Raw genomic sequence first — 115343 nt, forward strand, 5'->3', positions numbered from 1 at the left:
TTCTGCTCAGTGCCATCAACCGAGTGTACCAGCAGGGTGTCGGTGAGTGACTCACCTGTTTTCAGCCCTTGAATTGCCGTTTGTGAATTGTCAGCTTTGTAGATCCAATGGCCACTCACGTCAATCGATAAACTGCCGAACTGACCTTGCAACGTGCTGCTGACGAAGTGGGCTTGGTTTTTATCTGCATCCGTCACCGAAAGCAGACCTTCGGCATGCAAGTTTCCTTGACTGACATTGTAATCTTCTTTGACGAAGGCGTATGTATCTCCACCAGGTGTTGGTGCGGTTAATAGAGTGGGATTACCAGTTGATGAGATGACATTGGCAATTACCGCTTTGTCATCAGTACCATGGATAGTGACAGTTATTTTTTGTTCAGTCCCATCCACGGTGCGCACTAATACGCTGTCTGTTATTGACTCGCCAGTTTTTAGCTCCTGAATCGCGGTTTGTAAATTGTCCGTGGTATAGGTCCAATGGCCATCAGTATCGATACTAAGCTGACCAAATTGTCCCTGTAGATTGCTCGCGATAAATTGACTTTCACCTAAATCAGGATCGACAACGGATAGTTGTCCCTGTGTATGCAGCATGCCATGGCTGTCGATGTGAAGATCTTCAGTGACACTGGAATGATTGATTCCTTGTATTTGCGCAATCTGGTTTTGACCATGGATGTCGACTGTTATCTGTTGGCTAACGCTATTACCCGAACTATCAGTAACCTGCACAATGAAGCGTTCGCTGGCGATGTCGCCCTGCTTTAACGCTAGGGTTTCGGCAGATTGATTATCCAAATGGTATTGCCACATTCCAGTTTGTGGGTCGATTTGTATGTGGCCAAAATGACCTTGTCTATTAACAACCGACCAAGTAGCACTATCGCCATGGTCGACATCGGTTGCAATGAGTTGGCCGATTGCGGTATCAACGCTGCCTTGCTCATTTAATGCAGCATGATGAACACCTGAAATGGTGGGAAGATCATTACTACCTTCTACGTTGACAATGACTAGGCTGTTAACTTGGTTACCTTGGTTATCTGTCGCGGTGATCACAAACTGCTCTTGATGTAACTCACCTTCATTTAAAGCATTTGTTGCGGATAGACTATTATCCAAATGGTATTGCCACTGACCTGTGGCGCTATCGATCTGTAGATGACCATATTGTCCTTGTTGTTGATTGGTCGCCCATGTCACATGTTGGCTGTTTTCACCATGAGCAGTTAAAGTGCCATGAACTGAATTAACACTGCTATCTTCCTTAACTTGTTGATTTTTATGTTGACCTTCAATTGTTAACGGCTTTTCATGGCTGCCAGTGCCAGTGCCAGTGCCAGTGCCAGTGCCAGTGCCAGTGCCAGTGCCAGTGCCAGTGCCAGTGCCAGTGCCAGTGCCAGTGCCAGTGCCAGTGGTCACTTCTGTAAATGGCACAGCAGTCACTTGGGCGGGTTTTGGGGTCACATTAAAAGCGATGGTAAAATTGGCAGGGTTTTCGCTGTTGTGGTTTGCAGACAAGGCTTGTGCAATTGTTGAAAGGCCAGGGACTTGGGCGTGTGAAATGCTGATATGCTGCTGTTCAATCCCTGTGGTCTCACTACTACCATGTTCGATTATCGGTTGAGCATGGGACGCTTTGCTTGCTGTTGTCTTTATATCGGTTGGTGTTAATTCTGATGTTGATTGACTGGCAATTTGCGCTGAAGCATCTGCATCACCATCTGTGGTTGGCGCGCTGTTGGATTTGTCAGCGAGGGGCGTCTCATCAGTGTGTTGTGGATGGGGAATGGCAGCAGTTTGACCGACTTGCCAAGGCTTATCTGCAACAAGATCTTTGTTACCTATTTGGCTGGTTTTGCCGTCACGAAGCTCTTTTGCTTTGAGCTTATCAACATCAGCATCCACTTTTTTCGCTTTGGATTGGGCGATTTTTTCCCGTTTTAATTGCTGCTTAGATTTACTTGCTTGCTCGCCATGCTGAGTTTTGTTGTGTGGGCGATTTTCATCGTGTGACATCGTAATTGACTCCTATCGCTCACCAAAAGCTTCAGTAACATTAGTAAATACAGGCTTCCAAAGGTATTGAAATACGCTTTTCTCACCAGTAACAATATCGGCTTCACCGGTCATCCCTGGAAGCAGATCAAATTGACCCGGGTGTTCGCCAAAATAGGGTTTATCAATGCTTATCTGTACCTTATAAAAAACGCCACCTTTCTCATCTTTGTCTGTACTGGGAGAGATGCGAGTGACAGTGCCGTCGAGCGCACCGTAACGACTATAATCAAACGCATCTATCTTGATTCTGGCAGGCTGATTTTCACGAACAAAGCCAATATCTCTCGGTGATAACTTCACTTCCATCAAGCCTGTTTTTGTCATGGGTACAATGACGGCTACCGTGCCTCCGGGTTGAATAACGCTGCCGCTAGATGTAGAGGGAATTGATTGAATAATGCCATCAACAGGTGCGGTCACCGTGTTTTGCGACACTAAAGAGCCAGATGATTTTAGTTGCGCCAGAATGCCCAGTAGTTGGGCCTGAGTTTCAGTGCGTTTTTCTTCAACTTCTTTAAGTTGAGTGGCTTGTTTCTGTTTAAGTTGTTGCTCGAGATTGATCAGGTTTTTGGCCAAAACTTGCTGTTTACTTTGCATGCTTTTTAGTTCGCGCATATAGGCATCAAGCTTTTGTTGCGACTCTAAAATACGCAATTTTGATACCGCTTGCTCGGCGGTAACCGAGAGCATCATTTTTAGGGTTTGTTGGGCGGTATTAATTTGATCTTCTAAAGGGGGGATTTCCGTTTCTAGCCCATCAAGTTCCGCTTGAGATTTTGCGATTTCAGACGCCGACAGTTGCTGCATGGCTTCGCGTTCTTGATTCATGCGCAGCAATGATGCCGTGTGGAGTTTGACCAGTTGTGGGTAGGTGCTATTAAACTCATCAAAGTTGGCTGAGCGTTGTTGAATAAACGCATCGTATCGTTCAATTCTCAGTAGCAGGTTAGCGCGTTTACTCTCTAATTCCTCTTCTGCAGATTGACTATCAATGGCGACAAAACTGGCTAGCACATCACCTTTTTTGACCTGATCACCTTCTTCTACCACCACAGAGGCTATGGTACCGCCGGTGAGGCTCTGAATCACTTGCCGATGTCCTAGCGGTACAACATGGCCTTTGGATTTTGATATCTCTTCTACTTGGGTCAATATCGACCACAGTAGCATGACCAAAACGGAACTGGCGATGAGGATGATAATCCGCGTGATGAGTTTCTTCTCTGTAGGGGCTTCTATTGCTTCTGTAAACTCATGAGCAGGCCAAGTTCGATTGGCAAGCTGTCGATTATCCATGGCTGCTCTCCTGAGGTAGTTGGCTGTTTTCGCTGTTGGGGGCGCTTGGGTCGGGGACTGGCCCTGCATAGACCACAGTGCCTTTATCTAAAATGATCACTTTGTCAGCCTGTTGAATTAAGTCGGCGTCGTGGCTGGTAAATAACACGGTTGTATTGCCCTTCAACTTAGCAAAGGTTTCGAGTAACTGCGCTTTGGCATGGGGGTTTTGATTGGCAATCGGTTCGTCAAGTAAGATCAACTGGGACTGTTTCAATAGTGCTCTTGCTAAGCTGATATAGCCACTTTCCACGGGAGACAGCAGACTATGGCCGTTTTTAAACAGTTCACAATGGATGTTATTGTCGAGTGCATCAAATAGGGCGGCACCACCGGCTGCGTATAGCGCGTTAATCAGTTCTTCATCGCTAGCACTAGGCATAGATATGCGGATATTGTCAGCTAAGGTACCTGGTAGTAAATCAGCTTGAGCTGGGCTATAAGCTGCCCATTGCCTGAGCGCTTGCGGGTCATATTGTTTTAAGTTTTTGCCGTTAATCGTGACAAAGCCCGCCTGAGATTCAACCACGCCAATCGCCGCTAACAGCAGCGAGGTTTTGCCACAAGCATTGGGGCCAATAATCGCCACATTTTCACCGGCATCTATGTCTACCGAGATGCCTGATAATGCGGGCTCAGCATCTGCACTATAACGTAAGGTCAGATGTTGGAAGCTCAGCTGCGGAGCTTGGCTAGTATCAGGTAAATCCAGCCGGAGTTCATTATGTTCAGTAGAAGCGGTCATGAAGCGGTCAAACTGCTCGGCAGCACTTTTAACCATAGTGATCTTTTGGCTCGATGAAAATGCCAGTTGTGCAGGGCCTGTGATACGCCAAATCAACATCACACAGGCGATGAGCGCCCCAGGGCTGATACTCTGATTCAGCACTAAAAAAATGCCCGTAAATACGGTGACTAACGCGGTGAATAAACTCATCGCATGGGCAACCGCGGCATTGAGCCCACTGCGTTTCGCGTAGATAAAGTTTTGTCGGCAATGTTCACGACATTGACGACAAAACTTAACGTACCACCCTTCATTGTGGCCGCTGGTTTTGACTTGAAGTAGGTTCTTGGCTAACTCGTTCAACGATTGTTGATAGTCGCTGCTAATTGTCGGCGAGGCCGATTGAGTGAATTTGTTGGTCAGCTTCATAACCCAATAAAAAAGCGCCAACATACTCAGCGGCACTACGACTAACCAGCCACTCAATAGCGCGATGGTAACCAGTGCAATTAAGGTAAAAGGAACATCGACTAAACCGGTGCCTGCGGGACCAGATAGTAGTACTCGCATTTTTTCAGCATTGCGCATTCTGGAGATATGATTAGACAGTCCGACGCGAGAGAGTACGGTCAATGGCATGCTCAGCAAACGATCGAAGGTCAAATTAGACAGATCGCGAGCAAATCGATTGCTGGTATTGGCGAGTACCTTGGCACGCACTAATCTGCTTGAGACCAAAATACTGATTGCTAACGCGGCTCCTAAAGCAATGGTTGGCAATACCGATGGGCTCTGGCCACCAATCACCCGGTCATATACCGCCATTGTAAACAGCGGTACCGCAAGGCCGGTGATACTGGCCAGAAGGCTTAACCAGAAAACCGGTCGATACCACTTGGTCTTTTTACTTAGCTCATGGGCAAAGGCTTTGGTGTTTTGCTTATCCGTCGGCAAGCTATCAACAATCAGAATGTGACCGCCTGTCTTGGCTGTAAGAGGTTGCCACTGATCGTTATTACCAAGTTGTTCAAGGTGTTCATGGCGCCGGCGGATAACCTGGGCTGGTGAGTTATCTGGAATAAACAAACACGGGTGACTCGTTTGTGCCATCATCTGCGGACTAAACTGCAACACGCGAAAGCTCAGCTTGTGTTTTTTTAACAGCTGATTTAACGATAACGTATCGAAAGGTTGTGATTGTTGATCATTGAGCAAATGGCTGGCTTGCGCGTATAACCCAAGTTGTTGTAACAGCGAAATTGTGGCCTGTTTCAGGTCATTATTTTGTGACATATGAACGACGGAATTCATGCTGACACCTCCTTCGCTTGCTGCTGGCAGTGTCCTTGGGTATCAATATGTAGATGTATGTCGCTCAATGCTCTAATACTAGTAAAATAACTGGCGAATATGATGGTCATGTCGCCGCGATAGCTAGCTAATAATTTCAGCAACCTTTGTTGTGAGTCTGCATCCAATGAGATCATCGGTTCATCAAGCAGTAAAATTGAGGGCGATTGGACTAATGCCCGCACTAAGCCAATGAGCTTAATCGCACCTTTATTCAACATTTGGCTGTCGTTATTGCCCACAAGTGTTTGATAGCCCGCAGGCAGTTGCGCGATGGTTTCTGTTAACCCTAAGGTTTCCGCTATGGCCATAGCTTGCGGTTCTTTGTCAGCAGCAAATAAGGTCATGTTTTCCATCAGCGTGCCAGCCATCAAGGTTGGCCAAGGGGATACGTGCAGTACCGACTGACGATATTCACTGCGTTTATGTTGGCTTTGCTCGACACCAGCAATCAATATTTTTCCGCTTTCTACCCGATGAAACGCGCCAATACTACTTAGTAGCAGACTAGCGTGAGTGAGCGGGTTAGAGGTCACTGTCACAAGGCTCCCTGCTGGAATTTCAATATTGACATCAACGAGCTTGGCCCCGGTTTGTTGCAAGCTAACTTGGTGCAGCTGTATTGGGCCTAGAGGAAGTTTTTGTTGGTATTGGGTTGTGCCATCAAAAACCTCCCCTGGCAGCTGGCTCAACTGCTCAACCTGTGACATAGCCGTTTTCGCCACAGCCAACCGTGAACGTAAGCTGATGATGGCACTTAATGGGGCGATTGCCCGGCCGGCCAAAATAGAGCAAGCAGCGAGTCCCCCTGTGGTTAAATCACCGTTGAGCACCGCCAAGCAACCTATGAGGACGATAAGCAAGGTGGTGGCTTGCGAAGCACCTTGAATAAGTTCCTGTAATTTGGACGACAACCAGTCGACTTGTTGCTGCTGGGCGAGTCGTTGGTAATTGATCTCGTTGTACATACCACTGAGTTTGGTTTCCATTCCCAGAGCTTTGGCGGTAGTGAGTCCCGATAGCACCTGGATAAGCAAGCGTGAGCGCTCACCCTCGGTAAGCCCTAAAGCTTGGGTGGCTTGATTGAGTTGTTTACCAATCAGGTAAACAAGTACGCCAATTACCGCCCATACCGCGATGGGGATGAGCACCAGTGGGCCGCCAATATACGCCACTAAAGCCAAGAAAATCAGCACGAAGGGAAAATCCATCAATGCAACAAGCGCTTGGCCTGAATAGATTTCTCGCATAGTGGCAATGCTGTTTAACCCGTTGGCAATCACCCCAGTGCCTAAAGACTCAATCCGCTTATAATCAGATTGCAATAACGCGCCTACGGTATGGGTAGTTGTTTGAAGTTCAAAATTTGCCGCGCTGGAAGCAAGTACCCAACTGCGTGCATAGCGCAGAACCAGTTCTAATAAAATGGCAACGGCCACGGCAGAAACCAGCACGCTGGCAGTGCCATACCCTTGATTCGGCAGAATTCGGTCGTAAATTTGCAGCATAGTGAAAGGCAGTGCCAATGACAGCAAGTTAATCAAGGTAGACGAAAGCAATAGCTCGACCCAAGCACGGTTTTTGATTAGCAGGCTAAAGTTGTCTGTCATTGCTTACTTCCTTGTTGTGGGGGAGATACGTCATTACGGAACGATTTTTGAGCGGTTACTATTACCAGATTAGTAGTAATTTTAGTGAAAAGACTATGTTTTGTGGAATTTTTGTGACTAAAACCGTATGTGTAGTCCAAATGAGTGGGTTTTAAAAATGAGGGCTTTAGATGAGCATATCATTAGACCTGAATTTAAATTCTTAGCGTCCATTTTGTTGCTGAAAACTTAGTTTACATTGAGCGGTTATTATCAAGCTTGTTTTACAGATAGCTAATGGATGCATTGTCGTGCAGTTTTTTCACCTCAATTAATTTGAGTTCAAAGGCGGAGGGGAGTACGCAATACAGTGTTAATTGTAATAAACCAACGTACAGAGATTATGCTAGATAAATCGCGTAGAACAACGTAGAAATTGCAGCTAGTTATTCTACTTGTGAAATTTTTCGTAGAAAGCAAAAAGCTCACCCGAAGGTGAGCTTTTTAATGTTTGGTGGAGGCGGCGGGACTTGAACCCGCGTCCAGAAAGCCTACATCCAAGGCGCTACATGTTTAGTCTCTCTTTTGGTTAACCCGATAAGCTCCGAAAGACAGGATATTATCAGGCGAGTCCGGTACTGTTTCGCGGTTCACCCCCGAACAAGGTTCCCTCGCTAGCACTATGTAAGATGACCATCAAAATCCACTGCCCATGTGCGAAACGTGTGGCTGATGGCTAGCGAGCCTAAGCTGCTAGAGCGTAGTTATCGTCGTTTGCAACTATAACTGTGCGGCTTTTTACGAGGCCAACCGCCCCTCGACATGCTCCCAGGGTTTCGTGAATCCTGTCGAATCCAGAATCGCCCCCAAAGTTTGTTAATTGTATCGAGTATTTAGCAAAACGCCTAGCGACATTTTCGCAAAACATCACTGTTTGGTTATTTATCAGCCCAAACGAGACTTTTTCATCACGCGTGATTGCTCAACCTTCCACTCGCGCTCTTTCGTATCTTGGCGCTTGTCGTGATCTTTCTTACCTTTACCTAAGCCAATTTCAACTTTTACCCATGCGCCTTTGCGCCAGTATAGTGACAGCGGCACCAATGTGTAGCCTTGGCGTTCAATCAAGCCTTCTAGCTTGTCGATCTCGCTGCGTTTTAGTAGTAGTTTTTTGGTGCGAATTGGGTCACATACAACATGAGTTGATGCTGTGTTTAATGGTTGTACGGTACAGCCGTGCATAAATGCTTCGCCATGTTTAATGTAAACATAACAATCAGCTAGGGTAACTTTACCCATACGCAGGGATTTTACTTCCCAGCCTTGTAGCTCTAATCCGGCTTCAATTTTGTCTTCGATTTTAAATTCAAAGGTCGCGCGTTTGTTGCGGGTAATTGTTGCTGGTGGATTCTTTGCTTTTTTGGAATTCTTTTTTGCCATAATTGCGTGGTTAACTCGCAGTTGCCCATCTATTTTTCTGCTCTTAAAGGCAGATATGGGGGAGAGAATAATCTAATTCAAGGGATTATACCCCAACAGCTTGAAGATGCGAGGATTAACTTGTTTGCCCAGTACCTAGGTTTGTGAGTTAGATCGTCTGAGCTTTATAACGGCTGATAACTGTAGGGATGCCTTTTTTTACCAACGTGCTAAAATCCCGTGCAAATTACAGTATTCCAATGAGCAACAATGCCAAAAATCTCTAAAAGTGTGCTGGTCCGGTTTAGCGCATTAGAAATGTATAACCTAGTGAATGATGTTGAGTCTTACCATGAGTTTTTACCCGGCTGTGTCGGTGGCAAGGTGCTTGAGTTTGATGGCAAAACCATGGTGGCATCGGTTGATGTCAGTAAAGCAGGTATTAAGAAAACCTTTACGACGCGCAATCAAGTCGTTGAAGGCAAGTCGATAGCGTTAGAGTTAGAAAATGGCCCGTTTAAGTTCTTACATGGCAATTGGAAGTTTACCGAGCTAACGGAAGAGGCGTGCAAGGTTGAGTTTGACTTGGACTTTGAATTTTCAAACCCGTTAACTGATATTGCTTTTGGGCGAGTTTTTAAAGAGTTAGTCGGTTCGATGGTAACCGCATTCACAGATAGAGCTAAGGTGATTTATCGTGACTAAAGAAGTTGAGTCATTTCCAGTTGATGTCATTTATGCCTTACCTGAGCAGCAAAAGGTAATAACGGTGAATGTTGCGCCGGGCACTAGCTGTATTGAAGCGGTTGAGCAGTCCAATATTGTTGCGTTTTTCCCTGAAATTGACCTAGCAAAAGTAAAGCTGGGTATTTTTAGTCGTCAGGTGAAGCATCAAGAGGTATTGCAAGCTGGTCAGCGAGTGGAGATATACCGACCGTTAATCGCCGACCCTAAAGATGTTCGTCGCCGCCGCGCTGAAAAAGCCAAAGAAGAAGGGCGAATTAATAAGACCACTGGCGCGAAGGTGAGTGCTTAACTTGCGTTTGCCTATGGTTTTCAGACCATGTTAAAACTAAAAAAGCAGAACGGGTTACCATTCTGCTTTTTTATTGCCTACTTAAGGTAGGCTATCGCTTTGGGTTCAAACTATTCAGCGTCGTCGTTTTGCTGTTTTAAACCTTCTTGCAGTTCAACCACCTTCTCTTGAACTAGCGGTTTTGCATCTGGACGCGACTCAGGTACAAGTGGCTCATCTTTTGATGGCCCTGAAATACTTGGTAATTCGCCTTGGCCTAGTGGCGTATTAAAGTCTTCACTGAGTTCGTAATCACCTTCAACGCGGGCGATTTTGTCATCTTCAAAATGAATGATTAACTCTTTGTGGATGATGCTCGCATCACGACCACTCTTAAAGTGATAAACATAGTACCAGGTGTTGTCAGAAAAACTGTCGCGTAGTACAGGGCGCCCCAGGATGTACTCAGCTTGCTCCTTAGTCATATCAACACGCAACTGCTCTACTTGTTGCGCTTCCATATAGTTACCTTGTGGGATGTCAGGCTTGTAAATCAGCCAGTCAAATACACCACATCCAGACAGCGAAAGGCTAAGTACTGCAGCACTCAAAAAGGTAAAACGTTGTTTTTTGTTAATCATTATTTGTAATACTTCCTAAATTCTGTCGGCCATGATACCCAAGGGCGACCTAAAATGACAAGGGTTCAGGCTTATGTTTGTGTGTTTGAGTGCTTAGGGCGCTTTAAGTTCAGCTTTAAACAAAACATATCGATAAAAGCCAAACTTGCTCGATTTAACTTGAGAGGGTAAAACGGGCTTGCTAAATTTGTGTGGTCAATAAAAGTATGTCAAGTTTAGAGTGTTGCACACTAATTAGTGTTCGCTAATATAAGGTCGCGTACGACGATTATGGAAAATAAGCAGAATAAACAGGGGAGTTTGGTTTTTGTTGGCACCGGATTGCAGTTAGCTGCTCATATCGGTGCACTGAGCAAAAGCCATATTGAACACGCTGATATTGTGTTTTCATTAGTGCCAGATGTTTTTTGCGAGCAATGGCTCGTTGGCTTAAACCCAAAACATGCTTCTTTACAGCCGTATTATGCCCAAGAGGGCGAGGTAAAAAGTCGCCGCGATACTTATGCGCAAATGGTTGAAGCTATTTTGCAGCAAGTCCGCCAAGGTTTAGATGTAGTTGTAGCCTTATATGGCCACCCAGGGATCTTTGCTTGTGTGTCACACCTTGCAATTAAGCAAGCTAAAGTCGAAGGGTTTGAAGCACAAATGCTGCCTGGCGTTTCTGCAGAAGCTTGTCTTTGGGCAGATCTTGGTATCGACCCAGGCCAAGCTGGCCATCAAAGTTATGAAACCACGCAATTTATGCTTTATAACCACCAAATTAACCCCTATACCCATGTTTTGCTGTGGCAAATAGCCTTAGCTGGTGAGCATTCATTAACTCAGTTTGCTACCACTAAAGATAGGTTGCAGATATTGGTTGAACATTTAAACCAGTGGTATCCGTTAGATCATCAGGTTGTCATTTACGAAGCGCCTAATCTACCTTTAATGTCGCCGCGCATCGATTGGCTTGCACTAAAGGATTTGTCAGATGCTGATTTAACTATGATTAGCACCCTGATGATCCCGCCAGTAGGCAAATTAAAATTGAACCAACAAATGTTGGCAAAATTAGGAATTTCCGAGAGCGATCTCGGTTAGTCGTGACGCAATAGCGTGTTAAACTCTCCCTTGAAACATCAAATAAGGAAATAGTATGTCTAAATTGACCGATTTTTTTACAGAATTAAATCAGGATGTAAAGCTGCAACAAGCCTACAAAAAGGACCCTCGTGGCGTGATGCAGCAGTATGGTCTAACCGATGAAGAAGCCGAAGCTGTGATGTCAGGTGACATGAGCAAAGTCCAATCATTGTCGGGTGACAAGAATATGAAGTTGTTTATGCTAATTGCTAATCACTCGGAATAAGCTCTTGTTATCTCGTCTTCTGATTTCAGCTTTACTTGCCTTGATGTTGAGTGTCAACGTCAAGGCGAGTGATATTGATAGCCAGTTAGGCGAGCTAGACTCATTGTTGCAATCTGACCTTCCTAAAGCCGTTTCTCTTATTGAAAGTCTTGAACCTAGAACCGGCAATTTTACTTCGCAGCAATTAGCAAAATTTAAAACCTTGAAAAGCATTAACCACCTTTATACCGGTAACTTTATTGCTGCAAAACGCGTGTTAGATGAAGCTGAGGGGCTAAATCCCAATCAAGAACTACTCACTCAGATTTATCTTTACAAGGTAACAGTAAGTATTGGATTAGGTGAATACCAGCAAGCATTTCAACAGCTAGAGCAGAATTTAAGACGTATTGAGCAGGGCGATGATACTCATGTTAAGGTGCAGTCCTATTTACGTTTGTTGAATGTGTATCTTGATTTGGAAGCCTACAAAGAGATGCTGTTGGTGGTTAATCGGGTATTGGCATTCAATAAGGGTAGAGATACTAAAAGTGAATGTTATGGCATGCTCTACTTAGCGGTAGCGAATCTTGAACTGGATAAGCACGAAGCTGCGGCTGAGTATTTCAGGCGTAGTGGTGATTATTGTCAAAAGCATGGTTACCCTCTAATCGTGGCGATGTCAGTTAAAGGTCAAGCTCGGGCTTTATTTGAGCAACAAAAGTACCCTAACGCACTACCTGGTTTTTTATCTTCTTTAGAAGCCTACGAAAAGTTTAACTTTAACATTGAGATATACAGTAACTGGGCGTTTTTAGCTGAAACTTATTATCACCTAGGGATGTTTGCTGAGGCTAGAGACTATGCCCAGCGAGTAGCTGATCTGGCGCAAGTGCAAATGAATATTCGCCCGAAACAGCGCGCCCACGGCATACTCGCTCTATTAGCCAGAGACGCTGAGCAATATCAGCAGGCGTATGAGCATCAAGTAAGATCGCAGATGTTAAGCGAGACCTTGCTTAATGAGCAGCGATTAAAACAAAACGCTTATCAAATGGCACAATTTGAAATTGCCGAGAAAACCCGTGAGCTTGATAAAATTGTTCAGGATTACGATATTTTTGGTGAGCAGCGCAAAGTGTTGAATCAGCAACGCAGTTACTCATATATGTTTTCAACCATTTTCGCCGGAGCCAGTATTTGCTTATTCCTGATGCTCGTAGCGGTTTGGTCTCAACGTAGCAACTACAAACGCCAGGCCCAGCGTGACCAACTTACCGGCGTTTATAGCCGTTTTATTGGGCAAAACATGGCTGAAAATCAGCTGATTCAATGTCAAACTCGCCATTCGGATTATTCGGTAATCTTGTTTGATCTCGATTCGCTTAAGCAAATTAATGAACAATACGGTAATGCTAATGGTGACTGGGCATTGCAGCAGGTAGTCAATGTGCTAAATGAGCTTATTGATAAAAAACATATTTTGTTGCGGATGAGCAGCGAAGAATTTGGACTATTCATGCCGCAAACTCATATTGAGCAAGCATATGAGCTGACAACGCAATTTCTCGAACAAGTAGCCAGCATTGAAACTAAACTGACCGGCCATCAATTTGCCATTACGGTGAGTGCAGGCTTAAGCTGCTGGACAGAGCAAGACTTAAGCCTTGACCCGATAATCAGCCGTGCAGCCCTAGGGCTTAAACAGGCAAAAGAGCAAGGTAAGAACCAGGCTGTGGTTTATAACCCTGTAAAAGTGAAACAAAGCCAAGCCGATACGGAAATGGTAATAGTAGAAAGCTAGGCATGCTTGTTGTCACCAAAAGCCGGTTTGTTGTGGTGTAACTCTTGTTCTCTCATCTCGCGGCAGTGACGTTGCCTTTATAGTGCGCCTTTACTCTCTGGTATTTATTTTCTCGTCTTTAACCAGTCGTTACTAGTTTGTCGCTCCCACAACGCTGCTACCATCGTCATTCCAACAACGCTACCAACGGTGTCATTCCCGCAAGGCTTTTAAGCGGGAGTCTAGTTCTCGGTTGCAAGAGTAAAAGCGAGACCCTCGATTAAAAGCATCTCGAGGGTGACCGTTTGGTTGCCATTCCCGCAAGGCTGCTACCATCGTCATTCCAACAACGCTACAAACACTGTCATTCCCGCAAGGCTTTTAAGCGGGAATCTAGTTCTCGACTGCAAGAGTAAAGCGAGACCCTAGATTAAAAGCATCTCGAGGGTGACCGTTTGGTTGCCATTCCCGCAAGGCTGCTAACACAGTCATTCCAACAACGCTACCAACAGTGTCATTCCCGCAACGCTTTTAAGCGGGAATCTAGTTCTCGATTGCAAGAGTAAAGCGAGACCCTCGATTAAAAGTATCTCGAGGGTGACCGTTTGGTTGCCATTCCCGCAACGCTTTTAAGCGGGAATCTAGCCCTCGACTTCAAGAACAGGAATAAGACCCTAGCTTGTGCTTAAACAAAACCAAGGTGTGAATACTGTATCTTTGACATTGAACTGCAAGTCGATCAGCAGTCGCGCTATAGATAACAGTTCGTAGTTAACACTTCCCCTTGAGGCTATCACTTGTAATTTTTGCGCCATCCAAATCTCTCCACCATTTTGGTGCGCTTTCAGAAAGCTCCATTCATCATGAGCAAGTTAATTCAGCAAACTTGCACCAAATTGGCTCTTTTGAACTTTTTATGCACTTTTTTTGAAAAAATTTAAAAAAAATTGAATATTTTTCGCGGACAAATCGAGTGTTGTTCGGTTAATACGTAGCCACGCCTAACAATAAATTAACCTTATTTCGGTTACCTTTACGTTAACGTAAGATTAAAACGTTCGTTTAAGTTGGCTTGTCTAGGTTTGTTATCTAAATGTATGAAATATATGCTCTTTCACTATTTCCGCTAGCGGCAGCTCAAAACGCAGAGTTGATTCCTATTGTTACTAATTCGACTAAAGTTGCGTAACAATATTTGTACGATGCGTGCTTTATGGTTGTAATTTTACTACATTGCGTTTGTTAGGGTTATTGGTCTGACAAATTATTCTATTGCTGGTGTTTTGCTGTTAATCTCTCTGGGTGGGTCTTGGTTAATTATCTGAATTTTAATGAAAAATACTTATGTTGCAAGTCTTGGTATTACCAATTTTATGATGGTTTTTAAGTCTATTTTTGCTCGTTTTTTCTGCGTTTAGATTGTTGCAATTACAAATGTTTGTGGTTAGTTTTTAGTTCAACGCAAACATTTGAAAGTTTTTGCTTACGGTTTTTAAAGAGTGAATGCTCTAAATTGGCAGGGCACCTCTGATGAAGGATTCGACTAGCAAAAGCTAAAGTTACTCAATAACAGTTACTCAATAACAGTTACTCAATATTTATCGGGTCAGTTTTATTAAGACCGCTGGATGCCAAAACAGAAATATGGCGGCACCCAACACAGTCTCAATAATCTAAGCACAAGGATGCAATTATGACGGCAGATCAATTAGTCGCTAAATATTCAGCGCAAACCGAAACCCAGTCGAGCTCAAAGCTGGCAGTTTTGGGTAGCCATGTTGAAGGCCAAGAGAAGATCCTTAACTCAGGTGCTTTAGCATTACTGGAAACACTATGTGAGCAGTTCGCTGCCGAAGTGCCACAGCTATTAGAGAAGCGCCGCCATAAGCAACAGCGAATTGATGCGGGCGAGCTGCCTGATTACTTACCTGAGACACGTGCAATTCGCGATGGTAACTGGTCTATTCGTGGTATTCCGGCAGATTTGCAAGACCGCCGTGTGGAGATCACAGGTCCTGTTGATCGCAAAATGATTATTAATGCACTAAACGCCAACGTAAAAGTGTTTATGGCCGACTTTGAAGACTCACTCGCACCTAGCTGGGAGAAAGTGGTTCAAGGACAAATTAACCTACATGATGCGGTTAACGGTGATATTGAGTTTACCGCGCCGAACACAGGCAAGCACTATTTATTAAACCCAGAACCTGCTGTATTGATTGCTCGCGTACGTGGTCTGCATTTAAAAGAAAAGCATATTGAGTTTGAAGGCGAAGCCATTCCTGGCGGATTAGCCGACTTTGCTTTGTACTTTTACCATAACTATCGTCAGTTATTGGCGAAAAATTCTGGGCCATACTTCTACATTCCTAAGCTTGAGAGTCATCATGAAGCGCGCTGGTGGGCAAAAGTATTCTCCTTTGTTGAAGAGCGTTTCTGCCTGCAACCTGGCACCATCAAGTGTACTTGCTTGATTGAAACCCTGCCGGCTGTGTTTGAGATGGACGAGATTTTATATGAGCTTCGTTCAAACATTGTGGCGCTGAATTGTGGTCGTTGGGACTACATCTTTAGCTACATCAAAACCCTTAAAAACCATCCAGACCGAGTGTTGCCAGACCGTCAAGCTGTGACCATGGACAAGCCTTTCTTAAGTGCTTATTCACGTCTGCTGATTAAGACCTGTCATAAACGTGGTGCACTGGCGATGGGCGGTATGGCGGCGTTCATTCCAGCAAAAGACGAAGCTACCAATCAGCAAGTATTGCAAAAAGTTCGTGGCGACAAAGAGCTAGAAGCTCGCAACGGCCATGATGGCACCTGGGTTGCTCACCCTGGTCTTGCTGATACTGCCATGGGCATTTTCAACGACTACATTGGCGGTGACAACACCAACCAATTGCATATTACCCGTGACGTTGACGCGCCAATTCCAGCTGCTGAGTTGCTTGAGCCTTGTGATGGCGAGCGTACCGAGACTGGCATGCGTTTGAACATTCGTATTGCGGTGCAGTACATCGAAGCCTGGATCCAGGGTAACGGCTGTGTACCTATCTACGGTTTGATGGAAGATGCGGCAACCGCAGAGATTTCACGTACTTCGATTTGGCAGTGGATCCAACATGAAAAGAGCTTATCTAACGGCAAGCTGGTGACCAAAGACTTGTTCCGCCAAATGCTAGCTGAAGAGCTGAAAAATGTTGAGCAAGAGCTAGGTACGGAGCGGTATCAAGCGGGCAAGTTTACCCAAGCGGCACAATTGTTTGAGCAGATTACTACCTCAGATGAGTTGGTCGACTTTTTAACTCTGCCTGGTTATGAGCTGCTAACAGCCTAAGCCGATTACCCAGCTCTAATTAACAAACACTGAATTACAGATTTACAAAAACAACGGAAATTAGGCAAGTGGCGAGTGAGTTATCTCATAATGCCGCACACTTGCCAGCCCTACACACAGGAAGGAGAAGCACTATGTCTACTGAAACACTGACTCGCGAGCAGCAGATTGAAGCGATTAAAAAGGATTGGGCTGAAAACCCACGTTGGAAAGGCGTGAAGCGTCCGTACACTGCTGAAGAAGTGGTAAAGCTACGTGGCTCTGTCGTACCTGAGAACACAATTGCTAAACGTGGTGCAGCCAAGCTTTGGGAATTAGTAAACGGTGGTGCTAAAAAAGGTTATGTGAACTCACTAGGTGCACTAACCGGTGGTCAAGCGGTTCAACAAGCTAAAGCGGGTATTGAAGCGATTTACCTTTCAGGTTGGCAGGTTGCGGCTGACGCTAACTTAGCGGGCACCATGTACCCAGACCAATCACTATACCCAGCGAACTCAGTTCCAGCGGTAGTTGGTCGCATTAATAACTCTTTCCGCCGCGCTGACCAAATCCAATGGGGTAAAGAAATTAACCCAGGTGATGAAGGTTACACTGATTATTTCTTACCAATCGTTGCTGATGCTGAAGCTGGTTTTGGCGGCGTACTAAACGCATTCGAGCTAATGAAAGGCATGATTGATGCTGGTGCGGCTGGCGTTCACTTTGAAGACCAATTAGCGTCAGTGAAAAAATGTGGTCACATGGGCGGTAAAGTACTTGTACCTACTCAAGAAGCGGTACAAAAGCTTGTAGCTGCGCGCCTTGCGGCTGATGTGAATGGTGTTGAAACCTTAGTGATTGCCCGTACCGATGCTAACGCAGCTGACCTAATGACATCTGATTGCGACCCATATGACCGTGACTTTGTCACTGGTGACCGCACTGAAGAAGGTTTCTACCGCGTGAAAAATGGTATTGACCAAGCAATTTCTCGCGGCTTAGCTTACGCTCCGTATGCTGACCTTATCTGGTGTGAAACGGCAACGCCTTGTCTAGAAGAAGCGAAGAAGTTTGCTGATGCGATTCATGCTAAATACCCTGATCAGCTACTTGCTTATAACTGCTCGCCATCGTTCAACTGGAGAAAGAACCTCGACGACGAAACGATTGCACGCTTCCAACAAGCGTTGTCGGACATGGGCTACAAGTACCAGTTCATCACCTTAGCGGGTATTCATAACATGTGGTACAACATGTTCGACCTAGCGTATGACTATGCGCGCGGTGAAGGCATGAAACACTATGTTGAGAAGGTGCAAGAAGTTGAGTTTGCTGCGGCAGAAAAAGGCTACACCTTCGTATCGCACCAGCAAGAAGTGGGTACAGGTTACTTCGACCAAGTTACCACTTGCATTCAAGGCGGTAAGTCTTCGGTTACAGCCCTAACTGGTTCTACTGAAGAAGAGCAGTTCTAAGGCAGCTTTAGCAGTAACGAGCTGTATCGGTAAGGCTGGAGTACCAGCTTTACCATTGTTTTACTTTCACTTTTTGTTGTTACGCATTGCCATGTTTAACAACCTTGTTATTCAAATCAGTTTATTACGAGCACTCATAAGCTGATTTGAGTAAACCCTGTGCGGTTCACCTACAGGCCACACAGGATTTTTGTCCAATTCAATTAGCTATGCTTATGTTTTTATAAATGGTTATGTTCAGAGACTGTTTTTAAAAGAGTGAACTAGGTAGTGGTTAGTTTCTTGGTTTGGATCTTTCCTACCCGTGAGGTTTTCAACCACATTGTTTGTGTTGCGGCTCTTAGGAGCCGTTTTTTTCGCCTTTTATTTCTAGTTGGTCACGTTTTAGTTTGTTGAGTTTCGTCCGTTTAGCGTAAGGTCTGCACCAATAAGCAATTTCAACCGCATAAAGTTATGCCTATACTGTTAAAACGCGAGTCAGCTTTTCATGTAAAGGAATGCAATTGAATTCACCGTCTAATTCAAAACAAAATCAAAATCAGCCACGTGGGGCTGATTACTGGACAAAGCGGATCAGCAATCAAGAAATTCCCGCATTATGCTCAACGGTGCGAGAGTTAGAAAAGCTCGCCAAGGATGATGTGTCGTCGCTTGCCAAGCTCGGGCAGAGCGTAATGCACGACAATGCGCTTACCTCGCGCATCTTACGGGTCGCCAATAGCGCGATTTACAACAAAGGTAATAATCAGGTCTCGACGGTAAGCCGCGCAGCTGTAGTGCTTGGCTTTGATACGATTCGCAATATCTGCATTACAGCTAAGATGCTGTCGAGTTTGCTAGAAACCAAAAACCTCACTGAAGATGTGTACCAACGCTTGCTAAAGCTAATGGCGCAGTCGTTTCAGGCGGCTATGTTTGCCCGCATGATGCTAGATGATCATGATGAATCCTTGCGTGAGGAAGCCTTTATCGCATCACTACTGTATCGCATTGGCGAAGTTGGCTTTTGGAGTGTTGGGGATATTCAGTCAGAGCGTTTAGACAAGCAGCTAAAAATGGCGGATGCTGAGTCGGTAAGGGCTACCATCAATGCTGAGCTTGGCACATCGTTCAATCAGTTATCGAAGGGGATTGCTCGTAACTGGGGCTTAGGTGAGCTGTTAGTGAAGTCTCTAACACGCCCTGATGAGCGTACCCCAGAAATACGCAGTATTTACATGGCTGATCAACTCGCTGATGTGATTATGGCTGATCGTTTAGATTTGCCTAAGTTTAAAAAAGTGATGCAGCAGTCGGGTGAGTTGGTTGGTGTATCAAGCGAAGAGTTCGCGCAGAAGGTATTGCAATGTAGCGAGCAAACCCAAAAGCTCGCCCATGCCTACGGTGCTGGGGATTTAGCCGAGTTCTTACCCAATGCGCAAGCTAGAATTGAAGCCTTTGCTGCTGATGATGCTGAGTATTTCCAGCAAGGGAATTTGCCTAATCTCACGATTCAATTAGCGCAAATTCGTTTGCTTACCGAAGCCATTATCACTAAAACGGACTTTAATACCGTCACTATGCAGACGCTTGAGGGGATCCTTAATGGCGTTGGTATGGATCGCTGTGGCTTGTTGTTGCTATCACCTAATCGTAAGCAGCTAGAACCAAGAGTTATGTACGGAGAGGATAAGGAACTACTCAAGCGATCATTGGTTATTTTGCTGGATGAAAGCGGCGCGGTGTTCACTCAGTCAGTGAGGTTAAAGCAAGCTCAGCTAGTTGATAAATTAGCATTAGAGAGCTGCTTAACCTTGTTGCCAGAGGCGGTTGCAGAGTTAATCGACAAGCAAGGTTTCATGATTGCGCCTTTGGTCGTGGAAGATAAAGTACTAGGTGTGTTTTATGCCGACCGCATTATTAGTCAACAGATGTTAACCGAACAAGACTTTCAGGGCTTTTGTCATTTAGTGCAACTGGCTGGTTTGAGCTTTGCTACTTCGATGAAGTAACTCTGGTTCTATGAAGTAGCTCTGGTTCTATGAGGTGCCTCTGGCTAATCCTAAAACTGTCATTACTCATGCCTAAGGCGAATTTGAGACATAAGTTTGAGTTAAAGGTTTGGAGTAATAATAAGTCCACCAGTTGGTGGACTTATTTTTTGTAGCAGAATTTGTTTTTTTGGAGGGGAGCTTACTGCTTTATCAAGCTAGTGATGCGTTTAGCTTTGTCATTAGGGATAGGGAAGCTTAAGTGATATTGCAATACCTTCCAGCCTTGTGGTGTCCATACCATGGCGCCAGTTCCTCGGCTAACACCATAAGACTCGCTGTATAGCTGCTCATCAAATACCACAGTGTCGCCGACCTTGATTAATTTGCGCGATTGTAATTCATAGCGCCAACCCTGGGTCTTTTCGGCGTATTGCCTAAATTGCTTCATGTCCCAACGTTCGGTGGCGTCTGTGCCAATGAATACCGCCTGGTCATGATACAGCGAAAAGTAGAGTTGCCAGTCAGCGGTTTCTGCACTCTCATGCAACTGGTTAAGTAGGCTATTAATTAATTGGCGATCTTTTTCGTCTAATTGCTGTGGATCGTTAAGCTTTATTGCATCGTTGAGATCTGTGATAACCCCTGCGCTCTCTTTACTGACTTGCTCGCTTTGGGTGTTCAGCTCAGTATCTATAGTAAGGCTAGAGGTTGTGGTTTGCTCTAGCGGTTTGTCGTCGGTTTCTACTTTGGTATCGTTCGCTAGACAGTCGAATGCGGTGACTGTGGTAACTAGCATGGCGATAAGGCCAAGTTTGATGATGCTAAGTGTCATGTTTATCCTTGAGCGTTGGTTTAACTGTGCTTTGCAGTTGTGAGTTGCTGCTTAGCTATTAACTATTGCTGCGTGGCTAAGTAGGCTTTTGTTAGTTTGTATTGGTACTCTCGTTCCCACCTACTTGTTTTATTGAGGAGCGAGTTAACTAAATTAGTGCCAGTGTATCGGGTTTAACTGATAGAAACGACTGAGTTCTTGATACAAATCTGGATGTTGTTGGTGAAACTGTTGCGGTTTTTCAAAAAATGTCTCGCTGATCACTGCAAAAAACTCTGCTGGGTTAGTCGCACCATAATAATCAAACAATGAAGGTATATGGTTGCGAGCGCAATGGCGCAGTTGCTCAAATTCGCGACTTAGCACTTGAGTCCAGGTCGGGTAGTCATCAATTTTGCCTAGAAAAGGGGCGCCGTTGGCTGTTCCTGTTTCCTGATCCAATTGGTGGGCAAACTCATGGATCACCACATTGCTGCCATCAAATGGGTCATCTGCACCAGCTTTGGCGCTGTGCCAGGATAAAATGACCTTGCCATTTTCCCAAGACTCACCCAAATGAACCTGGCGTTGACTAGCATGTACACCGTTACCATCGACGCTTTGACTTTGCACAACGAATGCGTGCGGGTAAACCAGTATTTGTTTCAGCTTTGGATAATAATGATTGGGGCGATTAAGTAGCAGCAGGCACGCTTGCGCTGCAATGGTTACTTTTACTTCATCATCAATCTCAAGACCCGCGCAGCCGACGAATTGCTTCTCAGCGACGAACACCTGAATGTGTTTTTTCAGCTGTAATTGCAGGTCTGTTGGCATGGACTGAAAGTAGGGGAAACGGCGTTTAAGGATCTGCCGCCAGGCCTTTGGAAATGGTTGAGCGGTAATTTTCACGCGTCTGCGTTTGGCTCGGCCATTGCTACTGGCAAGATAGTAAATCGCGCCGCTGGCGGCAATGAGTAACACAATGATTGCTAACATAGCTTCTCCCTGTTGTTGATACCAATCAGCACAAGTACTTGAGCATTCTTACTGGCTAAAATCACATATAACTTCGTTAGAAATTTTGAAGCTAGAACAACTAGCTCGCTGCAATTTCTACCTTGTTCTAAGCAATTTTTTCTGCGTAACCTCTGCTCAGTTATTCATCCCGATTGGTATGATTTAGACATGGGGGAGCTCTGTGGATTATTCAAGGGGAAATGTTAATCGGGTGTGTTAGTCAACATATTTAGATGAGGTTAGCTGGCCTGATTTGTTGGGGTGAGTTGTGGGTTAGGTCAATTGATTACGCTGTATCTTTGAATAGCGCCGCTACGCAGAAAAAAAACGCTAACTAGTTGGCTTGGTTAACTAGTTAGCGTGACTTTGAGGATAGTCCAAATATCCCGAAAATGAGCCCTATGTAGGGAGTGGCATAAGGCCCCTTCGGTACCACAACTATGACGCTGATGATTCTCCTATTGATGAATTGACTTTTATTAATCAATATTTAACGATGCTTCAATTTCTGCTCTTTGCGCTGGCGTCAGTGAAAAGTGATGATCCACTAACTGCCGAATTAACTTAGATTTTGCCGTTTTGCTACTTTGACTGAGGGTGGTTAGCTGGGTAATGGCTAACTCGCTTAATGTAAAGGTGGCACGTTTAAAGGGCTTTTTGTTTACTTTGCCTGCTTTAACGGTTTGCGTTGGCTGCTCTACCATGCGGCTTATCTCAAGCTGCGACAACAGCGCTAATGTTTGTTTATGCAACTGATTTTTAGGTGCTACTTTTGACGGGTGTACCGTCGCCATCAAACGTTTTTCAATGCGTTTGGGATGGCTATCAATTGAGGTGATGTTGGTAGCCTCAATCAACTCATTTGATGTTAGTTCACTATCTTGTTGTTCGTTTGCTTGAAACTCTACGGTTTTACCTGCAGCGTACAAATTAGCCGTTTCGATAAACTCATCGACAGACATCTGTTTTTTAAAAGCGGGTTTACATGACGAAGCGTTTTTCTTGAGATCGGCTAGACCCATAGTTTCCTCCCATGTTGGTGACATTTGCATGCGCGGTGCGAACCAGCTCTTTCGCATTGCTCACCTCAAACAACTCACAGGCAATTTGACGCATTTCGTTGGCCGCTTTGCCGTTAGGTTCTATTTCAAAAACAGACAAGCCTGACTCTTCACTGTCGTCATAAATGTTGCGGCTATAGTTGACAGCATCAAGCACGTTAATGTCATAGGTTCGGCAAACGTCTTTTGCCTCGATAATGCGGTTCGCTTGATTGGGTAGGCTTGGGCATTGGGTGATCACAAATGAGGCTTTCATTTTGGGGTTTATCATCATGCAAGTGGCAACGATGTCGTCCATGTGGCCAACGGTTTTTAGATCGCGGCGTTTTGGTCTTAGTGGCATTAACGCATGAGAGCATACAGAGAGGCTTGCACGCAGCGCAAGGTTATCCTGGCCTCCACAATCGACAATTACATAGTCGTAGTGCTGTTCAAGACTTAATAAGTCATTGCGAATTTTGCCGTAAAGTTGAACGCAGTTAATTGCGGCGAGGCCTGTATTATTGTTGCGAGCTTGGATCCAGTCTGAGGTGGTGCGCTGGGGATCGCAGTCAACCATAATGACTGAAGCTTTTGCCTCTGTGGTGAGAAATACGGCGATGTTTTGAGCTAGGCAACTTTTACCACTGCCGCCTTTTTCTCCGCCTACTAACAAAATCATAATGCCGTCCTTAAGACTGTAAACTTGTCTGCCCTAAAATTCGTCTAACGTGAAAGCTTATTTGCCATCGTCCACTTAAGCTGTATGCTTGCCGATGAAACTATTGCGTAGTATCTATTTACTTAGTTTTCATACATGGTGAAAGCGCTCACAGTTAAAGCTTAAAAGTCAGCTTGTGATACGTCAATTGGTTGAATTTTGACGATTTTTTCTATTTGTCGTGATGATATTTTATTGACGTGCAACTTAGGTTTGGCGGTTTTTTGACTTTAGTTTGTCGGTTTAGCAGGCGCAAAGTGTGAAGCGCTGGTTGTGACTGGCTTTGCACTAATGTCAAATTTTTGCAGCTCAGGCTTTGTGCGTATATTGTGCGCTAAACTAGTCGCAATGTTATATTTTTAATAACTAAAATGATTGGTTAATTTGCTGGTTAATTTCAATTTGATATAAAAATAAAACGCCGCAAAGTGCTTTTGTTTCAAGCGAACTGCGGTCTTGGCTATTTGACACATGCGGTCTACACATGTTTTTTGAAGAACCAGTTAGGTTTTGGAGAGTAGGTTATGCAGCAGCAACAGCTTATTGAAGCGGTGAATCAGGTGATGCCTTTTGGCAAGTATGCTGGACGTAAACTATTACAGTTGCCTGAACCCTACTTAGTTTGGTTTCATGCTAACGGTTTCCCTGAAGGGAAACTTGGTGAGCAGTTAGCTTTGATATATGAGGTTAAACTCAATGGGTTGGAGGCAATGTTACAGCCTTTGCTTAGGGACTAGCGTGTAGGGGGGGGAATTACAGCCCTTTTTCGACAAAAAAGCCATTGAAGGTGCAGTTTCGCTTACGCTGAAAACTGGTGTGTAGCGAGTTAAACCCATGTTTTTCAAACAGTGCTTTTGATAGATATGACGCATCCGCGCTTAACTTGGCATAACCTATGGTTTCAGCCCATTGTTGAGCCTGATATAGAAGCTGCGATGCTATGCCTTGCCCTGAATACTCTGGTAAAACATAGAGGTGATTTATATAGCCCGCCTGATGGAACCCAACCGCCATATTGATAAACCCTACAACTTGTTGGTTATGAGTTTGCGCAACCCAGGTTATGCCGCAATGCTTGTGTGGTTTATGATTGGATTTATTCATATACGCTTTGCAGCGCAGATGCCAATACTTTGCAGAGCGCGGTGAGCAGCTCCAAGCATTCAGTTTGGCTTTTGAATACCTTGGGTGCTCAATGGCTTGTACAGCTTGGTGAAACACTTGACTGATGGCCTTAGCATGATGTGGTTGGTATCGAACTATCTGCATGGTAATACCAATTAGCATAAGAATGTGATCATTCTTACTGGTTACTTCTTATCGGTAAAAATGGCCTATAACTTCGTTAGAAATTTTGTAGGTAGAACGACTAGCTAGCTGCAATTTCCGCCTTGTTCTAAACGATTTTCCCTGTGTAATATCTGAACACTCATTTATCCCAATTGGTATAATAAGCGCGTATACAAAATAGGCTAATCGTTTGATTAGCCTATTATTCAATCTGAATGTAAGTGTTATTGTTTGTTGATGTGACCAACAAACATAATTTTGTCAAAAGTGCGGTTTAGGCTTGAGCTTTTGAAATCAGTCATCCACATTTGCTCAGACACTTGTACTTTGTCGCCTTTAACAACTTGTACTTGTGGACCTGCAGCCCAGTAAGTTTTTTCTGTGTCTTTAATTTGAACATAGGTGTAGCCGCCACCATTCATAGTGTCTACAACTTCACCTTCATGGATCACACCTTGTGCCCACGCTGAAGAGAAACCTAAAGCCAAAGTTGCTGCAGCGGCAAGTTTAATCAGTTTTGCTTTCATGGAAATGTGTCCTATCTCATCTATTGCGCTAACGATTTACGCGATTAAATATATATACGAATCTTCTGTTAAATCGATTGAATTCAGTAACAAACTCGCACATTTAAATGTATTTGATTCTATTTTCTTTCATGCTAGGAGCAGCATGCTGAGTCTAGTTAAGCACGTAAAATCTTGATAGTCATGTAAATCACTAATGTTCTGTGATCCAACACCAATTAACCGACTTCTTGACTCAGGTTTACGCTACTAAAGCGGTTCAAATGTGAGGCGGCTCGATTGTGAACCGCTAAAATTAAAGTCTGAGTTCGCGATTGGGGAGATGGGCTAATTGTGGCGAGCAAAGTCAACGTTGCGCATGAGAGGCTCAGTGATCTTGTCTGAGTATTGACTGACATAATCCACAAACGCTTCTTGCAGGGTTTGCTGCTGTAACTCTTTTTGCCATTGCGCTTTAAGTAACGGCCCATAGCCTTCTTTTCCTGAGGCAGTGTAGGCGGTTGAAACACCTATGTAGAAGCTATCAAGCTCAAGCGCTTGCCATAGCTTGTTGCGATAAACTTGCACCTCAGATACCCGCTCGCCGGGACGTTTCTTGCCATCGTAGCTAAACCTTAAGCCGTATGGGTAAGGGAAACTGCCGGTGCCTGTTCCTGCAATGCCATTATTGGTCGCAGCGTCAATTGCAGACTCTAATGCTGCTTTAAGGTGCACGCCTTGAATTTGGTATAACGTCAGCGGCAGCTCAAATGGCAAAATGCGCCCTACAACGTCAGCCATCGACAAACGACCTTTTGTTAAGTTTTGTCTTACGCCGCCAGCATTGTGCAGGGCAAAGTCGAGATCTTGCTCGGCCTTTTTTGCCGCCTTGTACATGCTGCGACTGACCCAAGGTGCTAACTCACTGCCATGAGGGAAGTCTTTGCTTGGCAGACGAGTATGAATAAAGTCGCGAGGAATATAGGCGAGGGTTTCATCTTCTAGCTTATCGAGTGCAGGGCGGTAGTCGCTATGAATCACATCATCTATAGCCTGGTTTGCTGTATCGCCAAGATCTGCCGAGTGGGTTTTCAATGTTTGTTTAATGCGCTCAAGAGTAATCGTGCTTAACGATTGTGGGTCAAGACTACTTGTTTCATCTGAGTTTTCACTTGGCTGCGGTCTAATATCCACCTGTTGAGACAACATAAAGTGATTGCCGCCTTCAAGTGCGATAACTTTACCGTGTTTATCGAATTCAATTTGTGCAAGCCCTAAGGTCTCGGCATATTTGCCTGCCTGAACGATGGGTGTTTTATTAATCCGCTCGCCATATTCAAGTTTACCCAGTCCTAGCTCGCTAAAATCACCTTGCAGAGAGTGTGAGTGCCCACCAATGATTAAACTTATGCCATCAACTGCTTGAGCAAGCTCACGGTCTTGCTCTAGCCCTAAATGGCTCAGAATCAAAATGTGGTGAATACCTTGAGCTTTTAGCGCTTGTACTGTGCGTCTGGTGCAGTCAATGGCGTGAACAAAGTGCGTGTCAGCGTCGGGTCTCGCGATCAGCTTCATTTGATCTAGGGTGATACCGACAATGGCAATTTTTTGATCGTAAAATGGTTTTAGTAGCACCTTGGCTGTCGCGCTGTCGTTATCATAGTCATACAGCATTGGGTGGCCGCTTAACTTGGCGTCTTTGGTTTTATCTTCCTGACTCAAATCCATATTGCCAGCTAGCAGCGGAAACTCAATGCGATTAAGGAAAGCTTTAACTGGGCTGTTACCTGCATCAATTTCATGATTGCCAAGTACCATCGCATCTGGCTTTAGCAAGTTGAGTAAGTGGGCATTAGCTGCGCCTTTAAATTCACGAAAGTATAAGGTGCCCTGAAAACTGTCGCCGCCGTGTAAGAATAAAAACTCGCTATCACTTTGTAGCGCTTTCGTCCTGGCTTGCTCTATTTGATAGCCTAGACGAGCATAACCGCCGGAAAACGTGGCGACTTGATACTGGGGATGCGATATACCTTGATTGCCGTTTTGGTTTGGGTCTTGGGTGTGCTCTTTGTCTGTGATGGTAAAGCGTACATTACATGGCTCAAAGTTGGAGTGAGTATCGTTAATATGTGCCAGGTGTAAGCGGTAGCTTTGTTGCATATGATGTCCTGCTTGTTGTTTCCTGATCAGGAAAGGTGGAAATGAAAAGCGCTACTTAAAGTAGCGCTTTATCTATTATATCCGAGAATACAGAGTTATATCTGTCAATAGAGAGTTATATCCGATAAATATTGATAGTACCCTAAGTATTACTGAGCTGGCGGGCTTTGAGTTGCATCTGCATTAGCAAATTCACCGTCATCCGCAGAAAGTACAATGCCTTTGTTCTTCATGCGGCGCTGCCATTGTTCTCGGGCAAGCTGTTGCATGTCGATAGCCGGGTCATTTTGGTCAACGATTTCAAGTCCAAGCAGTGATTCGACGATATCTTCAATGGTGATGATACCTTCGCTTGAGCCGTATTCATCGACAATAATTGCCATTTTAGACTTGCGCTGGGTCATTAGCTGAAACAGTGGTAGTACTTTTGCAGTTTCAGGGATAACCAGTAAATTCTTTTTGTGGATTCCAATGCTTTCTTGTGGTGTGCGAGCGGCGTTTGCCAATATGTCGTTACGGTTAATGTAACCAACAATATTGTCGCGATCGTCATCAGCAAACACAGGTAAACGCGTAAATGGTACGCCAAGATGTTGCTGCAAAAACTCCTGATGAGTGGTACTTGCGGCTAATTTATAAATAACCGTGCGCGGCGTCATAATCGCTTTTACTGGCATATCTTTGACCGACAACATCTGGGTTAAAATGCCGGATTCTTGTTCGTCTAACTCACCAGACTCACGGCCAATTGCAGCCATTGCGCTCATTTCCTGACGAATGTATTGACCTTCATCGCCTTTACCCATCAGTTTGGTCACTTTTTGTGACATCCAGATAAGTGGCATAGTGAGCTTTTCGAGCCACATTAAAATAAATGAAACCATAGGTGCTAGGCGACGCCAGTAGTTGGCACCTAAGGTTTTAGGAATAATTTCTGAGAAAAACAGGATAAGGAATGTCAGTACGCCCGAAAAAATACCAAGCATTTCATCGCCAAATACCTTTGCTGCCTGAGCACCTGCTACCGCTGCGCCTACAGTATGGGCGACCGTGTTTAAGGTAAGGATAGACACTAGAGGTGACTCAACATTTTCTTTTTGCGCCTCAAGTCGTTTAGCCGCTTTTGGATCGCTACTGGCGAGCGAGGCGATATAACTTGGGGTAACAGACAATAGAACAGCTTCGAATATACTGCACAAAAATGATACGCCGATTGAGACGATCACTATAATGATAAGGGTTATCATATGGGGTTTTTAAAGTCTTTAAGTGGCGCGTTAACATTAACGCCAAGGAATTTTAGCATAGTCTTTGATAAATCCTATCTGTTTATATTTAAAATCAACATTCCAGATGCTGCACATTAAAGCATGGTTATTGTGGCTTAGCTTGCTTACACAAGTGCTGGCTAATAAATGCCATTATCTGTATAATTCGCCGCCCTGTGGCTGTCTTTGGTGTTCGAGGTTAAACAAAAATGAGTGAGAAAAAGATCAATTTATTAGATTTAGATCGTAAGGCGTTACGTGCCTTATTTGTCGAAATGGGTGAAAAGCCGTTTCGCGCTGATCAGCTAATGAAATGGATTTATCATTTTGGTGTTAGCGACTTCGAAGAAATGAACAACATCAACAAAAAGCTGCGGGCTAAATTAGCTGCTCGTTGTGAGATTGTCGCCCCAGAGATTTCGAGCTACCAAAAGTCTTCAGATGGCACTATTAAGTTTGCCATCAATGTGGGTCAAGGTCAGGAAGTTGAAACCGTTTATATTCCTGAAGATGACCGCGCCACCTTATGTGTGTCTTCACAGGTTGGTTGTGCTTTAGAATGTACTTTCTGCTCGACAGCGCAGCAAGGCTTTAACCGTAACCTTACCGTTGGTGAAATTGTTGGCCAAATTTGGCGTGTGTCGCAATTCTTAGGTTTCCAAAAAGATACCGGTGAGCGTCCAATTACAAACGTGGTAATGATGGGTATGGGTGAGCCTCTGCTTAACCTAGCTAACGTTATTCCTGCCATTGACATAATGCTTGATGACTTTGGTTTTAGTTTGTCAAAACGTCGCGTGACCTTATCAACCTCAGGTGTCGTGCCAGCGCTTGATAAGTTTGGTGATGCGTTAGATGTTGCCTTAGCGGTAAGTATCCACGCCCCAAATGACGAGTTGCGTGACGTGCTTGTGCCTGTGAATAAGAAGTATCCGTTAGAGGACTTTCTGGCAGCCATTCGTCGTTACCTTGCTAAATCAAATGCTAACCGCGGCAAGGTGACTGTGGAGTATGTGATGCTCGATCATATCAACGACAGCACAGATCAGGCCCATGAACTTGCGAAAGTCATGAAAGATACTCCATGTAAGGTTAACTTAATTCCGTTTAACCCTTATCCTGGCTCTCCATATGGTCGATCGTCTAACTCACGCATTGACCGTTTCTCGAAAGTGTTGATGGAATATGGGCTAACCGTCATTGTGCGTAAAACGCGTGGTGATGATATTGACGCCGCTTGTGGTCAGCTAGCTGGTGATATTCGTGACCGGACTAAGCGTTTGGCAAAAAAACAAATGCAACAAAATCAGATTTCGGTCACAATGGACTAACTCTTTGTTTGTACGATAAATAGGTTATTCAATGAAGCACGGACTGCCACATCTACTGGGTGTAACGCTACTGTCTTTAACCGTTACTGGATGCGTAACTGAGCGCACCTATTCTGGCACAGATGTGCCAGTGTCTGAACGAGCAATGGATAAAGAGGCCGCTGCCCGTGAAAGAATGCAGTTAGGATTAACCTATTTACAGCGCGGTAATAGCGAACAAGCCAAGTTTAATCTTGATAAAGCGGTGTCTTACGCGCCGCATTTAAGTGAAGTGCACGTGGCACTAGCTTATTACTATCAAACCGTAGGCGACTTAGTTCGTACTGAAGACGCCTATGAAGATGCGATTAATTCGGGCAATGCCACTGGTGATGCCCGTAATAATTTTGGTGTGTTCTTGTGCCAGCAAGAGAAGTACGAGCGCGCTGAAAAGCAGTTTTTGGCAGCCATTAATATGCCAAAATACACGCGTACCGCCTCAAGTTATGAAAACCTAGGGGTATGTAGCCGCAAAGCAGGTGATAACGCTAAAGCACGTGAGTACTTTGAAATGGCGTTGAAGTACGATCCAAGAAGAACGGCAAGCGTAAATGATTTAATTGAGTTAGCAATGGAAGATGCTGACTATAGTGGTGCTCAGAAATACCTGTCTTATTACCACAAACTATCGGGTGAGACAGCTGAGAGTTTAGCTTTAGGGATAAAGATCGAGCGGGAATTAAATAATATCGAGGCGGCGAAACGTCTGGGTATTTTACTTATTGCCAAGTTCCCACAGTCTAAGCAGGCGAAAGAATACAGAGCTAACATGCACTAATGAATGACCAGAAAGAATTAGAACAAGATCAACAAACTGAATTACTTGAAGAAGTTGCCACCGCGGGCGCCATTTTACGTAATGCGCGTGAAAATAAAGGCTTAAGCATTGATGCGGTAGCAATTGCGCTAAATCTACGTCCTCAAGTGCTAGAAAATATTGAGAACGACAACTTTGGTGATGACTCGTCTACCACCTATATGCGTGGTTATATTCGTAATTACGCCAAGCATATTGAAGCTGACCTAGCGGCGATTACCAGCTGTTTAGATCAGCAGCTACCAGAGTCAACCCCGCCAACAATGCAAAGCTTCTCGCGCAAAACTAAACGTCAGGCTCGCGATAGCCAGGTGAAATGGTTTGGTTATGTGATTGCCTTGGTATTACTTGGGTTAATGGTGACTTGGTGGGTGCAAAAAGACGATAAGTTTGCAGTCAATGATTTCTCACAGCCAAGTATTGAAGAGATTGAAGCAGAAAAAACCGCGATTAGACAGTCGCCTGAGCAAGAACTCGTTGCGCAAATTGTTGCAGAGCAGGCTGATACGCCTGTTGAAGTTGGCTCGGGTGACACGCTAGCGTTGAGCGCTGAGCAAACAGAGTCAACGCAACTTATTGCATCAGCAACAGAACGAGCAGCACCAAGTGCTGAGCAGCTATCTGCGTCAAATGACGCAGCCAATACTAATGCAGCAAGTCGCGATACCGATAATCGTAATACTGATGTTGCTAATAATGCTGTGGCAGAAGTTACTCCAGCTGCAGTTGCCGACCAAAATGTCGTAGGCGCGGCAAGTATCGGTTTCACACTTACAGGTGACAGTTGGATTAATGTTACTGATGCCAATGGTAAGGTGATTGTGGATGGCGTAAAATCATCGGCTCGTGAGGTTAAGGCAAATGGCGTTAGCCCACTTAAAGTGATTATCGGTGCGCCGCAATTTGTCACAATGACGTTTAATGACCAAGCTGTTGACTTATCTGGATACCGTGAAGGTCAGGTGGCACGACTAACCTTGCCGCAGTCGCGCTAGCGCTCTAGCGTTAACGAATAAGCGCAGTGTTAGCAAACGCAAGCGTGGCCGATAGCTAGCTATACCCAAATACAGAAGTAATCAAATTAGAGCAAATTTGCATGTATAACGAATCTCCTATTATTCGCCGTCCTTCTACTCGTATTTATGTAGGTGACGTACCGATTGGTGATGGTGCGCCGATTGCCGTGCAATCAATGACTAACACCAAAACGACTGATGTGGAAGCCACAGTTGCACAAATTCGTTCATTAGAAAAAGTCGGTGCCGACATTGTACGTGTGTCTGTGCCAACTATGGATGCCGCAGAGGCATTTAAAGTCATTAAGCAGTCTGTTGATGTGCCACTGGTTGCCGATATTCATTTTGATTACCGCATTGCACTTAAAGTTGCTGAATACGGCGTAGATTGCTTGCGCATCAATCCTGGCAACATTGGTAATGAAGAGCGCATTCGCAGCGTAGTAGAATGTGCGCGCGACAAGAATATCCCAATTCGCATTGGTGTAAACGGCGGTTCATTAGAAAAAGACCTAATGGACAAGTACAAAGAGCCGACACCAGAAGCGCTGCTTGAATCAGCGATGCGCCATGTTGATATTCTTGACCGTTTGAACTTCGACCAATTTAAAGTCAGCGTTAAGGCGTCAGATGTGTTTCTAGCTGTTGAGTCATACCGCTTGCTAGCAAAACAAATTCAACAGCCTCTGCATCTAGGTATTACTGAGGCTGGCGGTTTCCGCTCAGGCTCAGTTAAATCAGCAGTTGGCCTAGGCATGCTATTAGCTGAAGGTATTGGTGATACGCTGCGTATTTCACTAGCAGCTGATCCAGTAGAAGAAATTAAAGTCGGTTTTGATATCTTAAAGTCGCTACGTATTCGTAGCCGCGGCATTAACTTTATTGCCTGCCCATCATGCTCGCGCCAAGAGTTTGATGTAATTGGCACTGTTAATGAGTTAGAGCGTCGCCTAGAAGATGTGACCACCGCAATGGATGTATCAATCATTGGCTGTGTGGTTAACGGCCCAGGTGAAGCGCTAGTGTCTGATATCGGCCTAACTGGCGGTCACAATAAGAGTGGTTACTACGATGATGGCGTGCGCCAAAAAGAGCGCTTTGACAACAACAATCTTGTTGATGCGCTAGAGACCAAAATCCGCGCCAAGGTTAGCACTATGGCTAATCGTATTGACGTAACTGACACCACTGAAAAGTAATTTTTAGATAAAAGTAAATTAAGACGAGTTAAACGTGGCAAAACAAATTCAAGCAATTCGCGGAATGAACGACATTCTGCCAAGCCAAAGCCCAATCTGGCAAAAAGTTGAAGCCGTGATCCGCGCTTCAGTTAGCGCCTACGGTTATAGCGAGATCCGCACACCAATCGTTGAGAGCACAGACTTATTTAAACGCTCTATTGGTGAAGTGACCGATATCGTCGAAAAAGAAATGTATACCTTTGCTGACCGTAATGGCGATAGCTTAACGCTGCGCCCTGAAGGTACGGCATCAACAGTGCGTGCCGGTAACGAGCATGGCTTGCTGTATAACCAAGAGCAGCGCCTATGGTACACAGGTCCTATGTTCCGCCACGAGCGTCCACAAAAAGGCCGTTACCGTCAATTCCACCAATTTGGTGTTGAAGTGTATGGTATTGCGAGTGCTGACATTGATGCAGAAGTATTAATGCTATCTAACCGTTTGTGGGAAGAGTTAGGCATTAAAGAGCATGTTGAGCTAGAGCTAAATACTCTAGGTGATGCTGAGGAGCGCGCTAAATATCGTGATGCACTGATTGCCTTTTTAGAGCAGCACAAAGACAAGCTTGATGAAGACTCACAGCGCCGCATGTATTCAAATCCGCTGCGTGTATTAGATACTAAGAACCCTGAAATTCAGGCAATTCTAGTTGATGCACCTGAGTTAATGGACTACCTGGGCGAAGAGTCAAAAGCACACTTTAATACTTTGTGTGAACTATTAGACGCAGTTGGCATCCAATACAAGGTTAATCCTCGTCTGGTACGTGGTTTAGATTACTATAACCGCACTGTGTTTGAGTGGGTCACCACAAGCCTTGGCTCGCAAGGCACGGTACTTGCGGGTGGTCGCTATGATGGTCTAGTAGGCCAACTCGGTGGCAAAGACAGCCCAGCTGTTGGTTTTGCTATGGGCCTAGAGCGAATTGTATTACTGCTTGAAACCTTAGAGCTAACCAAAGATATTGCGCCAGAGGTTGATGTATACGTCACCGCAATGGGCGAGCAATGTGTTGCTGAAGCATTTAAGATTGCACAAGAGTTGCGTCAAGCGCATCCAAGCCTTAAAGTCATGTCTCACTGTGGTGGCGGTAACTTTAAGAAACAAATGAAACGTGCCGACAAGAGCGGTGCTAAGTTCGCGCTTATTATTGGCGAGAACGAATTAAATAATAACCAGGTAGCGATTAAACCGCTGCGTGAAAAAACTGAACAACAATTGGTTGCCCGCGAAGCATTGGCAAGCCAAATTGCAGAACTGATTTAGAAAGGGGAAGTTGGCGTGGAAGTCTATAGCACAGAAGAACAACAAGTAGATGCTATTAAGCAGTTCTGGAAAGACAATGGTACTGCGATTATGATCGGCGCAGTAGTAGGCCTAGGTGGCCTATATGGTTGGAATACTTATTCAGCTAAGCAATTAGAATCAGCCGAAAATGCATCAGCTGCGTTCCAAACTATCACAGACAAAGCTGCGCAGCCGCAAGCGGTTATCGACGCTGCGCCTGAGTTTGCAAAAAATCACTCGGAAGCGGGTTACCAAGCATTATTAGACATGATGGTAGCTAAGTCTGCTGTTGAAATGGGCGACCTTGCTAAAGCTGAGCAAACCTTTAAGCAAATTATTGCCGCTAAGCCTGGTGCCGGTATCGAAAGCGTTGCCACGCTGCGTTTAGCTCGCGTTCAAGCAGAGCAAGGCAACGTAGGTATTGCTTTAGAAACGCTTGAGCAAGTAACTGACGCAGCTTTTGCTGCACAACGTGACGAATTAAAAGGCGATTACTTAGTCCGTCAAGGTGACATTGATAACGCACGTGTTGCTTACCAAGCGGCAATAGATAAGGGCGGCGTAACTTCAAGCCCAGCGTTAACGATGAAACTAGACAACTTAAACAAGGCATAAGGAAAGCGCCGATGAAGTCGTGGTGTAAAAACTTGTTGGCCATTGGCCTTGGGGTGTCACTTATCTCAGCTTGTTCTTCTAACGATGTTGAAGATGAGCCGATTAGTGAACTAACTGAAATTCAAGCAACGGTTTTCCCAGAAATTAGCTGGCAAACCAGTGTGGGTGATGGGGTAGGTGACTTCTACTCTCAGCTGCGTCCAACAGTGCGCTACGATAAAATCTTTGTTGCTGATCGCTCAGGTGAAGTGGTTGCTTTTGACCAAACGTCTGGCGACAAGCTTTGGAGTGTTAACCTTGAGCGCGAACTAAGCGACCAACTCGCAACCAAAACCAAAGGTGTTCGCATTGCTGCAGGTGTAACCGCGGCGCGTAACAAAGTGTTTGTTGGCGGTGAGTCAGGTTTGCTAGTGGCGCTTGAGCAAGACACAGGTAAAGTTGTTTGGTCAGTTTTTGCAGATGGTGAATTATTGTCTGCGCCAACCGTCGCTGAAGATGTGGTTGCGGTAAGCACGAGTAAAGGCGCCTTTACTGCATACAATGTTGATACAGGTGAGCAGCTGTGGACTAACGAAATGCAACTACCTACGCTAACTTTGCGTGGTACAGGCTCTGCCGCATACGAGGCTGGTGGTTTCTTCCTCGGCACCGCTGATGGCAAGGTCATGGTTGTTGTAAAGAACAATGGTCAAACTGCCTGGGAGCAAACCGTTTACAATCCGAAAGGGGGTAACGAGTTTACGCGTATGGCTGACGTTGATATGACGCCAATCATTTCAGGCGAGAATTTGTACGCAGTCAGTTATAATGGCAACTTGGTATCAATGGAGCTGCGTACAGGTCGTGTTGTTTGGACCCGTAAGTACTCTAGCTTTAACGAGCTGGCTGAAGCTGGTTTAAACCTGTTTGTTGTTGACGATTTCAGCCGTATTTACGCAGTAGATAAGCGTAATGGTCTGGAGCTATGGAGCAACAGCGAGTTAAAGAATCGCACCTTGACCTCACCAGCTGTCATTGGTCCATATATTGTTGTTGGCGACTTTGAAGGCTACTTGCACTTCATTACCCGTGATACAGGTGAGCTGGCTGGTCGTATCCAAATCGACTCAGACGGTTTATACGCGCAACCATTAGTTTCTGGTGGTAAAATTTACCTACAAGGACGCAGTGGTAAAGTTGCCACGGTTACGCTTCCTTAGGCGTTAAAGAATTTTAAGCTCTAGAGCCCCTGGAAGCTTTCCGGGGGCTTTTTATTGAAAGTTATTTTTTTGAGGCAAAATCATGATCCCTGTAGTGGCCCTTGTGGGGCGACCAAATGTCGGTAAATCGACTTTATTTAATCGTCTTACACGTACTCGTGATGCATTGGTTGCAGATTTTCCGGGGTTAACCCGTGACCGTAAATATGGTCGTGCGTTCCTTGCGGGTTACGAGTTTATCGTTGTTGATACAGGCGGCATCGATGGCACCGAAGAAGGCATTGAAACTAAAATGGCTGAGCAGTCGCTAGCAGCGATTGAAGAAGCCGATGTTGTACTGTTTATGACCGATGCGCGCGCGGGCCTAACCGCAGCGGATCAGGCTATTGCACAGCATTTACGTAGCCGTGACAAGGTGACCTTTGTGGTTGCAAACAAGGTTGACGGTATTGATGGCGATTCAGCCTGTGCTGAGTTTTGGTCACTTGGCTTAGGTGAAGTTTATCAAATGGCAGCGGCGCAAGGGCGCGGCGTAACCAACATGATTGACTACGCACTAACGCCGTTCGCTGAAGCCATGGGTATTACCAAGCAAGGTGAAGATGACGAGCAAGAAGAAGTTCGTGAATACACCGAAGAAGAAGCAGAAGCCGAGCAAAATCGCCTGCAAAGCCTGCCTATTAAGCTGGCAATTATCGGTAAGCCAAACGTAGGTAAGTCTACCCTAACTAACCGTATACTCGGTGAAGAGCGCGTCGTGGTATATGATGCGCCAGGTACCACCCGTGACAGTATTTACATCCCAATGGAGCGCGATGGTCGAGAGTATATTCTTATCGACACCGCAGGTGTGCGCCGCCGCTCTAAAGTTCATGAAATGGTTGAGAAGTACTCGGTCATTAAAACCCTAAAAGCGGTTGAAGATTCAAACGTAGTGCTACTGATCATCGATGCCCGTGAAGGTATCGCTGAGCAAGATCTTGGCTTGTTAGGCTTTGCATTAAACGCTGGTCGTGCGCTAGTGATTGCGGTAAACAAGTGGGATGGCATTGATCAGGAAGTGAAAGATCGCGTTAAGAGCGAGCTTGACCGCCGTTTAGGTTTCATCGACTTTGCGCGTGTACACTTTATCTCGGCATTGCACGGCACAGGTGTTGGCCACTTATATGAATCAATTGAAGAAGCTTATGACAGTGCAACGCGCCGCGTAAGTACCTCAATGTTGACGCGTATTATGCAAATGTCGCAAGACGATCACCAGCCGCCGTTAGTGAACGGTCGCCGCGTTAAGCTTAAGTATGCGCATGCAGGTGGTTACAACCCACCAATCGTGGTAGTACACGGTAACCAGGTTAGTAAGCTGCCTGATTCATACAAGCGTTACATGATGAACTACTTCCGCCGCTCGTTAAACGTAGTGGGCACACCAATTCAAATTCGTTTCCACGAAGGTGCAAACCCGTTTGAGGGCAAAAAAGAGAAGTTAACTTTAAGCCAGGAACGTCGCCGTAAACGCGCAATGAGTCACTTGCAAAATCGCAATAAGAAGCAAGCGGACTAACTCTCAACAGCACGATTGAGCTGCACTACTTGGCAGCAGTTGAACGCTAGAGCAAATACCAAGAGCCTGACATTGATGTCAGGCTCTTTTGCGTTTAGGGCTATCCGCTATTGATTGCGGTTAGCGCGACTTTTATTGCCTTTGTTACTAGGAGAAGGATTACTTCGTGAAGGGCTGCTTCGAGAAGGCTGGCTTCTAGATTGGCTGCTGTGATTTGCACTGCTTCGCGAAGAGTAGCTTTTTGAATTAGCACTATATGAAGACGAGCTGCGTGCTTGTGATTTATTCATATCGCTGCCTCTATAACTGCTTGTTGCTTGCTTTTGTGTCGATGGCGAGTTTGCCCTTTGGTTGTATGACTTAGCCTGGCTATTCGACTTCGCGCTGCGCTGGGAATAGCTTGAGTTATTATTGCTGTGATGCAAAGACTGCGAAGCGGTTTGTTTTGCACTCTTGTCATAGCTTTGGCGCGATGCTGTTGACCTTTGCTGCTGCAACTTCTGGGTTAAATTCCGCGCTTTTTGCTCATGACTGCTCTTGTTTCTTGATAACTGTTGGGCGTGGGTCTGCTTGCTATTGCTACTTGGTTTGTACTGCTTATCTCTGTATTGCGTAGAGAGTTGTTTAGTACTCGCCTTGTAGTTAGCTGGTTTATTGGTGACTTTTGCCACGCTTTTTCTATCTAGGCTCGTTCTATCTAGATTCGCTCTATCTAGACCACGATGAACCTTGGTCACTTGCGCTTTGTGATGATTAATCGCCACAGTAGGCTTGGCACGCACATGTGGCTTAGCATAACTGCCTTGATAACGCTTGCTCACAGAAACTGAGCGGTAGGCGACACCCTTGCGATGCTGCGGTTTATGTCTCCAGCGCTGTGCCCCTGAGCTGTAGGCAATTTTTCTCGCAGGGCGATAGATGTGCGAGTGGCGATGGTTAATTACCACTACCCGGCGATAGCTCCAACGAAACGCTGAGAAATAATAGTTAAAACTAATGTGGATCCCTGGTCCCCAATATATTGGCCTATGTGACACATACACAGGCGGCCTCCAGTAAACCGGTGGATGCCAATATACCGGTGGGTAGTGCGCCCAGTACCAGTTACCGTAAACCACGCGGGTGTCATAATACGGCACGTAAACTATCTCTTTTTGTACCGGTTCGATAATGATTTGCTTGTCGGTTTTAGTTACGGTGACATTTTCCATATCATCGAGACTGTTAGCCTGATCTGCTTGATGGCGCAGTGTTTGAATCGCATCTAGTACTCGGCCTTCATCTTGCAAAAAGGCATCGCCGAGGTTTTGCGTCCACTGCAAATCATCACTGAGGCGTTCAAGTACAGTTGGGAAAGCAGCTAATGCCTTAACACTTGGCTCCCAACTTTGTTGCTCAACATCTTGCATTACCCGAGCTGTGTCATCGCTCTGGTTTTTACGCCACCTGTGTGCCTGAACGATTTCTAACGGATAGGTAGAAGCGATGAGGATATGAGTTAATAAACTGTCAGGATACAGGGCAATAGGCGCTAAAACCTGCGCTAGCTGCGCATCTGAAAAGTGACTATCTTCATCAGCTAACTTATTTGTTTGAGCACTGCTTTTAGCCTGAGAACTTCCGGTAGCTTGTGAAGTGCCGGTAGCTTGGGTGTAGTCAGATTGCTGAGCCAAGTTTTCATATTGACCCTGAGTAAGATCCTGCTGCGATGCCTGAGCAATGTTAGCCATTGGCGAGGTTACCCCTATAAGCAAGATGCCTATAAGACTTTTAAAGCGCAGCTTGGTATTCCTTGAATTGAATTTAGCTGTGTTCATCATTTCTCCCGGTCAATAACTGACTTTTATTGATGTTGATAACAGGATATCTGAGTGAAGATGAACATAAGCTGAAAGTGATTTTAGGCAGATTTGCTAATGATATGTGCTGTTTTGGAGAGTGTAGGTTGTGCGAGCGCCAGGCTTGCTGGGCAGCCTGGTTCGTATAGCGCGGTGGCTTGTTTAGAGTAGTAGTCGGGCAGAGAGAGTTTTACAAACTTATTACTGAGGGGGATTTGCCCCAAAGGTAAATGTGAACTTTGCTCCGCCAAGTGTATCAGAGCCAGTGACTGTTAATGCCCCTTGATAGCTTTGCACTAAATCTTGGGTAATCGCGAGTCCAATACCATGGCCTTTTTGGTAAGTGTCGGCGCGCACGCCACGTTGAAAAATTAACTGCTGCTGAGACTGGCTAATACCTTTACCGTCATCTTCAACAATGATGCGACATTGGTCTTGATCGCCTGCGACTGAGACAATGACCTGAGACTTCGCCGCTTTACAGGCGTTATCTAACACATTGCCGACCATTTCACTAAAGTCAGTTTCATCGCCTTTAAACATCACATCCGCAGCGCTGTGGTATTGGATATCAATAGCATTAGTAATATGAAGTTTAGCCATAGTGCGCACTAATTTAGTCAGCACTTCATCAACATTAAAGCCCACATGCCATGCTTGACCCGCGCCGCTTTGTGCGCGTTTGAGTTGGTAGGCAATAATATTGTTGATGTTAGCAACTTGCTCTTTTGATGATGGCGTTAAATCTGTTTGGCTTTGAATAATCGCTAGCGGCGTTTTTAAGCTATGGGCTAAGTCAGCCAACGCATTGCGGTATCTACTACGTTGATTTTTCTCAGAGGTTAGAAGGGTATTGATTTGTTTAGCCAACACCTTAAGCTCAACTGGATAGCGGCTACTGAGCTGCTGTGATTGGCCCTGTTCTACCTGTTTAATCTCACGCACAAAAGCAGCCATAGGCTTTAGCGTCCACCATAGCCAGCTTAACTGCACTACTAATAGCACTAACATCAAACTGATCAGCCAGCTCCATAGCGTTTGGCTAAACTCGTCAAGCTGTTGTTGATACTCGGTTTGGGTTTTAATGATATGCAGCGTGATAGGGTAAACATTGCCCGCCTTTTCAAAACTCACGGTAAAGCTGAATATCCAATACGGAATTTTATCAATGTTTAAGGGCGCGAAGGTTTGTTGGCCTGTCTTAGGTGTTGGGTAGTTGGATGGCAGTTTAATGCCGATTGATGAATTTGAGCGCCAGGCTATGGTAGAAGGGTTAATGCCAGTTTGATAGGTAATAACCGCATATAAGCCTGATTGAGTTAGGTTAAATTGATTTTCCATTAAGTGAGGCGGCATTTGCGGCTCACCATTATCCACCTCAGCCACAGCGAGCACTGAGTATACATAAGCCTGCAGTTGCTCTTTGGTTGAGTCCGTTAATTGTTGTTCAAACGCTTTGTGTAAGGCAATACCAATCGTTGGCACCAATACTAATACCAGTAGCAATGCACTAACGATGATCCTTGCCTTTAACGAGCGCATCAAAACTTATTCCACCTTGTTCATGCGATAGCCTTGACCGCGTAGGGTTTCAATCAGTTTGTACTGACCATCTGGGTCAAGTTTTTTACGTAAGCGGCGGATAAAGACTTCAATCACGTTTGAGTCTAAGTCGAAATCTTGATCATAAATATGTTCGATTAACTCAGATTTTGACAGCACAGCTTCGACATGATGCATCATGTATTCAAACAGCTTGTATTCAGAGCTACTTAAATTGATTGTCTGTCCTGCTTTAAACACTTCAAGGCTGCGGGTATTGATGGTAATTGGTCCGTTGCTGACTAACGGGCTGGCTTTACCTGCTGAGCGGCGAATTAACGCGTTGATTCGCGCAACTAGCTCTTCTGGTTGAAAGGGTTTAGTTAAGTAATCATCTGCGCCAGCATCTAGCCCAGTGACCTTGTCTTGCCAGCTATCCCGCGCAGTTAAAATTAGCACCGGATAATCAATGCCTTGACTGCGCAGCTGGGTGATTAAGCTAATGCCGTCGATTTTAGGCAAGCCTACGTCGATGATGGCGGCATCATATTGGTATTCTTGGGCTTGAAATAACCCATCTTCACCATCGCTGCTCACATCGACCTGATAATTGGCGTCTTGTAAATGTTGCTTCAGGTTAGCTTGTAATGCTTGATCGTCTTCGACAAGTAATAATCTCATTGCTAGTTCCTTCTCACTGCACCCGTTCTGGCATCAACTGTTACGTAAAACACTCGGCCATCACTACTTAGCATCTTCACTTGGTAACTATTGCCAGAGCGATTGCTCTGCACTCTCAGCACCTTGCCTTGATATTGCTGCTGGACTCTGGCGATAGCTTGCTGACTACTTTTGATGGCTAAAGTGGGCTTATTTTTTCTAGGCGTGGAGTTAGGAGAATATTGCTGGGTAATACCTGGAGTGAGAAAGCGTGACTGACTATTGCTTGCACTTAACTCATCCGTGTGCGCCTGGCTTAGTGGTGTCACTAGCAATAGGCTCAATAGGCAAGGTTTAACGTGTTTGGCAATTGTCATCTTGGTTACTCATTTCATCGTCGTTTTATCAGTGTAAAAGATTAACCGTATTGAAGAAATAGTGATAAACAGTTAACGCCTTATAAATTCAGTGAGTTAGTCGTGAATTATGAACTCGGTAGACTATTCACTAGCGCTTGCTGCTATTTCAAAGCGATACCCTTCCTTTTCTAAGTTCTACTTTTCTCATTCTCAACGCTCTGTCGGAAGTGCTTAGGTTATTGGCAACAAGATGAACATAAGATGAACGATTAAGATGCTGTTTTTGTTCAGCTTATGTTCATCATGCCTTGGCTTTAATACAGAGACTGCTTAATACAATTGTCGAGGAAGGTTATGAAAAAGTCTCGTTATCAAGTCAGCAAGCACAAAAAATATCGCCAGTTAACTTCGCTGCCAATCATGTTATTGGCTGTGTTTGCTTGGCTAAGTTGTCATGCAGCGTTTGCGCAAACTCAGCAATCAGCTCAGGTTAATAGTAATGATGGAGTTGCCGCTACTAATGCCGCGCCAGCTAAGCAGGTGATTAGTGTTGGTATGCAGCATTCCACACCGGATGAGCGTAAAGAGACAAAAGCGTCAGAGGTGCAGGCTACTGCGTCAGTAAGCTCGGAAGATGCCGATACGAATATAGAGAAAGATGCTAGTGACGAGTTGCTAGTCCATTTGCAGCACAAGCTGCAGCTGGCGTTACAAAAAAGGTTAGAGCAAAAGCAGGTTGTACAATCAAACCAGCATCAAGTAGACACTCCGTCATATCAGGGCTTACTGCGCGAGTGGATTATTGTGCAAAAGAAAGCACAAAAGAAAGAGCAGGCAAAAGAAGATAGTCAATCTGCTCAATCAGCTGACTTTGCGCAGTCCCAGTCTCTGTTGAGCGTGAAGGTGAGTCAACCCACTAATGCCGCTTTGTATTATGACTTTAGTATTTACGATGCATATAGCCGCTTGTTTGATGACTTCAATTACAACGGTTTTTATCAAACATTTAGCGTGACCTTTGACGCCGATATTCTTGGTCCTACGGGTTATGAAATTGCCAATGTGTACGCTGAAATGTACCTAAGTCGAAACGGTGGGCCGTGGGAGCATTATTACACCACAGATATTTTCACTATTGAAGGTGATAGAACTGACGATGATTATGAAGTGCTTACCACCCTTGCCAGTGGCTACCCCACTGATCACTATGATGTGTTGATAGATTTATATGAGGTTGGCTACAGCGATATTGTCGCAACGATTAGCAGTGAAGATGTCGATAGCCTGTATGCCTTGCCTCTGGAAAGCCGAGATTGGGACTCGGGCAGCAGCGAGGTTGTGATTGTTGAAGAATATTCCGCAGGTAGTTTAGGTGCTTTTGGTTTGTTTGTGATGCTCATTGTCGCAGTTAGGCGTAAAGCGATTCATTGAGAAGCCTTTGGCTAGTATCGAATCGAGTAACCTTTTGTTGGAATAACAAAACAGCCTGACAATAATGCCAGGCTGTTGTTTTTCTGGGGGAGCTTCGAGTTTAGTTAGTCCAAACCAGTGTATTTTTACCCCAGTAATTGTTGTCTTTCTCTTTTACCTGCCAACCTTTTCTTGCGAGCTCGCGGCGAATATGAAGGTTCATAAAGCCGTGGCCAAATGCCATTACTTTTTTATGTTGCTTGGCGAGGGCTATCAATTCATCGGCTGCAACTATCGCGCGCTGTTTTGCATCATTATAAGACTCAAAGTTGCCTTTTTTACCCAACATCCACAATGCGCGGTTGAGGTAAACCCAGGTCCAAGCATTTAGTGTAAATGGCAGTTTGTAGCGCGGAATGTCCATCTCGCGTAGAGAGGGAAGTTGCTGCTGAGGTGTTTTACCTGAATATATTTCGCTAGAGTGAATAGCTCTTTTTAAGTCGCTTGAGACTAGGTAATGGCTATTATCAAATACTTGATGATTGGCGCGGCTTGTGTTGCACACCTTAGCGTGATGATAGTGCCTAACCCATTGAATAAAACCGCTGGCGGATACTTTGGGGTTGCCGGCCGTAGTGGGGCGTCCATGACGGATAAGTATAATTTCCATATTGCTTATTATTTGATGAGTTTCTAAGTGATGGGTTTCTAAGTGATTTCTTGCGATAAGAGCCGACAGCCTAACGCAATAAGCAAATGACTGTCAGCTTATATTAACGATATTTAAATGAGGATGGTGCTATCTCAATACGAGTTTTTCTATTTCAATCGCTTATTTCTACATGCTTATTTCTAAGCACTTAGTTTTTGTCGCCAACTTGTGCACTGCGCATCCAGTCGCGGTACTCATCCGCGCCAGATTCACCTTCAGCGGCTGTCCATGGCGCAAAGTCCTCGGCGGGTGTTGGCACGTAAGCACCTTGTTTAATTTCTAAGCCAACAGTGCCCGATTGCATACAAGCATAGCCGTGCCAAGTGCCTGGTGGAATTTCGATAGCGCGGTTAGTCTCTGGTGACAAGCTATGGCGCTCGGTGACAGTACCTTCATCATCAAAGATAAGTAGGTCAAGCTGGCCTTTCAATACCAGAAACAGCTCCCACTTGTGTGATTCGCTATGGCGATGCGGGCGCATATAGGTATCAGGCTCAGTTGAGATAAATAAGCGCTGTACACCCGCATCTAAAGTTTCATGCAGATTATGATGACTGCGCTGACGCGGTGCATCTTTAGCGTTTTGAGAAAATTGTTCAAAATCTTGGTTCGAAATAATTTTTAGCATAGTTATCTTTATTGCTCATATAAGGCAGCGCGTGCTGCAAGAATTCACTTAATTGCTGTATTAAGGTTTTTTGCCGTAGGCTAAATTTGTTTAACACTGTAGCTCGTCATATTGGTAAGGAATGCTCACGTTATCAACAAACCCTGAGAGCTATTTACGCAAGGCGCCGTGAAATCATCCATGATGGCTATACTACGGCATCCATGCCGTAGAATCTTGCTCCAATAGCTCCCAGAACTTTTACACAAACCCATAGGGCTGTATCCAAAAAAGCCTGCTACTCAACAACAGACAGCACTTCACCATTATTTAATTGGGTTATTAGCTTATCACCGCTATTCAGCTTAGTTGCATCTTGTACGACTTTACCGCTGGCGTCTTTGGTAATCGAGTAGCCACGGCTTAATGTTGATAATGGACTGACGGTTTCCAGCTGATGAGCAGCATTGGCGATGCGAGCTTTGGCTTTGTCCATTTGCAACTCCAGCGCCTTATTTAATCTGGTGTCTAAAAATGACAGTTTGTTGGCTTCCATAGCAATATGCTGCGCTGGTGAGTTTTGCGCGAGCCTGTGTTGCAACTGTTGTTTGATTAATTGTGCACTGGTTAACTTGCGATTCAGTGCGGTTTCAAGGCGCATTTGCAGTTCATCAAAGCGCTGCTCAAATTGTTGTAGTTGTCGCTGCGGGTCTTGGCGCTGCAGCTGGTGGTTTAGGTTATCTAATAGCGATTGCTGATTAAGCTGATAGTGACGCATGCTTTGCTTCAAGCGGTTAAGCACTAGTTGCAGCTTGTCTTGCTTATTACCTTTGTCTTTTGACAATAGCTCTGCTGCGGCAGATGGCGTTGGCGCGCGCAAATCGGCAACATAATCACTAATAGTGGTATCAACCTCATGACCAACTGCGCTAACAACGGGCAGGGCGCTGTTGTATATCGCATGGGCCAGCTGCTCGTCATTAAAGCACCATAAGTCTTCTAGTGAACCGCCACCTCGGGTAACTAGTATTACGTCCACTTCCAGGCGGGCATTTGCAGTGGCAATTGCCTGACATATTTGTTGGCTCGCTGCAGCCCCTTGTACTTGCGTAGGGTAAACCACGACTTCTAATGAGGCATCACGACGTTTCAGTACATGGAGAATATCTCTAAGCGCCGCGCCTGTTGCCGAGGTGACAACACCAATGCGCTGAATATTATCTGGCAACTGCCTTTTAGTATCGGTAGCAAATAAGCCCTCTGCTGCCAGCTTCATTTTCAACGCTTCATATTGCTGGGCTAATAACCCGTCGCCAGCAGGCAGCATAGATTCTAGTAATAGCTGGTAGTCGCCCCGTGGCTCATACACGCTAATGTTGCCTTTAACTAAAACTTGCTGACCATTGGTTGGGGTAAAGCGCACTTGTTGATTGCGGCCTTTAAACATGGCGCAGCGAATTTGTGAGCGGCTGTCTTTTAAGGTGAGGTACCAATGCCCTGAGTGCGGCGCAGAAAAGTTGGAAATTTCACCTTCCAGCCAGACTCTGCCGAGCTGCCCTTCGAGCAAATTTCGCACTTCTCCGTTTAATCGAGAAACTGTGTAAACATTGTTTTTCGTAGTTAGCATAATAAAACGCTTTGTAAGGGCTATTTTGAAGCATTTTCCCATTTACCGACCAATATATGCAAGGTATAATCCCGCCGCAATATTTACCCTTTCCTACCCTACAATTTACTGGGAGATGTTGCATGTTAAGATTAAGAAATGACGCACTAACCTTCGATGATGTCCTACTGGTTCCTGCTCACTCAACCGTTCTCCCAAACACCGCTGTTCTAAAAACTCGTCTGACTAAAAAGATTGAACTGAACACCCCAATTGTTTCTGCTGCAATGGACACTGTGACTGAAGCACGTCTTGCTATCGCAATGGCGCAAGAAGGTGGTTTAGGTTTTATTCACAAGAATATGACCATTGAACAGCAGGCTGAAGAAGTACGTAAAGTTAAAATCTATGAAGCGGGTATTGTTCAACAGCCGGTAACGGTTAAGCCATCTACTACACTAGCTGAAGTTAAGCAGCTAACTGAGCGTAATGGCTTTGCGGGTTACCCTGTAATCAACGATGCTAACGAGCTAGTGGGCATTATCACTGGACGTGACGTACGCTTTGTCACTGATTGGAACCTAACTGTTGAAAAGGTGATGACTCCTAAAGATCGCCTAGTAACCGTTATTGAAGGTACGCCGCTAGACGAAGTACAAACCCTAATGCACTCACACCGTGTTGAGAAGGTGCTAGTGGTTGACGATAACTTCAAGCTTAAAGGCCTGATCACCGTAAAAGACTTCCAAAAAGCTGAGCGTAAGCCAAATGCTTGTAAAGATGAATTAGGTCGTCTGCGTGTTGGCGCAGCAGTTGGCGCTGGTGCTGGCAACGAAGAGCGTGTTGCTGCATTGGTTAAAGCTGGTGTTGACGTACTGCTTATCGACTCATCACACGGTCATTCTGAAGGTGTACTACAACGTATTCGCGACACTCGCGCAGCGTACCCTGACTTACAAATCGTTGGTGGTAACGTCGCAACAGCTGAAGGTGCACTAGCACTGGTTGAAGCGGGCGTTGATGCAGTTAAAGTAGGTATTGGCCCTGGTTCTATCTGTACTACTCGCATCGTCACAGGTGTAGGTGTACCGCAAATTACCGCTGTATCTGACGCAGCCGCTGCAGTTAAGCACTTAGACATTCCAGTTATTGCTGATGGCGGTATTCGCTTCTCAGGTGACCTAGCTAAAGCGTTAGCCGCTGGCGCATCATGCATCATGGCTGGCTCTATGTTTGCGGGTACTGACGAAGCGCCAGGCGAAACTGAGCTATACAATGGCCGTGCATACAAGTCATATCGCGGTATGGGCTCACTAGGCGCGATGACCCAAACTCAAGGTTCATCTGACCGTTACTTCCAAAGCGATAACGCAGCAGACAAGCTAGTACCAGAAGGTATTGAAGGTCGCGTTGCTTACAAAGGTAAGCTTAAAGAAATTATTCACCAGCACATGGGCGGCCTACGTTCATGCATGGGCTTAACCGGTTGTGCAACCATTAAAGAATTAAACGAAAAAGCAGAGTTTGTGAAGATCACTTCTGCTGGTATGGGCGAGTCTCACGTACATGACGTGACCATTAGTAAAGAAGCGCCTAACTACCGTAGCGGTTCTTAATATCGACCCACGGGCGGCAAATTAATTGCCGCCTTTTTTCAATCAAGTTGATTGAAGTTAAGTATCTAATTTCGAATTAAATCCAGATATAAGGTATCCCATGAGCAACATTCATGACCATAAAATCCTGATCCTAGACTTTGGATCGCAATACACTCAGCTGATCGCACGCCGTATCCGTGAAATCGGTGTTTATTGTGAGCTTTGGGCTTGGGACGTATCTGAAGAGCAAATTAAAGAGTTTGCTCCAAACGGTATTATTCTAGCGGGTGGCCCAGAAAGCGTAACAGCTGAAGGCTCACCACGTGCACCTGAATATGTATTTAATGCTGGCGTACCAGTTCTTGGCATTTGTTACGGCATGCAGACCATGTCTGAGCAGCTTGGCGGCAAAGTTATCCAGGGTGTTGGTGAAGGTGAATTTGGTTACGCGCAAGTAGAAGTGCAAGCTGAATCTGCATTATTCAAGAGCATTGAAGATGCAATCAGCAGCGATGGTAAACCACTACTAGACGTGTGGATGAGCCATGGTGACAAGGTATCTGAAATTCCAGCTGGTTTTGTTGCCGTTGCTAACACTGAAACTTGTCCATTTGCTGCGATGGCAAATGAGGACAAGCAATTCTACGGCGTACAGTTCCACCCTGAAGTGACTCACACTCGTCAAGGTAAGCGTATGCTTGAGCATTTCGCCCTTGATATCTGTCAGTGTGAAGCTAACTGGAAACCATCTTCAATCATTGAAGATGCTGTTGAACGTTTGAAAAAACAAATCGGTGATGATGAAGTTATCCTAGGTCTCTCTGGTGGTGTTGATTCATCAGTAGTGGCTATGCTGCTGCACCGCGCTATTGGCGACAAGCTAACTTGTGTGTTTGTTGACAACGGCCTACTGCGTTTAAACGAAGCCCAACAAGTAATGGATATGTTTGGCGATCACTTTGGTCTGAACATTGTTCACGTTGATGCTGAAAACCGCTTCTTAGATGCACTAAAAGGCGAAGCTGACCCAGAAGCGAAGCGTAAAATCATTGGCCACGTATTTGTTGATATCTTCGATGAAGAGTCGAAAAAATGCGTTAACGCTAAGTGGTTAGCACAAGGTACTATCTACCCAGATGTGATTGAGTCTGCAGGCAGTGCAACTGGTAAAGCACACGTGATCAAGTCTCACCACAATGTGGGCGGCTTACCTGATGATATGGAGCTAGGCCTTGTTGAGCCGCTACGTGAGTTGTTTAAAGACGAAGTACGTAAGATTGGTCTAGAGCTTGGCCTACCTTACGACATGCTATATCGCCACCCATTCCCAGGGCCAGGTTTAGGCGTTCGTGTACTAGGCGAAATCAAGAAAGAATACTGTGACCTGCTGCGCCGCGCAGACGCTATCTTCATTGAAGAGCTGCACAAAGCAGAGCTTTACCACAAGGTGAGCCAGGCATTTACTGTATTTCTACCGGTACGCTCGGTTGGCGTAATGGGTGATGGTCGTAAGTACGATTGGGTTGTATCGCTACGTGCGGTTGAAACTATCGACTTTATGACTGCGCACTGGGCACACTTACCATATGACTTCCTAGGCCGCGTATCTAACCGCATCATTAATGAAATCGATGGTATTTCTCGTGTGGTATACGATATTTCTGGTAAGCCTCCGGCAACTATTGAGTGGGAATAATTAATTCCTGATTTTGAAAAAGGCGCATTTTGCGCCTTTTTTGTTTTACACTAGCGGCATAAGTTTTATCAAGTTTTGAGAGTCATATGCCCTCGACAAAAGTGTCTTCGCAAGAAATGTCCTCGCCAGAAATGTCCTCTAAGCAAGTTAATTTAACTCAAGTTGCGATAACGACAGTTAGCATCAATCATCTTGGTCAGCAAGTTGTGAGTGAGCTCAGCCCAGAACAACAAGCCATTGATGAAAAATGGATGCGTGTTGCCATGGAACAAGCCAAGCTCGCTGAGGCTAAAGGAGAGGTGCCTGTTGGCGCCGTACTGGTGAAAGATGATGAGCTGATCGCTAGCGGTTATAACCTAAGTATTTGCGAGCACAACCCAACAGCACATGCCGAAATTGAATGTATTCAAGCTGCGGGTAAGGTACTAGAAAACTACCGTATGCTGGGTACCACCTTGTATGTGACTCTTGAGCCTTGCTCGATGTGCGCGGGCGCCATGGTGCATAGTCGAATCGAGCGAGTGGTGTATGGCGCCGATGATTTAAAAACAGGTGCTGCGGGAAGTGTGGTTAATCTATTGCAGCATGAGCAATTTAATCATCATGTAGCGATAACTAAAGGTATTTTGGCTGATGAATGTGCTGCCCAGCTAAGTAACTTTTTTAAACGTCGCCGCGCAGAGAAAAAAGCGCTGAAAAAGCAGCAACAACTGCAAGCTAGTCAGCCTTAAGCTAGCTGTTTTAGCATGCCTTCTATTGTGTCTGAGTAGGCAACTAGCTTTTAGTTTCAGTAGAGTTTGGGATCCAAAACATAAAGTGGGTGCGTTGGCGTTCATGAGTACGGCGGCGTTGCTGTTTTAACATGATCCTACGACGCGATGCCGACGAGTTATTGAGTGCTTTAATACGCATTGGGATGGCCAGAGTTATTTTACAGGCTAAAAGGACTCGCTAAGTGTAATCAGTTATGTGCTAACAACCAAGGGCAAATGTCGAATAATTGTTATCACAAAATCAACCTTTAAAATATAACTTGTGTTTATTGAGAAAGGGTTAGGTGCCGTTAGTTTGTAGGGCAGGCGTTATTGGTCAAGGGTTTTGGCGTAAACACTTTAGGGTTAAGTAGCTTTGAGCAAGCTATTGCGCTGACTCTTGAACCTGCTGAGTTGTATCTTCCGCAATCACTTCCACTTCAGACTCCGGTTCTGCATCTTTTAATTGCTTAGTTTGGTTGTCTACCCACACTAGCGTGTCGTAGTAACGGCGAATATTGTCAACGTAATGCACAGCTTCACCGCCGCGAGCATAGCCATAGCGGGTTTGCTTGTAGTATTTAGACTGCTGCAATAGCGGCAATACTTTTTTGACGTCACGCCACGCACTTGGATCTAACCCCATGGATTGCGCCATTTTGCGCGCATCTTCCACATGACCCAGGCCGACATTGTACGAGGCGAGGGCAAACCAAATTCTTTGATTATCTGGTATTGACTCCGGTAGGCGGTCAATCATGTTTTGTAAGTACTTAGCGCCGCCGCGGATCGATTGCTCGGCATCAAGTCGGTTTTTTACCCCAACATAAGATGCGGTAGGGCGGGTTAACATCATCATGCCGCGCACACCCGTTGGTGAGCGGGCACTTGGGTTCCAGTGTGATTCTTGATAGCTGGTAGCAGCCAATTTACGCCAGTCTAGCTCGCCAGCGTATTTCTCGAACATGGCCTGATACTCAGGCAGCACATTGTCGATAGCACGAATGAACGCGCGGGTGTCGACATAGTCAAAGCGCTTAACGTGGCCAAAGTACTTTTCATCTAGGTACTCAAAGGTACCAGCACGTTTTTCTTGATGCCAAAAATCCAGCAGTTGGCTAAGCAAGTAGTCGTCTTGCTGCGGATGCAATAACCAGGTGACTTCGACTTTCTCTTCAAGCGTCAATGCTTCGCGCAGTTCTGGTAAAAAACGCTGTGAAATCAGCAGGCTATTAGAGTCTAACACTGTGTAGTCAAGTTGATCATTGACCACCATTGCCAAAATTTCTTCGTACTCTTTGTCTTTGGCGGTGATCCAATTGAGATCGGGGTAATCGTTTTGCAGTTTGATTAAAGCATTTTCAGCGGCTGAGTCAGGCAAAATCATCATGCGGCCATTAATCTGATTTAGCTCTCTGGGTTTTGGTTTGCCTGCTTTGTAAACCAGTACTTGATTAACAAAGTAGAGGGTTGGCCCCAGCTTAAATTGCTCAGTTCGGGCAGGGGTTTTGGAAATACCCGCAGCGATAATATCTATCTCTTCTGCTTTTAGCGCGGCAAACAATTGCGGCCGATCGCTAAACGGGACCATTTGCAATTCGACATCAAGGTAGTCTGCAAAACGCTTGGCCATTTCATAGTCAAATCCCGACTCACCTTGCTCTGAGTTCAAGTATATTTGCGGCCCATACAAGGTCCCCACCTTAAGCACAGTGCGCTTAGGCGGAGTCTGGTTGAGCTGGACTTCTTCAATCACTACCTTGCTACATGCACTAAGTAGGATACAGAAAAAGACAAATGTAAACTTGTTGAGCATAGGTTGCTTTGGATGTGCCTTATAAGTTACTGAAACTATGAGGTTGTTCGGTTGTGTGTTTGTTAAATCAAAGGCGCAATTTTACTACTCTAGCCGCTGATTATTAAATTAATTATATGTCTTTAGTCGCCAATTGAGGTTGTTACTTTAACATTGGTTAACAGCTTTGGCGAAAATCGGCTAAAACAAATGCACAATTCACCATGGAATATCACCAGATTGTAAGGCTTTTTCACGGTGATTTTGGCTTTGAAAAAATGTGATATTTCCCATAACGGGAAACACTGTTTTCATATGCTGTTGCGGGTGATTTGTAGTAGTAAATTCCCTATAATTGCGCCCAATTCTGACCCTGCTATACAAATATAAGGTGAAAAGACGTGATGGAAATCTTTCGCGGAGCCCCTGCACTTTCTGCATTTAGAGTTCAAAAACTCATGGAGGCCTGCGATAGCGCGGCTCTTCCTGTGACAAATATCTATGCTGAATATGTTCATTTAGCGGATTTAACAGCAGCTCTTGATGACACTGAACGTCAGCAACTAGAACGTATCCTTACCTATGGCCCGGCGATTGAATCTCACGCCCCACAAGGTCAGCTAATTTTCGTAACGCCTCGCCCTGGCACCATTTCTCCATGGTCTTCAAAAGCAACCGACATCGCTAACAACTGTGGTCTTGATAAAGTTACTCGTTTAGAACGTGGTATTGCTTATTATGTTGAGGCTGGTGAGCTAAGTAGCGAGCAGCAAAAACAATTAAACGCGCTACTACACGATCGTATGATGGAAGTAGTGCTAAGCGATTTTGAACAAGCGAGCGTATTGTTCGAGCGCACTGAGCCAGCTAAATTCACTAGCGTGAACATTTTAGGTGAAGGCCGCCGCGCATTAGAAGTCGCTAACGTGCAGTTAGGTCTTGCACTTGCTGAAGATGAAATCGACTACCTGGTTGAGAACTTCATCAAGCTTAACCGTAATCCAAACGACATTGAGCTTATGATGTTTGCTCAAGCAAACTCTGAGCACTGTCGTCATAAGATCTTTAACGCAGATTGGACAATCGATGGCGAAGTTCAGCCTAAGTCATTGTTCAAGATGATCAAGAACACCTTTGAAACCACACCTGAGCATGTACTGTCTGCCTACAAAGATAACGCAGCAGTAATGGAAGGTAGTGTTGCGGGTCGTTTCTTCCCAGACCCAGATGGTACCTACAACTACCACACTGAGCCAATGCACGTATTGATGAAGGTGGAAACCCACAACCACCCGACAGCAATTAGCCCATACCCAGGTGCAGCAACTGGTTCTGGTGGTGAAATTCGCGACGAAGGTGCAACCGGCCGTGGTTCTAAGCCAAAAGCTGGCTTAACTGGTTTCACTGTATCTAACCTTAAAATTCCAGGTTTTGTACAACCATGGGAAGGTGACTACGGCAAGCCTGAGCGTATTGTTACTCCGCTAGATATTATGATTGAAGGCCCATTAGGCGGCGCGGCATTTAACAACGAGTTTGGTCGTCCTGCGCTAACCGGTTACTTCCGTACTTATGAGCAACAAGTTAGCAGCCACAATGGCGTTGAAGTGCGTGGTTACCACAAGCCAATTATGATTGCTGGTGGTCTAGGTAACATCCGTGAAGAGCACGTACAAAAAGGCGAAATTACCGTTGGCGCTAAGCTGATTGTACTTGGTGGCCCTGCAATGAACATCGGTCTTGGTGGCGGCGCAGCGTCTTCTATGGCGTCTGGTCAATCAAGCGAAGATTTAGATTTTGCTTCGGTACAACGTGAAAACCCAGAAATGGAGCGTCGTTGTCAGGAAGTGATCGACCGTTGTTGGCAGCTAGGTGATGACAACCCAATTCAATTTATCCACGACGTGGGTGCGGGTGGTCTATCTAACGCATTCCCTGAGCTAGTTGATGACGGCGGCCGTGGTGGTGTGTTTGACCTACGTAACGTACCGTCTGACGAGCCTGGCATGAGCCCGCTAGAAATTTGGTGTAACGAGTCGCAAGAGCGCTATGTTATGTCAGTTGCGCCAGAAAACTTAGATAAGTTCGCTGAAATTTGTGCTCGTGAACGTGCACCATTTGCAGTAGTGGGTGAAGCGACTGAAGAGCGTCATCTAACGCTGGACGACAGCCACTTTGATAACAAGCCTATCGACTTACCGCTTGAAGTATTACTTGGCAAGCCACCTAAAATGAGCCGTGACGTGGTATCAGCTAAGGCTGAGTCACCAGCGCTAGATCAAAGCAAAATCGCTCTGAAAGATGCGGTTAAGCGCATTCTTACTCTGCCAACAGTTGCTGATAAAACATTCCTTATTACCATTGGTGACCGCTCAGTAACCGGCCTTGTTAACCGTGACCAATTAGTTGGTCCATGGCAGGTTCCGGTAGCTGATTGTGCAGTAACCGCATCAAGTTTTGACAGCTACACAGGTGAAGCTATGTCTATGGGTGAGCGCACGCCGCTTGCACTACTAGATTTTGACGCATCAGCGCGTATGGCGGTTGCTGAGTCAATCATGAACATTGCTGGTACTGATATTGGCTCGTTCAAGCGCATTAAGCTTTCTGCTAACTGGATGTCGCCAGCAGGTCACCCGGGTGAAGATGCAGGTCTTTATGAAGCAGTAAAAGCCATTGGTGAAGACTTATGTCCTGAGCTTGGTCTGACTATCCCTGTGGGTAAAGACTCAATGTCGATGAAGACGGCTTGGGAAGATAACGGCGAGAACAAAACAGTTACTTCACCTATGTCGCTAATCATCACAGCGTTTGGTGTTGTACAAGACATTCGTAAAACAGTGACTCCTGAGCTTCGCTCTGACAAAGGTGACACTGAGCTATTAATGCTTGATTTAAGCAATGGTCAAAACCGTTTAGGTGGTTCTTGTTTAGCGCAAGTTTACAGCGAGCTAGGCGATGTTGCGCCAACCCTTGATAACGCGCAATCACTTGCAGGCTTCTTTGAAGTGATGCAAAAGCTTGTAAATGAGCAATCTGTTATTGCTTACCATGACCGCAGTGACGGCGGTTTATTTACTACCTTAGTTGAAATGGCGTTTGCTGGTAACACTGGCCTGAATATCGATATCGCAGCGCTTGCTGGTAGCGATCTTGAGCGTCTATTTAATGAAGAGTTAGGCGGAGTAATTCAAGTGGCTAAAGCCGATGTTGAAGCGGTTAAAGCACAATTCGCAGCTAAAGGCGTTGCATGTCATGCAATCGGCTCACTAACCAGTGACAACCAAATCACCATTAAAGATGGCGAGCGTGAAGTATTTAGCGATACTCGCACAGCACTGCGCACCCTTTGGTCTGAAACCACTTATCGCATGCAGGCGCTACGTGATAACCCTGAGTGCGCTAAGCAAGAGTTTGAAGCTAAGCAAGATGCTGACGCGCCAGGCCTTAAAGTTAAGCTTGGTTTCGACCCAAGTGAAGATGTTGCTGCGCCGTACATTGCCAAAGGTGTCGCACCTAAAATGGCAATCTTGCGTGAGCAAGGTGTTAACTCGCACATCGAAATGGCAGCAGCATTTGACCGAGCAGGCTTTGAGAGCCGTGACGTTCACATGTCAGACATTCTAGAAGGTCGCATTAGTCTTGAAGAGTTCCAAGGTCTAGTGGCTTGTGGTGGTTTCTCATACGGTGACGTACTGGGCGCTGGTGAAGGTTGGGCTAAGTCAATCTTATTCAACAGCCGTGCACGTGACGAGTTCAGCCGCTTCTTCGAGCGTGATGCAAGCATTGCACTGGGTGTGTGTAACGGTTGTCAGATGCTTTCTAACTTGAAAGAGATCATTCCTGGTAGTGACCACTGGCCACACTTTGTACGTAACCGCTCTGAGCGTTTTGAAGCACGCTTTAGCTTGGTTGAAGTGCAACAAAGTCCATCTGTGTTCTTTGAAGGTATGGCTGGCTCACGTATGCCAATCGCGGTATCACACGGTGAAGGTCTAGCTGAGTTTAAATCTGCTGATGCGTTAGCTAAAGCGGAAGCGACTGGCACAGTGGCACTACGCTATGTAGACGGCAACGGTCAAATCGCCACTCAATACCCACTTAACCCGAATGGCTCGCCAAATGGTATGACAGGTATTTGTACAACCGATGGCCGCGTAACCATTATGATGCCGCACCCTGAGCGTGTATTCAGAACGGTTGCTAACTCTTGGCACCCAGATGAGTGGGGCGAAGATAGCCCATGGATGCGTATGTTCCGCAACGCACGCGTTAAGTTCGGCTAAGCTAGCTTTCACGTAACAGCATTAGAATGCTAAAAGGCGAACCATCTGGTTCGCCTTTTTTGTGCCTGTTCCAATAAAAGTATGAATTTATAGGTTTGCCATTGAAGCCTCGTGTTTTACTGCTAGTTTGAGGTAATTGTCGCCTCTAACATTGGATGTTTAACCATGCGTTTCCTTAGCTTTATTTCGCCTGCCTATTGTATGCTGTGCGCACTTAGCCTTACCTTTTTTACGCAAAGTGCACTGGCAAAATGTGATACGCCAAGGGTGTTTAAGCCCTGGATTTCGCAAGGGGTGAATAGCGATGTTAAAAGTATATTCAAGATAAAGGGCATCGCAATTGGGGATGATATGAATCAGTCGATGGCGAAACTATGTGATAAGCAATTTACTATCAAAAGCATGCGTCAGGGGCGATTAGTGTCATTAGGGAGTAAAGTTAGCCAAAACGGTGTTGAGCTGACAGAAAGCATTAACCTGGGAGTGGCTGACTATAGCTCTGACGTTATTTACTCAAGCAATTATATTCTGTCTAGTCACAGACAAAAGTCTAGCTTAACCTCGTTTGAGTCTATGTATGAATTATTAACGCGCAAGTATGGTCAAAGTGCTAGTTATCAAAACATTGTAGAAGCATCATCGCGCTACTGGCAGCATCAACTGCAGGTGAAGCTTTCGCACCTTGAGCAGCGTTTAGCGAGTGATTTAGCTCAGTGCAAGTCAGAAAGTTGTACTCAAGGAGCGAATTACCAAGCTGATAAGAAAATGCAGCAATTGGAAAAGCAATATCAAGATAAGATAATGACTGAGCCAATGCTTTGCTACGACAAGTTACCGTTAAATGATGATAAGGATTACTGCTTTAAGCTGAGAAAAGGTGAAATGACAGAAGGCGAGCGGGGCATTTATGTTTCTTTAAGCGGCAGGCGTGGTACCAACAGCGATAGATGTGTGGTGTGGTTTAATGGTAGCGATATTATTGAGGCTTGCACCCAAACCAGTGCAAACCGTTTTATTGTGAGAGCTGAGAGTTTCGCTGTACGTCATTGGCTTAAACAGTATCAATTGCAGCAGCACGCATCACAGCCAAAGCTCGACATTGAGCTTTAGTTTGGATAAGAGGTTTTTAAAATTGGTGCTCAGTAGTAATCAAGCGGTTACGACCTTGAGCTTTGGCGTCATATAAGGCGTTATCGGCAATGGAAATCGCATCGTCAATAATCTTGTCTATGTTTAATGACCTGGATGAATGGTGCAGCATTGCCTTAAAATCAAAGCTGCATGAACCAATCGATACTGTGATTGGATTATTGGTCAGTTTGATTTGACCAATATCATTCATAATTCTTCGGCTAACTTTTTGACAGCCACTTTCCTGGGTGTCAGGTAACCACAATAAAAACTCTTCACCACCGAAGCGGGCGACTAAATCGTAATCTCTTAGCCCTGAGTTAATCACTTTAGCAACCTCTGCAAGCGCTTGATCACCCGTTTGATGGCCATAGGCATCATTAAGCTGCTTGAAGTTGTCAATGTCAATAAGCGCTAGTGTGCCTTGGCCTTTGACTCTACTGAGCCTGTTGATGTCTTTTTGCAGCGTTTTGCGCATACCGCGACGGTTAGGGATTTCGGTTAGCGAATCAAAATCAGCGAGCTGACGCAGTTCTTCGTTTAATGCTTTTAATTGTTGTTCTTGCTCGCGGCGAATGAGCTCGACTTCAATCCAAGATGCCATTAACTGCAATGCGTCAATGTCGACCTCTTTAAAGTGACGAGTGTATGGCTTTGGGCTGGAAAAGTTGAGCGTGCCATATAGCTGACCATTAAGACGCAGTGGAATGCCAATGTACGACTCAAGTCCAAATGCCTTGTAGGCTGGATGACTGGCATACTTATCATCTTTTCCCATGTGCTCAATACTAATTGGTCCCTTCGCTTTGCAGGTGATATTGCAATAGCTCTCACCAAAATCGAAACAATCACCTGACTTGAGCGAAACATCATCGGGTGTGACACAGTGCTCGACTAGGTAGTTGTCTCCTTCAATATTGGAAAGAATACCAATATCTAGCTCAAAACGTTCAAGCCCCATTTTTAGCAACTCAGAAAGTTGCTGCTCAAACCCCTGATGATGGCTTTGAGTGATCTGATATAGTCTGCGGATAACTAATTCACTACTGGATTTATTTGTCATTATTATTGTCCGAGTCGGTTAGTCTGATTACTGTGCCGATTTTTAACTAAAGCACTTTGTCTCATAAAGAGTGGCTTGCAAAAGTAGGGCAAGCCAATATCAAAACATCTTGTTACATAGTTGTTAAATATAAAGGAAGGTAATTGATTGTTCTAGCAATTACATAGAACAATTTGCCGGACGTTATTCCGCAAGACGCTAATCGATAGCTTTGAAGGGCTGCTTTGCAGTTTCTTCAGGTGAAAAAAAACCACTCGATTGAGTGGTTTCTTTATATGGTGCCGGCACCAAGAGTCGAACTCGGGACCTACTGATTACAAGTCAGTTGCTCTACCAACTGAGCTATGCCGGCTAAATAGTGGTGCCCGAACCCGGAATCGAACCAGGGACACGAGGATTTTCAATCCTCTGCTCTACCAACTGAGCTATTCGGGCAACAAACGTCAGTGTTTGTCGTCTACTTCAAAGTTGAGCAACTCATTTTATGACGAGCACTGCGCCTTCGAAGTGGGGCACATAATATAGATATGAATTTTATCCTGCAAGCGCTTTTTTTAGTTTTTTAAACTAAAAATGTTAACTGCTCAAAAAGCTAGCGCTTACTCGAATGGGGGAAGTGACACTGGCTTTGGATAAAACTCTCCTATCTATATGACTTAAGTGGTGAATTACCAAAGAGTGATGTAGGCTAGTGCTTTCAAGGAGCATTCTTATAAGGAAATATATGAACAATAATCTAGGTTTATTGGCCGCAGTATTGTTGCCTAGTGTTTTACATAGCCACAGTGTTTTTGCACAACAGGTTGAACCTTCAGCTGACATAGAGTTGGCGAGTAAACCGACCTCAATAGCTCAAAACGAAACAACACAGCTTAGTTCTTCAATTCCCCCAAAATGGTTAGTCGAGTTTGGTGTTCAGTACTTTCAGTATCATGACTTTAGCTACCAAAACTTAGATTTTGGCTTAGAATCTATCTCGGTTCGACTCGCTTTAGGTTACCAGTTTACACCGAATTTGGGAGTAAAGTTTGCAGCCCACACTGGTGAAAGCTGCTGGTTAACGGATATGTTTGGAGCGTGCACGTCAAGTTCACTCAAAGACGATTCGTTACTCAGAGCTGATTACAGTTCAAAATTATATTCACTAGAGGCGACTTATAGCGCCAATATTTCTGGGAATTGGTATTTTGATGCTTCAATGGGCAGCGTTTATGGAGTTGAGAAATTTGACTTCAGGTCGTGTAAAGCTGACGACGGAATAATTTTCAAAGGGTGCGATGAAAGCGAGCCTATCAATAATTACAGCAACACAGAAACCCAATTTAGTTATTTGGCAGGGGTTGCCATTCGATATGCCTTTAACAATTATGTCGGCCTTAAACTCGGTTATACCCATACAGGCATAAATGAGGGAACAAACTCAACTGGTATCTCCATACAAGCGAGGTTCTAACTATTTGAGTGATTGAAAAACTAACCAAAGTAGGATTAGAAACGCCGACCAACTCAATGAGTTAGTCGGCGTTTTGTTGTTTTACACTTTCAACATTCAGGCAGGGGTAGGCTAGATAAGGTTAGGCGAGCAGTTTCCCTTTGGCATACACAGCTTCAATCGCCAAGGTTTCAGCGCATAGCAAGTTAATGTCGGCGTCCAGCCCTGATTTTATTTGCCCTTTGTTATCAAGCTTTAAGATATTCGCAGGTGATAAGCTAATGCTTGCAAGCGCGTCACTAAGCGGCACATTAAAGCACTGCACAGCTTCGACCATGGCTTGATGCAGGCTTTTGACCTCTCCAATTTGCAAGTCTGTTAAGTTACCCGCTTCATCAAATACCGGCAGGCTAGCATTGCCATCTGAGCTCATCGTGAGCTGCGATACTGGCACGCCTTGCTCAAGGGCAATGGCTAATGCTTGCGCGGCTTTTACTTCGCCCGATGCCAGAATTTGTTCATTGGTGCTGGTGGTGAAATCAATCACGCCGCCTGCTTTTGCTAACTTAATGCCTTGCTCAAGCAATGCTTGAGAGCGGTTGATATGAGTAGGGTAAAATTGGGATAGCGGAATGTCAGTTTCATCAGCTACTTGATGCAATAGGCTAACGCCAGACTCGCCATCACCCACATGGACGCTAACAATCCCTACCTTATTAGATAGCATGCCGCCAACGCGCGCTTCAGATGCAGCTTTTGCAAGTTCTTGCTCAGTAAGCTGCGAGCCACGGTGATCGGCAATGGCAACCTCGCCAATGCCAATAAACTTATCGATAAGCATAATGTCTTTGGTGATTGAACCTGTTACAGTCACCGCAGGTAAGTGATATGAGCCAGTGTAGCTATAAACGCTGATCCCTTGCTCTTCAAGGGCGTAACTTTTTGCAAGCAAGTTTTCTAACGAGCGGGTGATTGAATCAGTCCCCAATACACCTATGACAGTTGTTACGCCACCTTCAATGGCTTCATTGATGGTCATCTCTGGGGTGCGAGTCCCATATCCGCCTTCACCGCCGCCACCGGTAATATGTACTAAAGAGTCGACAAAACCCGGCGTTAAAATCTTGCCCTTTGCGTCGATGACCTCAACGCCATCGTGCTCAAACTTACTCAAGTCATCGGCGATTTCGATGATCTTGCCACCGGCAATCAATACATCTTTGACGCCAAGCTCTTTGGGGGCAAACACGCTTGCCTGCTTAAAAAGTTTCATAAAATAGTCCTAACTGCAGCGTTATGAGAAATTAATAAACACTGCGACGACAATAAATAGGGCGGCGCTAGTCATGATAAGTAACATGAACTTGCTGATAAACTTAGCCCATACCAACCAGTCAATACGAGCAACACCCAAACAGCCAATCAACGACGCCGATGTTGGAATGATAAGGTTAGTTAAGCCGTCACCAAGTTGAAATGCCAATACTGCCACTTGTCTGCTTACGCCAACGAGATCGCCTAGTGGTGCCATTAGTGGCATGGTCAGTGCAGCTTGCCCTGAGCCAGAGGCAATAAAGAAGTTAAATACCGACTGAAAAACAAACATTAACAATGCAGATAAGGTTGTTGGTAGTTCGCCAATAACGTTGGCAGCGCCGTATAAAACCGTATTGAGTACCGATGCTTCATCGGCCTGATCGCCGCCCAAAATGATCACTATGCCTTTGGCCATACCCACTATCATAGCGGCAGGCAATAAGTCTTTAGCACCTTGTTTAAAGGCATCAGCAACTTCATTCACGCTTAGACGTTTAAAGACTACCGCAATCAAGCCAATGACCACGCCCATGGTGAAAAACTGACTGGCAATTTCTGGAATGTAATACCCTTTAGCTACTACGCCCCAAATCACCCAAATAATAGCTAAGAAAAAGCTCGCTAAAATGGCCGTGTCAGTTTTATCAAACGTGCTAGCAGTACTTGGCGTTTCGCTTTTATAGGTTTTGTCAACTAGATAGTTAGCTGAAAGCTCTGGCTTGGCCTTAATATTTGCCGCATAACGCATGGTGAATACAACACCGATTGCAGTTAATACAAACCACATGATGACGCGAAACTCCATACCAGACATTAAAGGTATATCTGCAATGCCTTGGGCAATTGCCACACTAAATGGGTTCATCCATGAGGCGGCAAAACCAATTTGGGTGGCAACGTAGGTGACCATGACAGTGGTGATAGAGTCATAGCCAATTGCCAGCATTAATGGCAATAGCACAATACAAAATGCGATGGCTTCTTCGCCCATTCCAAAAATCGCGCCGCCCAGTGAAAATAGGGTAAATAGTATGGGAATAAACAACACTTCGAGCTTTTGCGTTTTGCTGATAAGCGCTATCACCCCATTATTAATGGAGCCGGTTTTCATTACGATACCAAAGGCGCCGCCAGTGAGAATGATGAACATCATCACCCCGATGGCAGAGCCCCATTTATCGCCTGACACCATGCCTTCAAAGGCAAAGTTTAAAAATCCGGCATTGCCACCATCGGCAAATAGCGGCACGCCTTGAAAGTCTTCAACCACTTGATAGCTATCGGAGACCAACACTTTCTTGCCCGTTTCCTGGTTAATTTCGGTGGCAAACTTACCTGCAGGAATAATGTGGGTTGCAATTGCCGCGACTAACACGACAAAAAATAAGATGATAAAGGCATCTGGCATCGACCTAGAGTTAACCGACCTAGAGTTAACCGATTTAGTTTTATCGCTGCCTTGGCTTTTCGGGTCTGTCATTGAGAGCACTCTTAATTATTTTTGTTGGCTATTCTACCGCAAACAGTCGCGTGTATATAACTGGTGCCTTGGGAAATAGCTTGCCTAAGCAAGTGAATTGCTCAGGCAAGTTGTGGTTAGGTTATTTAACCAGAGTTCAGGTTATCTAAAAGAAATAGCTAAACGACACTTTATAGTTAGCACCTAGGGCGTTGTGATTAATGGAATCAAAACCGCGGCGCGAACCATAAGCTACAGGTGGTTTCTCGTTAAATAGATTATTGATAGTGAGATTAATATTCATGTTATCAAAGTCATAGCCTAGGTTAGCGCGCACTGTTGTCCATGAATCTACATCTCGCTCGCCATTGGCATCTAACTCACCCAAATCTTCCAGCTCATCGATATTTCGTCCTCTTAACCCAGAAATGTCATCGGCATAGCTGTCAGTGTATTGCGCAGTTAAACTTGCGTAGAAGTCTTGCTGTACCCAACCAACTCTGAAATTGGCAATGTTTTGCGGGTAACGCCAGGTGCCAATTAACTCTTCAACTTCATCAGAGCCAGGCTTGTTACGCTCGAACTCAAGATAATGTGTCGCATCTAGCGATAATGACAAGCGGCCAAGTTCGAATTCAAAATCATGGCTCATTGCCAGATCTATGCCTCTTACGGTTTGTTTACCCGTGTTTTGCAATTGAATGATATGGTCGCGATATAGTGGCAGTTCAGCATCACGTGGGTTATCGAAATCGACCCATGCATCAAGGATCTCTGTTAAGTTTGCGCCAGCTTGCTCGATGGTTAAGCCTGAATTGTCCGTTACTAAGCATAGGTCTTCATCGTATGAAATCCCCATTTGTCCTTCAGGCACGATGCCGCAATGGCGCAGCGTATGGTCGGTAATTGCCGCATCAAGCACGGCTGTCATGTCAGTATCAACAAGGTCATCATGCTCAAATTGCCAATAATCAAGGGTCAGGTTAGTGTCTTGAGTTGGACTAAATGCGAGGCCAAAGCTAAGGGATTCAGACTCTTCTGCACGTAAGTTTTTGTTACCTAGTTCAAGTACATTCGGGCTAGACTCAAAGCTTTCACCACTGCAGTACAAGTCCGCAACCGCTTGATTGGCTCCGCAGTCATAGGTTGCCGTGGTGGTTCTAAGTTTTACACCAGCTTGTGTCAGCGATGGTGCTCTAAATGAGGTTGACCATGAACCACGTAACACCAAAGAGTCTACAGGGCGGTAACTAAAGCCGATTTTGGGATTAAAAGTATCGCCAAAATCATCATAGTTGTCGTAGCGTCCTGCGACCTGCATTTCTAGGCGGTCGGTAAGTGGAATGTGGAATTCGGCGAAAGCGGCAAACTGTTGACGCTTCGCTTCTGACAGACTTGAGCCAAAGCCAAATACATCAACAAGGTATTCATCTTCAGCGCGGGCACGGGAATTCTCAGAAGGAACGTCAGTGATTTCTTCTTTGCGTATTTCAGCGCCAAAAGCCGCCATGACATAGTTATCGCCGAGCTCAAATAATTTCCCTGAAATGCTCGCATCCCAGGCATAAACGGTACTCTTACCATCACGAGTTGGCTGTTCTTGCGTCATGGCAAGGACACTGTCATTGGAACTATCACCCGTTAAAAACGGGTTGTACATGGCAACTAAATCGCCACTGGCGCAGCTCAAATCGTTACCGTCAAAGCTTGCGATAGTGCCATCGCTACATAGCTCTCCTGCTAGCGCGGCGTGGTATTTATAGCGATTATAAATGCCAGCAATGGCTTGTTGCTCTGATTTTGATTGCGACAGGGTGATCCCGCTTTGCCAGTCCCAACCTTTGATTTGACCTTCTAAGCTGGAAACTAAGCGAAATGCGTTGGTTTCAACTTCAACCGTACGAGGTGATGCAAAGCGGGCATCAAATCGAAAACCGTATAGCTGCTGCCCTGCTTGCGTTAGCTCAGGGAAAGGGTCGATATACATTTGATCGAGCAGGTCATTACGTGTTTGTTCATCAAACGCATCAAGAGCCGACTCATCTACCCATGGGCCTTCGCCATCATCGATATCGTTAATTGGTGCAGGGGAAGATACCGCGACAGATTTAGTGCGGCTGTAGAAAAAGTCTGTATTCCAGGTTATCTCTCCGATGTCTTTAGTGAAGATAAATCCTGTTGAAGCACTTTCAAGCTCGCTTATCAGCTCGTCATCTTGGTTGCTGTAATAAGCACAAATTTGTTCGCCATACTCGGTCGTGACTAGTTCAGTAGCACAGTTTGGTGCGCCGATTTCGTCGCCTGAAACGGCTGAATAATAATAAATATTTGGCGTGTTTTTGGGTAGATATGAATAGTTACTTGCCAAGGCAGGATTGCGGGTAAAGTCACGGTCTTGGGCGTCAAAGCTATTACGGTCATAGTAGTCACCAAACAGGGTTAACCTGCCTCCTAGTAGCTCTGTGCCCCATACCGCATTGAGGTTGTATCTGCCTTCGTCGCTACCGGCAAAGCTGTTCCCATAAGACAGATTGACTTCAGCGCCTTGGTAGTCTGTTTTTAGGATATAGTTGATTACCCCAGCAACCGCATCGGCGCCGTAAATTGCTGACGCGCCTGTTGCCAAGACTTCAATTCTTTCAATTGCGGCTAGCGGAATGCTATTTACGTCGACAAAGTTCTGCGTACCTGATGCAAATGAACTGGCAGCAACTCGGCGACCATTGATTAACGTTAATGTGGAGCTTGGGCCTAAGCCGCGAAGTGAGGCCGCAGCTTGCCCAGCAGGAGTTGAGGTAGATGTAGCGCCACTTTCTGATGTGGTAAACGAACCTTCACCGCCGCGAGTTTGGGTGATTTGGCTCATAAGCTCGGAAATGGTCGAAGCACCAGAGTCTTTAATATCTTGGCTTGAAATGACCACCATAGGCTGCATGCCTTCTAGATCGACACCTTTGATTTGACTACCAGTAACAGTGATTTTTTCGACCTGCTGGGTATCTTGCTCTGCAGCAAAGGTAAGGTTGGTACAGCAAAGGCTAGCTAGCGCAAGGGCAATAGTGTTGGGTTTGAACAGAGTCATGTTATCTACCTTCCTAAATTCCAGACGCACTTGTGATCTATTTTTGTGCCGTGCGCGGAAATAAAAAATGAATAATATTTTTTAGATAGTGAGCTACGAATGACAAAACGTCTTCGAAACAATAGCTTGCTTCAAATGTTTATTCGTCAAACCACTCCGAAAGGTAGTAGTTTTGATAAGAATATGTTGATAGCGAGAATGCTTTCTTGTACATATAAAAATATCTTATCTCAAACTTCAGGGTGTCTACGACATCCCTAGATGGGTGAATAGGATGCTTGTTGGCGCAAGCAATTTTTCGTTCTCTTTTTTTAGAATTACTCCTGATAGAATTTGTTGTCAATAGCGTTTTTGCAAAATTCTATCAACATTATGTTTACACAAGGAATTGAAAAATGCTGCGCACGCCATCGATACTTCTTGCCGGTTTAGTTTTCTCGTTTTCCGGCTTTGCCGATGAATTTGGTCAAAATGCCAAGCTGTTTTTAGTTGGTGGTGGGCTAAAAACTTGCTCATCTATGTCTCCAAGCCAATGTCTATCTGATGATTTTATTCATGAATCCGACAAATCCCGCCCCTTGTATCAAGTGTCAAAAGACAACATTGATTTCCTGTTTCAACATTGGCCACAAGGTCATCTTGAGCATCAAAAGCACTCGTTGAAGCGGTTGTTAATTGATATGCGCCGTGACAATCCTGGCGTATTGACTAAGTCGCAGTTACGCAGTTTATGGGTTGCCAATGGGGGCAAAAAGCTGGTTAATCAACTGGCCGATCGTGAGTTTTATTTGCTGTTAGATGCGCTAGAACTTGGTTTAGTTGATGACAAAGGTTTTCGTCGCCAAGAGCGGGCCTCTGTTGCTAATACTCGCAATCCATTTTCAAAGGAAGTCTTTAATCGCTTCACCCAATTTGCAGCTGTAAAAGCCAAAATAAAACAAAGAACTAAACCAAAAATTCTAGTGGTGACTGCTTCAGCGCGTGACCCATTTGAAGCGGTAGATTTTTATCAAAGTGTGTTCGCTGAAACTGGCGCCGAGGTCAGCTGGTTGCCAATAGATGCTGCGCTAAATACACTCTGGCAACAGCAAGGAACCGAGGTAGCTGCTTGTACGCAGTTGGAGCAATATCAAGCCGAGGTACTAGGCACAATAAAGCGCAAGTTTGTGTATCCCGATCATTATGTAAACCAGCAACAATGGTGCCGTGAGCCTGCAGCTTTTATCAATGCGATTGAACAAGCTGATGGCTTATTTATCAACGGCGGCGATCAGTCGCTTACATTACAAGCGTTTAAGAACAAAGATGGGACTGACAACGCGCTTCTGAAGGCCATTCGTAAGCAGCTTGAGCAAAATCAGCTTATTGTTGGCGGCACTAGCGCAGGCACAGCTGTGATGTCTGGTGGCGTCTATCAACAAAAGCAGGTTCCTATGATCACTAACGGCCGCAGTGAAGTTGCACTACTTAGAGGGGCGAAAGCAGATGTGTTGCCAAGTGCTGGCTGCAATAAAGATAACCAATGTGGTGAGCTACTTAATGATGATTTAACCTACAACAGTCAAGGCGGAATGGGTCTGTTCAAGTGGGGCATTATGGACACCCATTTCTCTGAGCGCGGCAGGCAAGGGCGATTGGTAAAGTTGGTTACTGATACTCAGTCTAGATTTGCTTTTGGCGTTGATGAAGCCACTGCATTAGTGGTGTCGTGGCAGTCTAAAGAGCAGCTTGAAATGCAGGTTGTTGGTCAAACTGGTGTGTTTGTTGTTGAAAATAAACTTGCTGATGGCGGCAAGAAAAACCAAGTTTTGACTCATTTTGCTACCCGAGACGATCGCATGCGTTTGCAAGCTGGTAAGTTAACTATTGATTTTGCCAGTTGGAAACAAGCATCCTCCGTGAGCGATGAGCAAGTAAAAGCTACTACCTCAGTCACTGAGTCCGTCACTTTGCCAGTAACGTTGTCAAGAAGCGCTGGAGTTAATGATATTTTTACGGGTGAAAATTATCTAAAAGCGGCGCATAACCTATGTAACTCTGCTGACAAATCACAAATGTTTACTAGTCATTTTCAAGGTAAGCAAATTGAGCTAACACTAACAAAGGCGGAGCATTGGCAACAGGCAAGTGGCGCAATAGAGTCTGATAACACAAATAAAGATTACTGTAGCTATCAGAATATGGCGTTTGACTATCAACTACGTTATACCAATTAGCACAAGTATTTGATCATTCTTACTGGTTACTTTTTATTGGTAAAAATGGCTTATAACTTCGTTAGAAATTTTGTAGGTAGGGCAACTAGCTAGCTGCAATTTCCGCCTTGTTCTAAGCGATTTTCCCTGCGTAATCTCTGAACACTTATTTATCCCAATTGGTATTTAGTTGCAGTCAGTGGAGTGCAATTAAGTGCAGAAAACAAAAAAGCCACTCGATTGAGTGGCTTCGTTGTATATGGTGCCGGCACCAAGAGTCGAACTCGGGACCTACTGATTACAAGTCAGTTGCTCTACCAACTGAGCTATGCCGGCTAAATAGTGGTGCCCGAACCCGGAATCGAACCAGGGACACGAGGATTTTCAATCCTCTGCTCTACCAACTGAGCTATTCGGGCAACAAACGTCAGTGTTTGTCGTCTACTTCGAACATTAACTTAGGCTTATAAGCCCTGTCTCGTTCGGAGTGCGCACATATTATAGCGGTGGTTTTCATCGTGCAAGTGCTTTTTAATGGGTTTATTGTCGTTAGCCTAGTTAATGCGCAAATTGTTCAGTGTTTAACTGTTTTAAGGTTAGCTTAGCTTGCAGTTGCTAGTGTTGAGGCTTATTCACCGCATTTGAATCAATGTTACTCAGCCTTACTTGGTGTCGCCTATGACTGCTATTTTAGGGAGTACAAACCTTATGTTTGATTAACTACATAGAGTTTGATTCTAAAAAATAGAATGTTAATGGCGAATCTTTGCAATTTAAATCTAAAAAATGGGTGTATAGAATGAGTTCAACAATTAAACGAGACACCAAATAGATGCACATAGCTAGTAGCAGTAAGCGCAGGAGTTAAAGGGAGTTCAATGTTCAAGAATACAAATCAAGGTTATGGCTGGGTTGCCATCGGATTGCACTGGATATCAGCTATTACGGTAATTGGCTTGTTTGCGGTTGGCTTTTGGATGGTCGAACTAACTTATTACAGTAAGTGGTATCAGGTAGCGCCTCATTGGCATAAAAGTATCGGCTTGATGCTGTTGTTGGCAACAGTGATACGAATCGCTTGGAAACAGCTAAATCCTAAAGTCAGTAAAGCTGCAGAGCATAAAGCTTGGGAGCAAAAGGCGGCAAGCATTGCTCATGGTCTTATCTACATGCTGTTATTCACGATTATGGTGTCAGGTATTTTGATTTCGACAGCAGATGGCCGTGGAATTTTAGTTTTTGATTGGTTTGAGCTGCCATCACCAGGTTTACTGTTTGGTAAAGAGCAGCTATTTGAAAATCAGGCAGATATTGCTGGATTAATTCATCAATACGCAGCTTATAGCTTAATTGCACTCGTTGTTGTCCATGGTGCAGGCGCGATTAAGCACCATTTTGTCGACAAAGATAACACCCTTAAACGTATGCTTCGCCCTGAATAATAAGCGTAGCCCCACAACACAGTTTCATTAATTTAGATAAAGGAATAGCAATGAAAAAATCACTCTTTGGTAAGTCAATAGTAGGCCTAGTTGCCGCAACCAGTTTATTAGGTGCATCGTTTAGCGCTAATGCCGCTGACTACAAAATTGATACGCAAGGTGCCCATGCATTTATTCAATTCAAAGTGAGCCACTTGGGCTACAGCTTCGTGATGGGGCGTTTTAATGAGTTTTCTGGCGACTTTAGTTATGACAAGGACAATCTAGCTGCTGGTAAAATCAACGTAACGATTAATACCAAAAGCGTTGATTCAAACCATGCTGAGCGCGACAAGCATTTGCGCGGCTCTGATTTTTTAAATACCAGCAAGCACCCTCAAGCAAGCTTTGTATCGACATCAATTGAAGATAAAGGCAACGGTAAGCTGGTTGTTAATGGTGACTTTACCTTTAATGGCGTGACTAAGCCGTTGGCGATCGATGCTGTAATGGTGGGCGAGGGCAAAGATCCTTGGGGCGGCTACCGCGCGGGTTTTACCGGTACTACTCGCTTTAAGATGAAAGATTACGGTGTGAAGATGGATCTTGGCCCTGCATCTGCCTATGTGGATCTTGAGTTAGTAGTTGAGGGTATTAAGCAGTAATTTTGCTCGGGTAGCTAACGCTCGTAAAGCGGTAAACTATCAGGTTAAATTTGAGATAATCCAAGCAAAAGCAAAAGCAAAAGCACAAGCACAAGCACAAGCATATTAGCTTGTGCTTTTTTGTTCTGTCTCACTCTGAAAGTGCCTGTTTATTCGCCGTAACCTCGCTCACCAACTTAACTCAGCTCTACGTTAACCTTGTAGTGCTTACCCGCCTCGATATCGTCAATGATATTGCCAACAATCGGCTGTCCATTTAAGCGAACTTTAACTGTGCTGGCAGCTTCACTCGATTGGCTTTGCTTATAGTCAACCTCAAAGGTTGCGCCGCGAAAACGGCGTGTAACGCTAGCTTGAGGCCAGTTACTTGGCAATTGCGGCGCAATCTTTAAACCTCGCTCACAGCCTTGTAATCCAAACAGTTTTTCAATTAAACATCGGTAATACCAGGCGACTGTGCCTGTGTTAAATAACTGACTTGATTTACCTGCTACATCAGGGTGCTGAAAATAGGCGCCGCGGTAGTAATTTGGAATAAATACAGGGAGTTGCCCACGGGCAATTTGATCGCCTTGCTCGCTGCTAGGTAGCATTTTACTCATCACCTGCCAGGCTGTGTCTTTATGCTTATTTGAGTGCTCATCATAAAGCGCGTAGGCATAAAAAATCGCGGCATGATTATAGACTGAGCCGTTTTCAGCGCTTCCTGGGTACTTTTGCGTGACCCTGCCAACATCTTCGCGCATTTGGGTGTAGCTTGGCGCCAGCATCATAAGCCCAAAGGGCGTGAATAGTTGTTGCTGAACTTGCTCAATCATAGATTGGCTTTGCTGCTCGTCACTGGCATTTGCTAGCAGGGCAAAGCTTTGTGGGTTGGCATAAATACGGCCTTCTACATCATCACTAACGCCAAACTTTACCCCATCATCAGTGATGCCTCGACCGTACCAGTTGCCATCCCAGCAATGTTGGTTGACGCTATCATTTATCTGCAGGCTCAATACAGATAGCTGCTCTGCAAGTTCGTGCTCTTGAAGTTTTATGGCAACATTACTCCACAACCTGAGGGCATAAGAGGTCGCCAAACTTAACCAGCTTGACACCCCTTTACCCTTGTAGCCCACCATGTTCATCGGATCGCACCAGTCGCCTTGTGCGATATAACTCAAGCCGCGATGGTCGCGCTGTTTAACTAACCATTCTAGAGCAAGATTTATGTGCTCAAATACACTTAGTTGTTCGCCACTGTCTTTGAACGGTAGCGTTTGCTGCAGGAATGAATAATCATTGGTTTCATCTAAATAGGCTTGTAAGCAGATCACTAACCATACGCAGTGGTCGGTGTGCGGCACTTGATTAATGTATTTAAGCTCAGCTTGTTCATTGAGTAAGATGCCATTTGGCATCGCCCCCGTTCTATGTTGCTGGCTAAGGGCGGTGATGAATGCATCTTTTGTTGCTTGTGGCTTGATGTACACCATGCCCATGGCATCTTGCAGGTAATTGCGAGTTTGCGGATCGGTAGATAAGCGATTGACATCGCCATGATAAAAAACTTGCCTTGCTAGCCAGTGATTAACAAAGTGATTAAGTTCATCATGAGGCGTGCTAATGTCGATGCAATTGACCGCCTGATCTATGTACTCTTTGAATGCAGTATTCCAACTATCATCGCTCGATAGCCCTGATGATTGCTTGTGCTTTGTCGGCAGATAGTTATCGGATAAGGCTTTTATTTGCGCTTTATTGGCAACTGGCGCAAACACAAACTCAAGCTCATCAGTGCTATGCGCATCAAGCGTCAGTGCAAAGTGCATACTGGCAACCGGTGTTTCATATTTAGCTTCACCGTTATCTAGCCTTACGTGCTGTATTGCCTCAGGGTTGGTTAGTCCAGACTCGCCCTCGAAAATGCCTTGCCTGGTTTCAAAGCTGTCTGGCCTGCGCTGACTGATGAGCACAGTATTGTCTTTACTGCCCTGATTTTTAAAGTAATCAGCGACCTTCTGATATGGGGTAACGCTTTGACAGACAATGGCATTAAGCTCGCTATCAAAGTGAGCCGACTGATTCATCCATGACATATAACCCACTGGGAAGTAGCTATAAAGATGCAGCTTGCGCTGTTTGCCTGATAAATCTTTGACGATAATACGCCAAAGCTCAGCGGCGTCATCAACGGGTAGAGTGACGCTCAAGTTTACTTCAAGTTGGTTGTGCTCGATGTGCCAACAAATCTCTGATTGACCTGCAATAAAATTAAATTTGTCTAACGGCTTTTTGATAGGCGCATAAGGTACAGAAAACAGCTCATTATTGGTTTCATCTTTAATATAGAAAAACCTGCCTGGATGATGGCTGTAGTAGGGATGCTCGGGTTGAATAAAGGTTGTTGCTTCAATATTCGGCCCTTTAGCGTACTTAGCTGGCTCTGGCTGCATAAACTGCCCAACAGCGTAACCACGGCAATTAAAGCTCACCATCATTTGTTTGTTCCACAAAAAGCTTACTGCGTTAGGCATGTCCGTTGGGCTTGTTAGACTCACCTGACCATTTGATTGATAGTCAATCATGTTCAAAATACTCATATCTCTTGCTTAATTAGTTGTCGGGCTGTTTGTTGTTAGTTTTGGAATAAAACACAGCAAATTAGCTGCTTGGCGCACCATGAAGGCTTTGGTTCACCTTATACATGGTGGCTTCATCTAAGCTGTAGCGGCTAATTATCCATACCGAAATAACGGCAAACACAGCGGGAATGAGTGTGTTGAGCAATACAATGCCCATCTCTGAGCTGTCAGATTGCGTTTGATTGGCGACATAGCCCATGCCAGATAAAATCCAGCCCATCATGGCACCAGCAATGGCGCCGCCCAGTTTTTGCGAAAATGCGGCGGCAGAAAAGGTCATGGCTGTGGCGCGGCGACCATTTTGATATTGGCCAAAGTCAGCGGTATCGGCGTACATAGAAAACACCAGAGGTGATTTAGGGCCTAAACAAAAACCGATTAATGCCTGAGTGACAAACATCAATTCAATGCTAGTGGCGGGGATAAAATAAAAACCGATACAAAGTATGGCGACTGCTGACATTAGGTACATAAGTAGCGGCTTTTTATCGCAATACTTAGTCATCAAAGGTGTACTTGCAGCGCCTATAGCTAGCGCTAGCATGTAAGTTGCGGTAAAGCAGCCAATAAGATCTTCTCGCCCCACATAATACTTAAAGTAGAAGGTACCTGTACTGGCTCGCAGGGTGATGGTTAGCATGATGATAAGCGCGAGCGAGAACAGTACTAACCAGGGTTTGTTGCTGATTAAATCTTTAATGTCTTGCGTAATTGTAGAGCGCTGATTGACAGGCGGGGCGATGCGTTCTTTAGTCGCAGCAAAGCTGATATAAAAACACAATGCAGCGACAATACCATAGCAAGCCATAGTCAACTGCCAGCCGAGTTTTTCATCACCTGCGCCGAGTAAATTCACTAGCTCTGGTGTTAAAAAGGCGACCAAGGTTCCGCCACTAAACGCGCCGATAAAGCGAAAGCTGGTTAGGGTGGTTCTTTGCTGACTGTCAGCTGTAACCACACCGAGCAGTGCGCCATAAGGTACATTGATAAAGGTGTAGGCGAGCATCATGAAAATGTAGGTGGCATAAGCCCAAATGAGTTTGCCACTATCGCTGAAGTCTGGAACGGTGAAGGTGAGCACACCTGCTGCTGCAATTGGAATGATCCCAAGCAGTAAATAGGGTCTGAATTTACCAAATCGGGTTTGGGTGCGATCAGCTAAGGCGCCCATTAGCGGGTCTGAAAACGCGTCAATTAACCGGGTGACTAACATCATGGTGCCAACGGCAGCAGCGGATAAGCCAAATACGTCGGTGTAAAAGATGAATAGGAATACATCAAACACGCGCCAATAGAAGTTAGACGCTACATCGCCCATGGCGTAGCCAATTTTCTCTTTTAATGGCAATGCTTTTTGAGCATCGTTGGTGCTTGTCATAATGATCATCCATTTTCAATTTACGCTTATTTATTCTGGCCAAGTCGTTTATATGTGTTAGCTAGACACATTTGACACAATCGACAAAAAAAGAAATGAAAGCGCTTACATTTTTATTTTAATGTATGCCATTGATTAGATAATCACCAGTATTATTTTTAATAAAATGTTAATTGAGATGTTTTGAGGTATAAAAATAGCCCGCAGGATGCGGGCTATTTGATATTCGTTTAAGACGGCTTAGTTATCTTAACTATTTTACTCGTCTTCACTTGGAGGTACGTAGCCTTCGATTTCTACGTCTTTGCCTTCAAATAAAAAGTTCACCATGTTCTCTTCAAGCATTTTACGGTCGTCAACATTCATCATGTTGAGCTTGTGCTCGTTGATTAGCATGGTTTGTTTCTTCTGCCATAGGCCCCAAGCTTCTTTACTAACATTGTCAAAAATACGCTTACCTAAATCACCTGGATAGAGTTGGAAGTCTAAGCCATCAGCTTCTTTTTTAAGGTAAACACAATTAACTGTACGAGCCATGATTACTCCTTTATTGGACGGTTGGCTATATAAGATAAATTTTCTAGTATGCGCTCTGTCGCCGCTGCTAAGCCGACTTTTGCTCTTTGGTTGATGTTATACCAAAGCTCTGGAGTTTGTTCCATGACCTTGGTCGCGTCATTGCTTTGATTGTCGCGTATCACCAACACTGGCGTGATGTCTAAATGAAAATGACTAAACGTATGCCTAAAGCCGCTTAGCTCATGTTCAGCTAACGTTAGCTGATTATCTGCTGCGAACTGCTCAAGCTGAGCTTGTGAATCAAATTGCGGGAAACACCAAAGTCCGCCCCAAATTCCACTTGGTGGCCTTTGCAGTAGTTTTACCTCAGGAGAATCACCCACCAATCCTGTTGCTTTATCTAACTTTAGCTCAACTAGCATCCAGGCCTGCTTTGCAGGGATCGTTTTTTTCGGCTTTTTACCAGGGTACTGGGTTTGCTTGCCCTGAAGCTGCGCTTCACAGTCGATAGCGATAGGGCATTGTTCGCACTTTGGTTTTGAGCGAGTGCAAACATTGGCGCCCATATCCATCATTGCCTGATTAAATTTTTGAATATCTTTTTTGGGAGTAACCGTTTCAGTTTTGTGCCACAGACGTTGCTCAACGCTTTTCTTACCTGGCCAGCCATCAATAGCGCTGTGACGAGCTAGTACGCGCTTAACATTACCGTCAAGAATAGGGTGGTGCTGACCAAGAGATAGAGACAAGACCGCCCCCGCTGTTGAGCGGCCGATGCCTGGCAGTGCTAACACTTGCTCAAACTCAGTTGGAAACTCGCCTTGGTGAATATCACGCACTTGCTGAGCCGCTTTATGAAGATTCCGCGCTCTGGCGTAGTAGCCAAGCCCAGTCCAAAGATGCAGTACTTCATCTTGTTCGGCATTGGCTAAATCCACCACGGTTGGAAAGCGGGTCATAAAAGTTTGATAGTAAGGAATTACTGTCGCGACCTGGGTTTGCTGCAACATGATCTCTGAAATCCATACGCTGTATGGGGTTATATTTTGTTGCCAGGGTAAACTTTTACGCCCGTGTTGGTCGTACCAAGTAATAATGCGAGAGGAAAATGAGGCTTTTGATTTCATCGGGGCAGTGTATATAGGCAAGCCTTTAAGTACAAGAGTGCAAGCACAAGCATGTATCGCAGAATTTCACCCAGTTGAATTTAGCGAGTTCATGTTGATTAGTTTAGTAGCCATATTTGGCGGCATTATTGGCTAATAACACTACCACTCCCGCAGCTTGATTGAGTATAATGACCGATTAGTAAAAATTAATTGACTATCATTAGCTAAGCGACTTAATCAAGCACTAAATGTAGGCTAGGTTTGAGTCTGAGATGTCTCTAATGATAAAAGAGGAAACAATGAGCGACGTAACCACAGCGGAATTCACCGAAGAAGGTAAGTACCTTCGCAAAGTCAGAAGCTTTGTTTTAAGAGAAGGACGTTTAACCAAGGGACAACAACAAGCAATTGACTCACATTGGGCGACTATGGGTTTAGACTACAGCCCTGAGCCGCTTGATTTGACTCACGTGTTCGGCCGTGACGCAGACACAGTGCTTGAAATTGGCTTTGGTATGGGAGCGTCGTTAGTTGAAATGGCAGCTGACGCACCAGAATTAAACTTTATTGGTATCGAAGTACACAAGCCTGGTGTTGGCTCTTGTTTATCTGACGCTGGCGCAGCTGGTGTGAGCAACTTACGTGTTTACCATCATGATGCGATGGAAGTGCTAGAAAACGCGATTGCTGATGGCTCGCTTGCTCGCGTGCAGTTATTCTTCCCTGATCCATGGCATAAAAAGCGTCATCACAAACGTCGCATTGTACAGCCTGAATTTGCTCAGCTTATTCGCCGCAAGCTTAAAATTGGTGGTGTTTTCCATATGGCAACAGACTGGGAAAACTACAGTGAGCACATGCTAGAAGTGATGCATGATGCAGAAGGCTTTAAAAACCAGTCTAAAGATGGCACTGTTGTCGAGCGCCCAGATAGTCGCCCTTTAACTAAGTTTGAAGCTCGTGGCCACCGTCTTGGTCATGGTGTTTGGGATATTATGTTTGAGCGCACTGCTTAAACTCGCTGCTTTTTCGTCAATTAAGGAGAGATAACATGGCTAAGAATCGTAGCCGTCGTTTACGTAAGAAACTACGCGTTGATGAGTTCCAAGAGCTTGGATTCGACGTTAACTGGACTTTCGAAGATTCGGTGACAGAGTCACAGATTGACGAGATTGTTGATAAGTTTATCGATGATGTAATCGAGGCGCGCAAATTAGGTTTCCATGGTGGCGGCCATAAAGAGTGGGAGGGCATTATCGCTACTCAAACTCTAGGTAAGTGCACCGAGGAAGACATGGCAGCGGTTAAAGCCTTTTGGGCAGAGCAGCCTGCGAAAGATGTTGAAGTGAGTGCTTTATACGACCTTTACTGGGACTAATGAACATTGCCACAAGCAGATTTACTTAAACAAGCGGTCGACATAGTTCGGCCGCTTTTAGGTCAGGGCAAAGTCGCTGACTATATTCCCGCACTAGCGAATGTTAATCCTAATAAGCTAGCGATTGCGGTTACTAGCATTGACGGCACGACTATCGGTGCGGGTGACTATTTAGAGCCATTCTCGATTCAAAGTATCTCTAAGGTGTTTAGTCTAACTATGGCGCTTAATCTTTATCAAGAAGATGAGATTTGGAGCCGAGTTGGTAAAGAACCGTCAGGACAGTCGTTTAACTCACTGGTGCAAGTTGAGCTTGAGCGTGGTAAGCCGCGTAACCCGTTTATTAACGCTGGTGCGCTGGTAATTGCCGACCTTATTCAGTCTAGATTGAGTGCCCCTAAGCATAGAATGCTTGAGCGGGTACGGGAGATGGCGGGTAATCAGTCTATTTGCTACGACAAAACCGTGGCTCGCTCTGAATATCAAGCCAGTGCCCGAAATGCCGCGATTGCCTATTTGATGAAATCATTCGGCAACTTCCATGAAGATGTTGATACGGTTTTAAAGAGCTACTTTCATTACTGCGCACTGCGAATGAACTGCGCCGATCTATCAAGAGCGATGTTTTATCTTGCTAACAAAGGTAAGACGCTTGCAGGTAAGCAGCTTATTACCCCGGTACAAACCCGTCAGCTTAATGCCTTGCTTGCAACCTCTGGACTTTATGATGGCGCGGGAGAGTTTGCCTATCGTGTTGGTATGCCAGGTAAAAGCGGTGTTGGTGGTGGTATTATCGCAGTTATTCCCGGTGATATGTCGATTTGCGTATGGTCACCAGAGCTTGATGCTAACGGTAATTCGCTCGCTGGCACAGCCATGCTTGAGCATATTTGTCAGCAACTTGGGCGCTCAATTTTTTAACGCGAGTCACTTATCTAACAACAGCTCACAGCTTTAGCCAACATCTCTTTAAAGAGGTATTGGCTAAAGTGCATATTTCCAATCGCACCAGCGTTTGTTTACCGCTATTTGCGGCAAGTTACTTTTATCTCTCGTTTGCTGGTTCAATCACTTACAGCTTAAATCACTTGCAGCTTAAATCACTTAGTGCTTTGTGGCACAAACTTGGATTTCTATTATTTAACCTGTTATTCACTCATTGGTTAAATTCCTCAACTCTAGTTAAAAAAACCAACTTGTTAGTTATTTCGCTCATCAAGTCCAACTTGCTAAAGACATTGCCTTAACTTTAAGTTCATGAAAATTATTGGTTTTTAATATTTGGCACACCTCGTGCTTTATCCTAAACAAATTGGAAAGACTTAAACGACTAAGGATGATGACAATGACTAATCAACACTTGCTTAAAGCTGCTGCGGTAACAGGCTTAGTATTATCGACTACTTTTGCTATGCCGGCCCAAGCAAAGATTTCATTCAGCGATGACGAGTGCAACGTAGCGCTTAACTACGATATCACTGTTGAGCCAAAACGTTTGCAGGTAAGTGATCAAGGTAAAGAGCAATATCGTATCGAAATGGGTGAGTTGTATGTCAATGGCAAGCAAGTTGAACTTGATGCCAAACAACAAGCGCTTGTTAATCAATACTCTGACGCCGTATCTAAACAAGTACCTGAAGTGATTGACCTAGTTGGTGACGTTGTAGTGTTAGCCACTCAAGCTGTAAGCATGGCGCTGACACCAATCTTAGGTGATGCGGCAGGTAGCCAAATAGATGAGTTAATGGTTGGCATTCAAGACCGAGTTGATGAGTTAGCCTATCAGCAAGGTGATCGTTTCTTCTTAGGCGCAACAGAAACCACAATGGAAAATGCGTTCAACGAAGAGTTCGAGAAAGAAATTGAAGAGGTGATGACTAACTCTATTGGCACCATGATGATGGCGCTAGGTGGTCAAATCATGTCTTCTGAAGGTGGCAGCTTTGAAGAGAAGATGGAAGCCTTTGGCCGTAAAATGGAAAACATTGGCGATGACATCGAAATGCAAATCGCTGAGCAGTCAAAAGACATCGAACATAGAGCTGAAAAAGTATGCGAGAACTTCCAGTCAGTTGTTGAGCTAGAGCAGCAACTACGCCGAGAAGTACCAGAGCTTGCACCTTATATACTGACGCAACCTAGCTCGTATGTGGCTAAATCTGAATAAGGTGTTAACTAGCTATCTAAATTAGCTAACCTGTGTTGTCAGTCCTAGAGTTTTGATTCTTCGAAGCTTTTGAATTCGAAGCTGTTGCTTTCGAAGTTGTTGAAGACGCAGCACGTAAAATCTTCCCTCGATATTTTAACAAATATCCTGACCTTCCCCTGTTACTTCATCCAAGGTAACAGGGGCTTTTTTTGCCTGTTCACGGGCTGGTCGCACAAATAGTTTCCTATCAGTTGCACAAAAAATATCAACTTTGTTCGGCTAAAAAAATTGTCAATTATAAATATAGAGCAATTGGACAATTTTTTGTTATACTCATAAAAATTATAAGAAAAATAACTTGGATTCCTGAAATAGTTGGCTATTTCGGATAATCGTTAACAAGATGTAGACGCCTTCTGAGGTGCATTGTTGCAACCGTTAGCACAATGGTTGAGTAATGTTAGCCGAATAAGTAGACCGCTTATGAACAGAAGGACTTCGCTTAATACTTTTGTGTCGTAATCAATTTAAGGCGACTTCCATGTTAGAACTGTTAGAACCCATTGCAATTTTTACCCATGTGGCTCGAGCAGGCAGTTTTAGTGCTGCTGCTAGACGTCTTGGGATTTCTAAATCCAAAGTGAGTACTCAAGTCGCTGACTTAGAACACAAACTTGGTGTGCAACTTATTCAACGTACGACACGTAGTTTAAGTTTAACTGAGGCGGGTAATCTGCTTTACCTTCAAGGTGAAGAGCTACTGCGTGATGCTGAGCAAGCTGTCGCCAGTGTGCATAACCTCAATGATGCAACTCGTGGTGTACTTAAGGTGGGTATTTCCCAGTCTTTCGGTACCATGCACATCATTCCGGCACTGCCAGAGTTTATGGCCAAGCACCCTGAGTTAGAACTGCAGGTGAGCTTGCTTGATCATAAGGTTGACGTAGTAAGTGAAGGCTTAGATCTACTGTTAACTATGTCTGAGCAGTTACCACTTGGCATGGTTGCCAGACCACTAATGAAGTGTCAGTTCTTGTTAGCTGCGTCGCCTGATTATATTGCTAAGCACGGCACCTTAACTCGCCCTGAACAGCTAGTTGACCATAACTGCCTTGTTTACCAAGGTGAGTGGCATGAGCACAGCATGTGGCAGTTTAAGAAAGGTGACGATTATTGCGAGATAGGCGTTTCTGGTAATTTCCGTGTGGATAATGCACCAGCGCTTAAGTCTGCGGCAGTAAGTGGCTTGGGTGTGGTTTACCTTGCAAGCTACCTGCTTGAAGATGAGTTAGAGCAGGGTACCTTGGTTCCGTTGTTACCTGAGTGGCAGTTAACCAATAACTTACCACTGCAAGCTGTTTACCCACGCCGTAAGCACTTAGCGCCTAAGGTTAGTGCGTTTATCGACTTTATTAAAGAGCACATTGGTAGCCCGCCATATTGGGACGCGAAATGTGAGCATTTATATAAAATGCGCAAATAGTCACCAACCATACATGGTGAAAACATTGTTCGGAATTTAGTAAAAAGCCGCGAATTAGTTCGCGGCTTTTTGTTTTTGTAATCGAAACAGTTGTTTAGGTTGATCTTGATCACATTGGTAAAAAGTTAACTTCAATGGCTTAGGGTGATCTTGGCAAAAGTCCTATTGCACTCTGTTCTGAAATAAATACAATGGCCTCATCTGATTCAAAATGATTTGAACCCTATATTTAAAAAAGAAATGACCCCTTCTTTTTTAAATATACAAATCAGCAACTTCGCAGTTTTGGATCTTAGCTGGCAGCTGTTTTATTTATCAAACAGTGCTAGCCTTCAAACCATCATCCTAATTTTGGTACCCCAGACTTTGTCTGGGGTTATTTTTTGCCTGTAATTCAGCTGACTTGCAGTGACACTCGCCTTTTAAATTTGTCTAAGTGTTTCTACCTTAGCGATGTATCTAAGCACGCTTTATCCGATAGTTAATCACTCATACTAACCGTTGCGTGCTGTGATTGTGGCAACAAAAAAGGACAAGCGTTTGCTTGTCCTTTTTAGCGATTTTATGTCTATAAGCTAAGTATTAGCTTACTTAACACTCGCAACCCATTGGTCAACTTGCTGCTCTAAAACATCAAGCGGCAGAGGGCCGTTCTTTAAGATAAGTGTGTGGAAGTCGCGAATATCAAATTTGTCACCAAGTTTAGCTTTGGCATCTTCACGTAATTCTAGAATTTTGATCATACCTACTTTGTAAGCGGTTGCTTGAGATGGCATGACTACGTGGCGCTCAACCATTTTGATTGCATCAGACTCAGCGTTTGGCGTGTTATCAACGTAATATGCGATACCTTGCTCACGAGTCCACTTTTTGGTGTGAATACCTGTATCAACCACTAGGCGACATGCGCGCCATAGCTCCATTGCTAGACGACCAAAGTCAGAGTATGGATCTTGGTATAAGCCCATCTCTTTCGGGAAGTATTCGGTATAGAGTCCCCAGCCTTCGGTGTAAGCTGTGTAACGGCCAAACTTGCGGAACATAGGAATGCCCTCAAGCTCTTGTGAAATAGCGATTTGCATGTGGTGGCCAGGAATACCTTCATGGTAGGCAAGTGCTTCCATTTGGTATTTAGGCATGGCCTTCATGTCGTAAAGGTTCGCGTAGTAAATGCCTGGTAGTGAACCATCAGGCGCTGGCTGGCTGTAAAACGCCTTACCAGCAGATTTTTCGCGGAATGCCTCAACCTGACGTACCACTAGTGGCGCTTTAGGTTTAATTTTAAATACTTCATCTAAGCGTGACTCCATGACGTCAATCATGGCTTTCGCTTCTTTTAAGTAAGCCGCTTTACCTTCATCCGTTTCTGGGTAATAGAATTGCTCGTCATCACGCATAAAGGTAAAGAACTCTTGTAAGTTACCTTTGAAGCCAACTTTCGCCATGATTTGCTTCATCTCACCGTGAATGCGGGCGACTTCACTCAGTCCTAGCTGGTGGATTTGCTCAGATGTCATGTCTGTTGTGGTAGTTCGCTTGAGTGCGTTATTGAAAAATACGTCACCTTCAGGCAGCTTCCACACACCATCACGGGTATCGGCTTGTTTCTCTAACTTGTTTAAGTAGCTAACTAGGCTCTTATATGCCGGTTGTAAGTTGTTAATGAGCGCACCTTTTGCTTCATCTAACAGTGCTTGCTTGCTGTCTGCATCTAACTCTAACTTATCAATTTTGCGGTTAAAGTCTGCCCACAGTGTGCTGTCTGCGCCGCTGTTATCAAATGGGGCACCGGTGATAATGTTCTGACTGTCTGAAATAACGTATGGGAACACAAATTTCGGCGCGATAATGCCTTTGTCTGCACGCAATTGCAGCTCAGTTTCAAGTTGTTTGAGCATTGGCTTAGTGCCGTTTAAGCGGCTAATGTAGGCTTTAGCATCACTAACTTCGGCAATTTGATGTTGGTTAATCAAAAATGATGCAACCATAGAGTGCAGGCCATACATTTGGTTAACTGGATAGTTGTGGTGACGCCACTTATCATCAGCAATTTGGTTTTCTAGATTAGCAACCAATAACTTTTGGCTAAGTGCGGTTTGCTCATCTAACTGAGTTACGTCAATTTTAGCAAGTTGGGCAAGGTGTTTTTTAGCTCGAGCTAGATTTTCATCAGTGTTTTTATCGCTAATGTCGTCCCATTTACCATAGTCCTTCTTGATACCAAGATAAGTTTGGTACACAGGGCTTGCCATCACATTTTCCATAAAGATGGCTTGGTAAAGCTCATTGGCTTTTTGCGATTCAGTTTTAGCCTCTACTTGTTCTGCTACAGGTTGCGTAGCTGAACTTGAAGAGTTGACGTTAGTACAAGCTGTGCCTGCAAATACGGTTGCTATAGCGAGAGCGATGAGGGTTGTTTTGGTTTTTATTGCCATCGTTAACTTCCATTAGTGATGAGTAAATCTAGCTTAAATAATTACTGAATTTGACGTTGCTATTTGTTGTGACAGGCACCCTGATATAGCTTGGTTCAGCAGTTGATGTTTAAGTAAATTGCGAATTATCCAGCGCACATCCTAATAAAGGAAAAGTCGTTTGTGTTAACAAAAATGTTAGCAAGTGTGTTGCATTGTTAACGGCAGGGCGTATTAGCAAGGTTAGAGTGTGTGGTAGAGCTTTGGAATTGACGCAGATAATCCTGCAGCAGCATATCAAATGAGCGCAAACTGCTGTTTTAGTATGAGTGACAAGTTGATCGGCTTGGAGTGTTAATTGCCATTTGCTGGGTATTTTTATGCAACTAATGCTTATGACAGCAAGGTTGCCATAAGCACAGAATCGATTGCTCCTCGTTTGTGCCTCGAGGTGCTACTAATTACAAGAATAGCGACAGTACTTCGTTGACAAACATCTGCCCTTTCGCAGTGAGCTGCCAATGGTGTTCGGTTTCCTCTATCAGCCCACGCTCTTTGGCTTGCTTCATTCCTTCATCAAGTGAGTTTGCAGCAAGGCCGGTTCTTTGCTCAAACTCTGATTTTAGAATTGGCTCAATCAAACGCAAACGGTTCATCAAGTATTCAATTGCCAGCTCATCTTTGTCTACGTATTGAGTGTCAAAGGTATAGTCGTCAGTTTTTAAGTAGCCTTTTGGGTGCTTAATTTTGACTGTGCGGATAATGCGATGGTTTTCAACATCGGTAATTTTACCGTGTGCGCCACAGCCAACACCTAAATAATCTCCAAAGCGCCAATAGTTGAGATTGTGGCGACATTGAAAGCCAGGTTTGGCATAAGCAGATATTTCGTACTGCTGATAACCGAGTTGGGCGAGGCGCTTTTGCCCTTGCTCATAAATCTGCCACAGGTTTTCATCATCTGGCAACTGTGGCGGCTTTGAATGAAACAGGGTGTTGGGCTCAATGGTGAGCTGATACCAGGACAGGTGAGGTGGCTGCAACGCAGCAGCTTGCTCGATATCTTGCATGGCTTCATCAAAGCTTTGGCTTGGCAAACCATGCATAAGATCAAGGTTGAAGCTTTGATATTGAGCCTGTTTAGCGCTTGCTGCAGCGACTACCGCTTCGTTGTCGTCGTGGATACGCCCGAGCAAGTTGAGCTTGTCTTTTGAAAAGCTTTGAATACCAATAGATAACCTGGTTACACCAGCTTGTCGATAAGCGCTAAAGTCATCATGCTCTAAGGTGCCAGGGTTCGCTTCCATGGTGATTTCGATATCATCTTCAAAACCAATCATTTGCTTAGCACCATCGAGGATGCGCTTGATTGCAGCAGCACTAAATAATGATGGCGTGCCGCCGCCAATGAAGATGGTATGGATGCGTCTACCATGGACGTATTTTAAATCTTGCTTTAGATCTTCCAGCAGGGCATGGACATATTGCTGCTGTGGTAGCTCGCCGTTTTGTCCGTGGGAGTTGAAGTCACAATAGGGGCATTTTTGTACACACCAAGGAATATGGATATATAGACTAAGTGGGGGAAGCTGCAGCATCCAAATGCCCTCGGTAAATTGCGGATTGGTTAAAAAATTCTGGCATTAAAACAGCTTGAGTTAGGGCTTACTGACCTTGGTGCGGTATTTAAACATGCTCAGCTAAATCCGACTCAAGCTCTAATGTGAAATCTAGTTTAGGCTCTAACTCAAGTGCTAACTAAAATAGCGAGTTGGCTAAATAACGCTTTTGGCTTTAAATGCCTCTAGTAATAAGGCTAGTGCTTTTCCGCGATGACTGATGGCATTTTTCTCATCACTTGATAGCTCAGCGGCCGTTTGTTCATAGCCGTTAGCAACAAAAATTGGGTCATAACCATGGCCCTGCTCACCCACTGGCGCATGATTGATTTCACCTTCCCAAGCAGCCTGACAAATAATCGGTGTTGGGTCATCAGCATGGCGCATGTATACCAGTACGCATTGGAATCGAGCACTGCGGTTTTGCTCACCGCTCATTGCTTGTAATAGCTTTTCGTAGTTTGATTTCGCTGTCGCATCAATACCTGAATAACGCGCAGAATAGATGCCTGGTTGACCATTTAGCGCATCTACCTCAATACCTGAGTCATCAGCAATGGCGGGTTTGCCAGTAATTTTGGCCGCATGACGCGCCTTAATAATCGCATTTTCCACAAAGGTGGTACCGGTTTCGGCGACTTCTGGCACATCAAATTGGCTTTGCGGCAGAACCTGAATGTTAAATTTGGCGAGCATTTGATCAAATTCGGCAAGTTTACCCTTGTTGCCGCTGGCAAGTACGATTTGCTGCATGAAGCACCTCTAGCTAGAAACGATAAATCGGCGCATATCATACTCTGCTATCTGATGGTTTTGAACTGGATTATTGAGTTTGCGGTTAATGAAGCTAGCGGTTAACGCACTTAACAGTAATCAAAGAAAAAGGGCAATAAGCCTGCTTTGCTTACTGCCCTTAATCACTCATGACTTGGTTGAGCCTGAAGTTTTCCTTCGAATTGTCGAAGTTAATTTACATAGAATTTTTGCTTGAACTTTAGGCTGGTGTTCAATTCGTTGTCATGGCGAATGGCTAAGTTAAAGTGGATAACTTCTTCATCGCGAAAAGGTACTTGAGCGATGTAGTAAATAGCCTGGCCTTCACGGATTTCTTTAAACTCGAGTTCGGCGCGAGCATCAAGTAAATTTTTGGCAAAGCCTTTAATATCAACGGCAACTGCAGGGTTGCCGTCTTGGCGCGTATCTAACACGGTAATGTTAACCAAACCATTGTAACGGCTACGCTTTATGCCGTAGGTGCTGGCAACTTCAGGCGTAATGAAGGTGCTGTCTAGCGCCATGTAGTGGATTTCAAACTGACCAACCACTTGCTTTTGTTCAGCATGTACTGAGGCATTGATTAGCGTTAAGGCGGCAAAAACTAAGGCTAAGCTGAGTTGTCTCAACATACTGCATCCTTGATTTGGTGATATAAGTGAAGATAGAAGTGTGATCTAAGTCCGTTCAGGGTAACCGTTTTTAATAACAAAAAAAAGCCGTGAATCAGTAGATGATCACGGCTTATTCATTGATTTAGCTTGGTTGGACTATTCCGGTATTAAAGTAAGTAGTTACTTACTGTCCCCGAATGAGTACTTGGCTTTGTTTTGATTAAATAAAAGCCCAAAACGGGATGTACTGACTAAACAGAATATTTAAAAAGTTCATCGCGATAAACAGCACCAGTACTGATAAATCCAAACCACCGATAGGTGGAATAATGCGGCGGATAGGTGCGATTAGTGGCTCAGTAAGTTGCCCCATAATCATCACTACAGGATTGTAGCCCTGGTTGAACCAGCTCAAAATTGCGCGGATTAACAGCATCCAGAACAGCAATACACCTGTCTTTTTAAGCACTGCCACAACTGAATACAAGATAAACGTTAGCGCATCAAACTGGGCTCCAGCCATGAGAGTAAGTACTAACAATTTTGTCATCACCACCAGAATTGCTAGCACAATCGATGAGGTGTCTACGCTTCCAATCGATGGCAGCACGCGACGCATCGGCGCAATAATCGGTTGGGTGGCTTTTACTACAAACTGACTAAACGGGTTGTAGAAATCCGCGCGTACCAGCTGCAGCCAGAAACGTAGGATCACAACCATCAGGTATAAATCAAAAACGGTATCGACAAGAAAAGTCATTGCATCCATATAGAGCCTTTGAATTCATGTTTGTTAAATCAACTTTTGTTAAGGTGACATATTAGCATTAATGGCGCTTGGTGCTGATTAAATTAATATTTAGGTTTAATTTTTGCTAACTCAACCTATATTCTCTGGTCTCTCAGTGAAAGCTTTTGTGTTTTTGGGGGGAGTAGATTCCCGCTCAAAAGCGCTGCGGGAATGACGGTGTCGGATAGGTTGTGAGAATGAACTGGGTTGCATTGCGGGAATGACATGAGGTGGTTTGTTGTGGAATGCCCCTTATTGCCGTCCTCGAAGTGCTCCCCTCTTAATACGTCACTTTCGAGATGCTTCCTCTCAATATGTCACCCTCGAAGCGCTTTTAATCGAGGGTCTATGTCGAGGGGAATGTTAGAGAGGGGAATGTTAGAGAGGGGCAATGTTAGTGTCTGGAATAGATTCCCGCTCAAAAGCGTTGCGGGAATGACTGTGTCGGATAGGTTGTGGGAATGCCCTAATACGTCACCCTCGAAGTGATTTTAATCGAGGGTCTATGTTGATGGTCTGTGTCGAGGGGCGGTGGGATGTCTGGAGCAGATTCCCGCTCAAAAGCATTGCGGGAATGACTGTGTCGGATAGGTTGTGGGAATGCCCTAATACGTCGCCCTCTAAGTGATTTTAATCGAGGGTCTCATAGTCAAAGTCCTCTTAACAATCTAAAAGGTTTTTGCCATTTCTTTTGCGCGTGCAACACAGTTGTGCATTGCTTTATCAACAAGACCTCGTAGATCGCCTTGCTCAAAGGTGTTCACTGCCTGCGCGGTTGTGCCGCCTTTTGAAGTAACGTTGTTTCTTAGGGTTGCCAGTGATTGCTCTGGGTTTTGAATTACCATTTGTGCCGCGCCCAATGCCGCTTGTTGAGCGAGCTCACGCGCTTGTTGCTCGCTCATACCCATTTTTATGCCGGTTTCAATCATGGATTCGATAAACAAGAAAAAGTACGCTGGAGAACTGCCAGCAAGCGCAATCACCTGATCAAGCTCATCTTCCTGTTCAACCCAAACCACCTTACCGCCACTTTGCATTAGCAGCTCACAGATTTGTTTGTGCTCATCACTAACATTTTCCTGCGCGTGCAGACCCGTCATGCCATAACCAATTTGAGTTGGCGTATTTGGCATAGTGCGGATTAGTTTAATCGGCTGTTTTAGGTAATCTTGATAACGTTTGGCTGGAATACCCGCGGCGATAGTCACTACAAGCTTATCGCTAAGATCTAACTGGGCTAAATGATTGCAAACTTGCTCCATTAGCTGCGGTTTGACGCTTAAAACAATAACGTCACACTGTTTTGCTACCGCTAAATTGTCGTTATTAATATTAATGGCAAAGTCAGCTTGTAAGGCATCGAGTTTTGGTTGGCTAGGGTTGCTGGCGTAAATCAATTTAGGGTTATAGCCATTATTTACCATGCCGCTGATGATACTGCGGCTCATGTTGCCGGCACCGATAAAGCAAACGCTTGCTTGAGTCATATCTATGTTGTTCCTGAATAATTAGTTTTGTTCTTTTAATTGTTTAAGAGGCTGTCTGTTTTCTTTTAGAGCAAACGACTAACCATCCATATTGAAATTAATTTCGTTTACCAAAAATGGCGCTACCGATACGTACCATAGTTGAGCCTTGTTCAATGGCGATATTTAAGTCGTTACTCATCCCCATCGATAAGGTATCGACTTGACTATATTTGGCTTTTAGCTGCTTGAATGCTTCATGTAATGCTGCAAATTCTTGTCGCTGTAGCTCTGCATCATCGGTCGCTGTTGGAATAGCCATAAGGCCGCGAAGTACAAGATTATCTAGTTGCAGAATATGCTCAGCGAGCTCTGTGACTTCAGTTAATGCGACACCCGATTTAGATTGTTCATTGCTGACATTAACTTGAATACAAACGTTAAGTGGCGCTTTAGTCGCTGGGCGCTGTTCACTCAATCGTGTGGCAATTTTGGCGCGGCTAACTGTATGCATCCAGTCAAAGTTCTCTGCAACGATTTTGCTTTTGTTAGATTGCAGTGGGCCGATAAAGTGCCATTCTATATCAGAGTATTGCTCGCTCAGTTCAGCAATCTTTTGCTCGCCTTCCTGGACATAGTTCTCGCCGAATTTACGCTGCCCAGCTTCATAAGCTTCTATAATGTCAGCTACAGGTTTAGTTTTACTCACGGCAAGCAGCGCAATATCGTGTTGTTGGCGTGCACATTTTTGCGCCGCTTGATGAATTCTACTCTGGGCGATTGATATTCTGTCTGCTATTGTTGTCATAGTGTTGATTATATGGATGTCATTTAAATGGAAATCACTGAATTACTAGCCTTTAGTGTAAAACACAAGGCGTCAGATTTGCACCTTTCTGCAGGTGTTTCACCTATGATCCGTGTTGATGGTGAAGTGCGTAAAATTAACGTGCCAGCACTCGATCATCAAGGTGTTCATAGCTTAGTTTATGACATCATGAACGATAAGCAGCGTAAAGACTATGAAGAGCACCTTGAAATTGACTTTTCGTTTGAAGTACCTGGTCTTGCGCGTTTTCGTGTAAACGCATTTAACCAGTCTCGCGGTGCTGGTGCGGTTTTCCGTACTATTCCCTCTGAAATCTTAACTCTTGAGCAGCTAGGCGCGCCTGAAATCTTTAAAAAGATCTCTAGTTTCCCTCGTGGCCTAGTGCTGGTCACTGGCCCTACTGGTTCGGGTAAGTCAACCACGCTTGCCGCTATGGTCGATTATATTAACGAGAATCGTCACGACCATATTTTGACCATTGAAGACCCTATCGAATTCGTGCACCAGAACAAACAATGTTTGGTTAACCAACGTGAGGTGCACAAACATACTCATAGCTTCAACGCTGCGCTACGTAGTGCACTGCGTGAAGACCCTGACGTTATTCTTGTGGGTGAGATGCGTGACCTTGAAACCATTCGCCTAGCAATGACGGCAGCAGAAACCGGTCACCTAGTGTTTGGTACCTTACATACCACCTCAGCGGCAAAAACCATTGACCGTGTGGTTGACGTATTCCCAGCGGGTGAAAAAGACATGGTAAGAACCATGTTGTCAGAGTCACTACAGGCGGTTATTTCGCAAACTCTTATCAAGAAAATCGGTGGCGGGCGAGTCGCCGCTCACGAGATCATGATGGGTACGCCAGCTATTCGTAACCTCATTCGTGAAGATAAAGTCGCGCAAATGTACTCGGCAATTCAAACTGGTATGGCTCATGGCATGCAGACGCTTGAGCAATGTTTGCAAAACCTGGTTAACCGCGGCCAAATTACCCGTGAAGATGCGATGTCGAAGAGCTCGAATAAACAAGCTAACTTTTAATTGGTAGATTAGCGAGATAATAAAAGGACTACCCAATGGATGTCACACCATTTCTAAAAGTAATGGTTGAGAAGAAAGCCTCGGATTTATTTATCACTGCAGGCTTTCCACCCAGCGCCAAAATTGATGGTGAGCTACGTGCGTTAAGTGAGCATAGCTTTAACTCTGAGCAGTCATTAGATTTTGTAGAGTCGCTAATGACTGAGGCGCAAAAACAAGAGTTTAAAGACACCAGCGAATGTAACTTTGCATTTGCTGCTAAAGAACTTGGCCGTTTTCGTGTTAGCGCATTTTGGCAACGTGAATCTGCAGGTTGTGTGATGCGTCGTATCGAAACGCGCATTCCTGAAGTGGAAGAACTAAAACTACCGCCAATTTTAAAAGACCTAGTTATGAGTAAACGTGGTCTTATTATTATGGTTGGTGGTACAGGTACGGGTAAGTCTACCTCGCTTGCAGCCTTGGTTGGTTATCGTAATGCTCACGCTCGCGGGCACATTTTAACCATTGAGGACCCGGTAGAATTTGTGCACGATCATCGTAAAAGCATTATTACTCAGCGCGAGGTGGGTATTGATACTGAATCGTTCGATGCTGCGCTTAAAAGCTCATTGCGTCAGGCACCTGATGTTATCTTGATTGGTGAGATCCGTACTCAAGAGACCATGGAGTTTGCACTGTCGTTTGCAGAGACGGGCCACCTTTGTATGGCAACGCTTCATGCTAACAATGCTAACCAGGCATTAGACCGTATTATGCACCTTGTGCCAGAGAATAAGCACAACCAGCTATTGTTCGATTTATCTTTGAACTTACGCGGTATTGTGGCGCAGCAGCTTGTTGCTAAGTCTGACGGCAGCGGACGTCGCGCTGCGATTGAAATTTTGATTAATACGCCGCGTGTTGCCGACCTAATCGCTAAGAATGATCTACACTTGCTTAAAGAGACCATGGCAAAATCAAACGAGCAAGGGATGCAGACATTCGACCAGGCGTTATTAGCTTTATACCTTGAGGGTGAAATTAGTTATGCAGATGCACTGCACCATGCTGACTCACCAAATGATTTACGCTTGATGATTAAGCTACAAAACAACGATACCTCAAGTACTGGTGGCTTTATGGAAGGTGTCACCTTAGATTTGGATTAGCCCTCAGATATTGGTTAATTGTGTGTTTAGCTAAAGCTCGATATGAGTACTAACACAAGCGATATACAAAATGCCGTAACTTTAAGTTACGGCATTTTTGATCGAATTTGTGCCTTAAAGCGTATAAAGTGAGTACATATTTAACAGCTAAATTATTCATGCAGTTTGAGTTCAAAATGAATTGGTTAACCTGCAGGTTAAGGGAAATAACATGACTTCAGTTTTATCTTCATCGCAATCAAATCTTAAAAGCGTCAAGTCACTTCTTATCGGATCGCTAGCACTATCAGCGTTGAGCTTTTCAACGGCGCAAGCGGCAAGCTGCCCAGATTACTTGGATGTTAAAGCACGCAAACTACACTCCGAAGATGTGGTGGATTTGTGTGAGCTGACCCAAGGCAAACCTGTACTTATCGTCAATACCGCTTCAAACTGCGGTTTTACTCCGCAATTTGAAGCGCTTGAAGCGGTGCATAAGCAATATAAAGATGATGGACTTGTGGTTATTGGTTTTCCGTCTGATGACTTTTTCCAGGAAGAAAAAGATGAAGCCAAAACCGCAGATGTGTGTTTTGTTAACTACGGCGTAACTTTCACAATGGTCGCAACATCTGAGGTTCGCGGTGATGGCGCGAACTCAGTTTTTCAACATTTGAATGACAAAACTTCTTCGCCTAAATGGAATTTCTACAAGTATCTTGTCAGCGGTGATGGCAAGCAAGTTCAACAGTTTAACTCGCGTGTTAAGCCAGATAGCGCAGAGTTAAAGCAGGCGATTGAGTCTGTTCTTTAGTAGCACTGACACACAACGTTGAATTTGTTAAACCTTATCTCGTGTTAAGGTTAATTAGTAACTGTGATTTAAAGCTAAGTTTACAACTAAGACTGCACAATGGTGCGATGGTTTTGATAACATCCAAGCACTGTGCAGTCTTTTGTTATTTACTCAACAATAATGAGTAAGGCTATGATTACTTGGAGTCAATTGTGTATAAGTTTTCTGGGTTAGATAAAGATACTGGTCACCAAGCCAGAGGAAAGAAAGGCGTGTTATTAATGAATTTAGGGACGCCCGATGAGCCAACAACGCCATCAGTGAGACGTTACCTTGCAGAGTTTTTGTCTGACCCGCGCGTGGTGGAAATCCCAAGATTGGTTTGGCTAACTATTTTGCACGGCATTATTCTGCGTACACGCCCTGCTAAATCAGCCGCACTTTATAAAGAGATTTGGACTGAAGATGGTTCTCCGTTGATGGATATCAGTAAACGCCAACAAGCAAAGCTACAAGCTCAACTTGATGAGCAAGGTATCGATGCCAAAGTTTATTTAGCTATGCGTTACGGTAACCCATCTACCGCGTCGACTTTACAGCAAATGCATAAAGAAGGCGTAGATGAAATCACAGTACTGCCGCTTTACCCTCAATATGCCGGCCCTACGAGCGGCACGGTATTTGATGCCATCGCTCGTGAGTTGATGAAGTGGCGTTTTGTACCGTCGATTAACTTCATTAACACTTATCATGATAACCAGGACTATATTGATGCTTTAGCTGAGTCGATTGAGCAAGACTTTGCTAAGCATGGTAAGCCTAAAAAGTTGGTTATGTCGTATCACGGTATGCCAAAACGCAATCACTTGCTTGGCGATCCATACTATTGCTTCTGTGCTAAAACAACACGTTTAGTGGTCGAAAAGTTAGGGTTAACTGAAGATGACTATGTGATGACCTTCCAGTCCCGCTTTGGTAAAGCTGAGTGGTTAGGGCCATATACTGACGCCACAATTGAAGAGTTAGGTAAAACAGGCGTTGATGACATAGCTGTTATCTGCCCTGCGTTCAGTGCCGACTGCTTAGAAACTCTTGAAGAAATCAAGGGTGAGAACCGTGAAGTGTTTGAAGAGGCCGGCGGTAAGCAGTTCCGCTATATCGAAGCATTGAATGACCACCCAAGTCACATCAAGATGATGCTAGGTTTGGTTAAGCGGTACTTGAAGTAAAGCTATTTGCACTGCACTGAGTGTATCCACAAGGTTTTGATGCATTTAGCGCCATATAATTGTACAGGTGGATGAAAGAGGTGAGAGTGGATCTCGCCTCTTTTATTTTGGTTTGGTAAACTCAAACTATCCTATCTGTATAGAAGTAAAGCTAATCTCATGAGAATTGATCCTAATATTTCACTGGTGTTCAGCACTGACAAAGGTCGTATTGAACAAGAAAAGCCGGTGGAAGAAGTCCCTCAAGGTGACGGTATTGTCCGTATCCATAAAGATAGCAAAGGTCGCAAAGGCAAAGGTGTTAGCGTTATTAAGGGCCTTGGGCTAGATGCGAAAGAGCTGAAAGCGCTGGCGCAAAAGCTTAAAAAGCAATGTGGCTGTGGTGGCACGGTGAAAGAGTTCAATATCGAGATCCAAACCGATAACCGTGAGCAAATTAAAACTTTACTCGAAAAAATGGACTACAAAGTAAAACTAGCGGGCGGCTAGGTTTTACTCTGCATTAAGCGCAGCCAACACAGGAAGCATTTATGGAAAGCTTGCAAGATCATCTACTTATCGCTATGCCATCTCTTAACGACACCTTCTTTGAGAAGAGTGTGATTTATATTTGTGAGCATGACGACAAAGGCGCTATGGGGCTCGTTATTAATCGCCCTGTAGGTATTGATGTTGAAAGCTTGCTTGAGCAAATGGCCATGGCAACAGATGACGAAGACGTTGTCGCGGTGGTGGCACCATCGACCTCAAGTAACAAACTTGCCGCTCAGGTTGTGGTCGGTGGACCTGTGGCGCCAGAGCGCGGCTTTGTGTTACACACGCCTAAAAAAGCTTGGAGTAATAGTTTTCAGGTAAGTGATTACTGTGTGCTGACTTCATCTAGAGATGTACTTAGCTCGTTGGCAACAGAAGATGCGCCAGATAACTATATTGTAGCTTTGGGCTATTCAGGTTGGGGCAAAGATCAACTTGAGCAAGAACTCGCAGACAATACCTGGTTAACCATTAAAGCAACGCCCGAGCTACTTTACGATTTAGATTACGATAGCCTCTGGCAAAAAGCGGCGAAACAATTAGGTATTGATATTTGGCAATTGACTGATCAAGTTGGCCATGCTTAAAGGTATAAAGTGTTACTGCGAACTTTTGAGCTATAAGAGCTGATTTAATAGATTCATATATTTAAAGCTACTTTTGTTTCAGTTTAAGTGGCTTATTTAATTTACATCGCCCTTCGAACTAATATTTAAACTTCCCACAATTATTCATATTTGAGACAGATATATGTTGCCACAAACGGTTTTAGGCTTTGACTTTGGTACAAAAAGTATTGGCATTGCTATTGGTCAAGGCGTTACAACAACTGCTAGGCCGTTGTTATCAATAAAAGCGACTGACGGCATTCCTAATTGGGATAAAATCGGTGAGCTGATTAAAGAATGGCAACCTGATCTTGTTGTAGTTGGCCTGCCACTTAACATGGATGGCACAGAGCAAGAGATGACGCAACGTGCTAGAAAATTTGCCAATCGTATTAATGGCCGCTTTGGGATTAAGGTGGCGACTCAGGATGAGCGCTTAACCACAGCCGATGCTAAAGCGCGCTTGTTTGAACTAGGTGGTTACAAAGCCCTGACCAAAGAGCAAGTTGATGCTGTATCTGCCGTACTGATTGTGGAAAGTTATTTTGAAAACAGCTTTAGCTAACTTATGTAGTCAAATAAGACCCTCGATTAATAGCTTCTCTAGGGCGGTGCGAATGCCATTCACAACGACTTGTTGCACTGACTTGGTGCAACAAATACTAAATCAGTACTTCAAATGGCTGACTTGATCCTTACCTTTTTAGTTATATTCAGCCTTTGTTTTAATGAATAGTTATTAAAATTAGCTGCTTACGTCAATTCTATAGTGTCGCTTAACTACTCTGTGTTTGCTGGCATAGTTCCTGAAACCATTTCAGTACCGAATTAGAGCGGGAACATGAACATATCATTGCACCTTTTATAGATGTGAATGAGCTTTGTGAAAGCAAGTCTCTTTAGCTGGGATGCTAAAGCGGAGTCATCAGTAATGGTTTTACTACGCCTTGCACTTTCAAAGTTAATTTACTCCCAGTGCAATCGTAAATGCTCATGTTCTTGCCTAGAAATCGAGTTAGTTCAAAAAACTATCGAGCAAAATGGGGAAGGGGTATGACAAAACAGCCAATAATCTATACCGATATGGATGGCACCTTGCTAGATCATTACGACTATAGCTTTACCGAGGCTATACCAGTAATGGAGGCTCTGGCCGAACGTAAAATTCCTATCATAGCCAACACCTCAAAAACCTTTGCTGAGATGGAGTCGATTCAGCAAACCTTAGGTTTTAACGCGCCTTTTATTTGTGAAAATGGCGCCGCCGTTTACATTCCCAAAGGTTATTTCAACACGCAGCCGCAAGATACAGAGGAGCGTGGCTATTACTGGGTGAAATCGTTTTGCCAGCCTCGTAGTCACTGGATTGAGGTGCTTACGACCCAGGTTACTGAGTTCAAAAAATACTATGTTGGATTTTCTGCAATGACGGTTGAGTCGTTGTGCAGTGTGACTGAGCTAACCCCTGCAAAAGCCAAGCTTGCGCTGATGCGCGAACACACTGAGCCATTACTGTGGCTTGGAAGTGAGAATATCAAACAACAATTTATCGAAAAAATGCAGCAGCTTGGCGCTGAGATGCTAGAAGGTGGACGCTTTTTGCATGTTGGTGGCCAGTCTGACAAAGCCCAAGCGATGAATTGGTTGACCATGCTATATGCCTCTGAGCGGGCTCAAACCATGTACACCATTGCATTAGGTGACAGTGGTAATGATATTGCCATGCTTAACGCTGCAGACGTGGCGGTGCAAATTAAATCTCCAGTTCATGATTTCCCCTTGTTGCATACCAAAAAGCCGGTGCTTAAAAGCCCGTATCCAGGTCCAAGAGGCTGGGCTCATTGTTTAAGTGAGCTGTTGCTTACTCCAAGCCTAGTCGAAATATGTGACCGCGCAGCTAATCAAGGTGCTTAACAAAGAGGGAAAATGAAATGGCTGATTTTTATCAAAATGGCATAGTGACCACATTACATAACCTTTCCCAACGAAGTGACGAAGCACTTGAAGCTGAGTTAATAAAGTTCGCCAAGGTGCGACCATTGGGTTTAATACTACCTTCATTGTTTTCAGAGCTCGAAGGCGAGGCAATGCCTGACATCGTTAGTAAACTTGCTCAGGTGCCATATCTTAGTGAAATCGTTATTGGTTTAGATAGAGCTGACAAAGCACAATACCAGCATGCACTTACATTCTTTAAGGATTTGCCTCAGCATCATAGAGTGCTTTGGAATGATGGCCCAAGACTAAAAGAACTTGATGCCAAGCTGGAAAAGCTTGGACTGGCACCGCAAGAAATGGGCAAAGGGCGAAATGTTTGGTATTGCATGGGCTACATTCTGGCGTCGGGTAAGTCTGAATCTATTGCGCTGCATGACTGCGACATAGTGACATACGAGAAATCACTGCTTTCAAGGCTGTTATACCCAGTAGCCAACCCGCAATTTAATTATGAATTTACCAAGGGCTATTATGCGCGGATCGCCAACGGCAAAATCAATGGCCGCGTTTCAAGGTTGCTGGTAACACCGTTAATTAAAGCCCTCAAGCGAGTGGTTGGTTATAACGATTATTTAGAATACATGGATAGCTTTCGCTACCCGTTAGCGGGGGAGTTTTCATTTAGGCGTGATGTACTTAATGATCTACGTATTCCCAGTGACTGGGGGCTTGAAATCGGTGTGCTCAGTGAAATGCAGCGCAACTATGCTCACAACCGTATTTGTCAGGTTGATATTGCCGATAATTACGATCACAAGCATCAGGATTTATCGCTAGATAACACTGAAGCTGGTCTGTCGAAAATGTCGATTGATATTACCAAAGCGTTTTTCCGCAAGCTTGCAACCCAAGGTGAAACCTTTAGCTGTGAAACCTTCCGCTCGTTAAAAGCGACTTATTATCGAATCGCCCTGGATTATGTTGAGAACTATCACAACGACGCTTTGATGAACGGGCTGACTACTGATATCCACCTAGAAGAAAAGGCGGTGGAGATGTTTGCGCAAAATATCGTTACGGCAGGGCAGCGGTTTTTAGACAACCCAATGGAAACACCATTTATGCCAACTTGGAGCCGGGTGATAAGTGCGATGCCAGATGTGCTTACAGAACTCAAAGCAGCAGTTGATGCAGATTATGCGGAGTTTATGTAGCTTTGCGATTGCATGTCTGGCGGTTTTAGTTATAAGTCAGTCTATACGTTAGTTGCTCCAAGCATAAATCAATCAGAATAAAGGGTAAGTGATATGTACAACACTAAACTCCAAGTTACTGATAACACATCAGGTGAGAGTTTAATCAAAGAAAAGATCTCAGCACATAGTGATGTGAAAAACCAAACCCAATTGCTGGATAATTTAACTGCCAAGCTAGTTCAGCAATTGGCAATCATTTATGCAGACGTTGAGTTACAGCAAAACTACAGCGCTGTTGCGGCAAATTTAGTTGAAACTATGCGTTTGGATGCTGATTGTTTTGAGCCTACGCCATACAACAATTTGTGGAGCGAGCAAGATATTGTGCTCATTACCTACGGCGATAGCGTATTTACACCATCAGCTACTAGTGAAAACGCGCCATCATCAACCAGCAGCAGTGCACCTTTAGCGACCCTGGATAAGTTTTGTGACGACTATTTACCTGAACTGACCGGTATTCATGTTTTGCCGTTTTTTCCATATAGCTCAGACGATGGCTTTGCGGTAATGGATTATTCGACAGTGAATCCGGCCTTAGGAGATTGGCAAGACATTAATCGTATTGCCAGTAAACGCAGGTTAATGGCCGACTTGGTAATTAACCATTGCTCAAGTCGCAGTGCATGGTTTGATAACTTCATTAAGCAAAAAACACCTGGCAAAGATTACTTTTTTACTGTTGACGAAGATGCTGATATCTCCGATGTCGTGCGTCCAAGGGTATCGCCGCTACTGCGGGCAACCCGAACTGAAAATGGTGTTAAGCAGGTGTGGGCGACCTTTAGTCACGATCAAGTCGACTTTGATTTTCGTAATCCTGAGGTGTTAATCCAATTTGTGAAGATCATTCGTCTGTATTTGGATATGGGCGTCAATATATTCAGGTTAGATGCAGTGGCATTTTTGTGGAAGGTCACTGGTACTAAGTGCATAAACTTGCCGCAAACTCATGAAGTTATTCGTCTACTGCGCACGCTGGTGGAACACGCTCAGCCAGATGCGATGATCATTACTGAAACCAATATCCCCAATACTCAAAATCTAACTTACTTTGGTAACGCGAATGAGGCCCATGGTATTTACAACTTTTCTCTGCCGCCGCTATTAGTTAATACCTTGATTACTGGCAGCTGTTTATACCTAAAACGTTGGTTAATGAGCATGCCGCCAGCACAAAATGGCACTACGTATTTTAACTTCATTGCTTCTCACGATGGAATAGGCTTAAGGCCTGTAGAAGGCTTACTGCAGCAAGAGGAGGTCGATACATTAGTGGAAACCATGGAACTGTTTGGCGGTAAGGTGTCATGGCGAGCGGATAAAGATGCCCAAAAAGCCTATGAAATCAATATCGCATTAATCGACGCCCTAAAAGGTACGATTAAGGGAGAAGATCATCTAGGCTTCGAGCGTTTTATTTGCGCTCATACCATCATGCTAGCACTTGAAGGTATACCGGGAATTTATATTCATTCGTTATTGGCCACTCGCAATGATTACCAAAAGTTAGCTGCAACCGGGCAAAACAGGGCAATTAATCGCCATCGCTGGGATGTAAATGAATTAACTGAATTGCTTGAAGACAAGCATAGCCAGCACCATCAAGTGCTTTGCAGCCTCAATCATTTAATTAAGCTACGTAAACAACAGCCTGCATTTCATCCAAACGCGACTCAGTTCACCTTGCATCTAGGCTTGCAGCTTTTTGGTATTTGGCGGCAGAGTCAGGACAGACAGCAAAGCATTTTCTGTATCAGTAATGTTAGCGATCAAGACGTGACTTTACCGCTGACGGAAATTAATCTCATTGTGTCTGAAGCTTGGTATGAGCTAATTGCAGGCACCAAAATAGAAGCGGATATGACCAGCATGACGCTAGCGCCATATCAGACGGTATGGATAAGCAATATTGCAACATAAGACCCTCGATTAACAGCGTTTCGAGGGTGACACATGATGGAGCTGCATTTCCAGAGGGAACAATAACCAGTTATTCCTACAACCTAACCTACATGTCATTCCTGCTACCGACATAAGACCCTCGATTAAAAACACTCGAGGGTGACACATTAGAGAGTAGCATCTTGAGTACAATGCAACGGCCATTCCCAAAACGAAATCAACCAGTCATCCCTAGCTACAGCCTATACGTCATTCCCGCAACGCTTTTGAGCGGGAATCAAATCCAGCTGCCACTATAAGACCCTCGATTAAAAGCATTTCGAGGGTGACACATGGTGGAGCAAGCATTTCGATTGTAGTTTAATGGAGGAGCATGAGCCCACATGTCGTTCCAGAAACCAACAACCTGTCATTCCTACAACTAAACCCACACGTCATTCCCGCAATGCCTTTGAGCGGGAATCAAATCTAGCGGCCAGTATAAGACCCTCGATTAACAGCACCTCGAGGGTGACATAAGGAGATAAACACCCGAGGGTTACGTATAAGGGGAAGCTGCATCTCGAGTACAATCCGGCGTTCATTCCCAAAACGTAACCAATCAGTCATCCCTATCTACAACCTACACGTCATTCCCGTAACGCTTTTGGGCGGGAATCTTGCCCGTCAATCACTATCCATTACGTTAACTAGTACTCGGATCAAAGCCATATTACAACGTTGAAAAATAAAAAAGTGGTGAGTAGCAACTAGATTGTGTAGCAGTCAGCTAAGGTTCAGCTAGCTAAGATATAATTAAGTTACTCTTAAAGCTGAAAGAAACCTTTAGCTGAGCAAATTGGTGCCGAACTTTCTGTCAACCCAAGCTTGTATGCCACCCGAGTTGTTTATCAGCTCAAGCTATAGTCGAGCTAAGTCGCATTCAAAATCTTCTACATGTGGTTATGTGAAAGAATTTAAGTGAGCCTACACATCGTTGTAGCGCTGAATGTAAATACATTAACTATGCTTGACTTGCCATACTGCGCAGATAAGCTAAAGAGAATCAACCTGTTGTTGGAGCAACACATGAAAAAATTATTTGCCTTTATCGCCATCGCTGCACTTTCTGCGTGTAGCTCGTTAAAAACTAACTCTGACTTCGATCCGGGTGTGTCATTTGACCAATACAAGAGCTTTGCCTGGATTGAAAAGAAATCAGATAGCCAGTACCACCTTGATGGGCTAATGGACCAACGTGTTCGCAATGCGGTAAATAACGAAATGACGGCAAAAGGGCTAAAACAAGTCGACGCTGAATCTGCAGACTTATTAGTTAACTACTTAACCAAAGTAGACAAGAAGATTAACGTAGACACCTTCCATACGAACTATGGTTATAACCCATATTACTACCGTGGTTGGGGTTACGGTGGCAGCATGCAAAGCCACACAACCGTGCGCGAGTACGAGGTAGGCACATTGATTATCGACTTAGTTGATAATAAAACTGACAAACTAGTATGGCGTGGTACAGTTGCTGACACCATCAAAAACAAGAGCACACCTGAAGAACGAGAGCAGCTGATCAATGAAGCGATCAACAAAGTGATGTTAAACTTTCCTCCTAAGCCAGAAAGCTAATCATCCGATGAGCTGAGTAACCTAGATAGTGTTTGAGAGCTGCTTATTAAAGCAGCTCTTTTTATGTTACCTAAGTATATGTTTAGTGGACTTAATCCGTCGTTAATTTTGGGGTTACTTTTGATTGGGGAAATAAGCTCAAGCTAGTACAAACAGGTAGTTAGATTATTCTAAAAAACTTCATACATATTTACTCAAATGAGGTATACTTTTGCTGTTACACTAGCTCTGCCCTAGAAAGTGATTGATATTGCATCGTATTGCGTTGATGTTACACAGCTACAAGCATAGGAAGTGTTTGTAAAGGACAGGTTTTAGATACTCATAATAGCGACCGGTAAAAACTGAATCACTGCAAAGGAAAACTTAAGGACAAGTATGGATTATTTTATTCCCCTTTTGAGTAGCTTTATCATTGCGTTCACCACAATTCGACTCTGTAAACCCATTGCCATTCGAACTGGCTTAGTAGACTCTCCAAACGCTAGAAAAATACATGTAGGCGAAGTACCCCTAGTCGGAGGTTTTGGGATATTTATCTCAATTCTTACCGCATCAATGCTGTTTATCGACAATAGCCGCCATTTAAATCTGTATCTGATCGCTTCTGCGCTAATTCTATTCTTAGGTACATTAGATGATCGTTACGACTTGAGTGTTAGAGTCAGACTCGTATCTCAAGTTATTGTAAGTTCGCTAATCATATTTGGTACTGAAATACACTTAACTAGCTTAGGCAACCTTTTTGGGATGTTTGAAATACAACTTGGGTTCATAGGCGCGCTAGTTACAGTGGTAGGGATTATTGCAGGAATTAATGCATTCAATATGATTGACGGTATTGATGGGCTAGCTGGCTCGACTAGCATTATTACTTTTTGCTCTCTAGCTTATTTATTCGCTGATAGCGCAAATGAACTCTTTTTATTGCCTATTTTATTCATTGCGGCACTTGCAGCTTACCTAATGTTTAACCTCGGGTTGCACCGGTCATTATCTAAAGTGTTTATGGGTGATTCCGGTAACATGCTTATTGGGCTGACCATAGTTTGGCTTATGGTGATTGGCGTTCAGTCAGAACAACAGTATCTAAGGCCTGTAACAGCCCTATACTTAATCGCGATTCCATTGATGGATATGGCGGCGATTATGATTAGAAGAGTAAAGCGAGGAGTCTCGCCGTTTAAAGCCGACCGAGAGCATTTGCACCATATTTTTGAAAGAGCAGGGTATTCACGTAAGCAAACCTTGTGCATCATCAGTCTGATGAGCGTGTTTTTCGCGGTAATAGGTTGTTGGTCAGAAGTTGAGCAAGTACCTGAGTGGATAATGTTTTTCACGTTTTTAATTGTATTTGCCATGTATAATTGGGCATTACAGAATATTTGGACAATTTTGACTTGGCTTCGCAAGAAGAGTTAACAGATGAAATTTAGATGTAATCTAGTAAGTATTGTTGGTGTATTGCTAATGGCGGGATGCTCGATGTCTCCACCTATTGTTGAGCCTAAAGTGGGCTTGGTTGAACAAGCTCCAGATATTTCCCTTTATCGACAAGTACCACAGCAGTATTGGGCAGACTTAAATCATGCATCATCGGGTACAGAGATAGTCCACAACAACAATGTGATTTCAGTTGGTCAACACTACTTCTCTGCGTTAGGGATGAGCTGTCGAAACTTAAATGTAAGTAAAGCAGCATCGATGAGCGAGCAACTAGTCGTTTGCAAAGATACAAACGCTGCATGGTATATCGTGCCACAAATTATTGACCGAGAATCGCAACCTGTCTTTGCGGAACAATAACAATAAACTGATAGATTTATCACTATGACAAAATTACTGAACGTTGCAGGCGCTATTTCACTATTGTTAGGCTGCATTGTGAGCTCAAATGCGGTCGCTGTTGATGAGCAACCTCAAAGCCTAAGCCAACTTCAATCTTTGGGTAACAATAACCAAAACATTTCTAATTCTAGCTTACAGCAGGGTACGTTTAATAAGACTAGTCGTTCAGGTGTTTTGTTGCCAGGTGAGGCTAGTGCGCAAGAGTTACTTCCTGCCGCAGAAGAAGGATTGCCGCCGCCATTTGGTGCCAACTTATTCGCTGGTGGGTATGAGAGTGAACGCTCTGACGGCTTAAACGATGATTACGTAGTTGCACCAGGCGATAAAGTGTCTGTTTGGCTTTGGGGGGCAGTGAATCAATCAGAGGTACTAACGGTTGATAATCAGTCGAACCTGTTTATTACCAATGTCGGCCCAATAAATGTGGCCAATGTCAAAGCTAGCCAGCTCAACCAAGTGGTTACCGAGCGTATTAAACAAGTCTACAAGTCCAGTGTGAGCATCTATGTAAATCTACTTACAGCAACTCCTGTGAGTGTCTATATCACTGGAAGTGTTATTCGGCCTGGGCAATATGCTGGGGTAGCTTCTGACAGTGTACTGTATTATTTGAAACGTGCTGGAGGTATAGACTCAGAACGAGGTAGTTATCGCTCTGTCAAGGTGCTAAGAAACAACGAAGTGATTAAAGAGATTGATTTATATGACTTCGTATTAGGTGGTTATTTACCTCGATTTAATTTTAAAGACGGCGATGTCATTTTAGTTGAACGTCAGCAGGCGACTATTTTGGTGACAGGGTCAGTAAGAAACCCATTTCGATTTGAGCTTGATAAAGACGAGTCGATAGGTACTGATCTAATTAAAATTGCGCGTCCATACGCCAAGGTAAGCCATGTAGGTGTTGTTGGCGATAGAGCTGACGGCCCATTTTCAATCTATGTACCTTTCGCCGAGTTTGCGCAGTTTCAGCTAAAAGACGGTGACCGCGTGTTTTTTAACGATGATATCAGAGCACAAATCTTCGACATTCAGGTTGCCGGCAGCTATTTAGGTCCATCGTATTTCGCAGTCAAAAAAGATACTCGTCTGTATGATCTTTTAGCACATATTGAAGTAGACCCTAACTTAGCTGATTTTCAATCTGTTTATATCCAACGTAAGAGTGTTGCTCAAAAGCAAAAGGAGCTTATCGATCAGTCTTTAGAGCGACTTGAGCGAAGTGTATTTACTGCACCAGCGTCTTCAGATGGTGAAGCAAGTATCAGGTTGCAAGAAGGGCAAATGATTCTGCAATTTACTGAGCGTGCGAGAAAAATTGTACCACTAGGTAAGGTAGTTATTGCAGAAAACGGCAAAATAGCCAACGTTTTGCTTGAGCAGGGAGACATTGTCCATATCCCTGCCAAAAGCGACCTTGTTCAGGTTGGTGGCGAAGTGATGATGCCGCAGGCCTTGGTGTACAACGAAAATGCAACTGTAGAAGATTACATTGCGTGGGCTGGTGGATATAGTGAGCGAGCTAACTATGAGCAGATTATGGTGATCAATCCAAATGGTATGGTTAGATTAAACGCAACAGGCGCGCTTAAGCCTGGAGACCAGATCCTAGTCCTACCGAAAGTTGACGCAAAGATCATGCAAAATGTTAAAGACATCACGCAAATTATCTACCAAATTGCTGTAGCGGCTAACGCGATCAAATAATATGACGACGTTAATAAAGCGCAATAATTGGCAGGTCTGGAAAGATGTTGTTTTTGCGCTTTTTGTAAGAGAAATTAGAACCGGATTTAACGACAAGTTTGGATTAGCCTGGGCGGTAATTAACCCTGTTGTATTCATTTTTGCGCTTGCCTACGGCCGTTCATTAATTTCAGGCCCTGAAACCCATAGTATGCCTGGATTTACCTTCATGGCACTAGGCTTGCTGATGATCCAGCTGTTTCTTGAAGTGCTAAATAATACGTCTAATGCAATTAAGAAGAACAAGGCTCTATACGCGTTCAGACAAGTTCAACCAATAAGTGGGATTATCGCTTCAGGTGTGTTTCAGTTGTTGGTGAAATTGGTTGCTATGTTAGTGATTGCCCTGCTGATGTTCCTGATGGGGATTGAATTGCGATTTGATAACCCGTTACTAATGCTTAGCAATATCTTAATGTTGTGGCTAATTGCTATGTCAATTGGGTGCACTTTTGCAATCATGGCTTGCTATGTAGAAGAGATGCAAAAGGTTTTAAGTTTACTGTCGCGGCCTTTATTTTTTATCTCGTGCGTATTCTTCTCACTTCAAGATGTTCCTAGGGAATACTGGCCATATTTAAATTGGAATCCTATTGCTCATGCAATTGAGCTTACTAGGTATGGGGCATATACCAGTTATGGGTTAGAGGGTGTAAGTCAACTGTTCTTGGCAATGTGTACGCTAACAACGGTATTTTTGGCTTGCTGCAGTTACTTCGCTAGCTGGAAACAAGCTATAAGCAGGTAGTCAATTGATTGTTATTGATAATCTAACGAAATTCTATCCTTCAAAACTTGGAAACCAATACGTTTTTAAGGATTTGTCTTTTGTTATTCCTGGCGGGCATAACATTGCTATTTTAGGTCGCAATGGTGCAGGTAAGTCCACGTTATTTAGGATCCTTGCAGGCAGTGAGTATCCAAATAAAGGGCGAGTGATTACTGATTTAAACTTGTCTTGGCCAGTTGCACTGGCAACCGGAATACACCCGCAGATGACAGGGCAAGAGAATACGCGTTTCATCGGTACCATTAACGGCGTAGCCAATTTAGATGAGTTTGAGGACAAGGTTAGGGAGTTTGCGCAGTTAGGGGAAAGATACCTGTTACCTGTTCGAACATACTCTAGTGGCATGAGGTCTCGTCTTGCATTTGCATGTTCAATAGCGATTGATTTCGATGTCTATTTAATTGATGAAGTAACCTCTGTGGGTGATGTGAAGTTTCGAAAACGCACTAAGGATGCTCTTACCGAAAAGAGTAAGCAAGCTAACGTAATTATGGTCAGCCATGAGATGAATGAATTGCGACACTTTTGTGATAGCGCTCTAGTTTTAAATCAAGGGCAACTCACGTTTTACGATGACCTCGAAGAGGGTATTGCAAATTATCAGGCGCTATAAACTATGAGCTCAAAAGAAATTAGTGATTTAACAGAACAAAAATTCGAACAGCTTGAAAAACAGCAAGATGCAAAAGTTTGGAATAGTTGGCAAGAATTATTAAATCTAGCAAATGACCTTAAAGGTGAAGATATTTATCTTGCAAGGCGAGTGTTGTGGCGCGCGAAGTTTTTGGCACCAGAGAATGAAGAGCAAGTGTTAGCCGCGATTAAGACAATTCAAAGAGAAATTAAAGCTGACGAAGTTGAGTCTGAGTATGATGAAGGTGAATCAAATTCTGGCGGTGAACCTCGCGCAAGGTCATTGTTAGCAAAATTCGCACTTCTGTTAGGAGAAACTGAGCAGCAAGATAAGGCTAGGCAAGTAGTTAAGCAGCCTTGGTTTATTTTTGTAGTTGCTCCCTTCTTATTGTTTGCGTTTCATCAAATCATTTGGTCTAGTCCGCGCTATGAAAGTCGTGCTCAGCTAATCGTTCAGCAACCTGATAGTATGGCAACGATGGATGCTTCGATGGCATTGTTAACAGGATTGGGGGTGAGTAATGCAGGCGGCACTGATTCGGAATTGGTGAAAGCGTACATCAACTCAGAAGACATGTTAAATCACATAAATTCTGAACTTGGGTTGTTTGAGCATTACACCTCTGGCAATGTCGACTTTTTCTCAAGACTTGCCTCTGATGCCACTAAGGAAGAGTTTTACGAGTATTACTTGAAACGCACAATAGTCACTATTGATGACAAATCTGGCGTGATTAGTGTTTTTTCTCAGGGATTTTCTCCGGAGTATGCTCACCAGTTGACGGTTCAAATTATTGATAGAGCCGAGTGGTACATTAATTCAATAGGCCATCAGCTAGCAGAAGCTCAACTAAAGTTTATCCGACAAGAGCACAGCAAGGTTGAAAACCGATTACATGATGCAAAGAAGCAGTTGATTGGTTTCCAGCAAAACAACAATTTATTAGATCCCGAAGCCGAAGGCATAGCATTGCAGCAAATTGCTTATGGTATGGAGGCTGAAGTTGCTCAAAAACGAGCGGAGCTTAAAGCATTGAAGTCAATTATGACGGACCAGGCTCCACAGGTTATGGTATTGCAAGCTGAGTTGGACGCTCTTGAAAAGCAGCTAGCTACTGAAAGGCAACGATTGTCTCTAGCACAGAATGAAACTGCAGTCGTTGAAGGAAATTATTCTGGCGAGCCCAAAGCCATTAGCCAAGTTTTAGCGAACTACTCAGATTACAAAATTGAGCTTGAGTTAGCGTTGCAAGCATACACGTCTTCAGAGGTCTCACTTGAAAAATCGAGAATCGAAGCGTACCGACAATTAAAGTATTTAATTGTAGTGGAGTCGGCTACGACTCCTGAAGATTACCAGTATCCGCAGATTATTTATAACCTCACGTTATTTGCGGTGATACTAATAATGTTGTTCACCGTTGGTAAGATCGTACTCGCGACTGCGAGGGAACTTAATTAGTCCATGAATGGAGTTCCGTTAGTTTTGTCGGCCAATAGAAATAGCATAACAGATTATTTTTAGGTGTAATTATTAATAACTTAAGCCCAATAAGTCGCTTGCCATCTTGTAAAGGTATTATCCTTGCTGGGGGGACGGGAACGCGCTTGTACCCATTAACGCAAGTAGTTAGTAAACAGCTCATGTCTGTATATGACAAGCCGATGATTTATTACCCTATATCGACCCTACTGCTGGCAGGTGTAAAAGAGTTTTTGTTGATTGTTACGCCAGAAGAGCTTCACCGCTTTCAACGGCTGTTAGGCGACGGCTCTCATTGGGGGATCAGCATTGAATATACGGTGCAACCAAGTCCCGATGGTTTAGCTCAAGCATTTATTTTGGCTGAAGAATTTCTACAAGGAGCCCCAGCGGCACTAATTCTTGGTGACAACTTGTTCTATGGCCATGACTTGTCCAGCTCTTTGCAGCGCGTCGCTCAAAAAAGTTCAGGCGCAACAGTGTTTGGCTACCATGTATCTAACCCACAAGCCTATGGTGTGGTTGATTTTGATGGCTCTGGTAAAGCGGTATCGGTAGAAGAAAAACCCAGCAAACCTAAATCAAACTACGCAATCCCCGGCGTTTACTTCTTCGACAATAAGGTTGTTGAATTAGCGAAGACAGTTACCCCTTCCTCTAGGGGGGAGCTAGAAATAACGGATTTAATTCATTTGTATCTCGAGCGCGGGGAATTAGATGTAGAAATCATGGGGCGAGGCACTGCTTGGCTTGATACTGGTACGCTTGACGACCTGTTAGACGCGGCCAACTTTGTTCGCTCTATTGAAAAAAGGCAAGGGTTAAAAATTAGTTGCCCTGAAGAAATTGTCTATCGAATGGGCTATATCGATAGCGAGCAGCTAAGACGCTTAGCACAACCATTACAAAAGTCTGGCTACGGTCAGTACTTGTTAGATGTATTAGAACAATCTTACTTTAGCGCTGCAAAAAATGAAGTTTATTGATACAGAAATTGAAGATGTAAAAGTAATTGAGCCTGTCGTTTTTGGCGATGAACGAGGTTTTTTTATGGAAACCTTTAGGGCGGATTTGTTTGCGCTTAATTGTGGCCAAACTGAGTTTGTTCAGGAAAACCATAGTAAGTCGACAAAAGGGGTGCTAAGGGGCCTACATTACCAGACTCAAAATACCCAAGGAAAACTTGTTCGGGTCACACAAGGTGAAGTGTTTGATGTAGCAGTCGATTTGCGAATAAATTCTAAAACTTTTGGTAAATGGGTTGGAGTTAATTTATCTGACACAAACAAGCGACAGCTATGGATACCAGAAGGTTTTGCGCATGGTTTTTATGTGTTAAGTGAGACGGCAGAGTTTGCGTATAAATGTACAGATACTTATAACCCTAATGCTGAAGTATCGATTAGCTGGGATGACCCCGATGTTGCCATTGATTGGCCGATTTTAGATAACTTACCAGTTCAGTTATCAGGTAAAGATTTAGCCGGGATTAGTTTTACCAATGCACCAAAATTCGATGACTGACACTATTAAAGTTCTAATTACCGGTAAAGGCGGGCAATTAGCAACCGAGCTAATTAAAGTATTCCCTAACAAATTCGACGTAGTTGCTTTGTCGTCCCACGAGCTCGATATTGTTGATGCAGAGTCTGTTGAACGTTCAATTGCTGCTGTTAAACCTGCCATTGTAATTAATGCAGCCGCTTATACTGCGGTAGATAAAGCTGAAGACAATCAGCAACGGGCTTTTGATGTAAATTATTTGGGCAGTGAACACTTAGCTCATGCATGTAAGGTTGCTGGTTGCAGCTTGATACATGTTTCAACAGACTTTGTATTTGATGGTAAAAAGGCGATGCCTTATCTTGTTGATGATGCGCCAAATCCTATCAACGTTTATGGTGCATCAAAACTGCGAGGTGAGCGGGCTATTACCAATGTGCTTGAGGATGCTGTTGTGATTCGCACAGCTTGGGTTTATTCCTGTAGTGGGAATAACTTTGTAAAAACCATGCTTTCGTTGATGCAAAATAAGCCTGAGTTAAGCGTGATATGTGATCAAATAGGTACGCCAACCTGGGCTAATGGTTTGGCTCAGTTTATTTGGCAAATAGCTTCAAAGTATGGCGAGAGCGAACGCCAATCACTTGTAGCAAAGCCAACTACATATCATTGGACTGATGCAGGAATAGCTTCTTGGTATGATTTTGCTGTCGCAATAAGGGATTTAGGCATAGAAAAAGGGATTCTGAAGCAGGCGACCCTTATTAACCCAATTACTGCGAATCAGTATCCTTTGCCAGCTAAAAGGCCTAGTTATAGCGTGCTGGACAAGACAGAAACAGAACGCTTGACTGGGTTTAAGACCATACATTGGCGACAACAGCTTGATTGCATGCTGGATGAATATACCGAACAATAGTTAATAGTCAGCAGGCTAAACGTAAATTAAGGTTAAAGCAAACTAAGTCAAAATCAGGTTAAGAAAATAATTAATGGAAAAGAGAAATATACTTGTCACAGGTGGCGCAGGGTTTATTGGAAGTAACTTTGTACACTATTGGCTACGTAAAAATCCGCAAGATAAACTCATTGTTTTAGACGCGTTAACCTATGCTGGCAACCTCAATAATTTGAGTCATATCGACTGTGATAATTTTATCTTTGTTAAAGGTGACATTAACGATACCAACTTAGTGGAACAGTTAATATTAGATCATCAGATTAATACCATAGTGCATTTTGCTGCTGAGTCTCACGTTGATCGCTCAATTTTCGGGCCTGATGCCTTTATCGAAACCAATATTTTAGGTACACATAGTTTGCTCAAAGCAGCAAAAAAAATCTGGATCGATGTACCACAGCAAAATGGCAACCCAGTTAAGTCACACCGTTTTCATCACGTGAGCACTGATGAAGTATATGGTTCGTTAAAAAAAGAGGCACCTGGTTTTACTGAGAAGCATGCTTACGAGCCTAACTCACCCTATTCAGCCTCAAAGGCTGCGTCTGATCACCTTGTTAGGGCTTACCATCATACGTATGGTCTTGAAGTGACGACATCTAATTGTTCCAATAATTATGGTCCGTTTCACTTTCCTGAAAAGTTAATTCCACTGGTGATTACCAATATTTTGCAAAATAAAGCATTGCCTATATACGGAGACGGTTTACAGATCCGTGATTGGTTATTTGTAGAAGACCATGCTCGAGCTATTGAGCTTGTTCTTGATAAAGGCGATGTTGGAGAAACCTATAATATTGGTGGTAATAATGAATGGGCAAATATCGATATTGTAAAACTAATTTGTGATAGAGTTAACGCTCGGTTTAGCCACAATCCTAGTCTTGCTCATAAATTCCCTAACGCACTAGAAGCAATTAAAGGAAGTAGTGAAAATCTAATCTCCTATGTTACTGATAGAGCAGGGCATGACAGACGATATGCAATTGATGCTCAAAAAGTGCAGGATGAACTTGGCTTTGAACCTGAGCATACATTCGAAACTGGTTTTGACAAAACGTTAGATTGGTTTTTAGAAAATACTTTATGGTGGCAGCAAATACTTGATGGAAGCTATCAAGGTAATACTTAATCGGAAGGAATTCATGAAATTAACTCCAATAGTCATGGCAGGTGGTTCAGGAACTCGACTATGGCCTTTGAGTCGTTCACGATTTCCAAAGCAGTTCTTAAAGATAGCATCAAGTGTCAGTATGTTGCAGCAAACGGTGAAACGTACAGTAAACCTGTCATCCGAAGATTGTATGTTGTTGTGTAACGAAGAGCATAGGTTTTTAGTTGCCGAGCAACTTAGAGAGCTTAATTATCAAAATGGCCGCATTATGCTGGAGCCTGCTGGTCGCAATACCGCCCCTGCAATTGCATTAGCAGCATTTGATATTGCCGAAAAAGATGGCGATGCTTTGATGATGGTGATGGCGGCCGATCATGTTATCGAAAATCAGTCAGCGTTTGAAAAAGCTATTCTTAATGCCATTCCGTTAGCTGGAGATAATAAGTTAGTGACCTTTGGTATTGTGGCAAACTCGCCAGAAACAGGTTATGGCTATATCAAGCGTGGCAAAATGTTATCTGATGATGCTTTTGAGGTTGAACGTTTTGTAGAAAAACCAAATTTAGCTACCGCAGAAGATTATCTAGAATCAGGTGAATACTACTGGAATAGTGGTATGTTTATGTTCAAAGCAAGTGTCTACCTTGAAGCTTTGAAAACAAACGCTCCAGAAATTTTCCAAGCCTGTGAAGCAGCTTATAAAGCAAAGAGTGAAGACTTTGACTTTATTCGTGCTGGTAAGCAAGAGTTTCTTCAGTCGCCTGATGACTCCATTGATTATGCCATTATGGAACATACAACTGACGCGGTTGTTGTCCCTATGGATGCGGGGTGGAGTGATGTTGGATCATGGTCAGCCCTTTGGGAAATCGATAAAAAAGATGGCAACGGCAACGCGACTAATGGTGATGTTATTTTACATAACACATCTGACTGTTTAGTTCATGCAACCAGCCGTTTAGTCTCTACTGTGGGCTTAAAAGACGTGGTTATCGTTGAAACTAAAGATGCAGTGTTGGCCGCGCATAAAGATCAGGTTCAAGATGTTAAAGAAATCGTCTCCAAGCTAAAAGCTGATGAACGCACGGAGTTTAAACATCACCGCGAAGTATACCGCCCATGGGGATATTATGACTCGATTGATTGTGGTGAGCGTTACCAAGTTAAGCGCATTACAGTCAAACCTGGGGCTAAACTATCAGTACAGATGCATCATCACCGTGCTGAGCATTGGATTGTAGTATCAGGTACCGCAAAAGTGACTAATGGAGATAAAGACATACTCCTCACTGAAAACCAATCAACTTATATCCCAGTTGGTGTAGTTCATGCCTTAGAAAATCCTGGTAAGGTAGATTTAGAGTTGATTGAAGTTCAGTCTGGCAGCTATTTAGGCGAAGACGACATAGTACGTTTTGAAGACCGCTACGGTAGAGTTAAGGGTTAAATAATGGCGATGTTAAATACTCAGACTGTATTGCAAAGCTCTAATATCGCTTTTGGTACCAGTGGCGCAAGAGGGCTTGTTACCGATTTTTCTAATGAGGTATGTTCGGCGTTTACCCACGCGTTTATTGACGTTATGCAAGCTGAAAATAAACTAGACAAAATAGCAATCGGCATTGATAACCGCCCTAGCAGTTATCAGATGGCTATGGCTTGTGCTAGTGCAGCTGTAAAGGCTGGGGTTAAGGTTGACTTTCATGGCGTATTGCCAACACCTGCATTAGCTTTTTTTGCGTTAGAGCAAGCTATTCCATGCATAATGGTTACTGGCAGCCATATTCCATTTGACCGAAATGGTCTAAAGTTTTATCGCCCAGATGGTGAGATAACTAAGGCCGATGAACTGGCAATATTATCTGTCGATAAAGGCTTTGATTTGGTTAATGAATTACCAAAGCTTGAAGTGGATAGTAGAGCTGTAGATGCGTACATTAATCGCTATTCGAGCCTATTTGACGGCGAGCAACCGCTTGCTAATAAACGCATAGGTATATATGAACACTCTAGTGCAGGAAGAGATATTTACCGTGACATTTTTGAGCGTCTAGGCGCTGAGGTTATCTCATTAGGCAGGACTGACACTTTTGTCCCTATTGATACTGAAGCGGTTGCAGAAGAAGACATTCAGCGAGCAAAATCATGGTCTGATGAACATAAGCTTGATGCTATTTTTTCTACAGATGGCGATGGCGATCGCCCATTAGTTGCCGATGGAAGCGGCAACTGGCTGCGAGGTGACTTGCTAGGACTTTTGTGTGCGGACTTGCTAAACATAGAAGCACTAGCCGTGCCTGTTAGTTGTAATACAGCTATAGAGTTATCCCAAGCATTTTACTGGGTATCTCGCACTCGTATTGGTTCGCCATATGTTATTGCACAGTTTTCTGAACTTTCAAAAGATTACGTATCTGTGGCGGGATTTGAAGCTAACGGCGGGTTCATGTTGGGCAGTAACATAAAGGTTAACAACAAGCTTTTAAAAGCGTTACCTACAAGGGATGCCGTATTACCTGCTTTGATTGTTTTGGCCGCATCAGCTAAAGCTCCTATTGCCGAGATGCTTAATCGCTTACCTTCTCGCTATACCGCCAGCGATCGAATCAAGAACTTTGAAACTCAACGCAGCAAAGTGTTACTCCAATCTGCAGAGCAAAAACCACAAGCATTGCTAGATGCTCTTGAAATTGATCAACAAGTCGTAAATACAGATAACACTGATGGTTTACGGATGTCGCTTAATAGTGGTGATGTGGTCCATTTGAGGCCTTCAGGCAATGCGCCTGAATTACGCTGCTATGCAGAATCTATGTGTGAAGACAATGCTAAGCTTCTAGTTAAAAATACTCTGGACGCAATTGTTAACATAAAAATATAACGACAAGGTTAATTATGGAATCGGTTTTAGTTATTAGTTTCATTGAGCGGGAATGTACGCAAGCAATTAGTACAAGCTTGAATTCAAAATGTGAAGTCAACTTTATTTACTGTTCGGCTCCTACTTCTGAGGTACACCTAGCTGCTCAAAAGGCGAGTAAAATACTTGCTATTAGCTGTGTTCCTGAACGTTATGTTGCTAAGTACTTGAGTGAAGAGCTAGCTGAAGAGTGTAATGACTTAAGCTCTAAAGTTGAAACATTGACTGAGCGATGGTCCACAGTATCTAATGCCTTCGTTGAGATTGTCGTCAAGCATAGAAGTAAGACCTTTGTAATTGATGAAGGTATATTGCAATCTCCTGATGAGACTTCAGTTGACTGCATTGAACAATTCTTTGGTGGGAAAGTTGATATATCCAATTGGGGCGATAACGGGTGCCAGCCTACAGCATTGTTAGCCTCAATGGGATTGCTTGGTGCTGAACATCACGCTCATGTCGAGTATGAAGAACTAATAGCCATCGCTAACGTTCGTCAGAGTGTTGGGGATTTTAACGCTAGAATTGAACAGGTAACTAAACTAGCCAGTTTATTCAATCGAGG

93 protein-coding genes, 4 tRNA genes and 1 other RNA gene (1 of these 98 running past the window's edge) are annotated in these 115343 nt (G+C 44.3%); 56 read left to right on the forward strand and 42 right to left on the reverse strand.

Going from position 1 to position 115343, the window contains the following annotated elements; translation table 11 throughout:
- The 6 genes from G3R49_RS05265 to smpB form a co-directional block, all read right to left on the reverse strand.
- Nucleotides 1-2021 (reverse strand): VCBS domain-containing protein (locus tag G3R49_RS05265; protein WP_167868920.1); only part of this gene is annotated, 2021 nt, incomplete at its 3' end.
- A 12-nt stretch (nt 2022-2033) separates the two neighbouring features.
- A complete protein-coding gene (locus G3R49_RS05270) occupies nt 2034-3359 on the reverse strand; it encodes an HlyD family type I secretion periplasmic adaptor subunit (protein WP_167868921.1) in 1326 nt (441 codons plus the stop codon).
- On the reverse strand, nt 3352-5436 hold the full coding sequence (locus G3R49_RS05275; RefSeq protein ID WP_245335277.1) for a peptidase domain-containing ABC transporter: 2085 nt from the start codon (nt 5434-5436) through the stop codon (nt 3352-3354). The genes G3R49_RS05270 and G3R49_RS05275 overlap by 8 nt, the downstream gene beginning before the upstream one ends.
- Complete coding sequence (locus G3R49_RS05280; protein ID WP_167868922.1) at nt 5433-7085, reverse strand: ABC transporter transmembrane domain-containing protein; 1653 nt, start codon at nt 7083-7085, stop codon at nt 5433-5435. Before G3R49_RS05280 ends, G3R49_RS05275 begins: the two co-directional genes overlap by 4 nt.
- Nucleotides 7086-7576: 491 nt before the next feature.
- Nucleotides 7577-7932: a transfer-messenger RNA gene (ssrA, locus tag G3R49_RS05285) on the reverse strand.
- Nucleotides 7933-8009: 77 nt separating this feature from the next.
- Entirely contained in the window at nt 8010-8504 is a 495-nt protein-coding gene (gene smpB, locus G3R49_RS05290) for an SsrA-binding protein SmpB (protein WP_130597931.1), read from the reverse strand.
- Nucleotides 8505-8753: 249 nt separating this feature from the next.
- Between smpB and G3R49_RS05295 the strand changes: the two genes are divergently transcribed.
- Together G3R49_RS05295 and G3R49_RS05300 are read left to right on the forward strand one after the other, a co-directional pair.
- Nucleotides 8754-9188 (forward strand): SRPBCC family protein, encoded by a 435-nt coding sequence (locus tag G3R49_RS05295; protein WP_130597930.1) that lies wholly within the window; start codon nt 8754-8756, stop codon nt 9186-9188.
- Nucleotides 9181-9519 carry an RnfH family protein gene (locus G3R49_RS05300; RefSeq protein WP_167868923.1) on the forward strand — a complete coding sequence of 113 codons (339 nt, stop codon included), beginning with the start codon at nt 9181-9183 and terminating at the stop codon, nt 9517-9519. Before G3R49_RS05295 ends, G3R49_RS05300 begins: the two co-directional genes overlap by 8 nt.
- Nucleotides 9520-9629: 110 nt before the next feature.
- Here the strand turns inward: G3R49_RS05300 and G3R49_RS05305 are convergent, their stop codons facing one another.
- Complete coding sequence (locus tag G3R49_RS05305) at nt 9630-10139, reverse strand: outer membrane protein assembly factor BamE (RefSeq protein ID WP_130597928.1); 510 nt, start codon at nt 10137-10139, stop codon at nt 9630-9632.
- 270 nt (nt 10140-10409) lie between these two features.
- Here G3R49_RS05305 and G3R49_RS05310 point away from each other — a divergent pair, with 270 nt between their 5' ends.
- The 6 genes from G3R49_RS05310 to G3R49_RS05335 all read left to right on the forward strand — a co-directional run bounded on the left by G3R49_RS05310 (nt 10410) and on the right by G3R49_RS05335 (nt 20034).
- Entirely contained in the window at nt 10410-11222 is an 813-nt protein-coding gene (locus tag G3R49_RS05310) for an SAM-dependent methyltransferase (RefSeq protein WP_167868924.1), read from the forward strand.
- 55 nt (nt 11223-11277) lie between these two features.
- A complete protein-coding gene (locus G3R49_RS05315; protein WP_130597926.1) occupies nt 11278-11490 on the forward strand; it encodes a hypothetical protein in 213 nt (70 codons plus the stop codon).
- A gap of 4 nt (nt 11491-11494) precedes the next feature.
- Entirely contained in the window at nt 11495-13273 is a 1779-nt protein-coding gene (locus G3R49_RS05320; protein ID WP_167868925.1) for a GGDEF domain-containing protein, read from the forward strand.
- A 1672-nt stretch (nt 13274-14945) separates the two neighbouring features.
- A complete protein-coding gene (gene aceB, locus G3R49_RS05325) occupies nt 14946-16589 on the forward strand; it encodes a malate synthase A (RefSeq protein ID WP_167868926.1) in 1644 nt (547 codons plus the stop codon).
- Nucleotides 16590-16723: 134 nt separating this feature from the next.
- Nucleotides 16724-18043, forward strand: coding sequence for an isocitrate lyase (gene aceA / locus G3R49_RS05330; RefSeq protein ID WP_167868927.1), 1320 nt, complete (start codon nt 16724-16726; stop codon nt 18041-18043).
- Nucleotides 18044-18540: 497 nt separating this feature from the next.
- Complete coding sequence (locus G3R49_RS05335) at nt 18541-20034, forward strand: HDOD domain-containing protein (protein WP_167868928.1); 1494 nt, start codon at nt 18541-18543, stop codon at nt 20032-20034.
- 181 nt (nt 20035-20215) lie between these two features.
- Here the strand turns inward: G3R49_RS05335 and G3R49_RS05340 are convergent, their stop codons facing one another.
- The 4 genes from G3R49_RS05340 to G3R49_RS05355 form a co-directional block, all read right to left on the reverse strand.
- A complete protein-coding gene (locus G3R49_RS05340) occupies nt 20216-20848 on the reverse strand; it encodes a nuclear transport factor 2 family protein (protein ID WP_167868929.1) in 633 nt (210 codons plus the stop codon).
- A 153-nt stretch (nt 20849-21001) separates the two neighbouring features.
- Nucleotides 21002-21826 carry a zinc-dependent peptidase gene (locus G3R49_RS05345; protein WP_167868930.1) on the reverse strand — a complete coding sequence of 275 codons (825 nt, stop codon included), beginning with the start codon at nt 21824-21826 and terminating at the stop codon, nt 21002-21004.
- 500 nt (nt 21827-22326) lie between these two features.
- Nucleotides 22327-22869, reverse strand: a complete 543-nt coding sequence (locus G3R49_RS05350; protein ID WP_167868931.1) for a hypothetical protein — start codon at nt 22867-22869, stop codon at nt 22327-22329.
- Nucleotides 22829-23569, reverse strand: a complete 741-nt coding sequence (locus G3R49_RS05355) for an AAA family ATPase (protein WP_167868932.1) — start codon at nt 23567-23569, stop codon at nt 22829-22831. Before G3R49_RS05355 ends, G3R49_RS05350 begins: the two co-directional genes overlap by 41 nt.
- A gap of 563 nt (nt 23570-24132) precedes the next feature.
- Here G3R49_RS05355 and G3R49_RS05360 point away from each other — a divergent pair.
- Entirely contained in the window at nt 24133-24345 is a 213-nt protein-coding gene (locus G3R49_RS05360) for a DUF3820 family protein (RefSeq protein WP_130597917.1), read from the forward strand.
- Between the two features lie 16 nt (nt 24346-24361).
- Here the strand turns inward: G3R49_RS05360 and G3R49_RS05365 are convergent, their stop codons facing one another.
- The 4 genes from G3R49_RS05365 to G3R49_RS05380 all read right to left on the reverse strand — a co-directional run bounded on the left by G3R49_RS05365 (nt 24362) and on the right by G3R49_RS05380 (nt 28811).
- Entirely contained in the window at nt 24362-24877 is a 516-nt protein-coding gene (locus G3R49_RS05365) for a GNAT family N-acetyltransferase (protein ID WP_245335278.1), read from the reverse strand.
- Between the two features lie 245 nt (nt 24878-25122).
- The gene (locus G3R49_RS05370) at nt 25123-25425 is read right to left on the reverse strand and encodes an NrfJ (protein WP_130597915.1); all 303 of its coding nucleotides are present in this window, start codon (nt 25423-25425) and stop codon (nt 25123-25125) included.
- Between the two features lie 327 nt (nt 25426-25752).
- The gene (locus G3R49_RS05375; RefSeq protein WP_167868934.1) at nt 25753-27564 is read right to left on the reverse strand and encodes a bifunctional UDP-sugar hydrolase/5'-nucleotidase; all 1812 of its coding nucleotides are present in this window, start codon (nt 27562-27564) and stop codon (nt 25753-25755) included.
- Between the two features lie 149 nt (nt 27565-27713).
- On the reverse strand, nt 27714-28811 hold the full coding sequence (locus G3R49_RS05380) for a CNNM domain-containing protein (RefSeq protein ID WP_130597913.1): 1098 nt from the start codon (nt 28809-28811) through the stop codon (nt 27714-27716).
- Nucleotides 28812-29041: 230 nt separating this feature from the next.
- Here G3R49_RS05380 and G3R49_RS05385 point away from each other — a divergent pair, with 230 nt between their 5' ends.
- The 8 genes from G3R49_RS05385 (at nt 29042) to der (ending at nt 37939) form a co-directional block, all read left to right on the forward strand.
- Nucleotides 29042-30163: a bifunctional tRNA (adenosine(37)-C2)-methyltransferase TrmG/ribosomal RNA large subunit methyltransferase RlmN gene (locus tag G3R49_RS05385; protein ID WP_167868935.1), complete on the forward strand. Its 1122-nt coding sequence runs from the start codon at nt 29042-29044 to the stop codon at nt 30161-30163.
- 31 nt (nt 30164-30194) lie between these two features.
- Complete coding sequence (pilW, locus tag G3R49_RS05390; RefSeq protein ID WP_130597911.1) at nt 30195-30980, forward strand: type IV pilus biogenesis/stability protein PilW; 786 nt, start codon at nt 30195-30197, stop codon at nt 30978-30980.
- Entirely contained in the window at nt 30980-32014 is a 1035-nt protein-coding gene (locus G3R49_RS05395; RefSeq protein ID WP_167868936.1) for a RodZ domain-containing protein, read from the forward strand. Before pilW ends, G3R49_RS05395 begins: the two co-directional genes overlap by 1 nt.
- Before the next feature lie 101 nt (nt 32015-32115).
- Nucleotides 32116-33234, forward strand: coding sequence for a flavodoxin-dependent (E)-4-hydroxy-3-methylbut-2-enyl-diphosphate synthase (gene ispG / locus G3R49_RS05400; RefSeq protein ID WP_130597909.1), 1119 nt, complete (start codon nt 32116-32118; stop codon nt 33232-33234).
- Between the two features lie 34 nt (nt 33235-33268).
- Nucleotides 33269-34543, forward strand: a complete 1275-nt coding sequence (gene hisS / locus G3R49_RS05405; RefSeq protein WP_130597908.1) for a histidine--tRNA ligase — start codon at nt 33269-33271, stop codon at nt 34541-34543.
- Between the two features lie 15 nt (nt 34544-34558).
- Nucleotides 34559-35179 carry a tetratricopeptide repeat protein gene (locus G3R49_RS05410; protein ID WP_167868937.1) on the forward strand — a complete coding sequence of 207 codons (621 nt, stop codon included), beginning with the start codon at nt 34559-34561 and terminating at the stop codon, nt 35177-35179.
- A gap of 11 nt (nt 35180-35190) precedes the next feature.
- Nucleotides 35191-36378, forward strand: coding sequence for an outer membrane protein assembly factor BamB (bamB, locus tag G3R49_RS05415; RefSeq protein WP_167868938.1), 1188 nt, complete (start codon nt 35191-35193; stop codon nt 36376-36378).
- Between the two features lie 82 nt (nt 36379-36460).
- Complete coding sequence (der, locus tag G3R49_RS05420; RefSeq protein ID WP_167868939.1) at nt 36461-37939, forward strand: ribosome biogenesis GTPase Der; 1479 nt, start codon at nt 36461-36463, stop codon at nt 37937-37939.
- Nucleotides 37940-38046: 107 nt separating this feature from the next.
- Here the strand turns inward: der and G3R49_RS05425 are convergent, their stop codons facing one another.
- The 4 genes from G3R49_RS05425 to G3R49_RS05440 all read right to left on the reverse strand — a co-directional run bounded on the left by G3R49_RS05425 (nt 38047) and on the right by G3R49_RS05440 (nt 42356).
- On the reverse strand, nt 38047-39669 hold the full coding sequence (locus G3R49_RS05425) for a DUF3300 domain-containing protein (RefSeq protein ID WP_167868940.1): 1623 nt from the start codon (nt 39667-39669) through the stop codon (nt 38047-38049).
- Nucleotides 39670-39978: 309 nt separating this feature from the next.
- Nucleotides 39979-41319, reverse strand: a complete 1341-nt coding sequence (locus G3R49_RS05430) for an ATP-binding protein (protein ID WP_167868941.1) — start codon at nt 41317-41319, stop codon at nt 39979-39981.
- Between the two features lie 6 nt (nt 41320-41325).
- Nucleotides 41326-42000 carry a response regulator transcription factor gene (locus tag G3R49_RS05435; protein WP_167868942.1) on the reverse strand — a complete coding sequence of 225 codons (675 nt, stop codon included), beginning with the start codon at nt 41998-42000 and terminating at the stop codon, nt 41326-41328.
- A gap of 2 nt (nt 42001-42002) precedes the next feature.
- Nucleotides 42003-42356: a PepSY domain-containing protein gene (locus G3R49_RS05440; protein ID WP_167868943.1), complete on the reverse strand. Its 354-nt coding sequence runs from the start codon at nt 42354-42356 to the stop codon at nt 42003-42005.
- Between the two features lie 336 nt (nt 42357-42692).
- On the opposite strand from G3R49_RS05440, the gene G3R49_RS19985 reads away from it, so the two are divergent.
- On the forward strand, nt 42693-43769 hold the full coding sequence (locus tag G3R49_RS19985; RefSeq protein ID WP_245335279.1) for a choice-of-anchor H family protein: 1077 nt from the start codon (nt 42693-42695) through the stop codon (nt 43767-43769).
- A 100-nt stretch (nt 43770-43869) separates the two neighbouring features.
- On the opposite strand, the gene G3R49_RS05450 is transcribed toward G3R49_RS19985, so the two are convergent.
- The 3 genes from G3R49_RS05450 to xseA all read right to left on the reverse strand — a co-directional run bounded on the left by G3R49_RS05450 (nt 43870) and on the right by xseA (nt 46694).
- Complete coding sequence (locus G3R49_RS05450; RefSeq protein ID WP_167868944.1) at nt 43870-44418, reverse strand: histidine phosphatase family protein; 549 nt, start codon at nt 44416-44418, stop codon at nt 43870-43872.
- 190 nt (nt 44419-44608) lie between these two features.
- Complete coding sequence (locus G3R49_RS05455; protein ID WP_167868945.1) at nt 44609-45088, reverse strand: WbuC family cupin fold metalloprotein; 480 nt, start codon at nt 45086-45088, stop codon at nt 44609-44611.
- 277 nt (nt 45089-45365) lie between these two features.
- Nucleotides 45366-46694 carry an exodeoxyribonuclease VII large subunit gene (gene xseA / locus G3R49_RS05460; protein ID WP_167868946.1) on the reverse strand — a complete coding sequence of 443 codons (1329 nt, stop codon included), beginning with the start codon at nt 46692-46694 and terminating at the stop codon, nt 45366-45368.
- A gap of 122 nt (nt 46695-46816) precedes the next feature.
- Between xseA and guaB the strand changes: the two genes are divergently transcribed.
- The 3 genes from guaB to tadA all read left to right on the forward strand — a co-directional run bounded on the left by guaB (nt 46817) and on the right by tadA (nt 50698).
- Nucleotides 46817-48289 (forward strand): IMP dehydrogenase, encoded by a 1473-nt coding sequence (guaB, locus tag G3R49_RS05465; RefSeq protein WP_130597898.1) that lies wholly within the window; start codon nt 46817-46819, stop codon nt 48287-48289.
- 100 nt (nt 48290-48389) lie between these two features.
- The gene (gene guaA, locus G3R49_RS05470) at nt 48390-49967 is read left to right on the forward strand and encodes a glutamine-hydrolyzing GMP synthase (protein WP_167868947.1); all 1578 of its coding nucleotides are present in this window, start codon (nt 48390-48392) and stop codon (nt 49965-49967) included.
- 86 nt (nt 49968-50053) lie between these two features.
- Nucleotides 50054-50698: a tRNA adenosine(34) deaminase TadA gene (gene tadA, locus G3R49_RS05475; RefSeq protein ID WP_280954594.1), complete on the forward strand. Its 645-nt coding sequence runs from the start codon at nt 50054-50056 to the stop codon at nt 50696-50698.
- Nucleotides 50699-51104: 406 nt separating this feature from the next.
- Here tadA and mltF read toward each other — a convergent pair whose 3' ends face one another.
- Entirely contained in the window at nt 51105-52535 is a 1431-nt protein-coding gene (mltF, locus tag G3R49_RS05480) for a membrane-bound lytic murein transglycosylase MltF (RefSeq protein WP_167868948.1), read from the reverse strand.
- Nucleotides 52536-52918: 383 nt separating this feature from the next.
- Here mltF and purL point away from each other — a divergent pair, with 383 nt between their 5' ends.
- Nucleotides 52919-56800, forward strand: coding sequence for a phosphoribosylformylglycinamidine synthase (gene purL, locus G3R49_RS05485; RefSeq protein ID WP_167868949.1), 3882 nt, complete (start codon nt 52919-52921; stop codon nt 56798-56800).
- A 351-nt stretch (nt 56801-57151) separates the two neighbouring features.
- Nucleotides 57152-57910 carry a hypothetical protein gene (locus tag G3R49_RS05490; RefSeq protein ID WP_130597894.1) on the forward strand — a complete coding sequence of 253 codons (759 nt, stop codon included), beginning with the start codon at nt 57152-57154 and terminating at the stop codon, nt 57908-57910.
- A gap of 16 nt (nt 57911-57926) precedes the next feature.
- Here G3R49_RS05490 and G3R49_RS05495 read toward each other — a convergent pair whose 3' ends face one another.
- The 3 genes from G3R49_RS05495 to G3R49_RS05505 form a co-directional block, all read right to left on the reverse strand.
- Nucleotides 57927-58994 carry a diguanylate cyclase gene (locus G3R49_RS05495; RefSeq protein WP_167868950.1) on the reverse strand — a complete coding sequence of 356 codons (1068 nt, stop codon included), beginning with the start codon at nt 58992-58994 and terminating at the stop codon, nt 57927-57929.
- 276 nt (nt 58995-59270) lie between these two features.
- Nucleotides 59271-59346 (reverse strand) — tRNA-Thr (locus tag G3R49_RS05500).
- Between the two features lie 7 nt (nt 59347-59353).
- Nucleotides 59354-59429: transfer RNA gene (locus G3R49_RS05505), tRNA-Phe, on the reverse strand.
- A 289-nt stretch (nt 59430-59718) separates the two neighbouring features.
- Here G3R49_RS05505 and G3R49_RS05510 point away from each other — a divergent pair.
- On the forward strand, nt 59719-60447 hold the full coding sequence (locus tag G3R49_RS05510; protein ID WP_167868951.1) for an outer membrane beta-barrel protein: 729 nt from the start codon (nt 59719-59721) through the stop codon (nt 60445-60447).
- Nucleotides 60448-60568: 121 nt separating this feature from the next.
- On the opposite strand, the gene iadA is transcribed toward G3R49_RS05510, so the two are convergent.
- From iadA to G3R49_RS05525, 3 genes are all read right to left on the reverse strand, one after another.
- Nucleotides 60569-61699: a beta-aspartyl-peptidase gene (gene iadA, locus G3R49_RS05515; protein WP_167868952.1), complete on the reverse strand. Its 1131-nt coding sequence runs from the start codon at nt 61697-61699 to the stop codon at nt 60569-60571.
- A gap of 21 nt (nt 61700-61720) precedes the next feature.
- The gene (gene yfcC, locus G3R49_RS05520) at nt 61721-63223 is read right to left on the reverse strand and encodes a putative basic amino acid antiporter YfcC (protein ID WP_167868953.1); all 1503 of its coding nucleotides are present in this window, start codon (nt 63221-63223) and stop codon (nt 61721-61723) included.
- Nucleotides 63224-63368: 145 nt separating this feature from the next.
- Nucleotides 63369-66284 carry a TonB-dependent receptor gene (locus tag G3R49_RS05525; RefSeq protein ID WP_210147126.1) on the reverse strand — a complete coding sequence of 972 codons (2916 nt, stop codon included), beginning with the start codon at nt 66282-66284 and terminating at the stop codon, nt 63369-63371.
- 395 nt (nt 66285-66679) lie between these two features.
- On the opposite strand from G3R49_RS05525, the gene G3R49_RS05530 reads away from it, so the two are divergent.
- On the forward strand, nt 66680-68500 hold the full coding sequence (locus tag G3R49_RS05530) for a cyanophycinase (protein ID WP_167868954.1): 1821 nt from the start codon (nt 66680-66682) through the stop codon (nt 68498-68500).
- 239 nt (nt 68501-68739) lie between these two features.
- Here the strand turns inward: G3R49_RS05530 and G3R49_RS05535 are convergent.
- Nucleotides 68740-68815: transfer RNA gene (locus G3R49_RS05535), tRNA-Thr, on the reverse strand.
- 7 nt (nt 68816-68822) lie between these two features.
- Nucleotides 68823-68898 (reverse strand) — tRNA-Phe (locus G3R49_RS05540).
- Nucleotides 68899-69357: 459 nt separating this feature from the next.
- On the opposite strand from G3R49_RS05540, the gene G3R49_RS05545 reads away from it, so the two are divergent.
- Both G3R49_RS05545 and G3R49_RS05550 read left to right on the forward strand, forming a co-directional pair.
- Nucleotides 69358-69921, forward strand: a complete 564-nt coding sequence (locus G3R49_RS05545) for a cytochrome b (protein WP_167868955.1) — start codon at nt 69358-69360, stop codon at nt 69919-69921.
- Nucleotides 69922-69971: 50 nt separating this feature from the next.
- A complete protein-coding gene (locus tag G3R49_RS05550; RefSeq protein ID WP_167868956.1) occupies nt 69972-70565 on the forward strand; it encodes a YceI family protein in 594 nt (197 codons plus the stop codon).
- A 176-nt stretch (nt 70566-70741) separates the two neighbouring features.
- Here G3R49_RS05550 and G3R49_RS05555 read toward each other — a convergent pair whose 3' ends face one another.
- The 4 genes from G3R49_RS05555 to mutY all read right to left on the reverse strand — a co-directional run bounded on the left by G3R49_RS05555 (nt 70742) and on the right by mutY (nt 76219).
- On the reverse strand, nt 70742-73153 hold the full coding sequence (locus G3R49_RS05555) for an amylo-alpha-1,6-glucosidase (protein WP_210147127.1): 2412 nt from the start codon (nt 73151-73153) through the stop codon (nt 70742-70744).
- A gap of 61 nt (nt 73154-73214) precedes the next feature.
- Nucleotides 73215-74573, reverse strand: coding sequence for an MFS transporter (locus tag G3R49_RS05560; RefSeq protein WP_210147128.1), 1359 nt, complete (start codon nt 74571-74573; stop codon nt 73215-73217).
- A 258-nt stretch (nt 74574-74831) separates the two neighbouring features.
- The gene (locus G3R49_RS05565; RefSeq protein ID WP_130597884.1) at nt 74832-75110 is read right to left on the reverse strand and encodes an oxidative damage protection protein; all 279 of its coding nucleotides are present in this window, start codon (nt 75108-75110) and stop codon (nt 74832-74834) included.
- A gap of 2 nt (nt 75111-75112) precedes the next feature.
- On the reverse strand, nt 75113-76219 hold the full coding sequence (gene mutY / locus G3R49_RS05570; RefSeq protein WP_167868958.1) for an A/G-specific adenine glycosylase: 1107 nt from the start codon (nt 76217-76219) through the stop codon (nt 75113-75115).
- A 281-nt stretch (nt 76220-76500) separates the two neighbouring features.
- On the opposite strand from mutY, the gene trmB reads away from it, so the two are divergent.
- From trmB to G3R49_RS05595, 5 genes are all read left to right on the forward strand, one after another.
- Nucleotides 76501-77217: a tRNA (guanosine(46)-N7)-methyltransferase TrmB gene (gene trmB / locus G3R49_RS05575; RefSeq protein WP_130597882.1), complete on the forward strand. Its 717-nt coding sequence runs from the start codon at nt 76501-76503 to the stop codon at nt 77215-77217.
- A gap of 35 nt (nt 77218-77252) precedes the next feature.
- A complete protein-coding gene (locus G3R49_RS05580; protein WP_130597881.1) occupies nt 77253-77579 on the forward strand; it encodes a 50S ribosome-binding protein YggL in 327 nt (108 codons plus the stop codon).
- A 6-nt stretch (nt 77580-77585) separates the two neighbouring features.
- A complete protein-coding gene (gene glsB, locus G3R49_RS05585; protein WP_167868959.1) occupies nt 77586-78500 on the forward strand; it encodes a glutaminase B in 915 nt (304 codons plus the stop codon).
- A 424-nt stretch (nt 78501-78924) separates the two neighbouring features.
- Entirely contained in the window at nt 78925-79746 is an 822-nt protein-coding gene (locus tag G3R49_RS05590; protein ID WP_167868960.1) for a YggN family protein, read from the forward strand.
- A gap of 523 nt (nt 79747-80269) precedes the next feature.
- A complete protein-coding gene (locus tag G3R49_RS05595) occupies nt 80270-81211 on the forward strand; it encodes a LysR family transcriptional regulator (RefSeq protein ID WP_130597878.1) in 942 nt (313 codons plus the stop codon).
- Between the two features lie 587 nt (nt 81212-81798).
- Here G3R49_RS05595 and G3R49_RS05600 read toward each other — a convergent pair.
- The 7 genes from G3R49_RS05600 to G3R49_RS05630 form a co-directional block, all read right to left on the reverse strand.
- Nucleotides 81799-83646, reverse strand: a complete 1848-nt coding sequence (locus tag G3R49_RS05600) for a DUF885 family protein (RefSeq protein WP_167868961.1) — start codon at nt 83644-83646, stop codon at nt 81799-81801.
- A 440-nt stretch (nt 83647-84086) separates the two neighbouring features.
- The gene (gene hemW, locus G3R49_RS05605; RefSeq protein WP_167868962.1) at nt 84087-85223 is read right to left on the reverse strand and encodes a radical SAM family heme chaperone HemW; all 1137 of its coding nucleotides are present in this window, start codon (nt 85221-85223) and stop codon (nt 84087-84089) included.
- A 177-nt stretch (nt 85224-85400) separates the two neighbouring features.
- Nucleotides 85401-85997, reverse strand: coding sequence for an RdgB/HAM1 family non-canonical purine NTP pyrophosphatase (rdgB, locus tag G3R49_RS05610; RefSeq protein ID WP_167868963.1), 597 nt, complete (start codon nt 85995-85997; stop codon nt 85401-85403).
- A gap of 212 nt (nt 85998-86209) precedes the next feature.
- Nucleotides 86210-86650 (reverse strand): DUF4426 domain-containing protein, encoded by a 441-nt coding sequence (locus tag G3R49_RS05615; protein WP_167868964.1) that lies wholly within the window; start codon nt 86648-86650, stop codon nt 86210-86212.
- Between the two features lie 202 nt (nt 86651-86852).
- Nucleotides 86853-87401, reverse strand: a complete 549-nt coding sequence (locus G3R49_RS05620) for a YggT family protein (protein ID WP_167868965.1) — start codon at nt 87399-87401, stop codon at nt 86853-86855.
- A gap of 689 nt (nt 87402-88090) precedes the next feature.
- Nucleotides 88091-88909 (reverse strand): pyrroline-5-carboxylate reductase, encoded by an 819-nt coding sequence (proC, locus tag G3R49_RS05625; protein ID WP_167868966.1) that lies wholly within the window; start codon nt 88907-88909, stop codon nt 88091-88093.
- Between the two features lie 97 nt (nt 88910-89006).
- Nucleotides 89007-89696 carry a YggS family pyridoxal phosphate-dependent enzyme gene (locus G3R49_RS05630; RefSeq protein ID WP_167868967.1) on the reverse strand — a complete coding sequence of 230 codons (690 nt, stop codon included), beginning with the start codon at nt 89694-89696 and terminating at the stop codon, nt 89007-89009.
- A 27-nt stretch (nt 89697-89723) separates the two neighbouring features.
- On the opposite strand from G3R49_RS05630, the gene G3R49_RS05635 reads away from it, so the two are divergent.
- From G3R49_RS05635 to G3R49_RS05750, 24 genes are all read left to right on the forward strand, one after another.
- A complete protein-coding gene (locus tag G3R49_RS05635) occupies nt 89724-90761 on the forward strand; it encodes a type IV pilus twitching motility protein PilT (RefSeq protein ID WP_130597870.1) in 1038 nt (345 codons plus the stop codon).
- A gap of 35 nt (nt 90762-90796) precedes the next feature.
- Nucleotides 90797-91912 (forward strand): PilT/PilU family type 4a pilus ATPase, encoded by a 1116-nt coding sequence (locus G3R49_RS05640; RefSeq protein WP_167868968.1) that lies wholly within the window; start codon nt 90797-90799, stop codon nt 91910-91912.
- Between the two features lie 211 nt (nt 91913-92123).
- Nucleotides 92124-92705, forward strand: coding sequence for a glutathione peroxidase (locus G3R49_RS05645; protein ID WP_167868969.1), 582 nt, complete (start codon nt 92124-92126; stop codon nt 92703-92705).
- A gap of 194 nt (nt 92706-92899) precedes the next feature.
- The gene (hemH, locus tag G3R49_RS05650; RefSeq protein ID WP_167868970.1) at nt 92900-93916 is read left to right on the forward strand and encodes a ferrochelatase; all 1017 of its coding nucleotides are present in this window, start codon (nt 92900-92902) and stop codon (nt 93914-93916) included.
- 159 nt (nt 93917-94075) lie between these two features.
- Nucleotides 94076-94405 carry a stress response translation initiation inhibitor YciH gene (gene yciH / locus G3R49_RS05655; RefSeq protein ID WP_167868971.1) on the forward strand — a complete coding sequence of 110 codons (330 nt, stop codon included), beginning with the start codon at nt 94076-94078 and terminating at the stop codon, nt 94403-94405.
- A gap of 41 nt (nt 94406-94446) precedes the next feature.
- Nucleotides 94447-95037: a YqgE/AlgH family protein gene (locus G3R49_RS05660; RefSeq protein ID WP_130597865.1), complete on the forward strand. Its 591-nt coding sequence runs from the start codon at nt 94447-94449 to the stop codon at nt 95035-95037.
- 163 nt (nt 95038-95200) lie between these two features.
- Nucleotides 95201-95623 (forward strand): Holliday junction resolvase RuvX, encoded by a 423-nt coding sequence (gene ruvX / locus G3R49_RS05665; protein ID WP_167868972.1) that lies wholly within the window; start codon nt 95201-95203, stop codon nt 95621-95623.
- Nucleotides 95624-96111: 488 nt separating this feature from the next.
- Nucleotides 96112-96972 carry a mannosyl-3-phosphoglycerate phosphatase gene (locus G3R49_RS05670; RefSeq protein ID WP_167868973.1) on the forward strand — a complete coding sequence of 287 codons (861 nt, stop codon included), beginning with the start codon at nt 96112-96114 and terminating at the stop codon, nt 96970-96972.
- 17 nt (nt 96973-96989) lie between these two features.
- Nucleotides 96990-98210 (forward strand): glycosyl transferase, encoded by a 1221-nt coding sequence (locus tag G3R49_RS05675; protein ID WP_167868974.1) that lies wholly within the window; start codon nt 96990-96992, stop codon nt 98208-98210.
- A 300-nt stretch (nt 98211-98510) separates the two neighbouring features.
- Nucleotides 98511-100175 carry a sugar phosphorylase gene (locus G3R49_RS05680; protein WP_245335296.1) on the forward strand — a complete coding sequence of 555 codons (1665 nt, stop codon included), beginning with the start codon at nt 98511-98513 and terminating at the stop codon, nt 100173-100175.
- 1050 nt (nt 100176-101225) lie between these two features.
- Nucleotides 101226-101780, forward strand: coding sequence for a DUF4136 domain-containing protein (locus G3R49_RS05685; RefSeq protein ID WP_167868976.1), 555 nt, complete (start codon nt 101226-101228; stop codon nt 101778-101780).
- A gap of 378 nt (nt 101781-102158) precedes the next feature.
- A complete protein-coding gene (gene wecA / locus G3R49_RS05690; RefSeq protein ID WP_167868977.1) occupies nt 102159-103202 on the forward strand; it encodes a UDP-N-acetylglucosamine--undecaprenyl-phosphate N-acetylglucosaminephosphotransferase in 1044 nt (347 codons plus the stop codon).
- 3 nt (nt 103203-103205) lie between these two features.
- Nucleotides 103206-103586 (forward strand): DVU3141 family protein, encoded by a 381-nt coding sequence (locus tag G3R49_RS05695; RefSeq protein WP_167868978.1) that lies wholly within the window; start codon nt 103206-103208, stop codon nt 103584-103586.
- 24 nt (nt 103587-103610) lie between these two features.
- Nucleotides 103611-105335: a polysaccharide biosynthesis/export family protein gene (locus G3R49_RS05700; RefSeq protein ID WP_167868979.1), complete on the forward strand. Its 1725-nt coding sequence runs from the start codon at nt 103611-103613 to the stop codon at nt 105333-105335.
- 1 nt (nt 105336) lies between these two features.
- Nucleotides 105337-106122 (forward strand): ABC transporter permease, encoded by a 786-nt coding sequence (locus G3R49_RS05705; protein ID WP_167868980.1) that lies wholly within the window; start codon nt 105337-105339, stop codon nt 106120-106122.
- Between the two features lie 4 nt (nt 106123-106126).
- Nucleotides 106127-106777, forward strand: coding sequence for an ABC transporter ATP-binding protein (locus G3R49_RS05710; protein WP_167868981.1), 651 nt, complete (start codon nt 106127-106129; stop codon nt 106775-106777).
- Between the two features lie 3 nt (nt 106778-106780).
- Nucleotides 106781-108259, forward strand: coding sequence for a lipopolysaccharide biosynthesis protein (locus G3R49_RS05715; protein ID WP_167868982.1), 1479 nt, complete (start codon nt 106781-106783; stop codon nt 108257-108259).
- A gap of 98 nt (nt 108260-108357) precedes the next feature.
- Nucleotides 108358-109266, forward strand: a complete 909-nt coding sequence (gene rfbA, locus G3R49_RS05720) for a glucose-1-phosphate thymidylyltransferase RfbA (RefSeq protein WP_167868983.1) — start codon at nt 108358-108360, stop codon at nt 109264-109266.
- Nucleotides 109253-109804 (forward strand): dTDP-4-dehydrorhamnose 3,5-epimerase, encoded by a 552-nt coding sequence (gene rfbC, locus G3R49_RS05725; RefSeq protein ID WP_167868984.1) that lies wholly within the window; start codon nt 109253-109255, stop codon nt 109802-109804. The genes rfbA and rfbC overlap by 14 nt, the downstream gene beginning before the upstream one ends.
- A gap of 4 nt (nt 109805-109808) precedes the next feature.
- A complete protein-coding gene (rfbD, locus tag G3R49_RS05730) occupies nt 109809-110702 on the forward strand; it encodes a dTDP-4-dehydrorhamnose reductase (protein WP_167869389.1) in 894 nt (297 codons plus the stop codon).
- Between the two features lie 73 nt (nt 110703-110775).
- Complete coding sequence (rfbB, locus tag G3R49_RS05735) at nt 110776-111876, forward strand: dTDP-glucose 4,6-dehydratase (RefSeq protein ID WP_167868985.1); 1101 nt, start codon at nt 110776-110778, stop codon at nt 111874-111876.
- Between the two features lie 13 nt (nt 111877-111889).
- Complete coding sequence (locus tag G3R49_RS05740; RefSeq protein ID WP_167868986.1) at nt 111890-113305, forward strand: mannose-1-phosphate guanylyltransferase/mannose-6-phosphate isomerase; 1416 nt, start codon at nt 111890-111892, stop codon at nt 113303-113305.
- 9 nt (nt 113306-113314) lie between these two features.
- The gene (locus tag G3R49_RS05745; RefSeq protein ID WP_210147149.1) at nt 113315-114739 is read left to right on the forward strand and encodes a phosphomannomutase; all 1425 of its coding nucleotides are present in this window, start codon (nt 113315-113317) and stop codon (nt 114737-114739) included.
- 14 nt (nt 114740-114753) lie between these two features.
- A protein-coding gene (locus tag G3R49_RS05750) for a hypothetical protein (protein ID WP_167868987.1) crosses the window boundary here: on the forward strand, nt 114754-115343 show its start. 928 nt of this gene lie beyond the right edge of the window; the window shows 590 of its 1518 coding nt (coding positions 1-590); the start codon lies at nt 114754-114756; the stop codon falls past the right edge of the window.

It is taken from the genome of Shewanella sp. WXL01, from assembly GCF_012263345.1.
GTDB classification, from domain to species: Bacteria; Pseudomonadota; Gammaproteobacteria; order Enterobacterales; family Shewanellaceae; genus Shewanella; species Shewanella maritima.

Coding starts and splice junctions, on each gene's coding strand:
- G3R49_RS05270 (WP_167868921.1), bottom strand. CDS start 3,359: ATGGATAATCGACAGCTTGCCAATCGAACTTGGCCTGCTCATGAGTTT.
- G3R49_RS05275 (WP_245335277.1), bottom strand. CDS start 5,436: ATGAATTCCGTCGTTCATATGTCACAAAATAATGACCTGAAACAGGCC.
- G3R49_RS05280 (WP_167868922.1), bottom strand. CDS start 7,085: ATGACAGACAACTTTAGCCTGCTAATCAAAAACCGTGCTTGGGTCGAG.
- smpB (WP_130597931.1), bottom strand. CDS start 8,504: ATGGCAAAAAAGAATTCCAAAAAAGCAAAGAATCCACCAGCAACAATT.
- G3R49_RS05295 (WP_130597930.1), top strand. CDS start 8,754: ATGCCAAAAATCTCTAAAAGTGTGCTGGTCCGGTTTAGCGCATTAGAA.
- G3R49_RS05305 (WP_130597928.1), bottom strand. CDS start 10,139: ATGATTAACAAAAAACAACGTTTTACCTTTTTGAGTGCTGCAGTACTT.
- G3R49_RS05310 (WP_167868924.1), top strand. CDS start 10,410: ATGGAAAATAAGCAGAATAAACAGGGGAGTTTGGTTTTTGTTGGCACC.
- G3R49_RS05315 (WP_130597926.1), top strand. CDS start 11,278: ATGTCTAAATTGACCGATTTTTTTACAGAATTAAATCAGGATGTAAAG.
- aceB (WP_167868926.1), top strand. CDS start 14,946: ATGACGGCAGATCAATTAGTCGCTAAATATTCAGCGCAAACCGAAACC.
- aceA (WP_167868927.1), top strand. CDS start 16,724: ATGTCTACTGAAACACTGACTCGCGAGCAGCAGATTGAAGCGATTAAA.
- G3R49_RS05335 (WP_167868928.1), top strand. CDS start 18,541: ATGCAATTGAATTCACCGTCTAATTCAAAACAAAATCAAAATCAGCCA.
- G3R49_RS05340 (WP_167868929.1), bottom strand. CDS start 20,848: ATGACACTTAGCATCATCAAACTTGGCCTTATCGCCATGCTAGTTACC.
- G3R49_RS05345 (WP_167868930.1), bottom strand. CDS start 21,826: ATGTTAGCAATCATTGTGTTACTCATTGCCGCCAGCGGCGCGATTTAC.
- G3R49_RS05350 (WP_167868931.1), bottom strand. CDS start 22,869: ATGGGTCTAGCCGATCTCAAGAAAAACGCTTCGTCATGTAAACCCGCT.
- G3R49_RS05355 (WP_167868932.1), bottom strand. CDS start 23,569: ATGATTTTGTTAGTAGGCGGAGAAAAAGGCGGCAGTGGTAAAAGTTGC.
- G3R49_RS05360 (WP_130597917.1), top strand. CDS start 24,133: ATGCAGCAGCAACAGCTTATTGAAGCGGTGAATCAGGTGATGCCTTTT.
- G3R49_RS05365 (WP_245335278.1), bottom strand. CDS start 24,877: ATGCAGATAGTTCGATACCAACCACATCATGCTAAGGCCATCAGTCAA.
- G3R49_RS05370 (WP_130597915.1), bottom strand. CDS start 25,425: ATGAAAGCAAAACTGATTAAACTTGCCGCTGCAGCAACTTTGGCTTTA.
- G3R49_RS05375 (WP_167868934.1), bottom strand. CDS start 27,564: ATGCAACAAAGCTACCGCTTACACCTGGCACATATTAACGATACTCAC.
- G3R49_RS05380 (WP_130597913.1), bottom strand. CDS start 28,811: ATGATAACCCTTATCATTATAGTGATCGTCTCAATCGGCGTATCATTT.
- G3R49_RS05385 (WP_167868935.1), top strand. CDS start 29,042: ATGAGTGAGAAAAAGATCAATTTATTAGATTTAGATCGTAAGGCGTTA.
- pilW (WP_130597911.1), top strand. CDS start 30,195: ATGAAGCACGGACTGCCACATCTACTGGGTGTAACGCTACTGTCTTTA.
- G3R49_RS05395 (WP_167868936.1), top strand. CDS start 30,980: ATGAATGACCAGAAAGAATTAGAACAAGATCAACAAACTGAATTACTT.
- ispG (WP_130597909.1), top strand. CDS start 32,116: ATGTATAACGAATCTCCTATTATTCGCCGTCCTTCTACTCGTATTTAT.
- bamB (WP_167868938.1), top strand. CDS start 35,191: ATGAAGTCGTGGTGTAAAAACTTGTTGGCCATTGGCCTTGGGGTGTCA.
- der (WP_167868939.1), top strand. CDS start 36,461: ATGATCCCTGTAGTGGCCCTTGTGGGGCGACCAAATGTCGGTAAATCG.
- G3R49_RS05425 (WP_167868940.1), bottom strand. CDS start 39,669: ATGGCTAACATTGCTCAGGCATCGCAGCAGGATCTTACTCAGGGTCAA.
- G3R49_RS05430 (WP_167868941.1), bottom strand. CDS start 41,319: ATGCGCTCGTTAAAGGCAAGGATCATCGTTAGTGCATTGCTACTGGTA.
- G3R49_RS05435 (WP_167868942.1), bottom strand. CDS start 42,000: ATGAGATTATTACTTGTCGAAGACGATCAAGCATTACAAGCTAACCTG.
- G3R49_RS05440 (WP_167868943.1), bottom strand. CDS start 42,356: ATGACAATTGCCAAACACGTTAAACCTTGCCTATTGAGCCTATTGCTA.
- G3R49_RS19985 (WP_245335279.1), top strand. CDS start 42,693: ATGAAAAAGTCTCGTTATCAAGTCAGCAAGCACAAAAAATATCGCCAG.
- G3R49_RS05450 (WP_167868944.1), bottom strand. CDS start 44,418: ATGGAAATTATACTTATCCGTCATGGACGCCCCACTACGGCCGGCAAC.
- G3R49_RS05455 (WP_167868945.1), bottom strand. CDS start 45,088: ATGCTAAAAATTATTTCGAACCAAGATTTTGAACAATTTTCTCAAAAC.
- xseA (WP_167868946.1), bottom strand. CDS start 46,694: ATGCTAACTACGAAAAACAATGTTTACACAGTTTCTCGATTAAACGGA.
- guaB (WP_130597898.1), top strand. CDS start 46,817: ATGTTAAGATTAAGAAATGACGCACTAACCTTCGATGATGTCCTACTG.
- guaA (WP_167868947.1), top strand. CDS start 48,390: ATGAGCAACATTCATGACCATAAAATCCTGATCCTAGACTTTGGATCG.
- tadA (WP_280954594.1), top strand. CDS start 50,054: ATGCCCTCGACAAAAGTGTCTTCGCAAGAAATGTCCTCGCCAGAAATG.
- mltF (WP_167868948.1), bottom strand. CDS start 52,535: ATGCTCAACAAGTTTACATTTGTCTTTTTCTGTATCCTACTTAGTGCA.
- purL (WP_167868949.1), top strand. CDS start 52,919: ATGGAAATCTTTCGCGGAGCCCCTGCACTTTCTGCATTTAGAGTTCAA.
- G3R49_RS05490 (WP_130597894.1), top strand. CDS start 57,152: ATGAATCAGTCGATGGCGAAACTATGTGATAAGCAATTTACTATCAAA.
- G3R49_RS05495 (WP_167868950.1), bottom strand. CDS start 58,994: ATGACAAATAAATCCAGTAGTGAATTAGTTATCCGCAGACTATATCAG.
- G3R49_RS05510 (WP_167868951.1), top strand. CDS start 59,719: ATGAACAATAATCTAGGTTTATTGGCCGCAGTATTGTTGCCTAGTGTT.
- iadA (WP_167868952.1), bottom strand. CDS start 61,699: ATGAAACTTTTTAAGCAGGCAAGCGTGTTTGCCCCCAAAGAGCTTGGC.
- yfcC (WP_167868953.1), bottom strand. CDS start 63,223: ATGACAGACCCGAAAAGCCAAGGCAGCGATAAAACTAAATCGGTTAAC.
- G3R49_RS05525 (WP_210147126.1), bottom strand. CDS start 66,284: ATGACTCTGTTCAAACCCAACACTATTGCCCTTGCGCTAGCTAGCCTT.
- G3R49_RS05530 (WP_167868954.1), top strand. CDS start 66,680: ATGCTGCGCACGCCATCGATACTTCTTGCCGGTTTAGTTTTCTCGTTT.
- G3R49_RS05545 (WP_167868955.1), top strand. CDS start 69,358: ATGTTCAAGAATACAAATCAAGGTTATGGCTGGGTTGCCATCGGATTG.
- G3R49_RS05550 (WP_167868956.1), top strand. CDS start 69,972: ATGAAAAAATCACTCTTTGGTAAGTCAATAGTAGGCCTAGTTGCCGCA.
- G3R49_RS05555 (WP_210147127.1), bottom strand. CDS start 73,153: ATGAGTATTTTGAACATGATTGACTATCAATCAAATGGTCAGGTGAGT.
- G3R49_RS05560 (WP_210147128.1), bottom strand. CDS start 74,573: ATGACAAGCACCAACGATGCTCAAAAAGCATTGCCATTAAAAGAGAAA.
- G3R49_RS05565 (WP_130597884.1), bottom strand. CDS start 75,110: ATGGCTCGTACAGTTAATTGTGTTTACCTTAAAAAAGAAGCTGATGGC.
- mutY (WP_167868958.1), bottom strand. CDS start 76,219: ATGAAATCAAAAGCCTCATTTTCCTCTCGCATTATTACTTGGTACGAC.
- trmB (WP_130597882.1), top strand. CDS start 76,501: ATGAGCGACGTAACCACAGCGGAATTCACCGAAGAAGGTAAGTACCTT.
- G3R49_RS05580 (WP_130597881.1), top strand. CDS start 77,253: ATGGCTAAGAATCGTAGCCGTCGTTTACGTAAGAAACTACGCGTTGAT.
- G3R49_RS05590 (WP_167868960.1), top strand. CDS start 78,925: ATGACTAATCAACACTTGCTTAAAGCTGCTGCGGTAACAGGCTTAGTA.
- G3R49_RS05595 (WP_130597878.1), top strand. CDS start 80,270: ATGTTAGAACTGTTAGAACCCATTGCAATTTTTACCCATGTGGCTCGA.
- G3R49_RS05600 (WP_167868961.1), bottom strand. CDS start 83,646: ATGGCAATAAAAACCAAAACAACCCTCATCGCTCTCGCTATAGCAACC.
- hemW (WP_167868962.1), bottom strand. CDS start 85,223: ATGCTGCAGCTTCCCCCACTTAGTCTATATATCCATATTCCTTGGTGT.
- rdgB (WP_167868963.1), bottom strand. CDS start 85,997: ATGCAGCAAATCGTACTTGCCAGCGGCAACAAGGGTAAACTTGCCGAA.
- G3R49_RS05615 (WP_167868964.1), bottom strand. CDS start 86,650: ATGTTGAGACAACTCAGCTTAGCCTTAGTTTTTGCCGCCTTAACGCTA.
- G3R49_RS05620 (WP_167868965.1), bottom strand. CDS start 87,401: ATGGATGCAATGACTTTTCTTGTCGATACCGTTTTTGATTTATACCTG.
- proC (WP_167868966.1), bottom strand. CDS start 88,909: ATGACTCAAGCAAGCGTTTGCTTTATCGGTGCCGGCAACATGAGCCGC.
- G3R49_RS05630 (WP_167868967.1), bottom strand. CDS start 89,696: ATGACAACAATAGCAGACAGAATATCAATCGCCCAGAGTAGAATTCAT.
- G3R49_RS05635 (WP_130597870.1), top strand. CDS start 89,724: ATGGAAATCACTGAATTACTAGCCTTTAGTGTAAAACACAAGGCGTCA.
- G3R49_RS05640 (WP_167868968.1), top strand. CDS start 90,797: ATGGATGTCACACCATTTCTAAAAGTAATGGTTGAGAAGAAAGCCTCG.
- G3R49_RS05645 (WP_167868969.1), top strand. CDS start 92,124: ATGACTTCAGTTTTATCTTCATCGCAATCAAATCTTAAAAGCGTCAAG.
- yciH (WP_167868971.1), top strand. CDS start 94,076: ATGAGAATTGATCCTAATATTTCACTGGTGTTCAGCACTGACAAAGGT.
- G3R49_RS05660 (WP_130597865.1), top strand. CDS start 94,447: ATGGAAAGCTTGCAAGATCATCTACTTATCGCTATGCCATCTCTTAAC.
- ruvX (WP_167868972.1), top strand. CDS start 95,201: ATGTTGCCACAAACGGTTTTAGGCTTTGACTTTGGTACAAAAAGTATT.
- G3R49_RS05670 (WP_167868973.1), top strand. CDS start 96,112: ATGACAAAACAGCCAATAATCTATACCGATATGGATGGCACCTTGCTA.
- G3R49_RS05675 (WP_167868974.1), top strand. CDS start 96,990: ATGGCTGATTTTTATCAAAATGGCATAGTGACCACATTACATAACCTT.
- G3R49_RS05680 (WP_245335296.1), top strand. CDS start 98,511: ATGCGTTTGGATGCTGATTGTTTTGAGCCTACGCCATACAACAATTTG.
- G3R49_RS05685 (WP_167868976.1), top strand. CDS start 101,226: ATGAAAAAATTATTTGCCTTTATCGCCATCGCTGCACTTTCTGCGTGT.
- wecA (WP_167868977.1), top strand. CDS start 102,159: ATGGATTATTTTATTCCCCTTTTGAGTAGCTTTATCATTGCGTTCACC.
- G3R49_RS05695 (WP_167868978.1), top strand. CDS start 103,206: ATGAAATTTAGATGTAATCTAGTAAGTATTGTTGGTGTATTGCTAATG.
- G3R49_RS05700 (WP_167868979.1), top strand. CDS start 103,611: ATGACAAAATTACTGAACGTTGCAGGCGCTATTTCACTATTGTTAGGC.
- G3R49_RS05705 (WP_167868980.1), top strand. CDS start 105,337: ATGACGACGTTAATAAAGCGCAATAATTGGCAGGTCTGGAAAGATGTT.
- G3R49_RS05715 (WP_167868982.1), top strand. CDS start 106,781: ATGAGCTCAAAAGAAATTAGTGATTTAACAGAACAAAAATTCGAACAG.
- rfbC (WP_167868984.1), top strand. CDS start 109,253: ATGAAGTTTATTGATACAGAAATTGAAGATGTAAAAGTAATTGAGCCT.
- rfbB (WP_167868985.1), top strand. CDS start 110,776: ATGGAAAAGAGAAATATACTTGTCACAGGTGGCGCAGGGTTTATTGGA.
- G3R49_RS05740 (WP_167868986.1), top strand. CDS start 111,890: ATGAAATTAACTCCAATAGTCATGGCAGGTGGTTCAGGAACTCGACTA.
- G3R49_RS05745 (WP_210147149.1), top strand. CDS start 113,315: ATGTTAAATACTCAGACTGTATTGCAAAGCTCTAATATCGCTTTTGGT.